This window comes from Streptomyces violens, from assembly GCF_000717745.1.
Classification (GTDB): Bacteria; Actinomycetota; Actinomycetes; order Streptomycetales; family Streptomycetaceae; genus Streptomyces; species Streptomyces violens.
This window is the reverse complement of sequence record NZ_JOBH01000016.1, coordinates 1-115343: the sequence shown is the minus strand read 5'-3', so window position 1 is coordinate 115343 and position 115343 is coordinate 1. Positions and strand designations below refer to the sequence as shown.

Here is a 115343-nt window from a genome sequence, read left to right as displayed (position 1 = left end):
GCGAGGCCGCCGAGCACGAGGAGATCCTCCGACTGGTCACCGCCGGTGACGCCGACGGCGCGGCCCGCGCGGTGCACGACCACATCGCCTCGTTCGTCGCCCGGGCCTTCCCCGCCACGGACGAGGAACCCAACGGACAGGTCCCCGCCGGAGAAGGAGCGCAGGCATGACAGCCGCCGCATACGAGACCCACCGGGCGGCACTCGCCGACGTCGTGGCCATCCCGGTCACCCCGTTCGACGCCAAGGGCGCCCTCGACACCGATGCCCACCGCACGGTGCTCCGCCGACTGCTCGACGGTGGCGTACGGACGCTGACGCCCAACGGCAACACCGGCGAGTTCTACGCCCTGACCCCCGATGAGCGGCGCGCCGTCACCGAGCTGACCATCGAGGAGGCGGGGGACCGGGCCACGGTCCTGGCCGGGATCGGCCACGACGTGCCGACCGCCGTCGCCTCCGCGCGGCACGCCCGCGAGTGCGGTGCACAGCTGGTGATGGTGCATCAGCCCGTGCACCCCTACGTCTCGGCGGGCGGCTGGGTCGACTACCACCGCGCGATCGCCGAGGCCGTGCCCGAGCTGGGTGTCGTCCCGTACCTCCGCAATGCCGCGCTGAGCGGCCACCGGCTCGCCGAACTCGCCGACGCCTGCCCCAACGTCATCGGCGTGAAGTACGCCGTCCCGGACGCGGCACACTTCGCCGCCTTCGCGCGGGACGCCGGGCTGGACCGCTTCGTGTGGATCGCCGGCCTCGCCGAGCCGTACGCGCCCTCGTACTTCTCGGCCGGCGCGACCGGCTTCACGTCCGGGCTCGTCAACGTCGCCCCGGCCGTCTCGCTGAACATGCTCGAAGCGCTCAGGGCCGGCGACTACCCGGCCGCCATGAAGGTCTGGGAGCAGATCCGCCGCTTCGAGGAGCTGCGCGGCGCGAACGGCTCCGCCGACAACGTCACCGTGGTCAAGGAGGCGCTGGCCTCGCTCGGCCTGTGCCGCCGCGACGTCCGCCCGCCGAGCAGGCCGTTGCCCGCGGACGCGCGCGCCGAGGTCGCCGCCATAGCCGCCGGGTGGCCCGTATGAGACGCCCGGAGGAGCTCAGAAGCCATCAGTGGTACGGCACGGACGGGCTGCGCTCCTTCAGCCACCGCGCCCGCACCCGGCAGCTCGGCTATCTGCCCGAGGAACACCTCGGCAAGCCGGTCATCGCCATCCTCAACACCTGGTCCGACATCAACCCCTGCCACTCCCACCTGCGCGACCGCGCGCAGGCCGTCAAGCGCGGCGTGTGGCAGGCCGGCGGCTTCCCGCTCGAATTCCCCGTCGCCACGCTCAGCGAGACCTTCCAGAAGCCGACGCCGATGCTGTACCGCAACATGCTGGCGATGGAGACCGAGGAACTGCTGCGCTCGTACCCGGTGGACGGGGCCGTACTGCTCGGCGGCTGCGACAAGTCCACGCCCGCGCTGCTGATGGGCGCCGCCTCCGTCGACCTGCCCGCCGTCTTCGTGCCCGCCGGGCCGATGCTGCCGGGCCACTGGCGCGGCGAGACCCTCGGCTCCGGCACCGACATGTGGAAGTACTGGGACGACAAGCGCGCGGGCCTCATCGGCGACTGCGAAATGGCCGAGCTGGAGAGCGGGCTGGCCCGTTCGCCGGGGCACTGCATGACCATGGGGACGGCGTCCACGCTGACGGCCGCCGCAGAGGCGCTGGGCGTGACGGTGCCGGGCGCGTCGAGCATCCCGGCCGTCGACTCCGGGCACGACCGGATGGCCGCGGCCTCCGGGATGCGGATCGTCGACCGCGTACGCCGGGACGTACGGCTGTCGCACCTGCTGACGGCCGAGGCTTTCGAGGACGCCGTCACCACCGTCCTCGGGCTCGGCGGCTCCACCAACGCCGTGATCCATCTGATCGCGATGGCCGGACGCGCGGGAGTACGGCTGACGCTGGACGACTTCGACCGGATCGCCCGCACGGTGCCGGTGCTCGCCAACGTCCGCCCCGGCGGCGGCCCGTACCTCATGGAGGACTTCCACTTCGCGGGCGGCCTGCCGGGCTTTCTCTCCCGGATCACCGACCTGCTCCACCTGGACCGGCCCACCGTCAACGGGCGGTTCGGCGACCAGATCGAGCACGCCGCCGTGCACAACGACGATGTGATCCGCACCCGGGACAACCCGGTCGCGAAGGAGGGCGGCGTCGCCGTCCTGCGCGGCAACCTCTGCCCCGACGGCGCCGTCATCAAGCACATCGCCGCCGAGCCGCACCTGCTCCAGCACACCGGTCCCGCGGTCGTCTTCGACGACTACCGGACGATGCAGCAAACCCTCAACGACCCGGCGCTCGGCATCACCGCAGAGCATGTACTCGTGCTGCGCAACGCCGGGCCCAAGGGCGGCCCGGGCATGCCCGAGTACGGCATGCTGCCGATCCCTGACCACCTGCTCAAGCAGGGCGTGCGCGACATGGTGCGGATCTCCGACGCCCGGATGAGCGGCACCAGTTACGGCACATGCGTGCTCCACATCGCCCCCGAGTCCTACGTCGGCGGACCGCTCGCCCTGGTACGCACCGGCGACCCGATCACCCTCGACGTCGCGGCGCGCACGCTGCGGCTCGACGTGCCGGACGCGGAGCTGGCGCGCCGCCGCGCCGCCTGGACCCCGCCGCCCGAGCGGTACGAGCGCGGCTACGGCGCGCTCTACGCCGAGCAGATCACCCAGGCCGACACCGGCTGCGACTTCGCCTTCCTCGCGCGGCCCGGCAAGGTCCCGGACCCGTACGCGGGCTGAGCCCCCTCTTCCGGCTCCGCCACGCACCGTCCGTACGGCAGGACGACCGTACGCCGGCCCTCGCACGTTCCCGAGAACGGAGAAGAGTCATGGCCCAAGCCGCAGCCGTGGCCGAATCACCGCCCAGAACCAGACCCCGCCGCGGCACCGGAGCGCACCCGCGCCGGCTGCCGTACCTGCTGATCGCGCCCGCCGGGCTGCTGATGCTGGGCTTCATCGCCTACCCCGTGCTCAGCGTCTTCTGGACCGCGCTGCAGCACGACAACCCCACCAAGCCCTGGCGGAACGGCTTCGCCGGGCTGGACAACTTCACCGAGATCTTCACCAGCGACCCGCAGTTCTGGGGCACGCTGACCTTCAGCCTCAAGTGGGTCGTCGTCGAGGTCGGGCTGCAGCTGCTGTTCGGGCTGGCACTCGCCCTCATCGTCAACCAGACCTTCGCGGGCCGGGCGCTCGCCCGCGCGCTGGTCTTCTCGCCGTGGGCCGTCTCCGGCGTCCTCACCTCCGCGATCTGGGTACTGCTCTACAACTCCCAGACCGGGCTGAGCCGTTACCTCGCCGACGCGGGCATCGGGGAGTACGGCACCTCCTGGCTCTCCGACACCGCCACCGTCTTCCCCGCCGTGGTCGTCGCCGACCTCTGGCGCGGGGTGCCCTTCTTCGCCATCCTCATCCTCGCCGACCTGCAGTCCGTCTCCAAGGACCTGTACGAGGCGGCCGAGGTGGACGGCGCGAGCAGGTTCCGGCAGTTCTTCCACATCACACTGCCGCACCTGAAGGACGCCATCATCCTCTCCACACTGCTGCGCGCGGTGTGGGAGTTCAACAACGTCGACCTGCTCTACACCCTGACCGGCGGCGGGCCCGCGGGCGAGACCACCACCCTGCCGCTCTACATCGCCAACACCTCCGTCGACGCCCACAACTTCGGCTACGCGTCCGCGCTGACCACCGTCGCGTTCGTCATCCTGCTCTGCTGCTCGATGGTCTATCTGCGGCTGAGCAAGTTCGGAGGAGGCGACAAGTGAGTACCACGCAGCTGACCGTCAAGCGCCGCCGCGCCTGGGACCAGGCCCCGCGCTGGCAGACCCACCTCCCGCTCGCGCTCTACCTCCTCTTCACACTCGTCCCCTTCTACTGGATCCTGCTCTTCGCGCTCCGCCCGGCCGGCTCCACCTCGCTGGTGCCCTGGCCGATCACCTTCGAGCACTTCGCGAAGGTGTGGACCGAGCGCAGCTTCGCGACGTACTTCCAGAACAGCGTGCTCACCGCCGTGGCCACCCTGGTGCTCACCACGGTCGTCGCGCTGGCCGGCGGCTATGCGCTCGCCCGCTTCGACTTCCGCGCGAAGAAGGGCTTCATGCTGGGCCTGCTGTGCTCCCAGTTCGTGCCCGGGGCGCTGCTGCTGGTGCCGCTGTTCCAGATCTTCGCCGAGCTCCGGATGATCAACTCGCTGGGCAGTGTCATCATCGCCGAGACCGTCTTCCAGCTACCGCTGTCGATGATCCTGATCAGCGGCTTCATCAGAAACGTGCCGTACTCCCTGGAGGAGGCCGCCTGGGTCGACGGCTGCGACCGCTTCCGGGCCTTCCGCACGATCGTGCTGCCACTGCTGCGCCCCGGCCTGGTCGCCGTCGGCTCGTTCGCCTTCGTGCACGCCTGGAACCACTTCCTCTTCGCGCTGATGTTCCTCAGCAACCAGGAGAAGCAGACCATCCCCGTCGGCCTGAACACCCTGATGGGCGCGGACAGCGTCGACCTCGGCGCGCTGGCGGCCGGCGGCGTCATCGCGGCCGTACCCGTCGTGATCGTCTTCGCGTACATCCAGAAGTGGCTGATCACCGGCTTCAGCGCGGGGGCGGTGAAGGGATGAGCCGCGCCGGTACGGAAGCACCGCTGCCGGTCGTCCTGGTGGGCGCACGCGGCCACGGCCGCTGGCACCTCGCCAACATCCGCCGGCTGGCCGGGCAGGGGCGCGTCCGCCTCGCGGGCGTCTGCGATCTGACCCCGTTGACCGCCGCCGAGCTGGACGGCTTCGGCTCCGTCGCCCAGTCGGACGACTTCGAAACCCTGCTCGCCGTCACCGACGCCCGCATCGCCGTCCTCTGTACGCCCATCCCCACCCATGCCGACCTCGCGCTGACCGCCGCCCGGCGCGGCGTCCACCTGCTCGTCGAGAAGCCGCCGGCGCCCTCCTTCGCCGAGTACCGGCGGATGGCCGATGGCATCGCGGCGGCCGGCGTGGCCTGCAACATCGGCTTCCAGTCGCTCGGCTCGCACGCCGTCCCGGCCATCCGTGACCTGGTGCGCGAGGGCGCGATCGGCGAACCGACCGGGATCGGCGCGGCCGGGGCCTGGGTGCGCGACGCGGCGTACTTCCGCCGCGCGCCCTGGGCCGGGCGCCGCAGACTGCACGGCACCGACGTCCTCGACGGCGTACTCACCAACCCGCTCGCCCACGCCGTCGCCACCGCCCTCGCACTGGACGGCAGCATCGCCGCCGAGGACGTCGCGGAGGTGGAGACCGAGCTCTTCCGCGCCCACGCCATCGAATCCGACGACACCTCCTGCGTCCGCGTCACCACCGCACACGGCAGCCGCGTCACGGTCGCCGCCACCCTGTGCGCCGAGACCGCCGCCGAACCGTACGTCGTCGTGCACGGCACCCACGGCCGGATCACCTTCTGGTACAAGCAGGACCGCGTCCTGGTACAGCGCACGGGCCACGGCCCCGAGGAGACCGTGCACGGCCGCACCGACCTGCTGGAGAACCTGGCCGACCACCTCAGCCGCGGCACGCCACTGCGCGTACCGCCCGCCGCCACCGGCGCCTTCATGCGAGTACTCGAAGCGATCCGCAGCGCCCCGGACCCGGTGGCACTGCCGCCGGACGCCTGGCACACCGCGACGACGGCCGGCGGGAGCGCCCTCCGCCGCGTCGTCCCCGGCATCGACGGCCTCGTCACCGCCGCTGCCGACACCCTGTCCCTCTATTCCGAACTGGGCGCCGCGTGGGCGCTCCCGGAGGAGGCGCGCTCCCGATGACCGCCACCGACCACACTCCGACGCTGGCCCTGTGCTGCGCGGGCCGGCCCGTCGCCCGGTACGCCTACCGGCCCGGCCTCCCCGCCCGGCTCGCCCCGCGCCCCTATCTGCACCCCGTGACCACCCTGCGCGGCACGCCCGTCACCGCGCTGATGCCCGCCGACCACCCGCACCACCTCGGCGTGGGTGTCGCGGTCCCGGACGTGGCGGGGCACAACTTCTGGGGCGGCCGGACGTATGTACGCGACCGGGGCCCGACCGCGCTCGACAACCACGGGGTGCAACGCCACACCGGCTTCAACCTGTGCGACCCGGACGGCTTCGTGCAGGAGCTGAGCTGGAGCGCGGGCGAGCACGAGCTGCTGCGCGAGCGCCGCACCGTCGCGACCACCGAACTGACCTATACAGCCTGGGCGTTGGACTTCACCTTCTCACTGACCAACACCACCCCCGGCCCGCTGTCCCTGGGCAGCCCCGCGACCAACGGCCGCCCCGGCGCCGCGTACGGCGGCTTCTTCTGGCGCGCGCCCAAGGCGGCCGAGGTGCCCGAGGTGTACACCGCCGACGCCGAAGGGGAGGCCGCCGTGCACGAGAGCCGCGCCGACTGGCTGGCGCTCGCCGGCGGGGACTGGACGCTGGTCTTCGCCGGTGCGACCGGAGCGACCCGCCACGACCCCTGGTTCGTGCGCACCGCCGACTACCCGGGTGTCGGCTCCTCGCTGGCCCACGGGGAGCGGTTGGCGATCGCCCCGGGCGACACCGTCGTCCGCCGGATCGTCACCGTGGTCGCCGACGGCCGGCTGCACCGCGACGAGGCCGCGGTGCTGGCCAGAAAGGCGGTGACGGCATGATGGGTGACGGCACGACCGCCGACCGGCCCACTGGCGCCGCCCGCTTCTCCGCCGACCGCGGCGACGGCACCTACCGCAACCCCGTCCTCGCCGCCGACTGGTCCGACCCCGACCTCGTCCGCGTTGGCGACGACTACTACCTCACCGCCTCCAGCTTCGGCCGCGTCCCGGGACTGCCGCTGCTGCACTCCCGCGACCTGGTCAACTGGACCCTGATCGGCCACGCGCTGGACCGCCTCGAACCGGCCGCGGCCTTCGCCGCACCGCGCCACGACTGCGGCGTGTGGGCCCCCTCGATCCGGCACCACGACGGCCGCTTCTGGATCTTCTGGGGCGACCCCGACCACGGCATCTACCAGGTCAACGCCGAGAACGTACGCGGACCATGGACCCGGCCGCACCTCCTCAAGGCGGGCAAGGGCCTCATCGACCCCTGCCCGCTGTGGGACACGGAGACCGGCGACGCCTACCTCGTACACGCCTGGGCGAAATCCCGCTCCGGCATCAAGAACCGGTTCACCGGCCACCGGATGCGGACCGACGCCACCGACCTGCTCGACGACGGCACCACCCTCGTCGACGCGGACCACATCCCCGGCTGGTTCACCCTCGAAGGCCCCAAGCTGTACCGGCACAACGGCTGGTACTGGATCTTCGCGCCCGCCGGGGGAGTGGCGACCGGCTGGCAGGGCGCCTTCCGCTCGCGCGACTTCTTCGGCCCGTACGAGGAGCGCGTCGTCCTCGCGCAGGGCGACACCGACGTCAACGGCCCGCACCAGGGCGGCTGGGTGCGCACCCAGGCCGGCGAGGACTGGTTCCTGCACTTCCAGGAGCAGGGCGCTTACGGACGCCTCGTGCATCTGCAGCCGATGCGGTGGGACGCCGAGGGGTGGCCGGTCATGGGGGAGGACGGCAGCCCGGTACGGGAGCACCGCAAGCCCGCCCTGCCGCCGCAGCCGGTCGCCGCGCCCGCCACCGACGACGACTTCCCCGGCGGGCGGTTCGGCCACCAGTGGCAGTGGACCGCCAATCCTGCCGCCGGCTGGGCGCCCACGCACAGCGGCGACGGGCTGCGGCTCAGCTGCGTCCGCACCCCCGACGCACACGACCTGCGCCGGCTGCCCCACGTCCTCACCCAGCGGCTGCCCGCACGCCCCGCCACCGCCGAGGTCGAACTGCGGCTGGAGAGCACGGAGCCGGGCGCCAAGGCCGGGCTCACCGTGCTCGGCGATGCCTTCAGTTGGATAGGGCTGGAGCGCGCGGCGGACGGCACCGTACTGCTGGTCCACCGGTTCGCGGAGGCCGTGGCCGAGGGCGAGCGGGACGCCGCGCATCCCTGGCTCGCGCCGGACGGCCGGGCCCGGCTGCGGATCGCCGTCGGCCCCGGTGCCCGCTGCCGCTTCGCCGCCGACACCGGGGACGGCTGGACGCCGTACGGGCAGGTCTTCGCCGCCACGCCCTGGCGCTGGGTCGGCGCCCTGCTGGGCCTCTTCGCCACGGCCCCCACCGACGCGGCCCACCCCGGCGCCGCACTCTTCACGCACTTCCGCCTCACCTGCGATCCGACCGACTGAGGCCACCCCCCTTCCCTCCATACGCCTGTGGGAGCCGCCATGCCGTACCTCCGTAGCAAGCGCTTGCCGGTCAGAGTGCTGGCCGTCACGACCGCCCTCGCGGCGGCGCTGGGCCTGGGGGCGCAGACCCCCGCCGGGGCCGCCGAACCGCCCCGGCCACCGGAAACCGCCGCCGCCCAAGGCATGTCCGCCGACCGCCCGCACGGCTTCGCCTCCCTCGCGGGCGGCACCACCGGCGGCGCGGGCGGCAAGGTCGTCACCGTCCGCACCCAGGCCGACCTGGCCAAGTACGCCGCCGCCGACGAGCCGTACATCATCCGTGTCGCCGCCGCCATCGACGTCGCGCCGTTCGGCTCGGACATCGACGTCGCCTCGGACAAGACGATCGTCGGCGTCGGCACCAGCGGCGAGATCGTCCACGGCGAGCTGCATCTGAACCCCGGCACGCACAACGTCATCATCCGCAACCTCACCATCCGCGACTCCTACGTGGAGGGTGACTGGGACGGCAAGACCACGGACTTCGACGCCGTCCAGATGGACTCCGTGCACCACGTCTGGATCGACCACAACCGCTTCACGCACATGGGCGACGGACTGCTCGACGTCCGCAAGAACAGCGAGTACGTCACCGTCTCCTACAACCGCTTCGACACCCACAACAAGGCGTTCGGCATCGGCTGGACCGACGACGTCCGGACGCAGATCACCATCGACCACAACTGGTTCCGCGGCACCAAACAGCGCAACCCGTCCGCCGACAACTGCGCGTACGCGCACCTCTACAACAACTACCTCTCCGCGCAGGTCGACGACGGCGATCCGGTGTGGTCGTACGGCAACTACGCCCGCGGCCGCACGAAGATGGTGATCGAGAACAGCTACTACGACGGCGTCCAGCACCCTTACCAGGCCGATGAGACCGCCGAGTTGGTGCAGCGCGGGTCGGTCCTGAAGGACACCACCGGGCGGCACGACACCCGCGGCACCGCCTTCGACCCGCACGCCTTCTACCCCTACCGGCTCGACCCGGCCGCCGCCGTGCCCGCGCTGGTGAAGAAGTACTCGGGACCGCAGAAGTCCATCGGCACCCGCACGGTGCTGAACGTCCCGGCCGACTATCCGACCGTCCAGGCCGCGGTCGATGCCGTACCGACCGGCAACGACGGCGCGGTCACCCTGGCCGTCGCGCCCGGTACCTACCGCGAGCAGGTGCGGATCCCGGCCACCAAGCCGAACCTCACCCTCCTCGGCACCGGTGACGACCGCGCGGACACCGTGATCGTGTACGACACGCCCAACGAGTACGGCGGCTCGTCCGGCAGCGCCACCGTACTGATCGCAGCGCGTGACGTGACGGTGCGTCACCTCACCGTCATCAATGACTTCGACGAGGCCGCGCATGACCTGAACAGCGAACAGGCGCTCGCCATGAAGACCACCGGCGACCGGATCGTCTTCGAGGACACCGCCTTCAAGGGCAACCAGGACACCCTGATGACGGACAGCCCGAAGCTCGACACGGTCAGCCGGGTCTACCTCCGCGACTCCTACATCGAGGGCGACGTCGACTTCGTTTACGGCCGCGCCACGACGGTCATCGAGAACTCGCTCATCAAGGCGCTGAGCCGCGGCTCGAACTCCAACAACGGCTATATCACCGCCGCTTCGACCTGGAAGAACAACCCGTACGGCTTCCTCGTCACCGGCTCCCGCATCATCAGCGACGCGCCCGCCGGCACCTTCCACCTCGGCCGCCCCTGGCACCCGGGCGGCGAGCCGGACGCGATCGGCCAGGTCCTCATCCGGGACACCGAGCTGCCCGCCGCGATCAAGGCATCGCCCTGGACCGACATGGGCGGCTTCTCCTGGCGGGACGCCCGCTTCAGCGAGTACCGGAATTTCGGGCCGGGCGCGGCGGTCACCGCCGACCGGCCACAGATGAGCACCGAGGACGCCGCCCGCCACGAGGTGGCCGACTACCTGGCGGGCACGGACGGCTGGGCCCCGTACCGCCGCTGACCACCCTTTCGTACGAGCAGAGAAGAGCCGACCATGACCAGCAACCTCCGCGGGGGCAGACGCTCCCGGCTGACCGCCGTACTCGCCCTCACCGCGGCCCTCGCGCTCACCGCCACCGCCTGCGGCGACGACGGCAGTGGCGTCGCGGGCGAGTCCGGCGCCGAGGGCTCCGGCAAGGGCACGATCACCTTCTGGGACAACAACGGCGGCGTCCGCACCGACATCTGGAAGGAGATCATCAGGGACTTCGAGAAGGCGAACCCCGACATCGACGTCGACTACGTCGGGATCGCCGCGACCGAGGTGCAGTCCAAGTACGACACCGCCATCCAGGGCGGCGGTCTCCCCGACGTCGGCGGCATCGGCGCCGCGATGCTCGCCGGCATCAGCGCGCAGAATGCCCTGGAGCCGCTGGACGGGCGCATCAAGGACAGTGCGCTCGACGGCAAGCTGAACGAGCGGATGGTGAAGGGCGTCCGCTCGGCGGCGGGCGGCAAGCAGCTCTACACGGTTCCGATGCACGCGACCAACGGCGTGCTGTACTACCGCACCGACCTGTTCAAGGCCGCGAAGCTGCCCGCGCCCACCACCTGGTCGGCGTTCTACGAGGCGGCCGAGAAGCTCACCGACAAGCGGGCCAACAAGTTCGGCTACACCATCCGGGGCGGCGCCGGCTCCATCGCCCAGGCGCTGGACGCGATGTACGGACAGTCCGGCATCACCGGCTTCTGGGAGAAGGACGGCCTGCACACCACCGTCGACGACCCGAAGAACGTCGCGGCGCTGGAGAAGTACGTCGCGCTCTACAAGAAGAACACCCCCGCGGCCGACATCAACAACGACTTCACCAAGATGGTCGCCCAGTGGGACAGCGGCGAGATCGGCATGCTCAACCACAACATGGGCTCCTACCAGGACCATGTGAAGGCGCTGGGCACGGAGAAGTTCCGCGGCATACCCAACCCCACACTGGACGACGGCACCCGGGTGATGGTGTCCAACCCGGTCGACGGGCTCGGTCTCTTCAAGTCCGGCAAGAACAAGGCCGCCGCCTGGAAGTTCATCGAATTCGCGGCCTCGCACGAATCCAACAGCAAGTGGAGCGAGTCGGCCGGCACCATCCCGTCCAACCTCGAAGCGGCCGAGGACGACTGGGTACAGAAGTCCGAGACCACCAAGCTCGGCGCCGAGGCGCTGAACAGCGAGCACACGAAGATCGTCGACCTGCCGTACTACCTGCCCGACTGGAACACCCTCTCCAAGGCCGACAACGAGCCCGCCTTCCAGAAGGTCCTGCTCGGCAAGACCACACCGAAGGAGTTCCTGACCTCTTTCGCCGACCAACTCGACGCGGCCCAGGCCGAGTGGAAGCAGCAGAACAAGTGACCGTCACGCGGCGCCAGGTGGCCGCGGCGCTCGCGGGCCTTCCGCTCGCGCTCGCCGCGGCCCCGGCCGCCTTCGCCGCGGCCCCGGCCGCCTTCGCCAGCTCAGGAGACCACCGCCCGATGCCCGCCCTCCACCTCGCCGGCGACTCCACCGCCGCCCAGAAGTACGCCGACGCCGCACCCGAGACCGGCTGGGGCATGGCCCTCCCCATCTTCCTCCACCGCGACATATCCGTCGCCAACCACGCAATCAACGGCCGCAGTTCCAAGAGCTTCATCGACGAGGGCCGGCTGACCACCGTCCTCGCCGCGCTCCGCCCCGGCGACCTCCTCCTCGTCCAGTTCGGCCACAACGACGAGAAGGCCGAGGACCCCGCCCGGTACACCGAGCCCTGGACGACGTACCAGGAGTACCTGCGGCAGTACCTCGACGGTGCACGGGCGCGCGGCGCGCGGCCGGTGCTGCTCACCTCCGTGGAGCGCCGGAAGTTTGACGCCGGGGGCAACGCCCTGCCCACACACGGCGCATACCCGGCCGCGATGCGGGCGCTGGCCGCCGAGGCGGACGTCCCGCTGCTCGACATCCAGGAACGCTCCCTCGCCCTGTGGCAGAAGCTCGGCCCCGAGGAGACGAAGACGTACTTCAACTGGACCCCGGCCGGGCAGGACAACACCCACTTCAACCCGCCCGGCGCGATCGCCGTCGCCCGCCTGGTCGCGGCCGGACTGCAGGCGACGCGACTGCTGGCGCCCTCCGACATGCGCCGCCTCGACGACGACATCCCGGCGTCCTGGATCACCTGGCCGGAAGGGGAAGGAGCATGACCCCGCGCACCACCCTCCTCGCCCTGGCGGGCTGCGCCGCGCTCGCCCTCACCGCGGTCGCCCCGGCCCACGCGGCGCCGCCCGGTGACGTGCTGCAGCCCCGTGACGTGCTGCCCGCCCACGACGGCTGGGCGTCCGCCGACGGTGGCACCACCGGCGGCGCGGGTGCCGACGCCGCGCACACCTACACGGTCACCACGTGGGTGGAGCTGCGGACCGCGCTCGCCGACGACCCCGGCGCACCGAGGATCATCAAGGTCAGGGGCACTCTGGACGCGACCGGCGCCGGCTGTGCGTCCTTCGCCGCCGACGGCTACGACTTCGCCCGCTACCTCGCCGACTACGACCCCGCGGTGTGGGGCCGCGACCGCCCGGTCAGCGGCGAGCAGGAGGACCTGCGCGCCGCCTCGCAGCGGAACCAGGGCGCGGCCATCAAGGCGTACGTCCCGGCCAACACCACCCTCGTCGGCATCGGGAAGCACGCCGGAATCGTCGGCGGCAGCCTCCAGATCCAGAACGTCGACAACGTCATCGTCCGCAACCTCACCGCCGAGTCCCCGCTGGACTGCTTCCCGCAGTGGGACCCGACGGACGGTGCGACCGGCGCCTGGAACTCCGAGTACGACAGCATGGTGGTCACCGGCTCCACCCACGTCTGGCTCGATCACAACACCTTCACCGACGGCGCCCACCCCGACAGCTCACTGCCGGAGTACTACGGCGAGCTGTACCAGCAGCACGACGGCGAGCTGGACATCGTGCGCGGCGCGGACCTCGTCACTGCTTCCTGGAACGTCTTCGCTGACCACGACAAGACCTTGATGATCGGTAACAGCGACGGCGCGGCCGCCACCGACCGGGGCAGGCTCCGCGTCACCCTGCACCACAATCTCTTCCGCGACGTAGTGGAGCGCGCGCCGCGCGTCCGCTTCGGCAAGGTCGACGCGTACAACAACCACTACGTGGCCGGGCCGGACGCGCCGTACGCCTACAGCTTCGGCATCGGCATCGAGTCCCAACTGGTCGCCGAGCACAACGCGTTCACCCTGCCCCGCGGCACCGGCGCCGGACGCGTCCTGAAGAAGTGGGAGGACGCGCCGGTCACCGCGGCCGGCAACCGCGTGAACGGCCGTCCGGTCGATCTGATCGCCGTGCACAACGCGGAGGTCCCCGAGGAACACCTGCGGTCCGGTGCCGGCTGGACGCCCGTCCTGCGGCCCCGGGTGGACGATCCGCGCGCCGTCCCGGCCCTCGTCGGCCACCGGGCGGGGGCGGGGCGGCTGCGCTGACGCGTCACCGGTTACCGCTGGTTGCCGAGACCGGTGATTCTGCCGATGTGCGAAGGGGCTGCACGGCACGAGAGTGGCGGTCGTCAGTGACCGTTACCGAGAGGAACCGTCGTGCAGCAGCACACCAGCGTGTCCGTGCGCATTCCGGAACGGCAGGGGAGCAGCCGGCTCAGAACCCGGCTGACGCGGTGGGGGCTGGCCGGCCTCCTGGCCGCCGGGACCCTGCTCACCTCGCAGGCCGGGCCGGCCGGGGCCGCGGAGAACCCGTACGAGCGCGGCCCCGCGCCCACTGTCTCCAGCATCGAAGCGCCCCGCGGCCCGTACGCCGTCTCCCAGACCAGCGTCTCCTCCCTGGGCGTCACCGGCTTCGGCGGCGGCACCATCTACTACCCGACCTCGACCAGCGACGGGACCTTCGGCGCCGTCGCCATCTCGCCCGGCTACACCGCGTACCAGTCGTCCATCGCCTGGCTCGGCCCGCGGCTGGCCTCCCAGGGCTTCGTCGTGTTCACCATCGACACCAACACCACGCTCGACCAGCCCGACAGCCGGGGCCGCCAGCTCCTCGCCGCACTGGACTACCTGACCGAGCGCAGCTCCGTACGCAACCGGATCGACAGCAGCAGGCTCGGCGTCATGGGCCACTCGATGGGCGGCGGCGGCTCGCTGGAGGCCGCCAAGAGCCGGCCGTCCCTGCAGGCCGCGATCCCGCTGACCGGCTGGAACCTCGACAAGACCTGGCCGGAGATCAAGACCCCGACGCTCGTCGTCGGCGCCGACGGGGACTCCATCGCCCCGGTCGCGACGCACTCCGAGCCGTTCTACGAGAGCCTGCCCGGCTCGCTCGACAAGGCGTACCTGGAGCTGAACAACGCGACGCACTTCACCCCGAACACCTCCGACACCACGATCGCGAAGTACAGCATTTCGTGGCTGAAGCGGTTCATCGACAACGACACCCGCTACGAGCAGTTCCTCTGCCCGCTGCCGCGGCCGAGCACGACGATCGAGGAGTACCGGGGCAACTGCCCGCACACCTCCTGATCCCACCCCGTGGGGCACCGGGGACGGAGGGGTTCCGTGACCGTTTACGCGCCAGTAACGTGACGGTTGTGACCGGAACGAAGACCGTGCCCGGAACGAATCCCCCGCACCGGCGGACGACGCTCGGCCCGTCGGGCAGGCTCGCCGTGGCCGGCCTGCCCGACGACCTCCCCGAGGACACCCGCCGGCTCCTGCTGCTGGCCGCGGCCGCGCAGGAGCAGCATCCCGACGGGCCCGGCGCCGACGCGGCCCTCGTCCTGCGGGCCGCGGCGGCCGCCGGGCTCGGAACGGCCGCCCTGGAACCGGCGGAGACGGCGGGCCTGGTCCGCACCGCGGGGGAGCGGATCCACTTCGACAGCGAGGTGCTGCGCCGGGCCCTGTACGAGGCCGTACCGCTCGCCCGGCGCCGCGCGGCCCACGCGCTGCTGGCGTCGGTGAGCGCGTCCGACCGGGACCGGCTGCCGGGCCTGCTGCACGGCGCTCTGGCGGCCGACGGACCCGATTCAGGCCTCGCCGGGCGGCTGGCCGCCGCGGCGCGGACCGCCGGGCCGCACGTCTCTCATGACGAGCGCGCGGTGGCCCTGGCCGTCGCGGCGCGCCTCACCGGGCCCGGCACCGACCGTGCCACCCGGCTGACCGCGGCGGCCGACCACGCCCGCCTCGCCGGCCGGCCCGACCGGGCGCGCGCCCTGCTCGCCCCCGTCCGCGCACTGCCCGCCGCGGCGCCGGTCCGCGGCCGGGCCGGACTCGTCCACGGTCTGCTCACGTTGCGCGACGGCCCGGTGGCCGACGCCCGCGAAGAACTCCTCCTCGCAGCCGGCCTGCTCGGCCCCCACGACGCCACCGCCGCCCTGACCGCCCGGCTCGCGGCCATGGAGGCGGCCTGGGCGATGGGGGACGCGGCGGCCTATGTGGAGGCGATCGAGGAGGCGCCGCAAGGCGCTCCCGACACTCTCGACGACTACCGGGCCGGTATGGCCGCCGTCCTGAGCGGGCGGCTCGGCGCGGGCGTCGGGCCGCTGCGGCGGCTGCTCGCGCGGACCGGGCGCGCCGAGGAGCCCGAAGTGCTGCTGCGGGCCGGGGTCGCCGCGCTGGTCGTCGGGGACCTCGCGGCGGCGTGCCGGGTCAACGCGCGCGCCCTCGCGGCCGCCCGCGCGCTGGGCCGCACCACGCTCGTACCGCAGGCCCTGGAGCACCTGGCATACGGGGAGTTGCGCGCCGGCCGGCACCCGCGGGCGCGCGTGCACGCCGAGGAAGGACTGTGCATCGCGCACCGCACCGGACAGCGCAACATCGCGGCCCACCAGCACGCGATCCTCGCCCTCGTGGCCTCCGTCGAGGGCGACACCGAGGCGCTGACCGCCCATGCCGCGGCGGCCGGTGCCGTCGCCGGCGCGCACGGGCTGGTCCAGGTGTCCACGCTCGTCCGCTGGGCGCTGGCCAGGGCCGACCTGGGCGCCGGCCGCGTGGACGAGGCCGCCGCCCGGCTCGGCCCGCTGGTGCGGCCCGGGCCCCGGCAGGGCCACTTCGCCGTACGCATGCTGGCCGTGCCCTGCTACACGGAGGCGGTGGTGCAGGCGGGTACGCCGGGCGCGGCGCGTACCGCCGTCGAGGAGTTCGCGATCTGGGCCGCTCTCGGCGCCGACCCGGCAGCCCCCGCCCAACTGGCCCGCTGCCGCGCACTGCTGGCCGGGGCCGGCGCCGGAGCGGGAGCCGGGGCCGGAGCGGGATCCGAAGCCGGAGCCGAGGGGCGCGACGCGGCCGCGGCCGACGCGTACTTCGAGGCGGCCCGCGCACACCACGACGACACCATCAACGACTTCGAGCGCGCCCGGACCCTGCTGCTGCACGGCAAATGGCTGCGGCGCAGACGCCGGCCCGGCCCGGCCAGGGGCCTGCTGCGGGACGCGTTGGTCGCCTTCGAGGGATGCGGGGCGCGCGCCTGGACCGAGCAGGCCCGCGCCGAACTGCGCGCCACCGGGGAAGCACCGTCCGCCGGCCGCCCGGCCCCGCTCGCGGGCCTCACTCCGCAGCAGCTACGGATCGCACGCTGTGTGGCGGAGGGCGCCACCAACCGCGAGATCGCGCTGCGCCTCTCGGTGAGCCCCCGCACCGTCGATCACCACCTGCGCAACATCTTCGCGGCCCTGGGCGTCCGCTCCCGACTGGAACTGGCCCGCCTGGTGGACCGCGCAGAACAGCCCACCGCGCCCCTGTAGGCCGGCTTCTTACGCCGCGAACGGGGAACTCAACGGACGACGCGTAGCCACAGATTCGTCGCCTGCGGTGTCCGGCTGAGCTCGATGCGTTCGAGCGGGACGTCCACTCCGCCCGGCTGGTCGAACAGCCGGACACCATCGCCGAGCAGTACGGGGACGATGCACACGAGGATCTCGTCGAGCGCGCCCGCGGCGAGGCACTGCTTCGCGACGTCGGCGCCGAGGACGTTGACGTACTCCTTCTCGCCGGCGGCGGCCTTGGCCGCGGCGATACCGCTGTCGAGGTCGCCGACGAAAGTAATGCCGGGCACGGCGGTCTCCGGCGCGTGATGCGTGAGTACGAACTGCGGCCCGTCCCAGCCGCCGCCGAACGGCTCGCCCTCCTGGGACGTGCCCTTGTGCGGATCGTCGCCGCGGAAGGTGCGGTTGCCGATCAGCAGGGCGCCGGTCTCCCCGATGAGCCGGTCCACGGTCGGGTCGGGGCCGAAGTGGCGGGTCAGCCACGACATGTCCCCGTCGGGGCCGGTGATGAAGCCGTCCAGCGACATGGTCGCGGAGTACAGCAGCTTGGCCATGGCCTGCTCCAGAGCCCCGGCCGGTCGGGGGAGGCCGGCCGGGGCGGCTGAGGTGCGGATACTGATGGCGGTCGCCTCGCGGCGAAAGGCTCCGTGGGGCTTCAGCCGAACGATCTTCCCCACGGGCAATATGTTGGGCCCGGGGACACAGTTCCATCAATACCCGCACCTGTGACAGCAATCTGGGCCTGTCGGGCATTCCCGCCCCTATGGAGTGATCTGGCTCACCGGAGGGAGGGCGGGTCCCCCCCAGGGCATTTCCAGTGCGGCCCGGAGGGCGTCGACCGTTTCGCGGCCGATCCGCTCGGCCAGCTCCTGCTCCAGCCGCTCCAGTACGAGCAGCGCCCGGCCGTGCGCGCGGGCGCCCTCCGGTGTGCGGCGGATCAGCCGCTGCCGGGCGGAAGCGGGGTGGGGTGCCTGCTCCAGCAGGCCGGCGGCGACCAGGCTGTGCACCGCCTGGTGGGCGGTCTGCCGTGTGACGCCCATCCGGCGGGCCAGCTCGGACACGGTCGTGCCGTCCTCGTCCAGTACGGCGAAGAGCTGGAGCTGGGTGGGGGAGACCGGCGGGGTGCCGTCCTCGTCCATGACCGCCAGCAGGGCCTGGTCGAACCAGTTGCGGGCCTCGCCGAGGAGCTGGGGGAGGTTGCGGTTGATGTCCATCAGTGTCAGGCTACCTGACGTAATGAATGTCAGGCCGCCTGACATGCACGCCCTGACACGAACCGTCGTACGCCTCCGGGAGAGCCGATGACCTTTGAGTACGCCACCCGCTACCGGCGCGCCTCGCGCATCCCCGCCGAGCCGGGCAAGCCCTACTTCATCGAGAAGGGCGAGGGCGACCGCGCCCACCTGTTCGGCGACCTGATCACCATCTACACGGGCGGCGAGCAGACCGAGAACACCTTCAACTTCTTCACGGTCGAGGGCCCCAAGGGCGACATCATCCCGGCCCATGTGCACGCCGACACGCACGAGGTCTTCTACATCACCGCGGGCGCCGTCCGGCTGTTCGTCGAGGACACCGAGGGCGAGCAGCAGGAGAAGCTGCTGACCACCGGCGACTTCGGCTTCGTACCGAAGAACTGCACGCACGCCTACCGCATGGAGCGCCACCACAGCCAGGTCGTCGGCGTCGCGGCCGGACCCGGCGGCACCTTCGAGCGGTTCTTCGAGAACCTCGGCGCGCCCGCCGAGCAGATGGGTCTGCCGCACGAGCCCGTGATCCCCGCGCCCGAGAAGTTCGGCACCGTACCGCAGGAGTTCGACGTCCGGTTCCTGCCCGACCACCAGTGGCGCACCCGGTGAGCGCCGCGCTGCGTGCGCTGATCGCGGCGCCCGCGCCCGAGGTCGCCCCGCTGCCGCCCGCCGCGCACTGCGCCCCCGGCGTCCGGCTGCTGCGCGGCGTCCCCTATGCCGTACCGGCGGGCGCTCGCCCCCTGGAGCTGGACCTGTGGCTGCCCGAGGAGGCGACCGACGGCCCGGTGCCGCTGGTGCTGTACGTGCACGGCGGCGCCTGGCGCATCGGGCGGCGGGACGACATGGGGATGCGGCTGCGGGACTGGGAGCCGGGCCCCTTCGCACGGATCGCCGCCGCCGGCATCGCGGTCGCCTGCGTCGACTACCGCCTCTCCGGCGAGGCACACTTCCCCGCGCCCCTGGACGACCTGCGCGCCGCCCGGCACTGGCTCGCGCTGCGCTCCGCCGAGCTGGGCATCGACACCGCGCGGACGGTGGTGTGGGGCGAGTCCGCCGGCGGCCATCTCGCTTCCCTCCTGGCGCTCACGGGCTCGGCCCCGGGGCACGCCGGACCCGCCCCGGCCGGCGCCGTCATCTGGTACGGCCCGAGCGACCTGACCGCCGCGCGCGGCGGCTGGGACCCGCACGACGCGGCCACGCCCGAAGCCGCGCTTCTGGGCGCGGCGCCCGCCACCGTGCCCGACCTCGCCCGCGCGGCCAGCCCCATCACGCACGCCCACGCGGACGCCCCGCCCTTCCTGCTGGTGCACGGCGACGCGGACACCATGGTGGCGGGCGGCCACAGCCACGCCCTCGCCGCGCGCCTGAAGGCGGCCGGTGCATCGGTCGACCTGTGGTCGGTGCCCGGCGCGGATCACGGCTGGTACGGGGCGTCCGACGAGCAGGTGACGGAGATCTTCACCCGCTCGCTGGCTTTCGTAGAGAGGCTGGTGCGCTGAGCCGACGCGGACTCAGGCGCGGAATCAGTCGCCTGCCGGTCGCACCGTGAATCCGCCGCGGCCGTCGAACCGCACCTCCAGTACGGCATCGAACCCGTCCGCCGGCGACGGCCTGCGCAGCCGCCGCCAGGTGGCGCGGACGCCGACGTCGGGGACCCGGTCCCGGCCCTCCCGCGCGGCGTTGCGGCGCAGGGAGCCCGCGAGGTCCGGGGGGAACCAGTACGCCGTCACCGGTGCGCCGTACGCGTGGCCCACGGCCACCAGCGGTCCCCACTCCTCCGGCGTCGGATTGGTGTTGTCGACCGCCACCGGCCGCCCGGCGGCCAGCGCCTCGGCGACCAGGCGCATCTGCCGTGCCTGCTTGTTCCGGGCCGAGCGGGGGAAGCGGTCCTTGCTCACCAGGGTGTGGCGGCCGGCGAGGTGCTGCTCGTAGAAGGTGGTCTTCCCGGACGCCTGCAGCCCGACGAGCACGGACAGGACCGGTCCCGGTCCCGTACCTTCTGGCGGCATCCGTTGACCACCTCCTCACGCTTGGCTCCGGACCGTCCGGCACTTTCATGGTGCCGGACGGCCGGGGCCGTCACCCAGCGCCGGGCGGTGTGGCGGCCAGCCGCAGCATGACCTTGCTGCTGCCGCTCGTCCGGTCGGCGGCTACGGCCAGCGCCTCGGCCGCCCGGTCGATGCCGAAGCGGTGACTGATGACCGGTGACACGTCGAGGCCCTCGTGCATGGCGAGAAGCGCGTCGTCGATCTCCTCGACGAAGCGGTACGAGCCGATCCAGGTGATCTCCCGTGTGACGAGATCCCCGAGGGCGGCGGGGACGGCCGTACCCGGGAGGTTGCCGACCTGCACGACGGTGCCGCCGCGCGCGGTCGCCCGCAGGACCGGGCCGAGCGCGGCCGCCGCGCCCGAAGCCTCGAAAACCAGCTCGACGTCCTCCGGCAGGGCCGCGCCGCTGCCGAGGTCGACCGTCTCGTCCGCGCCCATGGCCCGCGCGACCGAGAGCGACGCGGCGGAGAGGTCGGCGGCCAGCACCGCCGCGGCCCCGCGGTGCTTCGCGGCGGCCACCACCAGGGCCCCGATCGGGCCCGCGCCGTTGACCAGTACCGTCTTCCCGCGCACGTCCCCGGCGCGGTGCACGGCGTGCATCGCCACCGCGAGCGGCTCGGCGAGGGCGCCGTGTTCGGTGGTCACGTTCTCCGGGAGCGGCCGGATCTGCCCCGCCCGGACCACGCGGTACTCGCTGAACCCGCCGTCGGTGTGCGGATGCAGGGCGGCCGACCCGAAATAGCGGATGCAGGGGTGGAGGTTGGTGCGGCCGGCGAGCCGGTCGGGCAGCGGCTCGTCGCCGACCGGCGTCGCCGGGTGGACGGTGACCGGCTGACCCACCGTCAGGCCGGTGACGCCCTTGCCGAGGGCGGCGATGCGGCCCGCGACCTCGTGCCCGAGGACCAGCGGGTCCTTGAGTACGGCCGTACCGGACCCGCCGTGCTTCCAGTAGCCCACGTCGGAGCCGCAGATGCCGCCCCACTCCAGGGCGAGGAGTACCTCTCCCGCACCCGGCACCGGGTCGGGACGTTCATCGATCCGGAGGTCACCGGGACCGTGCACGACAACCGACTTCATACCGCGTCCTCCAGACGCACCAGGTCACGCCCGCGCGATTCGGGGGCGAGGACGACGGACACCAGGGTGATGAGCGAGTAGCCGACCAGCATCGCCGCGATCGGCCACCAGCTGCCGGTGACGGCGGTGAGGGTGGCCGCGACGACCGGGCCGATGGCGGTGGCGAGGATGCCACCGATCTCCTTGGCCAGCGCCAGCTGGGTGAACCGGGTGCGCGCGCCGAAGAGTTCGGCCATCGTGACGCTCTCCAGCGAGAAGAGGCCGAGGACGCCGACGTTGAGCCCGACGATCATGCCGACCGTCACCCCGGCCGTGGTGCCCGAGGCGATGAGGAACATCACCGGGAAGGCGAGCAGGATGGTCAGCAGGGTGAGGGCGAGGTAGACCGGGCGGCGGCCGAAGCGGTCGCCGAGCAGGCCGACCAGCGGCACGGTGGCGAAGCCCAGCAGCGAGCCGTACACGATGGCGTCGGTCGGCACGGACCGGTCGGCGCCCAGCGTGGTGGCGATGTAGCCGACGAGGAACGTCTGCACCAGACCGGAGTTGCCGGCCTGCCCGAACCGCAGGCCGAGCGCGAGGAAGAACGCCTTGCCCTTGCGCTGCCGGAGGCCGGCCTCGATGACGCTCTCGCGCTCCGGCTCGACGGCCTTCTCCGCCACCGCAGCGGCGGCCTCGGTGCGGGACATGGCCACGCCGTCCACGACGTCGGGCCGCTCCTCGAAGACCGGGCTCTCCTTGAGGTTCCGGCGCAGCCAGACCGCGAAGACCATGAGGCCGAAGCTCAGCAGGAAGGGCAGTCGCCAGCCCCAGGAGACGAGCTGCTCCTCGCTCAGCACGGCGAGGAGTATCGCCCACAGGCCGGAGGCGGCCAGGGTGCCGGAGTTGGTGCCGAGGGAGACGAGGGAGGAGATCAGACCGCGGCGCTTCACGGGCGCGTACTCGGCGAGCATGACCGTGGCCCCGGCGATCTCGGCGCCCGCGCCGAAGCCCTGGATGAGCCGCAGGGCGACCAGCAGGATCGGGGCGAGGATGCCGATCATGCTGTACGGCGGCAGCACGCCGATCAGCGTGGTCGACGCGCCCATCAGGAGGATGGTGAGGAAGAGGACCTTCTTGCGGCCGATGCGGTCTCCCATCCGCCCGAAGTACAGGGCGCCGGCGAGCCGGGCGACATAGCCGACGCCGTAGGTCGCCATGGCGGCGATCAGCCCGATCGCGGGGCTGACGTCGGGGAAGAAGATCTTGTTGAAGACGATGGCGGCCGCCAGCGAGTAGAGCTGGAAGTCCATGAACTCCATGGCCGTGCCGAGCCAGCCGGAGACGGCCGCTCTGGTGAGGTCGCGCGTCGTTCTTCCGACGGTGCCGTCCGGCTCCGCCTGTGTGGTGTCCGTCATGGGTGAACTCCGTTGTTCTCCGACTGTTTTCCGGGTGTGCGGCCCGCGAGGAGGGGCGGGCGTCAGACCTCGACCGGCGGGGCGTCAGACCTCGATCCGGCCGGCCCGCAGCGCGGGGAGCCGTGCGGCGACGGCGGAGACGAGCGTCCCGTCCCCGGCCAGGTCCGCCGCGCCGAGGACACGCAGCAGCCGGCGGACCGCGTCCGCGTCGTCCGGTGCCTCGTGCCAGCAGCCGGCCAGGGCGGCGGCCGCGGGGTCGGTCGTACCGAAGAGCTGCCCGCCGTCGTCGGCGGAGCGGGTGGCGTTCGCCCAAGCCGCGAGGGCGAGTTCGAGCACCGGGGTGGCGGTGGCGGCGGCGCGCAGCGTGCGCAACGCGTCGAGCCACCGCTCCGGGATCTTCAGGGACCCGTCGGAGCCGATCTGCCGGAGCAGGTGCCGCACACCGGGGTTGCGGAACCGCTCGACCAGGTCCTCCGCGTAGGCCGCCGGGTCGGGACCGCCGGTGGGCAGCGTCGGGGCGACCTCGGCGCACAGGGCGCGGACGAGGCGCTCGCCCCAGCCGGTCGCCAGCGCGTCCGCGATCGTCGTGCAGCCCGCCGCGGCGCCGAGGTAGGCCAGCGCCGAGTGGGAGCCGTTCAGCAGCCGCAACTTGGTGAGCTGGTACGGCACCACGTCCGGGACGAACAGCGCGCCGGCCTGCTCCCACGGCGGCCGCGGCCCGGCGAAGGAGTCCGTGAGGACCCACTGCCGGTACGGCTCGCCGACGACCGGCAGCGCGTCGTGCACGCCGAGCGCGGCGCGGGCCGCGCGCAGGTCCGCTTCGGTGCTCGCGGGCACGATGCGGTCCACGATGGTCGAGGGGAAGGCGACCGAGGCCGCCATCCAGTCCAGTACGGCCTGCCGGTCCGGCCACGGCGCTGCCTCGACGAAGTCGCGTACGACGCGGCCGAGCGCGGCGCCGTTGGCGGCCATGTTGTCGCAGGAGACGACGGTGACCGGGGCACCGCCCGCGCGCATCCGCGCGGCGAGCCCGGCGGCGAGCCGCCCGACGACGGTGGTGAGCGGGCCCGTGGCCGCCGCCGCGAGGTCGGCGGCGATGTCCGGCGCCGCGGCGTCCAGCGCGCCCGTATCGGGGCGGCGGTAGTAGCCCTTCTCGGTGATCGTCAGGGTCACCACGGACACCTCGGGGTCGGCGAGCAGCGCGTCGACCCGTGCGGCGTCCGGGCCCATCCCCAGCGCCTCGACGACCGACCCGACGACGCGGGTGACGGTCTCCGCCGGGCGCAGCTCGGTCATCGAGTACAGGCAGTCCTGGGCCCGCAGCGCTGCCGCGGTCCGGGCCGAGCGCGGGGCCACGACGGCGATGCCCCACGGCTCACCGGAGCAGGCGGCGGCGTTCTCGGTGTAAACGGCCTGGTGGGCGCGGTGGAAGGCGCCGAGACCGAAGTGGACGACACGGGGGCGCAGCTCGCGGGGGTCGACGGCCGGGCGCAGGTGCTCCGGGATGCGGGGGAGGGCGGCGAGGTTCAGTACGGGGGACGTCACGGCGCTCACCAGTCGTGCACCGAGCCGTCCAGGCGCCGCGCCACGGGGAGATAGCGGGCCTGGTAGGGGAAGCGCTCGGCGGCCTTCTCGTCGTACTCGACGCCCAGCCCCGGCTGCTCCGACACGTGCAACATGCCGTCGGCGAAGGTGACGCCGCTGCGGAAGACCTCCGCCGTCTCGTCCGCGTGCGCCATGTACTCCTGGATGCCGAAGTTGGGGACCGCGGTGTCGAGGTGGACGGCGGCGGCGAGGGTGACGGGGGAGAGGTCCGTCGCCCCGTGCGAACCGGTCCTGACCTGGTACAGCGCCGCCAGGTCGAAGATCCGCCGCAGATGCGTGATGCCGCCCGCGTGCACGACGCTGGTGCGCACGTAGTCGATGAGCTGCTCGGTGATCAGGCGCTGCACGTCCCAGATCGACGTCAGTACCTCCCCCACCGCGACCGGCGTCGTCGTGTGCTGCCGGATGAGCCGGAACGCCTCCTGGTTCTCGGCCGGCGTCGGGTCCTCCATCCAGAACAGCCGGCAGTCCTCGACCTGCTTGCCGAAGCGCGCCGCCTCGATCGGGGTGAGCCGGTGGTGGACGTCGTGCAGGAGGTGGAAGCCGAAGCCGCAGCGCTCGCGGACCGCCTCCAGGTAGGTGGGCGCGAACCGGAGGTACGCCTCGGTGTCCCAGGGCTGCTCGTCGGGGAGCGAGGTGGCGGCCGGCTCGTAGACCTTGCCCTTGCGCACCCCGTACGTACCGCCCACGTCGGGGACGGCGGCCTGGGCGCGCACGGCCTTGTAGCCGAGGCCGAGGAACCGCTCGACGTCGTCGATCAGGGCGGCGGTGTCCGTGCCGCTGGCGTGTGCGTAGACCATGACGCCGTCCCGCGAGCGGCCGCCGAGCAGCTGGTAGACGGGCAGGCCCGCGACCTTGCCCTTGATGTCCCACAGTGCGGTGTCGACGGCGGAGATCGCGGTCATCGTGACCGGCCCGCCGCGCCAGTAAGCGCCCCGGTAGAGGTACTGCCACATGTCCTCGATGCGCGCCGGGTCCTTGCCGATCAGCAGCGGTACGAGGTGGTCGCGCAGATAGCTCGCCACGGCGAGCTCGCGGCCGTTCAGCGTGGCGTCGCCCAGGCCGGTCACGCCGTCCGAGGTCGTGATGCGCAGGGTGACGAAGGTCCGCCCCGGCGAGGCGACGAACACCTCGACACGCTCGATCTTGCTCACAGGTTCCTGCTCCTTCGGAGACCTCGGGGGTGGTGACACCGCTCGGACGACCGGGATACTGGCCGACCAGCACTTGTATACAAGCATTGGTCGTGCAGGTGCGCAATACTTTTGAAACGTGGATCGACCAGCGTGGGCGGCGGGGCCGTCGCGCCCCGATACGATGAGCGCATGGCCCGATCGAACCGGCAGCGAACCAGCCGCCGCGCCGTCTACGAGACGCTGCGCCGCAAGGTTCTGACCCTCGAACTCCCCCCGGGCGCCGCGCTGTCCGAGAACGAGCTCGCGGCCGCTCTCGGGGTGAGCCGTACGCCGGTACGGGAAAGCCTCATCCTGCTGTCCCAGGAGGGCCTGGTCCAGATCTTTCCGCAGGTCGGCTCGTTCGTCTCGCGTGTCGACCCGGCCAAGGTCGCCGACGCGCAGTTCCTGCGCGAGGCCGTGGAGCTGGCGGCCCTGGACGACCTCCCCGCCGAGCTCGACGCGGACCTCGTCGAGGAGCTGCGGCGCAATCTCGCCGAGCAGGAGCGCCCGGGCCTGGACCTGGAGGACTTCTTCGAGCTGGACGAGGCGTTCCACCACGCCCTGCTGCGGCTGAGCGGACACGGCAGCGCCTGGGCGACCGTGGTCTCGGCCAAGGGTCACCTCGACCGGGCGCGCCGGCTCGGCCTCTACGACACCGCCACCCCGACGGGCTTCGCCGCCCAGCACGTCGAGATCTTCGAAGCGGTGCTCGGCGGCGACGCCGCCCTCGCCCGCTCGGCCATGCGCACCCACCTCAGGGCGGTCTTCGACGACGTCGAGCGCGTCCGCGCCCGCTCACCCGAACTCTTCGCCAAGGACACCGGCTCGGTCCCGGTCCGCCGCAATGTGGTGGTGTGGGAGTGACTCGGCCTGCCGTATAGCAGTACGGCCCCCGTTCCTCCGCGCAGGAGGGACGGGGGCCGCTGTATGAGGGTGTGTCAGAGGCTCGGGGCGCGGTGGGTCGGGCGGCCGTCGAGGACCGTGAGGACGACCGGCAGGTCGGCCAGGTCGGCGGCCGGGGTGGTGAGCGGGCTCTCCGCGAAGGCCGTGAGGTCGGCGCGGTGGCCGACGGCGAGGCGGCCGGCCTCCTGCTCCTCGCCCGCCGCGTATGCCGCGTTGACGGTCATGGCCTGGAGGGCTTCCAGGGCGGTCAGCGCCTGGCCGGGGCCGTGCGCGGGCTGGGTCAGGTCGCGGGTGGGGCGGCGGTGGCGGGCGCCGGCCATGACGGTGAGCGGCGGGTACGGCGCGATCGGCCAGTCCGAGCCGAGGACGACCGTGGTGCCGGCGTCCCACAGATCGCGGCAGCGCCAGGCGCGCGCGGCACGCTCCTCGCCGAGCCGCCGGGACCAGTTGTCGGTGTGGTCGGCCCGGGTGAAGTCGCAGCAGTGGGTGGGCTGCATCGACGCGATGACATCCAGCTCGGCGAACCGGCGCACGGTGTCGTCGGGCACGGTCTCGATGTGCTCGATACGGTGCCGGACCGGCCCCGCCCCCGTGGCGCGGGCCTTCTCGACGGAGTCGAGGGCATGCCGCACGGCCGCGTCACCGATCGCGTGGGTCGCGGTGGGCACGCCCGCGCGGTGCAGCTCGCCGATGACGTGGGTGTACGCGGCGGTGTCCGGCCAGAAGGCGTGCGTGGACTCGCCGTGGCAGTCGGGGCGCTCCAGCCAGGCGGTGCCGTTGTCGATGGTGCCGTCCATGAAGAGCTTGACGCCCGCGGTCCGCCAGAGCCGGCCGCCGGCGCCCTGCTGCTCGATCAGCGCCCGCAGCGCGTCGTCGTCGGTGCCGGGCTGGCACCAGGGCGCGACCCGCAGCCGCAGCGGCAGTTCGCCGGCCGCGTCCAGCTCGGCGTACAGGGCGAGGCTGTCGCCGTTGGCGTCCATCGCGTGCCCGCCGGTGAGCCCGGTGGCTGCCATCTCCCGCAGAGTGACGGCGAGTTGGTCGCGGCGCTCCGCGTGGGTGGGCCGGGGTGCCGCGCGCTCGACGAGCTCGCACGCGGCGTCCTCCAGGAGCAGCCCGGTGGGCCGGCCCGCGGCGTCGCAGACGACCTCGGCGGCCTGGTCGAAGGTGCGCGGCCCGTCGACACCGGCGAGTTCGAGCGCGCGCGGGCTGGCCAGCATGGAGTGCGCGTCGAAGAGCAGGAGGAGGGCCGGTATGCCGTCCAGTACGGGGGCGAGCGCGGCGGCCTCGACGGGGCGGTCGCCGAAGACGTTCGGGTCCAGGCCCCAGCCGTGCAGCCACGCGCCGGGCGCGAGCGTGCGGACCTCGCGGGCCAGCGCCTCGCGTACGGCGTCCAGGTCGGCGCAGCCCGACAGGTCCAGCCCCTGAGTGAGCTCGGCGCCCGACACCGGGTGGAGATGCCCGTCGACCAGGCCGGGGGTCACCACGGCGCCCTTCATGTCGATCACCGTGGTCGAGGAGTCCGCGAGCGCGCGCGTCGCGCGGTCGTCGCCCAGGGCGGAGATCCGTCCGCCGGACACGGCCAGGGCGGTCTGCGGCAGGAACGCGCCGGTGACCGGGTCGAGCAGGCGGGCGGAGAGCAGGACGAGACTGGTGCGCACTGTGGCTCCTCGTAAGGGCGGTTCAGAGTGGGTCAGTTGGGGGTGGATGTATCGGTGACGTTGGTCAACGAGCCGTGTGGCAGCCCGAGTTCGCGCTCGGCCGTGGTGATGGCCAAGCGCTTCTCCGCCTCGGTGCGGTTGCTGGTGTCGGTGTTGGCGTGGGCGCCGAGACCGTCGATCACGACCAGGATGTGGACGGCCGCCGCACGCGGGTCATCCGTACGGAACTCCCCCTGTGCGACGCCGTCGCGGATGAGTCCCTCCAGCCTGTCGTCGGTCGCGAGTTCACGCTCGACGACCCGGTCACGCAGGAGGGGCCGGTAGCGGCTGAGGTGCCGGGCGTTGATCCAGAGGCGACTGATGTCGTCGTACGCCTCTCCCGTCGACAGGGCGAAGTAGCGCGCGAGGTACTGCACGGGCGTCCCGTCGGGCCGGTCCACGGGAAGGAGGGCGTCGAGCTCGCCGGCGGCGGCCGTGCTGAAGGCCTCGGCCACCAGCTCTTCCGCCGATGGGAAGTAGTGGCTGATCAATCCGGGGCGGACGTCGAGCTCATCGCCGATCCGCCGCAGGGTGACGCACTCCAGTCCTTCGGTCAGGGCGACGCGCGCCGCCGCCTCGACGATTTCCGCACGTCGGGCGGCTGGAGTTTTTCGAACTCGTTTGCGTTGAACGCTTGACGACATACAACGGATGCTATTGAGTGTGCGACCAATAAGCAAACAGGTGGGTAAGACCAGCACTCGGAGGGCCGCATGGCGTCCACGATTCCCGACCCGCAACCAGGCAGCGAGGGCACGGTCGTTGCGCCGCCCGCCTCGGAACGGGCGGGCCGCATCGAGGCCCATGGCATCGACCACATCCCTGAAACGGAACGCCACGGCAAGGCGCGGGAGCTGTTCTCCGTCTGGGCGGCGGCCAACGTCAACTACCTCAGCCTGGTGGTCGGCGGCGCGCTGGTCCTCATGGGCCTGAGTCTGGGGCAGGCCATCGCGGCGCTCGTGGTGGGCAACCTCTTCTGGGTGCTCACCGGATTCCTCTCGGTCTCCGGCCCGGCCGCCGGCGCACCGAGCGAGGTGATCACGCGGGCGATGTACGGCATTCTCGGCAACCGCGTGAACAACGCCGTCGTCGGCTGGACGATCTCCGTCTGCTACTTCGCCCTGAACCTGTCCGCCGCCGCGGTCGCCGCCTTCTCCCTCGTCGAGAAGTTCGGCATCCCGACGACCACCGGCGTCAAGATCGTCGTCGTGGTGGTCATCGCCGCGCTCACCCTGACCATCAGCGTCTACGGGCACGCCATGATCGTGAAGCTCTACCTTCCGATCACCCTGGTCCTCGCCGCCGTCTTCGCCGTCGTCGCCGTCAGCGTGGTCGGGCACGCCGACTTCTCGTACACCCCCGCCGAGCCGCTGACCGGCGTCGATCTGTGGGCGACCCTCATCGCCGGGGTCACCCTCGTCGCCTCGGGCCCGCTGTCCTACACCACCAGCGCGGACTTCTCCCGCTACCTGCCCAGCGCGACGTCCAAGAAGGCGATCGTGGGCTGGACCGCCCTCGGCGGCTTCGTACCGAGCATGATCGTCTGCTCCCTGGGCGCGTTCGCCGCGACCGCGGTCGACATGACCGACCCGCAGACCGCGCTGGAGAAGATCCTGCCCGGCTGGTTCACCCCGGTCTTCCTGCTCGCCCTGGTGCTCGGCACGATCTCCATCAACGCGCTGACCGCGTACAGCGCCGGGCTGGCCCTCCAGGCCGTCGGCCTCCGCATCCGCCGCTCCGTCAGCGTGCTCTTCGACGGGACCGCCGCCGTCGCCCTGACCCTGTACGCGCTGCTCGTGTCCAACTTCCTCGACACCGTCAGCAACGTCCTCCAGCTGACCGTCGTCCTGCTCGGCCCCAGCATGGCCCTCTACGCCACCGACATCGTGCTGCGCCGCAACCGCTACGACGGCCGCGCGCTCACCGACGAGACCCGCGGCAGCACCTTCTGGTACACCGCGGGTGTCAACTGGGTCGGCGCCCTCGCCCTCACGGCAGGCACCGCCGCGGCGGCGCTCTGCGTGAACACCCTGTACACCGGACCGATCGCCCGCGCCCTGCACGGCATGGACCTCGCCCTACCCGTTGGCATGCTCGTGACATCAGTTGCCTACGCGCTCATGATGCGCCGCACGCGAGTCGGTGCCGGTACAGAGGTACGGGCCTGAGCTCAGTCCGCCGCGGCCACGGCGGGCTCCGGTGCCGGGGCCGGCGCGCCGCCCCCGGTACCCACCCGCCAGGCGATACAGGTGCCCAGCAGCGCCAGCGCCCCGCAGCAGGCCCAGACGGTGACATAGGCGCTCTCGGAGGCGACGCGGGCGCCCGGGACGTCGAGCAGGAGGTGGTTCATCACCGCGGCGAAGGCCGCGCCCGCCACCGAACCGGCCAGCGTCTTCAGGGTGTTGTACATACCGGTGCCGATACCGGTCTGGTCGGCGGGCAGATGCCGCAGCAGCAGCGCGGGCAGGGTGGCGATGGCCGTGCCGATGCCCGCGCCCGCGACGATCCCGGACACGGTCATCTGCCAGGGCGCGCCGTGCGCGAGGACCATGCCGAGATAGCCGAGCGTCACCAGGGCGAAGCCGCCGACGAGGGTGTGCTGCGGGCCGAAGCGGCGGACGGCACGGTCGGCGCAGGTACCGGCGACCGCCATGGCGATGACATGCGCGGCGCCGAGCAGGGAGATGCCGAAGGCGTCCATCCCGAAGCCGAAGCCCAGGCTCGGCGGGGTGGCGAAGAACGACGGGTTGGCGGTCTGCGCCCCGTACAGCACACAGCCGGTGAGGAAGCTCAGTACGTACAGCAGCGCCATGCTGCGGCGGGCCATCAGTCGCACGTCCACCAGGGGCTGGGGCGCCCGCAGTTCGGTGCGGACGAACAGTGCGATGAGGACGAGGCCCAGGCCGACGGCGGCGGCGGTCGGGGCGAGGCCCGCGCTCTTCGCAAGCGCCATGCCGATCATGAGGGCGGCGAGGCCGCTGCTCAGCAGCGCGGCACCGGCCCAGTCGATGCGGCACAGGGCGCGGGTCGTGGACTCCGGGATCAGCCGGAAGGCCACGGGCAGACAGAGCAGGATGGCACCGGCCGGGACCATCAGCAGCCCGTGCACATCGTGGATCGCGCGGGAGAGCAGGCCGGTGCCGAGGGTGCCGAGGGTCGCGCCGAGGGTGAGCGCGCCGACCAGCATCCCGATGGCGGCGCCGGCCCGCTCGGGCTGGACCCGGTCGCGCACGATCGCGAAGTCGAGCGGGAGCCAGCAGGCGAAGACACCCTGCAGGGCGCGGCCGACGAGGAGCACGGCGAAGCTGTCGGCGGTGGCGACGATCAGCGAGCCGACGGCGACGGCGACCATGGTGATCCGGATCATCCGGCGGTGGCCGTAGATGTCGCCGAGCCGGGAGAGCAGCGGCACGGAGATGCCCGCGACGAGCAGGAAGACGCTGTTGACCCAGTTCAGGTCGCCCGCGCTGACGTGGAGGTCGCTGCCGATGAGCGGCAGCACCACGGGCACGGAGCCCTGCAGGATGCCGCTGCACAGCTCGATGAAGACGAGGAAGCCGACGACGGCGGCGGTGGACGTGGGAGTACTGCCTGGGGAGGCGCTTCTGGGCATGGCGGAGTCTCCAAGGCGTGCTGGGGTGCGGGCGGGCGCCGCTGGGGCGCGGCCCGTGAGGGGAGAGGGGTGGGTTCAGCCGGTCGCCGGGTCCGCGGCGGGCAGCCGCGGCACCTGTCCGGCCAGGGCGAGGTCAACGAGCTGTTCGACGGTGTTGCCGTGGACCGGAGCGGGCCGGAAGGAACGCCGGTAGACGAAGAATCCGTTCCAGAGGTCGAGCAGCGCGTCGGTGTCCACGTCCGGCGGCAGGTCGCTGCGGGCGATCCCGCGCTGCACGGCGGCCCGCGCCTGGTCGCGGCGGTGCGCCACGATGTCCAGGAAGGACTGCAGGACGGCCGACTCGTCGGCGGTCGCCTCGGTCAGGCACAGCTGCGTGAAGGCGTCGTTGGCGCGGGTGAAGTCGTCGATGTAGTCGCAGACGACGAGGAGTTCGGCGCGGGTGTCGCCGAGGTCGGGGACGGTGCGTACGTCGGCACGGGCGACGAGCACCTCGGCGATCACCGCGGCTTTGTGCGGCCACCACCGGTACAAGGTCTTCTTGGACACATTGGCACGTACGGCGATCTCGTCCATGGTCACGCCGAGATAGCCGTTCTCGGCGAACAGTGCGGAGGCGGCCGTCACGACCCGGTCGTGGACGTCCTTGCTGCGTGGTCGGCCGGCCGGCCGCTGCGTGCTCGCCATGGCGTCCCATTTCGGGGGACGACGGCCGCCCCGTCAATAGGAAACGGCAAGTTCCCGAAAGACGTCACCTGGTCGTAACCGCGCCCGGCGAGCGCTCCACCGTTCTTCTCCATCCCCCTGTTCATCGGCGAGAGAAGCGTGTACAACCGGGGAACCCCCGAAAAGGAAACGATTCGTTTCCTTACTCATCCCCTTGCTCGCTTCCTTACTCACTCGCGCGCTCACCCGACGGTGGAGGATTCCCATGCCCGCAGCCGCCCCAGCCCTCCGCGACCGCGTCGCCGCCCGGCTCGACGCGTACAAGGACCGCCTGCTGGAGCTCAGCCACGAGCTGCACGCCGACCCCGAGACGTCCTTCGCCGAGACCCGCGCCGCCGGCCGGCTCGCGACGCTGCTCGAAGACGCGGGCTTCGCGGTGGACCGCGGGGTGTGCGACCTGCCGACGGCGCTGACCGCGACATACGGCAGCGGCGACCTCACGGTCGGGGTCTGCGCGGAGTACGACGCGCTGCCGGAGATCGGCCACGCCTGCGGGCACCACATCATCTGCGCCGCCGGCGCGGGCGCGGCCATCGCCCTGTCCGCGGCCGCCGACGAGCTCGGCTTCCGGGTGAAGCTGCTCGGTACCCCGGCCGAGGAGGAGGGCGGCGGCAAGGTACTGATGCTGGAGCGCGGCGCCTTCGACGACGTCACGGTGGCGATGATGGTGCACCCCGCCCCGATCGACGCCGTCGACCCGCGCGGCTCCAGCAACGCGGTGGCCCGCTTCGAGGTCACTTTCTCCGGCCGCGCCTCGCACGCCGCCGCGGCGCCCGAAGGCGGGCTGAACGCGGGAGACGCCGCGGTCGTCGCCCAGGTGGCGATAGGCCAGCTCCGCCAGCAACTGAAGGACGGTTACCGGGTCGCCGGCATCGTCCGGCACGGCGGCGAGCGCACGAACATCATCCCCGAGCGGACGGCACTGGAGTACGAGGTGCGCACGCCCACCGGCGAGGAACTGGCCGAGCTCCGCGAACGGGTGCTGAACTGCTTCCGCGGCGCCGCGCTGGCCACCGGCACCACCATGGAAGTACGGCCCATCCAGCCCGACTACCTGGACCTTCGCCACGACCCCGCGCTGATGGCCGCCTACGCCCGCAATCTGGCCGCGGCCGGCCGGGAGGTGCCCGAGCCGGGACCGGTGCCGCAGGGCACGGGCGGCTCCACGGACATGGGCAACATCACCCACGCCATGCCCGCCATCCATCCCGCGATCGGTGTGCTGGGAGCCCAAGGGATGCCGCACACCCGGCAGTTCGCCGAGGAGACCGCCGGACCGGCCGCCGACGAGGCGGTGCTCGACGGCGCGCTGGCGATGGCCTGGACCGGCCTGGACCTGGCCGCCGATGCGGAGTGGCGGGCAGAGTGCGTGGCGGCACGCGGCAGCGAAAGCCCGGCTCTTCAGAACCCGTAATCGGCCCAGCTCTCGACGACCCGCTGCCGGGTCTCCTCCGGATACGAGTACCGGAAAGACGCGGTGACCCCCTTACTCACACCCTCGAAGTGCTCCGGCAGCAGGCAGCTCAGCACGGACTTGCCGCCTCGCCCCGTGCGCACCTCCTCCGGAGTGAGGTAGGGGACCATCGGAATGCCCGGCGCCTCCGGGTAGACGTACTCGCCGGTGCCGGGGTGGTAGCGGGTCGCCATGGCCCACACCACCTGGTTGATGTCGGTGATGTCGATGTCGTTCGCCACCAGCAGCACCTTGGGCACCAGCCACCCGGTGTGCGAGTTGAAGAGGACGTCGGCCACCGCATCGGCCAGCTCCCGCTCGCCGAGCCCGCTCTCCGCGAGCCGCCGGATGTCGATGGACACGACGATCCAGCAGGTCGCGGCCTCGTACGAGCACCAGGCCAGATCGACCGGCAGCCCGCTGGAGCGCAGCAGGTCCAGGCTGACGGCGGAGATCATCGTGCCCCAGATGGTGTGGTTCTCCTCCGGGGGCAGGCCCGCCACGCAGACCGGCAGGATGGGGTCGTCGCGGTGGGTGATCGCCTCGACGTGGAAGACGGGCTGCTGCTTGCTTTCGGTGAAGGAGTACCCGTGGTACTCGCCCATCGGTCCCTCGGGGGCGGTCTCGTCGGGGCTGAGGTAACCCTCCAGCACGATCTCGGAGTTGGCCGGGACGTACAGGTCGTGCAGCTCGGTGCGGACCACTTCGACGGGGCTGCCTGCGAGGGCGCCGACGTAGCCGTCCTCGTTCACCTCGGCGGGCAGCGGCATGCCCGCCGCGGCCAGCGCCGCCGGCGGGGCGCCGAGCACCATGGCCCACGGTGTCGGCAGCCCCTTCTCGCGCCACATGGCGTGGATCATGCCGATGTGCTGCTGCGGCATGGCCGGGCCGACGAGGGTGGTGCGCCCGTTCAGCATGGTGCGGCTGACCGACCAGCTCGTCCACCGCCCGTCGGGGGAGCGCACGACATGGAAGCCGTACGTACCGAAGTACCGCCCGCCGTCCTGCTGGTGCAGCAACGGCACCGGGAACCGCTCCAGGTCGACGTCGTCGCCCGTCAGCACGTTCTCCTTGCAGGGCCCGGTCTCCACCACGCGCGGGGCGACCGGGTCCGCGTGCATGGCGGAGATCAGCTTCTCCAGCAGCGCGCGCGGCGTGGTGTCACGCGCCAGCCCGAAGTGCGCCGCGAGCCGCCCGTATGCCCCCTCGTCGAGCCCGCTCAGACCGGCGGGCGCGCCGAGAATCCGGAAGCCAGGCTCGGCTCCGACCAGATTGCTGAACAGCGGCGCGGGACTCCGCGTCTCATAGACCCGCCGGGTAATGGCGCCGACTTCGAGCATGGGGCTGACCGGCCGCCTGATGTCGACCACATCCCCGATGGCGAGCGAACTCTCCACGAAATCCCGGAAGTTGAGCGCACTGCCGCGTTGCGTCATAACCCGACCTTCCCTCCTCGTCACGCACAGTAAGTACGTGTACGTCCTATCTGGGTCGACGGTATAGTACGTACACGTCCTAATCAACGCGGAGGAACGGCGGCGAGCAATGGCACAGGAGAACGCGGACGCCGGGCTCATGCTCGCCGCGATCGGCGGGCTCGGCCCGCTGGCCCGTCAGCTGAGCCAGGTGCACAACCGGCTCTGGTACGAGCAGGTCCATCAGGACCTGACGGGTCCGCAGTTCACGGTCCTGTGCCTGCTGCACACCCGCGGCGCCATGGATCAGGGCACGCTCGGCGCCCTGGCCAATCTCGACAAGTCGACCGCTGCGCCGCTGCTGGACCGCCTGCGTAAGCGCGGCCTGGTGGACCTGGCCAAGGACGACACCGACAGGCGACGCAAGCTCGTACGCATCACGGACACCGGTCGCGAACTGGCCACCCGCCTCGCCCCCGCGGTCGTCGAGGTGAGCGACCAGATGCTCGCACCGTTCACCCCGGAGGAACGCGACCAGTTCCTCGCCCTGCTGCGACGAGCGGTCCAGGGGCCGCAGCGGTAGGCCGAAAGGTTGGCGGCGCCCTTACACCCCGGGGAGTGCCTCCCGGAGGCGCTGGACACCTTCCTTCAGTTGGGCGGTGCCGGGGGTGCTGACATAGCTCAGGCGGAGGTGGGGGGCGGGGGGCTCGGCGGTGAAGTACGGGGCGCCGGCCGTGACCGCCACGCCGTGGCGGAGGGCGGTCGCGGCGACGGCGTGTTCGTCGGTGCCGTCGGGGAGGCGCAGCCACAAGTGGTAGCCGCCGAGCGGTGTGTGGCGAGGGAGGAGCGCGGGCAGCGCGCTGTTCAGCGCGGTGAGCAGGGTGGTCCGGCGCTCGCGCAAGGCGCCGGCGAGCGCCCGCAGATGGCCGGTCCAGGCGGGGGAGCCGACCAGTTCCAGGGCGGTCTCCTGCAACGGGCGGGGGACGAAGAAGCTGTCGACGACCTGGATGGCGCGCAGCCGCTCCAGTGCCGGGCCACGGGCGGAGAGGGCTCCGATGCGCAGGCTCGGGGAGGCCGCCTTGGTGAGCGAGCGGACGTGGACGACGACGCCGTCCGGATCGTCGGCGGCAAGGGGGAGCGGCAGCGGCGGGGAGTCGGCGTGCACCAGGCGGCGGGCGAAGTCGTCCTCGATGACGAAGGCGCCGGCTGCCCGGGCGATGCCGAGTACCTCGGCGCGCCGTTGAGGAGAGAGGACGGTGCCGGTGGGGTTGTGGAAGAGCGGTTGGCAGACGAAGACCCGGGCGCGGGTGGCCTCGAACGCGTCGGCGAGCAGGTCGGTACGTACACCGTCCGCGTCGACCGGTACCGGTACGGGCCGCAGCCCGGCGGCGCGGGCGACGGCGAGCATGCCGGGGTAGGTGGGGGACTCGACCAGGACGGGGGAGCCGGGCGCGGCCAGGGCTCGCAGGGCGGTGGTGAGGGCGCTCTGGCCCCCGGCGGTGATCAGGACGTCCGAGGCGTTGAGGGAGCCGCCCGGCCCGCTGATGTCGCGCGCGAACCAGTCCCGCAGCTCGGTCAGGCCCTCCACCGGGGGACGCGACCACGTGCCGGGCCTGCGGCCGGCCCGGGCCAGCGCGGCGGCCAGCGCCCGTTCCGGCTGGAGCGCGGCGTGCAGATAGCCGCCGTTGAGGTCGATGACCTCGGGCGGCGGGGTGGTGAGGGTGGCCAGGACGCCGGCGGCGTCCATGTTGCGGGGGCCGGCGTCGACGGTGGAGTGCGGGGGATCCGCGCTCAGCGCCACCTCCTGCCAGGAGACGTCGCCGAGCGCGCCCGCGACGCGGCGCGCGGTGGCCTTGAAGACGCCGGCGCCCGGCCGGGAGGTGACGAGCCCCTCGGCGGCGAGCGTCGCGATCGCCCGGGAGACGGTCACCGGACTGACCTGGTACTGGGTGACCAGTGCCCGGCTCGAGGGCAGCTTCTCCCCTTCCGGATAGCGGTTCAGCTCATTCCGCAAGGTCGCGGCCAATTGAGCGACACTGCTACTCTCGTTCATGACAGTACAAGATAGCGCTACTCATTCTTCAGCGATAGCGGTCGACAGTGCTACTGCCTCTGGTGCTACTGCCTCCAGCAGTACTCCCCGAAGTGGTACTCCCGGCGGTGCTACTCCCGGCAGCGGGACTCCCCGCAACGGGACTCCCCGCAGCGGTACTCTCCTGGCCGCCCTCGGCGTGGTGTCCTTCTCCTTCAGCTTCCCGGCCACCGTGTGGGCCCTGGACGGTTTCGGCCCATGGACGGCGACCGGTGTACGCGGTCTGCTGGCGGGGCTGCTCGCCGCGGTCTGTCTGTACGGGGCCCGGGTGCCGGTGCCGGGGCGGCAGCACTGGCCGGCCCTGCTCACGGTGGCCGGCGGCTGTGCCATCGGCTTCCCGCTGCTGTCCACGCTGGCCCTGCAGACCTCCACCACCGCGCACTCGGCCGTTGTGATCGGCATGCTGCCGCTGGCCACCGCCGCAGTCTCCGCCGTACTGACCGGCCGACGGCCGTCGCGCGTGTTCTGGACGGCCGCCGTGCTCGGCGCCGTCACCGTGGCCGCCTTCACCCTCACGCAGAACCACGGCCTGCCGACCGTCGGCGACCTCTACCTCTTCGGTGCCCTGCTGGTGTGCGCCGCCGGGTACGCGCAGGGCGGCCGGCTCGCCTCCCACATGCCCGGCTGGCAGGTCATCGCCTGGGGCGTCGTCGCCGCCCTCCCCGTATCCGCCTTGGTCACCGCCTTCGCCCTGCCCGCGGAGCCGGTGCACCTGACCGGCAAGGCGGTCGTCGGCATGGCCTATATCGCCGCCATTTCCCAGTTCGGCGGGTTCGTCGCGTGGTACCGCGGGATGGCCGTCATCGGGGTGCCCAGGGCGAGCCAGATCCAGCTCGCCCAGCCCCTGATGACACTGGTCTGGTCGGTCCTGCTCATGGGGGAACAGCTCTCCCCCCTAGCCGCCGTCACCGCCCTGATCGTGCTCAGCTGCATCGCAGCCACCCAGCGCGCCCGCAGCTGACCCAGGGGTTCGCCGCCTGCCCGTGGTCACCCCACCGGCTCCGTTTGCAGGCGTTCGGAGCCGGTGTACACGTTCATCGACGTACCCCGGAGGAAGCCGACCAGGGTCAGCCCGCTCTCCGCTGCCAGGTCCACGGCGAGCGAGGAAGGGGCGGAGACGGCAGCCAGCATCGGGATTCCCGCCATCACTGCCTTCTGTACGAGCTCGAAGGAGGCTCGGCCGCTGACCATCAGTACCGTTTCGCGCAGTGGCAGCAGGCCGGAGCGCAGGGCGTGGCCGACGACCTTGTCCACGGCGTTGTGCCGGCCAACGTCCTCGCGCAGGCACAGCAGCTCGCCGTCGGGCGTGAAGAGTCCGGCGGCGTGCAGGCCGCCCGTGCTGTCGAACACCCGCTGGGCTGCGCGGAGTTGGTCGGGGAGGGTGGTCAGTACCTCCGGTCCGATGCTCAGTGGGTCGTCGGCGACGGACCACGTTGCCGAGGTACGTACCGCGTCCAGGCTGGCCTTGCCGCACAGCCCGCACGAGGATGTGGTGTAGAAGTTGCGCTCCAGGGAGGCGTCGGGGGCGGGCACCCCCTTGCCCAGGACGACGTCGACCACGTTGTAAGTGTTGCCGCCGTCGGACGTGGCGCCCGCGCAGTAACGGATCCCGGCCACGTCCCCGGCGGCGTGCACCACGCCCTCGCTCACCAGGAAGCCGGCCGCGAGGTCGAAGTCGTCGCCCGGGGTGCGCATGGTCACGGTGAGCGGCCGCCCGCCGACCCGGATCTCCATCGGCTCCTCGGCGGCCAGGGTGTCCGGGCGGTGCGAGGGCACCCCGTCCCGAATGCGCAGCACCCGCCGCCGTGCGGTCACGCGTCCCACGCCGCGCTCCGCTCCTTGGGCTCCAGGCGGACCACAACGCCCTTGGAGGTGGGGCAGTTGCTGAAGTCGGCCACGCTGTCCAGCGGGACCAGGACGTTGGTTTCGGGGTAGTAGGCCGCCGCGGAGCCGCGGCTGGCGGGGTAGGCGACGACGCTGAAGTCCTCCGCGCGGCGTTCCTTCCCGTCGTGCCAGACACTCACCAGATCCACGACGGAGCGGTCGGCGATGCCCAGTTCCTCCAGGTCGGCGGGGTTGACGAGGACCACCCGGCGGGCGTTGTGAATGCCGCGGTAGCGGTCGTTCGGCGCGTACCAGACGGTGTTCCACTGGTCGTGCGAGCGCAGCGTCTGCAGCAGCAGATGCCCCTCGGGGACGTGCGGCATCGTGAACTCGTTGGACGTGAACACGGCCTTGCCGCTCGGGGTGCGGAAGACCCGCTTGTTCACCGGATTGGGCAGATGGAAGCCGCCGGGCTGCGCCACCCGGGCGTTGAAGTCCTCGAAGCCCGGCACGACACGGGATATCCGGTCGCGGATGGTGCCGTAGTCGCCCTCGAACTGCTCCCAGGGGATGAACGGTTCGTCTCCCAGTGTCCGGTGCGCCAGCCGGCTGATGATCGCGACCTCGCTGAGCAGATGCGGGGAGGCAGGCGGCAGCTTTCCCCGCGAGGCGTGGACATCGCTCATCGAGTCCTCGACGGTGATGAACTGCTCGACGCCGTTCTGGAAGTCCCTGTCGCTGCGGCCCAGCGTGGGCAGGATCAGGGCGGTGTCACCGCAGACGGTGTGGGAGCGGTTGAGCTTGGTCGAGATGTGCGCGGTGAGCCGGCACTTGCGCATCGCCTCCTCGGTGACCGCGCTGTCGGGGGTGGCCCGTACGAAGTTGCCCGCGACACCGAGGAAGACCTTGGCGCGGCCTTCGTACATCGCATGGATGCCGTTCACCGCGTCCAGGCCGTGCCGGGCGGGCGGTGTGAAGCCGAATTCCTTCTCCAGCGCGTCGAGGAACTTCTGCGGCATCTTCTCCCACACGCCCATGGTGCGGTCGCCCTGGACGTTGCTGTGGCCGCGTACCGGGCATGCACCCGCGCCGGGCTTGCCGATGTTGCCGCGCAGCAGCAGGAAGTTGATGACCTCGCGGATGGTGGGTACGCCGTGCTTGTGCTGGGTCAACCCCATCGCCCAGCACACGATGATTTTGTTGCTCTTCAGGACCTGGGCGTGCACGCGCTCGATCTCCTCGCGCGTGAGCCCGGTCGCCTCGAGGACGTGGTCCCAGGAGACCTGCCGCACGTGTTCGGCGAAGTCGGCGCTGCCGATGGTGTGCGCCTGGATGAAGTCGTGGTCGAGCACGGTGCCCGGCGCGGCGTCCTCGGCCTCCAGCAGCAGCCGGTTCAGGGCCTGGAAGAGGGCGAGGTCACCACCCGCGCGGATGTGCAGGAACTGGTCGGCGATCTGCGTGCCGCGGCCGATCACACCGCGCGGCCGCTGCGGGTGCTTGAAGCGCATCAGCCCGGCCTCGGGCAGTGTGTTGACCGCGATGACCCGACCGCCGTTGCGCTTGGTCTCCTCCAGCGCCGAGAGCATCCGCGGGTGATTGGTGCCCGGGTTCTGCCCCACGACGAAGACCAGGTCGGAGTGGTGGAGGTCGTCCAGCGAGACACTGCCCTTGCCGATGCCCAGCGTCTCCGTCATCGCGAATCCGCTGGACTCGTGGCACATGTTGGAGCAGTCCGGCAGGTTGTTGGTGCCGTACGCGCGGGCGAAGAGCTGGAGGAGGAAGGCGGCCTCGTTGTTCAGCCGCCCCGACACGTAGAAGAGCGCCTCATTGGGAGAGGACAGCGCCTTGAGCTCCTCGGCGAGCAGGCCGAAGGCCTCGTCCCAGCCGATCGGCTCGTAGTGGGTCGCACCGGGCCGCTTGACCATCGGCTCGGTCAGCCGGCCCTGCTGGTTGAGCCAGTAGTCGGACTTGGTGTCCAGCTCGGCGATCGAGTGCTCGCGGAAGAACTCCCGGGTGACGCGCCGCGAGGTGGCCTCGTCGTTGATGTGCTTCGCGCCGTTCTCGCAGTACTCGTTCATGTGCCGCTTGCCCGGCGAGGGCTCGGGCCACGCACAGCCCGGGCAGTCGATGCCCTTGGGCTGATTGATGTTCAGCAGAGTCAGCGCGGTACGCCGCACGGACGTCTGGCCCAGCGAGTACTCCAGCGCGTGCGTCACGGCGGGCAGACCGGTCGCCCAGGTCTTGGGCGGAGTGACCGACAGGTCGTCGGCGGGATCCTCGATCTCTGCGCTGCTCATGCCCTGACGATCCGGTAATGCACGGAGACAAGTCAAAGAGGGATTTCCGATTGCTTGATAGGCGCCGCTTATTGCGAGACGGACGATACGGAATTGCCGGGAAGCCGCTCCAGGGCGGCGGCGAGGTCGGTCTGCCGGGCGATCTCCGTCAGGGCGCGCGCCATGACGGAGCCCGGCTCGCGGGCGGTCATCACCAGCCCGATGGGCACCGTACGGGTGGGCTCGACCAGCGGTACGGCGCGCATGCCGGGCGGGATGCCGAAGACGTGCAGCCAGGCGTGCGGCACGATGCTGGCCCACCGACCCGTCCTGACGTGCGCGAAGAGCGCGGCCACCGAGTCGGTCTCCACGCGGGGCGTCGGCTGCACCCCGGCCTCGGCGAACAGCTCGTCCAGTACTCTGCGCCCCTGCATGGTCCCCGTCAGCAGGCACAGCGGCAGCCGCGACGCCTCCGCCCAGGTCGCCGTCGTCCGGCGGCCCAGATTGTCGGCCGCGGAGGTCAGCAGTACGTACCGTTCCTGGTACAGCGGAACCGTCCGGAAATTCTCGGAATTCTCGGAAATGCCCTCGCGTAGATAACTGATGGCCGCATCGATCTCGAAATTCTGCAGTCGCCGCAGAATGTCCTCCGACCGGAGGTCCGCCTGCACGTCCACGGTGACCAGCGGGTGCGCCGCGCAGAACGGGTCGATGAGGAGGGAGACGGCGCCGGTCGCGGTCGGGACGGCGCCGATCCGTATCCGCCCGCTCAGCCCGGTGCGCAGCGCGCCGACCTCGTCCTTGAGGGCGTCACGGTCGGCGAGGATCCGCTGCGCCCACACCACGATGCGCTCGCCCTCCGGCGTGAGCCCCTCATAGGTGCGGCCGCGCCGGACCAGCGGCACGTCCAGCTCCTCCTCCAGCTTCCGGATCGCCTCCGAGAGAGCGGGCTGGGAGACATAGCACGCCTGGGCGGCACGGGCGAAATGGCGCTCCCGGGAGAGCGCCACCAGATATTCGAGTTGGCGAAACAGCACGTCAAGGGTCTACCCGACGGCTCGCCGGAACGCCAGTCGGACACACCCTAGGACGAGCGCGGGGGCAGCGCACTGAGCAGTCGGCTGTACTCGGCCCGGGTCACCGGGAGCACGGTGCCGTGGCGAGGGCTCGCGGGCAGTCGGTAATCCGTGGACTGCGTCCACTTCCCGGACGCGAGGTCAGTGGTCTCGAAGGGGACGTAGCCGCGGCCGCCGAACTCGTCGATGAACAAGTACCACTTGTCCTGCGTGTTGGACTTGAAGACCGTCGGCCCCTCGCCCCGCTCGACGGCCCCCTTGCCGATGCAGTCGGCCACGAAGTCGTAGGAGGTGTCGGTGAGTTCGGTGGACCGCTCGGCGGTGATGAACTTGGAGCAGGGCGTGCCGGACGATGGGTCGCGCTCGTCCTTGGTGAAGCGGTGGTAGGTGTCGCCGTCCTTGATGACCGTGGAGTCGATCACCGAGTAGCCGGGGTCGTTCCACACCTTGGGCGCACTGAAGGTGCGGAAGTCCTTCGTCGTCGCGTACAGCATCTTGTTGTACGTCGTGCCGGTGTGGTCCGGGTCGTTCTCGGCGTAGACCTTGGACGCCCAGAAGACGACGTACGCGTCGAGGCGGTCGTCCCAGTACGCCTCCGGGGCCCAGGCGTTGCCCGCGGTGTCCGGGGCGACCTGCACCAGGCGGCGGTCGGTCCAGTGGGTCAGGTCCGTGGATTCCCACACCATGATGGACTTGCTGCCGGTGCGCTGCACCTGGTCCCAGCTGCCGCCCTCGCCGCCGTACATCCGCAGGTCCGTGGCGATCAGAAAGAACTTGTCGCCCCGCGGCGAGCGGATCACGAACGGGTCGCGCAGGCCCTTGGTGCCGAGATCGGAGGTGAGCACTGGCCTGCCACCGTTCAGCTCGCGCCAGTGCAGGGGATCGTTGCCACGGCTGAGGGCCATCCGGATCTGCTCGCCGTCGGCGGTGTTCTCACCGGTGAAGTAAGTGAAGAGGTAGCCGGCGTACGCCTCTTGGCGTCGGGGCGTGTCCTCCTGGGAGGTCTCGTTGACGGCCGCGCCGGAGGGTGCGCTCAGGAGGGTGACACAGAGCGCGCCGAGGACGGCGAGAAGGGGTATGAGGGGACGGGGGCGGGGACGGGGACAGCGTTGTCTTCTCATCGGGGCGTCCTTTCGAAGTCCAACGACGGTCGGGCTTACCGAACTTCCGGTGGTGGCGCCGTGCTCTCGCGCAGTACGAGTCGTGTCGGTACCAGGGTGGTGCCGCGGTCCGTACCGCCCTCGCGGACCTGTCGTAGCACTCCGTCGACGCAGCGGCGGCCGACCTCGGCGAAGTCCTGGTGGACCGTGGTGAGCGGGGGCAGGAAGGAGCCGGCTTCCGGGATGTCGTCGAAGCCGATGACGGAGACGTCCTGCGGCACCCTGCGCCCGCGCTCGTGCAGCGCGCGCAGCAGGCCGAGCGCCATCTGGTCATTGGCGGCGAACACCGCGGTGCAGTCGTCCTGTTCGGCCAGGCGCAGGCCCGCGCGGTAGCCGGACTCCGCGGACCAGTCGCCGTGCACCAGCGGCGGCGGTACCCGTCCGGCCTCCTCAAGTGCCGCTTGCCAGGCGGCGGTTCGGCGCTGCGCGGCATACGACCCCTCGGGGCCGGCCAGATGCCACACGGTGTCGTGCCCGAGGCCGAGCAGGTGCCGGACGGCGTCGCGCGAGCCGCCGGCCTGGTCCGTGTCGACGACCGCGTAGCGGTCCCCGGCGTCCGAGTCCGCCACCACGACCTTCACATGCGGCGGCAGCGAGAGGCGGGCCGAGTCGAGCAGGTGGACCTCCATGATGACGATGACCGCATCGACGGCGAGTTCGCCCAACCGCGAGAAGGCGCCGCGTACTTCGTCCTGCGTCGGCACCGCCACGGGCAGCAATGTGACCGCGTAACCCTCCTCCGCGGCGGAGGTGGCGATCGCCTCCAGCGTGCGGACGTTGCCGGTCGTGGCGAGCGTGAAGGTGATGACGCCGATGGTGCGGAAGTCACCGCGCTTGAGTGCCCGGGCCGCACTGTTGGGGCGGTACCCCAGCTCCTTCATCGCGGCGAGCACCCGCTGACGGGTCTCTTCGTTTACGCCGGGGAAGCCGTTCGAGACGCGCGAGACGGTCTGCGAGGAGACGCCCGCGACCCGGGCGACGTCCGCCATCGAGGCGTTCTGAGTGCGCCGCCGGGATCCGGCCCCGCCGCGCGCCGGTGCGCTGTCCGTTGCTCCCACCGTCTCCCTCACCCGTTGCGCCGTCCGTTCCTGCAGCAACTGTTGACCCTCGTCATCGAGGCAGTGTAGATATGTCGCCGCCGCGTGTTTACGTAAACATAGCACCGTGAGGGACCGTGCGCGTCGTGTGTTTACGCAAACATAGCGAGCGAAGCGAACACCACTGGGCCCGGGAAGTACGAGCAAGTACGAGCAAGTACGAGGAAGTACCAGCGAGGGGCGCGACATGACAACCGTGCAACCGCCAGCGGCCACCCGGCCCCGCCCGGCCGGGCCACCGGTGCGCCGCACCCGCCGCACCCGCCGCACCCGCCGCTCATGGACGGGATGGGGGTTCATCGGCCCCTTCGTCCTCGTCTTCGCCCTGGTCTTCCTGGCGCCGCTCGCGTACTCCGGCTACCTCAGCCTCTTCCGGACCCAACTGATCGGCGGCACCACCTTCGTGGGTCTGGGGAACTACCAACAGGCCCTGCAGGACGCCCGGTTCTGGGACGGCGTCGCCCGCGTCGGACTCTTCCTGGCCGTCCAGGTGCCGATCATGCTGGGCCTCGCCCTGCTCGTCGCGCTCGCCCTCGACAGCGGCCGGTTGTACGGCAAGGACTTCTTCCGGATAGCCGTCTTCCTGCCCTACGCCGTGCCCGCCGTCGTCGCCACGCTCATGTGGGGCTTCATGTACGGCACCCGCTTCGGACTCGTCGGCGACGTCAACGACGCGTTCGGCACGAAACTCCCCGACCCGCTCTCGCCCGAGCTGCTCCTGGCCTCCATCGGCAACATCGTGACCTGGGAGTTCATCGGCTACAACATGCTGATCTTCTACTCCGCGCTGCGCGTCATCCCGCACTCGCTCTACGAGGCCGCCGAGATCGACGGCGCCGGCCAGTGGCGCGTCATCTCGGCGATCAAACTGCCTGCCATCCGCGGCGCCCTCGTCATCGCCACGATCTTCTCGATCATCGGCAGCTTCCAGCTCTTCAACGAGCCGAGCATCCTGCAGAAGCTGGCACCGAACGTGATCACCACCGACTACACCCCGAACTACTACACGTACTCGCTGTCCTTCTCCGGTCAGCAGCACAACTACTCCGCCACGGTCGCCATCGTCATGGGCCTGCTCACGATGATCGTCGCGTACGTGGTCCAGCTGCGCGGCATGCGCAAGGGAGCGTGACCGATGAGCAGCACCGCGACCACGGTCGCCCGGCCCACCCGGAAACCACCCACCGCCACCCCGCGACTGCGGCCGCCGCGCCGCAACACGTCCCGGCGCTCCAAACGCAGCATCCTGCTGACCGCGCTCACCGGGATCGTCCTGCTCTACAGCCTGCTGCCGCTGTTGTGGCTGCTGATCAGTGCCACCAAGACCCAGCAGGGGCTGGCCCGTTCGTTCGGCCTGTGGTTCGACGGGGACTTCGCCCTGTGGGACAACATCGTAGAAACGTTCACATACAACGATGGTGTCTTCGGCCGCTGGCTCCTCAACACCGCGCTGTACGTGGTCGTGGGTGCCGGTGGCGCGACGTTCCTGGCCGTCCTCGGCGGGTACGCGCTGGCCAAGTTCGACTTTCCCGGCAAGCGTGCCGTGTTCGCCGTCGTCATCGGCGCGGTCGCCGTGCCCGGCACCGCCCTCGCCGTCCCGACGTTCCTGATGTTCAGCAAGATGGGCCTGACCGATACCCCGTGGGCGGTCATCATCCCGTCCCTGATCTCGCCCTTCGGCCTGTATCTGATGTGGGTGTTCGCCACCGAGGCGATCCCCGGCGAACTGATGGAGGCGGCCCGCATCGACGGCGCGAGCGAGTTGCGTACCTTCTTCCAGGTAGCGCTGCCGCTGCTCGCGCCCGGCACGGTCACCGTGTTGCTCTTCACCACCGTCGCGACGTGGAACAACTACTTCCTGCCGCTGATCATGCTGAAGGACCCCGACTGGTACCCGCTGACCCTCGGCCTCGACAGCTGGAACAAGCAGGCGGCAACGGCCGGCGGCGAAGCCGTCTTCAATCTGGTCGTCACCGGCTCGCTGCTCACCATCGCGCCGCTGATCGCCGCCTTCCTGCTGCTCCAGAAGTACTGGCAGTCCGGCCTCGCCGCCGGAAGCGTCAAGGAGTAGGCCCGCTCGGCAGTCCTCCCCCGCAAAGGAGCGGAAGCATCACCATGCCCAAATACCGCCAATACCCCCGCCGCCTGCTGCGCGGCACCGGTGTCGTCTGCGTGCTGGCCCTCGGCGCGACCGCGTGCGGCGACTCCGACGACAACTCGCCTCAGAAGCAGGTCAGTTCCGCGGACCTGCGGGCAGCCCTGAAGAAGGGCGGCACGGTGACCGTGTGGGCATGGGAGCCCACGCTCAAGCAGGTCGCCGCCGACTTCGAGCAGAAGTACCCGAAGGTCGACATCAAACTGGTCAACGCGGGCACCAACAAGGACCAGTACAAGGCCCTGCAGAACGCCATCTCGGCGGAGAAGGGCGTCCCCGATGTCGCCCAGATCGAGTACTACGCGCTGAGCCAGTACGCCCTGACGAAGTCCGTCACCGACCTCGCACCGTACGGGGCCGACCGGCTCGCCGGCTCCTACTCCGCCGGCCCCTGGAACTCGGTGAAATCCGGCGACGGCATCTACGGCCTGCCCATGGACTCCGGCCCGATGGCCCTCTTCTACAACAAGAAGGTCTTCGACAAGTACAAGATCTCGGTGCCCACCACGTGGGACGAGTACGTCGACGCCGCCCGCAAGCTGCACAAGGCCGACCCGAAGGCCTACATCACCAGCGATGTCGGTGACGCGGGACTGGCCACCAGCCTGCTGTGGCAGGCCGGTTCGCACCCGTACAAGGTCGACGGCACCAAGGTCGGTATCGACTTCACCGACTCCGGCGCCAAGAAGTACACCGACACCTGGCAGCAGCTCATCGACGAGAACCTCCTCGCGCCGGTCAACGCATGGAGCGACGACTGGTACAAGGGCCTCGGCGACGGCACCATCGCCACCCTGCCCGCCGGCGCCTGGATGCCGGCCAATTTCGCCTCCGGGGTGAAGGGCGCGGCCGGTGACTGGCGCGTGGCCCCGCTGCCCCAGTGGACCAAGGGCGCGGACGCCGCTTCCGAGAACGGCGGCAGCTCGCTCGCCCTGCCCGAGCTCGGCGACAACAAGGAGCTCGCCTACGCCTTCGTCGAGTACGCCAACTCCGGCGCCGGCGTGCAGACCCGCATCAAGGACGGCGCGTTCCCGGCCACCACGAAGGACCTGGAATCCAAGGCGTTCCAGAACACCGAGTTCCCGTACTTCGGCGGTCAGAAAGCCAACAAAATTTTCGCCGAGGCCGCGAAGAACGTCCCCGCGGACTGGAAGTACCTGCCCTACCAGGCGTACGCCAACTCGGTCTTCAACGACACCGTCGGCAAGGCGTACATCTCCGGCACCAAGCTGTCGCAGGGCCTGAACGCGTGGCGCGACGCCTCCGTCAAGTACGGCTCCGAGCAGGGTTTCACCGTCGAGAAGTAACCAGGAGGGCCCGTGCCCGGCCGCCGCTGTGCCGGGCCGCTCCCCGTCAGCCGTCTCGTTCCCCCGGAAGGACCTGCATGATCCCGCCCGCTTCCCCGCGCCCGTCCCGCTTCCCGTACGCGACGGGTGGCGACGGCTCCCCACGGCTCGTCTTCGGAGCCGACTACAACCCCGAGCAGTGGCCGCGGGAGGTGTGGGAGGAGGACATCCGGCTGATGCGCGAGGCCGGCGTGAACATCGTCTCCCTGGCCATCTTCTCCTGGGCGCGACTCCAACCCACCGCGGATACGTGGGACTTCGGCTGGCTCGACGACATCATGGCGCTGCTGCACGAGGGCGGCATCGGCGTCGATCTGGCCACCGCGACCGCCTCCCCGCCGCCCTGGCTCACCACCGCGCACCCGGAGATCCTGCCGGTGACCGCCACCGGAGAAACCGTGTGGCCGGGGGCGCGGCAGCACTGGCGGCCGACTTCGCCCGTTTTCCGTGAGCACGCGTTGCGTCTCGTACGGCACATGGCGACCCGGTACGCCCAGCACCCCGCCCTCGTGGCCTGGCACGTCAACAACGAGCTGGGCTGTCACAACGTCTACGACTACTCGGACGACGCGGCCCGCGCCTTCCGCGCATGGCTGCGCCGCCGCTACAGCACGCTCGACGCGCTCAACCACGGCTGGGGAACGTCCTTCTGGTCCCAGCACTACAGCGACTGGGACCAGATCCTGCCGCCGCGCCTGGTCGCCTCGCACCCCAACCCCACACAGCAGCTCGACTTCAAGCGCTTCTCGTCCGACGCGCTCAAGGACCATCTGCGCGCCGAGCGCGAGGTACTCCGGGAACTCACCCCGAACACGCCCGTGACCAGCAACTTCATGGTGATGCCCGGCATCAAGGGCATGTACTACGCGGACTGGGCGAGCGAGGTCGACTTCGTCTCCAACGACCATTACGTCGTGCCCGGACCGCAGGACCGTGACGAGCTGTCCTTCTCGGCCAACCTGACCAGCGGCATCGCGGGCCATCGGCCGTGGTTCCTGATGGAGCACTCCACCAGCGCCGTGAACTGGCAGCCCGTCAACCCGGCCAAGGCACCCGGCGAACTGGCCAGGGACTCGCTGCTGCATGTGGCGCACGGTGCGGACGCCGTGTGCTTCTTCCAGTGGCGCCAGTCCGCGGCCGGCGCCGAGAAGTACCACTCCGCGATGGTGCCGCACGCCGGCGCCGACAGCGATCTCTTCCGTTCCGTCGTCGCGTTGGGACGGACGATCGAGGCGCTCGGACCGGTCGCCGGTGCCGAGCGTGAACCCGCCCGCGTGGCAGTCCTGTTCGACTGGGAATCGTGGTGGACCAGCGAGCTCGACTCCCACCCGACCTCGCGCCTCGACTACCACCACGAGGCCCTGGACTGGTACTCCGCGCTGCTGCGGCTCGGCATCCGTGCCGACGTCGTGCCCGCCCACGGGACCGACCTCACCGTGTACGACGTGGTGATCGCGCCGGTCCTGCACATGGTGCCGCAGGCGCTGGCCAAGGAGCTCACGCGTTATGTCGAGGGCGGCGGCCGCCTCGTCACCACGTACTTCTCCGGCGTTGTCGACGAGCACGACCACATCTGGCTCGGCGGCTACCCCGGCGCGCTGCGCGAGCTGCTCGGCATCCGGATCGAGGAGTTCGGACCGCTGCTCGACGGCGACACCGTCGACCTCGACAACGCCACCACGGGCAGCCTGTGGACCGACCGGATCACCGTCTCCGGGCCCGACGTCGAGGTACTCGCCCGCTACCGCACCGGCGCGTATGCCACCCGCCCGGCGGTCACACGCCATACGACGGGCCGGGGCTCGGCCGCGTACGTCTCCACACGTCTGGGGGCCGACGGCCTGACCGCCCTCCTGCCCGATCTGCTCGCTCCGGCGGGCGTCACCAGTGAACTGCCCGAATCGGCGCGTGGTTCAGTGGAGTTGACCGTGCGCCGCGGCGGTGCCCACCGCTACCTGTTCCTGGTCAACCGGACCGATGCGTCGGTGCCGCTGCCGGGCGTCACCGGCGAGGTGCTCGCGGGCCCCGAACCCGGCGCCGACGGTCTCGTACTGCCGCCCCGCGAGGTGGCCGTACTGCGGCTGCCCGCCTCCTGACCCCACCACCGACAACTCACCTGTCGCGTTCGAATTGGGAGTACACGTTGGCCCGTCACACCCGCACGCATACCCGCACAAGACGACTGCTCGGCGTCGTCACCACCACCGCACTCGCCACCGGAACCGCACTGCTCGGCGCCGCGTCGCCGGCCGGCGCGGCGACCGACTCCGTCACGGTCCGGCCCGACCCCTCGTACGGACAACAGCCGTTCCAGGGCTGGGGGACCAGCCTCGTCTGGTTCGCCAACGTCACCGGCGACTACCCCGAGCCGATCCGCGAGAAGCTCGCCGACCTCCTCTTCGGCGACAAGGGGCTCGCCCTGAACATCGCCCGTTACAACATCGGCGGTGGCAACGCCCCCGACGTCAAGGACTACCTGCGGCCGGGCGGCGCCGTCGAGGGCTGGTGGAAGGCACCGAAGGGCACCACTCGTGACGACACCGACTGGTGGGATGCGAACGACCCCGCCGACTGGAACCCGGACGCCGACGAAACACAACGCTGGTGGGTCGACCGGATCAAGGACGACATCGACCACTGGGAGACGTTCAGCAATTCACCACCCTGGTTCATGACCGAGAGCGGTTACGTCTCCGGTGGCTTCGACGCGAACAAGGACCAGCTCAAGACCGGTTCCGTCGATGACTTCGCCGCCTACGTGGCGGGCGCCACCGAGCGACTGGAAAAGGCTGAGGGCATCAAGGTCGACACCGTCGACCCGTTCAACGAACCCAACACCGGTTACTGGAGCACCAAGCTCGGCCCCGACGGGGAGCCGACCGGCGGCCGTCAGGAAGGCGCCCACATAGGCCCCGAGCTGCAGCAGAAGGTGATACGCGCCCTCGCCCCCGCCCTCGAGGAAGCAGGCACCGGCGCCAAGATCTCCGCGATGGACGAAACCAACCCGGGCATCTTCGCGACGAACTGGAACAGCTACCCGGCCGACGTGCGCGACCTCGTCGGGCAGATGAATGTCCACACCTACGGCACCGGCGGCCGTACCACCGTCCGCGACCTCGCCAAGGCCGCCGGCAAGCCGCTGTGGATGAGCGAGGTCGAAGGCGACTGGGGCGACGGGCAGTCCTTCACGGACATGCGGCCCGGCCTCGGCCTCGCCCAGCACATCGTCGACGACCTGCGCGAACTCGAACCGCAGGCGTGGGTGTTCTGGCAGCCCGTCGAGGACTACGACAACATGAAGCCCGGCGGCGAGTCCGCCAAGGGCGGCAACTGGGGGAGCGTCCAGATCCCGTTCAGCTGCACCTCGAAGGACACCCTCGAGAGCTGCCCCATCCGCACGAACACGAAGTTCGACACGGCTCGCAACTTCACGCACTTCATCAAGCCGGGGGACCGGCTGATCAAGACGGACGACACCTCCAGCGCCGCATCCGTCTCGCGGTCCGGCGATGCCGCCACCGTCGTCCACGTCAATGGGACCACGGACACCCGCACGGTGACCGTCGACCTGTCGAAGTTCCGGCACATCGCCGCGGACGCCACCGTCACACCGGTCGTGACCAGCGCGAACGGCAAGCTGAAGCGGCACGCGCCCGTCCCGGTCGACGACAAGAAGGCCACCTTCACGGTGCCCGCACAGTCGGTGACGTCGTTCGTTGTGGACGGAGTGTCCGGCGTCGCGGCGGATGCGCCGCTGCTGCGCAAGGGGCACACGTACGAGCTGACCGGGGTACAGAGCGGCAAGGCACTCACCGTCGCCGACAACGGCACCGGGCTCGTCGTCAAGAGCGGTGCGCCCGGTGCCGGGCAGCGGTGGCAGCTGCGACAGGTCAACGGCGACCGTGCGTCGAACCAGGCGCGGTACGTGTTCACCAACGCGGCCAACGGCGATCGACTGGCCGTACGCAACGACAACCCGGTCCTGGAACCCGACACCGGGCGACGCGACGCGGCCACCCAGTGGATCGGCTCGACTACCGGTAATGGCAACTGGACCCTCATCAACGCTGCCACCGGCAAGCTTCTCGAAGTCGGCGGCCAGGCCACCCACGACGGTGCCGCCGTCACCACCTGGCAGCCCAATTCCGGCACCAACCAACTGTGGAGGGTGAAGGACGTGACCGGTCGAGCCGCTTCGTAGCGCGGCGTCGGGGGAACGACCAGTCCGGTCTCCTCGCAGTGCCGGACGGTGCGGGTAGAGTTTTAGGAGGAGGGCGGTACATCGCTGCCCTCCTTCTGCCGTGTCGGGGCCGATGCCGCCCCCGGCGAAGATCTTGTGCCCGAGCATGACAGGTTCCGCGTTGTTGTCTTCCCTCCCGTCCGCCCGTGGGCGGCTGCAGGCCGCCGGCCGCCCCGCCTGGCTGGCCTCGCCCAAGGTCTTCCGTACCGAAGTCCTGGCCGGTCTGGTCGTCGGTCTGGCCCTGATCCCCGAGGCGATCTCCTTCTCGGTGATCGCCGGGGTCGATCCGAAGGTGGGACTGTTCGCCGCCTGCGTCATGGCGATGGTGATCGCCTTCGTCGGCGGCCGCCCGGCCATGATCTCCGCGTCCACCGGCGCCGTCGCCCTGGTCGTCGCGCCCGTCGCCCGCGAGCACGGACTGGGTTACCTGCTCGCCACCGCCATCCTCGCCGGCGTCTTCCAGATCGCCCTCGGCGCCCTCGGCGTGGCCAAGCTGATGCGGTTCGTGCCGCGCTCGGTGATGGTCGGCTTCGTCAACGCGCTCGGCATCCTGCTCTTCACCGCACAGATCCCGAACCTCCGCGACGTACCGTGGGCGGTCTACCCGCTGGTCGTCGCCGGCCTGGTCCTGATGATCCTCTTCCCGAAGATCACCAAGGCCGTGCCCGCACCCCTGGTCTCCATCGTCATCCTCACGGTCATCACCGTGGCGGCCGGCATCGCGGTCCCCACCGTCGGCGACAAGGGCAAGCTGCCCTCCTCGCTGCCCGTGCCCGGCCTGCCCGATGTGCCCTTCAGCGTGCACACCTTCACCGTCATCGCTCCTTACGCGCTGGCGATGGCCCTGGTGGGGCTCATGGAGTCGCTGATGACGGCGAAGCTGGTGGACGAGATCACCGACACCCGCTCCAACAAGACCCGCGAGTCCATCGGCCAGGGCATCGCCAACATCACCGCCGGCTTCTTCGGCGGCATGGGCGGCTGCGCCATGATCGGCCAGACGATGATCAACGTGAAGAACGGTGCCCGTACTCGTCTGTCGACGTTCCTGGCCGGGTTCTTCCTGCTGATCCTGTGCATCGTCCTCGGGCCGGTCGTGTCGAAGATCCCGATGGCCGCGCTGGTCGCGGTGATGGTCCTGGTCTCGGTCGGCACCTTCGACTGGCATTCGATCAAGCCCGCCACTCTCAAGCGGATGCCGATCGGCGAGACCACCGTCATGGTGATCACGGTCATCGTGGTGGTCGCCACCGACAACCTCTCCATCGGCGTCGTCGTCGGCACCCTCACCGCCATGGTGATCTTCGCGCGCCGCGTCGCCCACCTCGCGAACGTCACCTCGGTCATCGACCCCGACGGCACCCAGGTCGTCTACTCGGTCACGGGCGAGCTCTTCTTCGCCTCCTCCAATGACCTGGTCACGCAGTTCGACTACGCCGGCGACCCGGACCACGTCGTCATCGACCTGACCGCCGCCCACGTCTGGGACGCCTCTTCCGTGGCCGCACTGGACGCGGTCGAGACCAAGTACACCCAGCGCGGCAAGACCGTCGAGATCATCGGCCTGAACGGGCCCAGCGCCCGGCTGCACAAGACGCTGAGCGGGGAACTGGCCGACAGCCACTGACCGCTACCGGTCCTCACCGGCGCACGTCGCTCACTGCTTCCCGTCCGGGGCGATCTCAGCGATCAGCCCCTCCACCCGGCGCTTGATCTCATCGCGGATCGGCCGTACGGCTTCGACGCCCTGCCCCGCCGGGTCGTCCAGCTTCCAGTCCAGGTAGCGCTTGCCGGGGAAGACGGGGCAGGCGTCGCCGCAGCCCATCGTGATGCACACGTCGGAGGCCTGGACGGCGTCAACGGTCAGGACCTTGGGCCGCTGCGCGGACATGTCGATACCGACCTCGCGCATGGCCTCGACGGCGGCGGGGTTGACCCGGTCGGCGGGGGCGGAGCCGGCGGAACGTACCTCGATGCGGTCCCCGGCCAGGTGGGACAGCCACGCGGCGGCCATCTGAGAGCGTCCGGCGTTGTGGACGCACACGAAGAGGACGGACGGCTTCTCGGGCATGGGGGACCTTCTTATCAGCGGCCAGTGGCGTCAGTGGAAACTGATGTGACAGTATCAGTCCATGATGACGTCAGTCGACGCTGACCTGATCCGGGTGCTGGCCGACCCGCTCAGGCTCCAGATCGTGAACCTGCTCGCCAAAGAGACGCTGTGCACCACCCACCTGGTGGAGGAGACCGGTGCCCGGCAGACCAACCTCTCCAACCATCTGAGGGTGCTGCGCGAGGCAGGGGTCGTGGAGACCGAGCCGTGCGGGCGCTTCACGTACTACAGGCTCCGCCCGGACGTCATCGCCTGTCTCGCCGGTCAGTTCGCCGAGCTGGCCGAGACCGCCCGTGCCGCCGCCGACAACAAAAGGGCCTGCCCGTGACCCGCACCGAAGCCCCCGCGACGACTGAGGAGCCCTCGGTCGTCGCCAAGCTGTCCACCCTCGACCGGTTCCTCGCCGTATGGATCCTCGCCGCGATGGCCATCGGCCTCGGGCTCGGCCGGATCGTCCCCGGCCTGAACGACGCCCTGGCGAAGGTCGAGATCGGCGGCATCTCGCTCCCGATCGCCCTCGGCCTGCTGGTCATGATGTACCCGGTCCTCGCCAAGGTGCGCTACGACAAGCTGGACGCCGTCACCGGTGACCGCAAGCTGATGATCTCGTCCCTGGTCATCAACTGGCTCGTCGGTCCGGCGGTGATGTTCGCGCTGGCCTGGATCTTCCTGCCCGACCTCCCCGAGTACCGCACCGGCCTGATCATCGTCGGCCTGGCCCGCTGCATCGCCATGGTGATCATCTGGAACGACCTGGCCTGCGGCCACCGCGAGGCCGCCGCCGTCCTCGTCGCCCTGAACTCGGTCTTCCAGGTCATCGCGTTCGGCCTGCTCGGCTGGTTCTACCTCGACCTGCTGCCGCAGTGGCTCGGCCTCGGGAACGGGCAGGGCCTGGACGTCCCGGTCTGGCACATCGCGCTGAACGTGATCGTCTTCCTCGGTGTGCCGCTGCTCGCGGGCTTCCTCACTCGCCGCATCGGCGAGAAGAAGCTCGGCCGCGAGCGCTACGAGTCCCGCTTCCTGCCGAAGATCGGCCCCTGGGCGCTGTACGGCCTGCTCTTCACGATCGTCATCCTCTTCGCGCTGCAGGGAAAGACGATCACCACGCAGCCCCTGGACGTGGCCCGGATCGCACTGCCGCTGCTGGTCTACTTCGCCGTGATGTGGGCCGGTACCTTCCTGCTCGGCAAGGGCATCGGCCTGGCGTACGACCGCACCGCCACCCTCGCCTTCACCGCCGCCGGCAACAACTTCGAGCTGGCCATCGCGGTCGCCATCGCCACCTTCGGCGTCACCTCCGGCCAGGCCCTCTCCGGCGTCGTCGGCCCGCTCATCGAGGTACCGGTACTGGTGGCTCTGGTGTACGTCTCGCTGGCCTGGCGCAAGAAGTTCCCGGCCGTGCAGTGACGCCGCCCGCGGCGGGCCGGGCGGCGTCCGAGGCGTGAGCCTTACTGGCGCCGCCGGCCGAGGACACAGAACTCGTTGCCTTCGGGGTCTGCCAGGACGACCCACGATTGATCACCCTGGCCGATATCGACACGCCGTGCGCCATGAGCCACCAGACGGGCCACCTCGGCGTCCTGATCATCCGGCACGAAGTCGAGATGCAGTCGGCTCTTGGCCTTCTTGGGCTCATCGAGCAGGACGAACTCCAACCCCGGCACGCGATCCGGCTCCGGCCGGATCGCGAACTCCACATCGGAGGAGTGGACCACAACCCAGCCAAGCGCCTCGGCCCACCACTGTCCCAGGGCCGCCGGATCCGCCGAGTGAACGATCACATGTCGCCATTCCAAGGTCATTCGCCGAGCTTAGACTCGCCAGGGCTGCGAAGAACAGGCCCGGTTTCGCTGCCGGCACCGCTCGCGATCAGCAGCCGGGCATAACCGGCCGTCTGATGAACTCGCCCACCACTGCGTTGAGTTGCTCGGCCGCCTGATGCGGAAACCGGTCGGCGACGCTGCCGATCCGGCGCCCCTTCGCTCAGTACTGTCCCAGCGTCTGCCCCATAGCGGCGAGTACGGAAGGTTCGACGCGGTAGTACACCCACGTTCCGCGCCGCTCCGAGGCGAGCAGGCCGGCCTCTTTGAGCTTTTTGAGGTGGTGGGAAACGGTGGGCTGGGAGACGCCGACATCGGAGATGTCGCATACGCACGCCTCGCCGCCCTCGTGCGAGGCGACCAGCGAGAAGAGCCGGAGCCGTACCGGGTCGCCGAGCGCCTTGAACATCTTGGCGGTCCGCTCCGCCTCCTCAGCGGTCAGCGGACGCTCGGTGAGCGGCGGGCAGCACGGCGCCGCGGTCTCCGGATCCAGCATCGGTAGCGCCTTGGTATTCGACATGTGTCTATGTTGACACATATCGAATCAGGTGCCAAGCTGACGGCATAAGACATTGATGAATGTCGAATCAGGGGTATCGAAGGAGTCGTTGTGAACGCACCCACCGCCACCGAACTGCCTGTCGTGGTCGTAGGGGCCGGTCCGATCGGCCTGGCCGCTGCCGCGCATCTCATCGAGCGTGGCCTCACTCCGCTGGTTCTGGAGGCCGGGCCGTCCGCGGGTGCGGCTGTACGGGAGTGGGCGCACGTGCGGCTGTTCTCGCCCTGGGCCGAGGTCGTCGACCCCGCCGCCGAAAAGCTGCTCGCTCCGACGGGTTGGGTCCGGCCGGACGGTGACAGCTACCCCTCGGGTGCAGACTGGGCCGAGCGGTATCTCCAGCCGCTGGCCGACGTGCTCGGTGACACGGTCCGCTTCGGGTCCCGTGTCACCGGCGTCTCCCGCGTCGGCCGCGACCGTGTGGTCGACGCCGGTCGGGAGGAGCAGCCCTTCGCGGTCCATGTCCGTAACGCCGACGGGACCGAGGAGCGGCTGACCGCCCGCGCGGTGATCGACGCCTCCGGTACCTGGTCCACGCCCGGCCCGCTCGGCGGCGACGGCCTCCCGGCCCTCGGTGAGCGAGCGACCGCCGACCGCATCTCCTACCGCGTCCCCGACCTCAAGGACCCGGCCGTCCGCGCCCGTTACGCGGGCAAGCGCACCGCCGTCATCGGTTCCGGCGCCTCCGCGTTCACCGCCCTCGCCTACCTGGCCGACCTCGCCAAGGAGGCCCCCGGCACGCATACGACCTGGGTCCTGCGGCGTGGCATCAGCGGCAGCACGTTCGGCGGTGGGGAGGCCGACCAGCTCCCCGCCCGTGGCGCGCTGGGCCTGCGTGCCAAGGCCGCCGTGGACGACGGGTACGCCGATGCCGTCACCGGCTTCCGTACCACCGAGGTCGAGAAGGCCGGCGAGCGGCTCGTCCTCATCGCCGAGGACGGCCGCCGCCTCGACCCCGTGGACGAGGTCATCACCCTCACCGGCTTCCGCCCCGACCTGAGCTTCCTGGCCGAACTCCGCCTCGGTCTGGACGAGCGCCTCCAGGCTCCCGTCGAGCTCGCCCCGCTGATCGACCCCAACGTGCACTCCTGCGGCACCGTCTACCCGCACGGCGTCAAGGAGCTCTCCCATCCTGAGCAGGGCATCTACCTCGTGGGGATGAAGAGTTACGGCCGTGCCCCGACGTTCCTCGCGATGACCGGGTACGAGCAGGTGCGCTCCATCGCCGCCGCGCTGGCCGGCGACCAGGAGGCCGCCGAGCGCGTGGAGCTGACCCTGCCGGAGACCGGCGTCTGCGGGGGAGCGGGCCTCTTCGACGAGCCGGAGGCCGCCGAGGCGGATCAGCCCGGCGGCGGCTGCTGCGCCGCCCCGACCACCCTCCAGATCGGCGCCGACGCGCCCACCTCCTCCGGCGGCTGCTGACCGACCGGGGGGACACGCCTCGATGCGCCGGGAGCCGCGACCGGAGCAGGGGACCGGTCGCGGCCCCGTGCCGCCCTGCCGGTACTTGAGCGCGAACGCTGCGCTCAGCGTGTAACAATCCACGATTCCCTGAATTCAGGGTTTTGTGTATCGTTGAAGCGTGCTGACCATCGCCCCCGAGGCAGAGGTGCTCGCGCGCTTCGGCCGTGCCCTCGCCGACCCCATCCGCTGCCAGCTCCTACTGGCCCTGCGTGACGCGCCCGCCTACCCGTCCGACCTCGCCGACAAGATCGGTGTCTCCCGCACCCGGCTGTCGAACCACCTGGCGTGTCTGCGCGACTGCGGCCTGGTCGTCGCCGTGCCCGATGGCCGCCGCACCCGCTATGAGCTGGCCGACGAACGCCTCGGCCATGCGCTGGACGACCTGCGTACCGCCGTGGTGGCCGTCGACAGTGACCGCAACTGCCCGGACGCCGAGGAGAAGGGCTGCTGCTGAGATGGCAGGAGAGCTGCCGATACCCGTCGGCCCCACCCCGGCCCGACGTGACGCGCTCACCCGGCGGATACGGCTGCTGGTCGCCGCGACCATCACCTACAACGTCATCGAGGCGATCGTCGCGCTCACCGCCGGTACCGTCGCCTCCTCCACCGCCCTGATCGGCTTCGGCCTCGACTCCGTCATCGAGGTCTCCTCCGCCGCCGCGGTCGCCTGGCAGTTCTCCGCCCGCGACCACGCCGTCCGCGAGGCGCGCGAGCGGGGCGCCCTGCGGGTCATCGCCGTCTCCTTCTTCGCGCTCGCCGCGTACGTCACCGCCGACGCCGTCCGCGCGCTGACCGGTACCGGCGAAGCCGAACACTCTCTCCCCGGCATCGTCATCGCCGCCCTCTCCCTCGCGGTCATGCCGTTCCTGTCCGCCGCCCAGCGCCGCGCGGGCCGTGCACTCGGCTCCGCCAGTGCGGTCGCCGACTCCAAGCAGACCCTGCTGTGCACCTACCTGTCCGCCGTACTCCTGGCCGGTCTGGTCCTCAACGCCACCCTCGGCTGGTCCTGGGCCGACCCCATCGCCGCCCTCGTCATCGCCGCCATCGCCGTGAAGGAGGGGCGCGACGCCTGGCGGGGCAAGGGCTGCTGCGCGACCCCGGCCGCCGCGGCCCCGGCCGGTCCGGTCCCCGCTCAGCGGCAGGAAGCAGTCGCCCCCGGCTGCCACCCCGGCTGCGCCTGCTGCGGCTGACCGCCTCGGAGCACCACGCGCCGAAGGTCCTCTTCCCCCGAAGAGGACCTTCGGCGATTTGCGTTCCCGCTTCGCAGGGCGATTTCCGTTGCGTGATGCGCAACTTACAAAGACCCGTCCGTTGTTTGTTTGAGTGCCTTGACACGGGTTCGGGGCGGCCGCAGACTCGTTGCGCAAGGCGCAGTCCGTTTCTTTATACGCAACGAGGTGCCATGATGATTCCCGCGTGTCGTCTCGCCGACATCCCGCGAGGCGAGTCCTACCGGCTCGAGACCGACCCGCCCGTCGCGGTGTTCCACACCGAGGACGGCGAGGTCTATGCGATCGACGACACCTGCACCCATCAGGACGCCTCGTTGTCCGACGGCTGGCTGGAGGGGTGCGAGGTGGAATGCCCGCTGCACGCCTCGAAGTTCAACCTGCGTACCGGCACCGTGGACGCCCCGCCGGCCAGACTTCCCGTCCGTACGCACCAGGTCCTCATCGAGGACGGCACGGTCTATGTCGCACTGTCCGACGCCCCGCCGAACCTGCCGCCCTCCTGCGTCGCCGCTCGCCTGACCGCCGGAGGCGTGGCATGAAGACGGTGGCCGTCGTCGGTGCCTCGCTCGCCGGACTCTTCGCTGCCCGCTCCCTGCGCAAGCAGGGCTATGACGGGCGCCTCGTCGTCATCGGTGAGGAGACCCAACGGCCCTACGACAGGCCGCCGCTGTCGAAGGAGTTCCTCACCGGGAAGGTGGATGAGGACGAGCTCGCCCTGGAGGCGGACGGTGAAGACCTCGACGCCGAGTGGGTTCTCGGGACGCGGGCCGTCGGCCTGGAGACCCGGGAGCGCGCGATACGGCTCGCCGACGACAGGGCCGTGCATGCGGACGGCGTGGTGATCGCCACGGGAGCCGCGGCGCGAAGACTGCCCGGTAGCGACGGTCTGCCAGGTGTGCATGTACTTCGCACACTCGATGATGCCCGGGGGCTGCGGGACGACCTGACGCGCGGTGGCCGGCTGGTGGTCGTAGGCGGAGGATTCGTCGGCGCTGAAGTGGCTTCGACCGCCGCGGTGATGGGCCTGGACGTGACGTTCGTTGTGGCCGGGCCCACGCCGCTCGCCGGTCCGTTGGGACCGGAAATGGCGGCGGCCGTCTCGGAGTTGCACGCCGATCACGGCGTTCGCCTGGTGTGCGGCGTCGGCGTGCGAGGGGTGAGCGGAAAGGGGGCGTCCCCGGCCGTGGTCCTCGACGACGGCCGCAGCCTGCCTGCCGACATCGTCGTGGTGGGCATCGGCGCGAATCCCTGCACCGACTGGCTGGAGGGGTCGGGTGTCGCGCTCGACAACGGGGGTGTGCGCTGCGGGGCCGACGGCATCACGAGCGTCCCGGGCGTCGTCGCGGTCGGTGACTGCGCGGCCTGGTACGACCCGGCATTCGGTACTCACCGCCGGGTCGAGCACTGGACCGGTGCCAAGGAGCGACCGGCGGTGGCCGTGGCCGCGCTGCTGTCCGGTGGCACCGCCCCCTCCGGCCCGCCCCGCCCGCACTACTTCTGGTCCGACCAGTACGGAGTGAAGATCCAGGTCGCCGGGCATGCAGCGCGGGCCGACAGTGTGACCGTCGAGGACGGCAGCCCGGCCGACCGCAGCTTCCTCGCGGTCTACCGGCGCGCCGGAGAGCCGGTTGCCGTACTGGGCGTGGACCGCACCAAGCTCTTCACGCGCTGGCGTCGGCAGCTCGCCACCGCGGCGGCGCAGGGCGGCACCGCATGAGCACCGCGACACGGCCGAGCCAGGGAGCCCCCGCGTGGTATCCGCAGGGGCTCCCTCGACCCGCCCGGACCCTGGTCATGGGCATTGTGAACGTCACGCCCGACTCGTTCTCCGACGGCGGGCGTTGGTACGGCGCCGAGCAGGCCGTCGCGCACGGCCTCGCGCTGCTCGACGAGGGCGCGGACATCCTGGACGTGGGCGGTGAGTCGACCCGTCCCGGTGCGTTGCGTCCGTCGCCCGAGGAGGAGCTGCGTCGCGTACTGCCCGTCGTCCGTGAGCTCGCCGCCACAGGCGCGCCCGTCAGTGTCGACACGATGCGGGCGGAGGTGGCCGCTCGCGCCATCGAGGCCGGTGCGACGCTGGTCAACGATGTCTCGGGCGGTCTCGCCGACCCCGCGATGCTGCCGCTGATGGCTCAGGCCGGGCTGCCGTACGTGGCCATGCACTGGCGCGGGCACTCCGCCGGCATGCAGGCCAACGCCGTGTACGGCGATGTGGTCACCGATGTGGTCGATGAGTTGCGGTTGCGGGTAGAGGCGGCGCTGCATGCCGGCATCCGGCCGGAGTGCATCGTCCTGGATCCGGGGCTGGGATTCGCCAAGTCCCCTGAGCACAACTGGCAGTTGCTGGGACGGCTGCGGGACGTTGTCGCGCTCGGTCATCCGGTACTCGTGGGCGCGGCCCGTAAGTCCTTCCTGGGGCAGCTGCTCGCGGACCCGGCGACGGGCCTGCCCCGCCCGGCGGACCAGCGGGACGCGGCGACTTCCGCGGTGTCCGTCCTGGCCGCCACGCAGGGGGCCTGGTGCGTGCGCGTCCACGACGTCGCCTCGACGGCCGACGCGGTGCGGGTGACCGCCCGCTGGGGCCTTGAAGCGACTGCCGCGACGCTGCAGACGTCGCTGTACTGAGAGCCCGCTCGTCGAGGGGTTGGCGGGCCTCAGCCCGGATGGCCCAGGCGGCGGCTGAGCTCTTCCGCCCCTTCGACCAGGGCCGGTGCGAGCTCGTGCATGCGTTCCTCGGTGAAGCGGAAGGCCGGTCCAGAGGCGGTCAGTGCCGCGACGGTTTCGCCGTCGCGCGAGCGGACCGGAGCGGCCACGGCGTTGAGGCCCTCCTCGTACTCCTCCACCGTGATGGCATAGCCCTGCGTTCGGGTCTCGGCCAGCGCTGCTTCCAGCTTCTTCTTGGACGTCAGGGTGCGGGGCGTCATGCGCGCGAGCCGAATCTCGGCGATGAGCTCGGACCGGCGCTCGGGGGAGAGGTGGGCCAGGAGGACCTTGCCGCTCGATGTGCAGTGGAGCGGCGTCAGCCGTCCCACCCAGTTCTGCGCGGTGATGGCTGACGGGCCGCGTACCTGGTCGAGATTGATGACGTAGTGGGACTCGAGCACGGCGATGTTCATCGTCTCGCCCAGTTTCCCGGCGAGGCGCTCGCAGATCTTCCGGCCGTGCTTGGTGATGTCGATGCGGGCCGTCACCGCACCGGCCAGTCGTACGATGCCGAAGCCGAGACGGTACTTCCCGCGCTCGCTCTCCTGCTCGACCATCCCCCGCGCTTCCAGGGCGCCGAGCAGACGAAACGCGGTGGACTTGTGCACACCGAGCGCCGCGGCCACGTCACTCACGCCTGCCTCGCCGTGCTGGGCCAGTAGCTCCAGCACGGAGACAGCCCGGTCGACGGACTGCACTCCGCCGCCGGAAGCGCCCGCGGGCTCAGTGCTGTCGTTGCTCATAACGGAACTATAGGGGCGGTGGTCGGCGAAACCGCCGACCAGAGGGTCAGCGGGGCTCAGCGAAGGACGACCGTGCGGTTGCCGTTGACCATGATCCGGCTCTCGCTGTGCCACTCCACGGCCCGGGCGAGTACCTGTGCCTCGACGTCGCGGCCGAGGGTGACCAGGGTGTCGGGGCTCTGCGAGTGGTCCACGCGGACGACGCCCTGCTCGATGATGGGGCCCTCGTCGAGATCCGGGGTGACGTAGTGCGCCGTGGCGCCGACGAGCTTGACGCCGCGCTCGTGCGCCTGGTTGTACGGCCGTGCGCCCTTGAAGCTCGGCAGGAACGAGTGGTGGATGTTGATCGCCCGGCCTTCGAGCTGCTTGCACAGGTCGTTCGACAGGATCTGCATGTAGCGGGCGAGGACCACCAGGTCGATGTCGAGCTCGTCGACCAGTTCCAGCAGCCGCGCCTCCGCCTCGGGCTTCGTCTCCCGCGTCACGGGGATGTGGTGGAACGGGATCCCGTGGCTCTCCGCGAGCGGTTCGAAGTCCCGGTGGTTGGAGACGATCGCCGGCACCTCGATGTTGAGCGCGCCGGTGCTGCGCCGGAAGAGCAGGTCGTTCAGGCAGTGGCCGAACTTCGACACCATGATCAGCGTGCGGGTCGGAGTCGACGCGTCGTGCAGGTTCCAGGAGAACCGGTACGCCTCCGCCACCGGCGCGAAGCCGGAGCGCAGATCGTCCAGCGTGATGGCCGGATCCGGGACGTCGAAGCGCATGCGCAGGAAGAAGTGGCCCTGCAGCCGGTCGTCGAACTGCTGGCTCTCCTGGATGTTTCCGGAGTGCTGGACGACGAAGCCGGTGACGGCGTGGACCAGGCCGGAGCGGTCGGGGCACGAGACGGTGAGGATGAACTCGCGATCGGGCTGCGGTCGAGCGGACACGGAGACCTCCCAGTGGGTGCGCATTACGCAACAGCGTGTTTGATACGCAACATAGTCCGGACGTGACGGCCTGCGGTCAAGGGCTCTGATCGACCTTGCTGATCAGGGAGTTGCGGCGCCGGGCCCGCTCTCCGGTCCATGGAGCAGCGCACCCTCGACGCTCTCGGATCACCTCTTGACACGGGTCTGGACGGACTGCACTGTGTGTTGCGCAACCCGATGCGCGTTGCGCATGAAGCAACTTTTTCGATGGGAGGGTGTGGCGATGGCGGGACCGCGCGTGGTCATCATCGGTGCGGGTGTCGTGGGAGCGGCGCTGGCCGATGAGCTGTCCGTCCGGGGCTGGACCGAGGTGACGGTGGTCGACCAGGGGCCCCTGCCGGCCACCGGCGGATCGTCGTCACACGCTCCGGGCCTGGTGTTCCAGACCAACGCCTCGAAAGCCCTGACGGAGATGGCCCGCTACACGGTGGAGAAGTTCTCCTCGCTGCAGGTGGCCGGGGAGCCGTGCTTCCTGCCGGTGGGTGGACTGGAGATCGCCACGACGCCGGAACGGCTGGCGGAGTTGCAACGCCGGCACGGCTGGGTGACGTCGTGGGGTGTCGAGGCACGGCTGCTGGGCCCCGAGGAGTGCGTACGGCTGCATCCGCTGGTGAACGCCGAGCGGGTACTGGGTGGCATGCTGATCCCGACCGACGGCCTGGCGAAAGCGGTACTGGCGGTCGAGGCACAGCTCAAGGCGGCCGAGGACCGCGGAGTGCGCCTCCTGGGCGAGCACGAGGTGCTGGACGTCCGCACCGAGGACGACGGCACCGGCGGTGACCGGGTGACCTCCGTGGTCACCGACCAGGGTGAGATCCCGGCGGACATCGTGGTGTGCTGCGCCGGCATCTGGGGGCCGAAGGTCGCCCGCATGGTCGGCATGGACCTCCCCCTGACCCCGCTCGCCCACCAGCTTGCCTGGACCGGACCGGTGCCGGCGCTGGCGGGCCAGGAGGAGGAGGCCGTACGCCCGATCCTGCGCCACCAGGACGCCGATCTCTACTACCGGGACCGCTACGACCGGCTGGGCATCGGCTACTACGGGCACCGCGCGATGCCGGTGTCGGCCGACGACATCGTCTCGGTGAACGAAGCCGAGGAGATGCCGTCCGTCCTGCGCTTCACCCCCGAGGACTTCGCCGACGCCTGGACCGAGACCCAGTCGCTGCTCCCGGCGACGCAGGAGGCCAAGGTCGAGGAAGGCATCAACGGACTGTTCTCCTTCACCACCGACGGAATGCCACTGCTGGGCGAGTCTCAGCAGGTCAAGGGCTTCTGGGTGGCGGAAGCGGTGTGGGTGACCCACTCCGCGGGCGTGGGCCGGGCCGTCGCCGAGTGGCTGGTGGACGGGTACTGCTCCTCGTTCGATCTGCACGAGTGCGACGTCAACCGCTTCGAACCGCACCAGCTGGCCCCCGAGTACGTCCTGGCGCGGGACTGCCAGAACTTCGACGAGGTCTACGACATCCTCCACCCCCTCCAGCCGGCTGGTGCGCCACGACCCCTGCGCACCAGCCCCTTCCTGCCCCGCCAGCAGGAGCTCGGTGCGTACTTCTTGGAAGCATCGGGCTTTGAGCGGCCCCAGTGGTACGCGGCCAATGAGCCCCTGCTGGCGGGGCGGGAGATCCCCACACCGAACGACTGGGCGGCCCGCCACTGGTCGCCGATCGTGGGCGCCGAGGCCCAGGCGACCCGCGAGGGCGTCGCACTGTACGACATGACCGCACTGAAGCGGCTGGAGGTCACCGGCCGCGGCGCCGCGGCCTTCCTGCAGCACCTGACGACGGGGAACATCGACAAGTCGGTGGGCTCGGTCACGTACACACTGATGCTGGACGTGGACGGCGGCATCCGCAGCGATGTGACGATCGCCCGGCTGGGACGCAACCGCTTCCAGATCGGCGCGAACGGCGCGCTCGACCTGGACTGGCTCACCCGGCACCTGCCCGCGGACGGTTCCGTGGCAGTGCGCGACATCACCGCCGGCACCTGCTGCATCGGCCTGTGGGGCCCGAAGGCGCGGGAGGTGCTCCAGCCGCTGACCGACCAGGACTTCTCCAACGCCGGCCTGAAGTTCTTCCGCGCGAAGGAGGCGTACATCGGCTCCGTCCCCGTCACCGCGATGCGGCTCTCCTACGTCGGCGAGCTCGGCTGGGAGCTGTACACCACCGCCGACATGGGCCTGAAGCTCTGGGACACACTCTGGGAGGCGGCCCGGCCGTACGGCGGCATCGCGGCCGGCCGGGGCGCCTTCAACAGCCTGCGACTGGAGAAGGGTTACCGGTCCTTCGGCACCGACATGACGTACGAGCACGACCCGTACGAGGCCGGCGTGGGCTTCGCGGTGAAGATGGACAAGGGTGACTTCATCGGCCGCGACGCGCTGCAGCGGCGCGCCGAACGGGTGCAACGCCGCCTGGCCTGCCTGACCATCGACGATCCCACTGCCGTGGTCATGGGCAAGGAGCCGGTCCACGACGGTGACTGCGCCGTCGGCTACGTCACCAGCGCCGCGTACGGATACACGATCGGCAAGGCCATCGCCTACGCCTGGCTGCCCGCGGAACTGGCCACTCCCGGCCGCACCCTGCACATCGGCTACTTCGACCAGGCCATCCCGGCGGTCGTCACCGAGGAACCGCTGTTCGACCCGAAAATGCAGCGCCTTCGCGGCTAGCCCGTGCCCACCCAAGAAGGGGAGAAAATGAGCGCGAACATTCTTGACGGCCGTCGCACCGCGGCCGCCATCCGTGCCGAACTCACCGTAAGAGTTAAGGCGTTGGCCGAGCGCGGCATCGTACCGGGCCTCGGTACGGTACTGGTCGGTGACGACCCCGGCAGCCACGCGTACGTGGGCGGCAAGCACCGCGACTGCGCACAGGTCGGGATCGCCTCGATCCGCCGTGAGCTGCCGGCCGACGCCACCCAGGACCAGGTCGAGGCAGTCATCGACGAACTCAACGCCGACCCGGCCTGCACTGGCTACATCGTCCAACTGCCCCTCCCGCGCGGGCTCGACGCCAACGCCGTACTGGAGCGGATGGACCCGGCGAAGGACGCCGACGGCCTGCACCCGGTCAGCCTGGGGCGCCTGGTCCTCGGCGTCGAGAGTCCGCTGCCCTGCACCCCGCGCGGCATCGTCGAGCTGCTGCGCCGCCACGACGTACCGCTCGCCGGAGCCCGGGTCTGTGTGATCGGCCGCGGTGTCACGGTCGGCCGGCCCATCGGCCTGCTGCTCACCCGCAGGTCGGAGAACGCAACGGTGACGCTCTGCCACACCGGTACAAAGGGCCTGCCCTGGCACGTCCGCGAGGCGGATGTCGTCGTCGCGGCAGCCGGTTCGCCGGGCCTGATCACTCCGGACATGGTCCGGCCGGGCGCCGCCGTCCTGGACGTCGGCATCACCCGCACGGAAGAGGGCCTGCTCGGCGACGTGCATCCGGACGTCGCAGGCGTCGCCGGGTGGCTGGCACCGATGCCCGGCGGCGTCGGCCCCATGACGCGGGCGATGCTCCTCGCCAACGTCGTAGAGGCGGCCGAACGCGCCGCCGGCCGACACGCTGCCGCGTGAAGCACTCACCTGACAGCCGACGGTCCCACGTCTCTTCCTCTTTTCTCCCTGCCCAAGGCACTTCTCTTCGAGGTGAACCATGACCACGACCGGACTGCCGGAGAGCCTGATCCCGACGCTCCCCGGTGACCACTACACGGACCCGGAGATCTTCCGGCTGGAGCAGGAGCGCATCTTTGAATCGATGTGGTTCTGCGCGGCGCGCTCCGCGGACCTGGACAAGCCGGGTGCGTTCAAGACCGTGGACGTCGGGCGCGAGAGCGTCCTGCTGACCCGGTCGCGGGACAACTCCGTCCGGGCCTTCTTCAACGTGTGCCGGCACCGGGGCGCCAAGCTGTGCACGGAGGAGTCCGGCGAGGTCAAGCGGGCGTTCCAATGCCCGTACCACGCCTGGACGTACGACCTCACGGGCAAGCTCGTCGCGGCCCCGAACCTGACGAAGATGCCGGACATCGGCCGGACCGAGTACGGCCTGGCCAATGTGGCGGTGCGCGAGTGGCTGGGCTATGTGTGGGTGTGCCTGGCCGAGAACCCGCCCTCGTTCGAGGAGTCGGTGATCCAGGATGTGGTGGCACGCCTGGGCGACGCCGAGTCGATCGTCGGGTACGACATCGACAACCTGGAGCTCGGCAAGCGGATCGTCTACGACGTGCAGGCGAACTGGAAGCTCATCATCGAGAACTTCATGGAGTGCTACCACTGCGCCACGATCCACCCGGAACTGACCGAAGTACTGCCGGAATTCGCCGACGGCTTCGCGGCGCAGTACTACGTGGGCCACGGTGCGGAGTTCGGTGCGGACGTCAAGGGCTTCACCGTTGACGGCTCGGAGGGCCTGGACCGCATTCCGGGCGTCTCCGAGGACCAGGACCGCCGGTACTACGCGATCACGGTGCGGCCGCAGGTGTTCATCAACCTGGTCCCCGACCATGTCATCTTCCACCGGATGTACCCGGTGGCGGCCGACCGCACGATCGTGGAGTGCGACTGGCTGTACCTTCCGCACGTCGTCGAGAGCGGCAAGGACGTGAGCCGGTCGGTGGAGCTCTTCGACCGGGTCAACCGCCAGGACTTCGACGCCTGCGAACGCTGCCAGCCGACGATGAGCTCACGCCTGTACGCCAAGGGCGGCGTCCTGGTCCCGAGCGAACACCACATCGGCGAATTCCACGACTGGGTCCAGAACCGTCTCGGTACCTGACACAACACCACACCAACACGGATGCCGGGCGGCGAGCAGCCTCTGCTCACCGCCCGGCATCCGCCGTCATGCCAGGCCGCGGGGGCCGGGCAGGACGAGCTGGCCGTTGGTGACGTCTAGAGGATCATGCAGGTGGTCGTGGCGTGGGCGATGAGTTTGCCCTGGTCGTCGAGGACCTTTCCGTCGGCGGTGGCGGTGCGGCGGCCGGCGTGGATGACGGTGCCGGTGGCGGTGAGGGTCTGGCCGTCGGTGCGGGCGGCGCGGATGTAGTTGACCTTGAGCTCGAGGGTGGTGTAGCCGGCGCCGGCGGGGAGGGTCGTGTGGACGGCGCAGCCCATGGCGGAGTCGAGGAGGGTGGCGGCGATGCCGCCGTGGACGGTGCCGAGGGGGTTGGCGAAGTCGGGGCGGGTGTCGAGGGAGATGACGATGCGACCGTGGTCGACCTCGTCGAAGCGCATGCCGAGCAGACGGCCGATGGAGGGGATGTCGGTGGGGCGTTCGGTCTGTACCCAGCGCATCAGTTCCAGGCCGGTCATGGCGGTGAAGTCGGTGGTGGTCACGGGTCGTTCTCCTTGCGTGGTCCTGGTGCTGATCCTGGTGCTGGTGGTGCCGCTGCCCGCGCGGGGCGGGATGTTCGTCAGGCGGGGAGGGGCTGGATGCGGGCGGGGACGTGTTTGTGCCAGGGGGTGCCGGCGATGGGGTCGCGCCAGGTGAGGTCGGTGAGGGTGTTCAGGGCGACGCCGGTGCGTTCGGTGCTGCCGTCCTCGGTGGGCAGGTCGAGGCCGAAGCCGTTGGGCAGGGCCGCGTGGCCGGGTTGCAGGCGGTCGTCGATCTCCACGACGGCCTGAGCGGTGCCGCGAGTGGTGGTGATCTGGGCGAGGGCACCGTTGGACAGGCCGAGTTGTTCGGCGTCGTGCGGGCTGATGCGCAGGGCGCCCTGTACGTCGCGCTTGCGCCAGGTGTTGTCGCGGAAGATGGTGTTCGCGGTGAAGGCCCGGCGCTGGCCGGCGGCAAGGATGATGGGGAAGTCGTCGGTGGTGTGGACGGCGGGGGTCGTGTCCAGATCGGCGAGGAGGCCGAGGAGTTCGGGGATGGGCAGCGGGATGCGGTGGCCGGGGTGAGGGACGTAGTTCCAGGCGTCGGCGTACTCGTCCTCGGTGAACGTGATCCCGGACCGGCCCTCCAGCATCGCGTCGAAGAGGGCGTCGGCGCTTCGGTGTCCGGCCCGGCGCATGGCGGCGGGGTACTCCTTGGCGATGCGCTGCGCGAGCGCCCACAGCACCGCGGCGGACCGGGCGCCTGTGGGAAGGGTGGGGCCGAGGGTCTCGTACAGCAGGTACGGGGCCATGGCGAAGGTGCCCTTGTCGAGGGCTGCCAGGGCGGCGAAGGCGAGCTTGTAGGGGGTGCGGCCCAGACGGGCCGCGGCGTGCAGCAGTGTCAGCTTGCTGCTGGGGACGGCGTTGAGTTCGCGGACGAGGCGGGCGTAGACCTCGGGCTCGGGCAGGGTGCCGGGCAGTGGGTCGAGGACCGGGGCGCGCAGGTGGAAGGTGTTGTGGGGGAACTCGAAGGTGAAGAAGGTCGCTTCCCACTTCTCGAACTGTGAGGCGGCGGGAAGCACGTAGTCGGCCTGGCGGCCGGTCTCGGTCAGGGCGATGTCGATGACGACGACCAGGTCGAGCGCGGCGAGTGCGTTGGCGAAGGCGGCGGAGTCCGCCAGGGAGTGCGCCGGGTTGGACGACTCGATGATCATCGCCCGGAAGCGGTCGGGGTGGTCGGTGAGGATCTCCTCGGCGATGACGTTGCAGGGCACCAGGCCGCCGGGCATCCGCGCGCCGGTGACGGGGGTGCGGCGCGGGCTTGTCGAGTAGCGGGCCAGCGGGGCGATCCACGAGTGCGGCTGCATGGCGCCGGGCTTGGCGAAGTTCCCCGTCAGCAGCCAGGTCAGCTTGTTGAGGTAGGAAACGAGCGTGCTGTTGGGACCCTGCTGCACGCCCAGGTCCTCGTACGTCGCGACGCTGGAGGCGGTACCGATACGGCGTGCCGCCCGGCGCAGCAGGTCCTCGTCCACACCGCAGGTCTGCGCGCAGCGGGCGACATCCACCGTCCTGAGCTGCTCGATCACCGTCTCCGCGCCGGTGGTGCGGGCGGTGAGGAAGGCGTGGTCGAGGAGGTCCTCCTGGACCAGGACGCCGAGGAGGCCGGCCAGGCACCAGGCGTCGGTGCCGGGCTTGACCTGGAGATGGATGTCGGCGAGGTCGGCGGTCTCCGTACGCACCGGATCGATGACGATCATCGTGCGGGAAGGGTCCTTGGCGATGTCCTTGAGTACGGTACGGGCGCGCGGGACGCCGTGGGACTGCCAGGGGTTCTTGCCGAGGAAGAGGGAGACTTCGGCGCGGGTGAAGTCGCCGGTGGTGTGGCCGCCGGTGAGGTGGGCGTCGACGAAACCCTCGCCGGTCTTCTCCTGGGCCAGGGGGTTGGAACGGTAGCGGGCTCTGAGGGCGCGCAGCAGGGCGCCGCTGTAGGCGCCGCCGAGGTGGTTGCCCTGTCCGCCGCCCCCGTAGAAGAAGATCGATTCGCCACCGTGGGTGTCGCGCACCGTCTTCAGCCGGGCGGCGATCTCGCGGAGGGCGGTGTCCCAGTCGATCGGGGTGAAACTGCCGTCCGCCTCCCGCCGGAGTGGTGTCGTCAGCCGGGCTCCGCCGTTTTGGTAGTGGTCCAGGCGCAGGGCCTTGTTGCAGGTGTAGCCGGCGGTGGCGACATGGTCCTTGTCGCCGCGGATCTTGGTGAAGCGGCGGCCGTCGGTCTGGAGCTGGATGCCGCAGTTGTTCTCGCACAGGATGCAGGCGCTCTTGTGCCAGGTGGCGGTGTCGGCGGTCATCGGCCCGGTCTCCTCATGCGGTGGGCAGCTTGCCCCGCCCCGGGGTGAGCCCGGGTGCGGGGCGGCGGTCGGTGGTGTGCTGGTCAGCCGAGCGGGTTGGTGGTGTCCCGCAGGGTGGCCAGGGCCGGGGCGTACATCCGGGCCTTGATGGTGCCGAGGGTGTCGCCGGCCTTGTTCACCTGCGCCTGGGCGATCTCGATCGCGGTGGAGCGCACGGCGTCCTCGCTGACCGCCCGGTCGACGATGCCGGCGGCCGCGGCGTCGGTACCGCCGTAGCGGCGAGCGGTGAGCATGGCCTCGTGCGCGGTCTGCGGCGCCAGCCGGGACTGGATGAGCGCGGCCATACCGGGGGTGAAGGGGATGTTGATGTCCGCTTCGGGCAGGCACCAGTAGCCGCGGTCGGCGCGCATCACGCGGAAGTCGTGGGCGAGGGAGAACATCGCGCCGGCGGCGAAGGTGTGCCCCTGCAGCGCGGCCACCGTGATGACCGGCAGCGACAGCATCCGCGCGAACAGCTCATGGACGGAGACGACGTAGTCCTGGTGCTGGTCGGCGTGGGCGAACAGCCAGTCCAGGTCGAGCCCGTTGGAGTAGAACTTGCCGGTGGCGGCGGTGACCAGGGCGCGGGGCCCCTCCGCCTTCTCGACCTCGTCGAGCGCGGCACTGACGGCGGTGAGCCAGTCGGGGTGGAAGCGGTTCTCTCCGTCGCGGTTCTCACCGTCTCCGAGGTCGAGAACGAAGACGTTGTCGTGGCGGTCGAGCGAGGGCATGGCGACTCCTTCGAGCTGAGTGGGTGGGGCGGCTGCGCGCTATGGCCGGGGCCGGGATTACGTCCCGGGGCGGTCGCGCAGGGCGTACAGAAGCAGGTCGTGGATCTCGGCCGCGGCTGCCTCGATCGGGGCGGTGCTCTGCTCGGCCCGGCACATGATCACCGCACCTTCGACCGCGGCGATGATGAAGGCGCCGAGCCTCCGGCTGCGTTCCTCGGGCAGGCCGTGCCGGACGAACAGGAGCGCGAGGGCCTCCTGCCAGCGGGCGAAGACGGCGGCGGCGGAGCGGGCGAGTTGGGGTGCGTCGTCGTTGGTCTCCACGGCCACCGCCACGATCGGGCAGCCGGCCCGGAAGCCGCTCTCCACGAGCCGATCGCGCCACAGTACGAAGAACGCGTCGACGGCCTCCACCGGATCGTCCGCCTCCATGGCGGCATCGATCAGGCCCGCGATGAAGTCCCCCGCCAGCGCCACCGCCTCGTCGATGAGCTGCGCCCGCCCACCGGGGAAGTGGTGATACACCGAGCCCCGAGGAGCTCCGCTGTGCGCGAGCACCCGGTCCACGCTGGTCGCGCTCGCACCGTACTCACGCAGCAGAGCGGCGGCACTGAGGATCATCCGCTCACGGCTGTCGCTCCTGCGCGGACTCACTCGCCCACACCACCTTCCCGACGACGGGGTGGCCCGCCGAACGGGCTACCTGCCGGTAACTTATGGGGTATGCCATAGAACATGCAAGAGCGGGAAGCCCGAAAATGTTCGAACGTGGCCCCCCAGTGTCTCCGCGGATGACCCGGAGCAACCGCCTGCCCGGTCGTCATCGATCTCCCGGCCCTGTGCACGCCCAGCCACGTGATCACTTCGACCCTCCTTTTCCGGACTAACCGATTCCTCATGCGATTTCGACGCTCATGAGTGATCATCTGCATGCCTGATTTCGAACACGGAGGTATACATTCATGAGACCGACGCGTGCCCTTCTGCTCGTCGTGGCCACCGCCCTGACCCCGGCCCTCCTCTTCACCGCCCCGGCGTTTGCCAACGGTTCGGCGGCCCCGGCCACCACCTCCGCGGCGACCATGTCCGACACACCGGTGGACGAGATGTCGGAGGACGAACTGCGTGCCGCGATCGCCGCCATCCTGGCGGACGAGGACAGCGGCCGCGGGGTCGTCCGAGAGGCGAATGAGGCCCTCAACGGCACCGTGGATGACATGCGCACCTTCTTGAAGACCGGCTACCGGCTGGCTCAGGCCGAGGACGACCGGGTCGCCATCGCCCGCATCCTCCACGTAGCAACGCAGAACAATGACAAGCGAGTCATCGAGGAGGCCAACAAGCTCCTCGACAACAACTCCCCGGAGGAGATGCGCGCTTGGCTGGAGACCGGCTACCGCCTGGCCCAAGCCGAGGACGACGCCGTCTACATAGCTCGCTTGCTCGCGACTCCCAACATCAGCGACTCCCTGCGCGCCGCGGCCAACGCCGCCCTCGACGACGGCTCCCCGGAGACCCTGCGCTACTTCCGTGAGGTGGGGCAGTACGAGGTGGCCGGTTAGGAAGCGGGGGATACCCGCGGCATCGGCCACCCGCTCCCACGAGCCGTTGCCCCGGCGCGCGGGCGGCGATGCGGAGTGGTCAACTGGACAACGTTGATCATCGTCGTACGCGGGGAGAACGGAGCGGTCCATGGCCTGGTTGGTACTCATCGTGTCGGGCGTCCTGGAGACGGTCTGGGCGACAGCGCTTGAGGCTTCCAAGAACTTCAGCCGGCTGTGGCCCTCCGTGCTCTTCCTCGTCGCGCTCGCCCTGAGCATGGGCGGGCTGTCGTACGCGGTGAACCAGATCCCGCTCGGCACTGCCTACGGCGTGTGGGTGGGCATCGGCGCTGTGGGGACCGCCGTCTACGGAATGGTGGCGCTCGGCGACCCGGTGACGGCCGCGCGCCTGGTGTGCCTGCTGCTGATCATCGCGGGCGTGGTGGGACTCAAATTGCTGCACTGAGCCGGCCACCCGCGGATGGCATGGCATCAGCCGGGCAAAAATGATCGATCATCGATCATTACCGGCTGGTAACGGTTGACCCTGGCGATCGGGAGTCTCTACCTTCTGTGGGGCGGAAGTGTTGTTCCGTAGCCCGGAAGTCTCCCGACGGCGACGTCAGTTGAGGTCGTCCTCGCGCGACCGGCCCACCCGTATCGCCGGTCGTCCGCCCGACCGCCGGAGGTGCCGCAGAAGCGCGCGGCACCTCCGGTTCCTCACCCAGGAACGTGAAAGGGGATCACCGTGTCCCAGCTCGACCAACTGCCCGACAGTGACCCGTCCGAGGTCGCCGAATGGCGCGAATCGCTGGACGGCGCCGCCCGCGCCGGCGGTCCGCACCGCGTCGCCTACCTGCTGCGCCGCGTCGCGGAGCACGCCGAACGCACCGGGGTCGGCCTGCCCCCGCTCCTGGAGACCCCGTACATCAACACCATCCCGACCGCCGACGAGCCGGAGTTCCCCGGTGACGAGGTGATGGAGGCCCGGATCACCGCCTGGAACCGCTGGAACGCGGCGGCGATGGTGACCCGCGGCAACCAACGCGGCGGCCTGGGCGGCCACATGGCCACCTTCGCCTCGGCGGCCTGGCTGTACGAGGTCGGGTACCAGCACTTCTTCCGCGGCAAGGAGGCGGATGGAAGCGGTGACCAGTTGTACATCCAGGGGCACGCCTCACCCGGCGTGTACGCCCGCGCGTTCCTCGAAGGGCGGTTGACCGAGGGCCAGTTGGACCGCTTCCGGCAGGAGGCGGGCGGGGAGGGGCTGCCCTCGTACCCCCACCCGAGGCGACTGCCCTGGCTGTGGGAGTTCCCGACCGTATCGATGGGCCTGGGTCCGCTCTCCGCGATCTACCAGGCGCGCTTCAACCGCTACCTGCACCACCGCGGGATCAAGGACACCTCGCAGTCGCACGTCTGGGCGTTCCTGGGCGACGGCGAGATGGACGAACCCGAGTCCACCGCCGCGCTCGCGCTGGCCGCGCGCGAGGGACTGGACAACCTGACCTTCGTCATCAACTGCAACCTCCAGCGGCTGGACGGCCCCGTCCGCGGCAACTTCAAGATCGTGCAGGAGCTGGAGCGGCAATTCCGCGCCGCCGGCTGGCACGTCGTCAAGTCGCTGTGGGGGCAGGCCTGGGACGACCTGCTGGGACAGGACGTGGACGGCGCGCTCGTACGGCACCTGGGCAGCATCCCGGACGGCCAGCTACAGACCTTCGCCGCCCGCGACGGCGCGTACATCCGCGAGCACTTCCTCGGCGGACAGCCGGAACTGGCCCGCCTCGGGGAGCAGTTGTCCGACGCCCGGCTGGAGGAAATCGTCGGCACCTCGCGCGCCGGCCACGAGCCGCGCAAGGTCTACGCCGCGTACAAGGCCGCCCTGGAGCACAAGGGCGCGCCGACCGTCATTCTGGCGCAGACCGTCAAGGGCTGGACGCTCGGCCCCGGCTTCGAATCGCGCAACGCCAACCACCAGATGAAGAAGCTGTCGGGCAAGGAATTCCGCGCCATGCGCGACCTGCTCGAACTACCCATCCCCGACAGCAAGTTGAACGACGAGCTGGTGCCGTACGCGCACCCCGGGGCGGACTCGCCCGAGGTCGCCTACCTGCGGGAGCGGCGCGCTGCACTGGGCGGCCCGGCCCCGGCCCGCAAGGTCACCCCGAAGCCACTGCCGATGCCCGCCGACAAGGCGTTCGACGCCCTGAAGAAGGGTTCGGGCAGCCAGGAGATCGCCACCACCATGGCGTTCGTCCGGCTGGTCAAGGACCTGATGCGGGACAAGGAGACCGGCAAGCGCTGGGTCCCCGTCGTGCCCGACGAGGCCCGCACCTTCGGCATGGAATCGCTGTTCCCGAGCGCCGGCATCTACTCGCCGCTCGGCCAGACCTACGACCCGGTCGACCGCGACCAGCTCCTCTTCTACAAGGAAGCCAAGAACGGTCAGATCCTCAACGAGGGCATCACGGAGGCTGGTTCGCTCGCCTCGCTCACCGCGGCCGCGACCTCGTACGCCACCCACGGCGAGCCGATGATCCCGTTCTACATCTTCTACTCGATGTTCGGTTGGCAGCGGACGGCCGATCAGTTCTGGGCGCTGGCCGACCAGTTGGGCCGGGGCTTCGTCATCGGCGCGACGGCCGGACGTACGACGATGACCGGCGAGGGCCTGCAGCACGCCGACGGCCACTCGCATCTCATCGCCTCCACCAACCCGGCCGCCGTCTCGTACGACCCCGCGTTCGCGTACGAGGTCGCGGTGATCGTCAAGGAGGGTCTGCGCCGGATGTACGGCGAGGACCCGGAGAACGTCTTCTACTACCTCACGGTCTACAACGAGACCAAGGTGCAGCCGCCCATGCCGGAGGGCCTGGACGAGCAGGGCATCCTGCGCGGCCTCTACCGCTACAAGGCGGCCGAGGGGGCGGCGCCCGACGCGCCGAAGCTCCAGTTGTTGGCCTCGGGCACCGCCATCCACTGGGCGCTCGACGCCCAGCAGCTGCTCGCCGAGGACTGGGGCGTGGCCGCCGACGTCTGGTCGGCGCCGTCCTGGACGGAGCTGCGCCGGGACGCCCTGCAGTGTGACGCCGCGCGACTGCGCGGTGACGACCGGATTCCGTACGTCACCCGCGCGCTGGGCGGTGCGCCCGGCCCCGTCGTCGCGGTGAGCGACTGGATGCGGGCGGTCCCCGACCAGATCGCCCCGTGGGTCGAGCAGGAGTGGGTGTCCATCGGCACGGACGGCTTCGGCCTCTCCGACAGCCGGGAGAACGTCCGCCGGTACTTCGGCGTGGACGCCCCGTCGATCGCCGTGAAGGTACTGGCCACGCTGGCCCGACGCGGCGAGGTGAAACCGGAGGTCGTACGCCGGGCCACCACGCGCTACGGGCTGGAGGGCTGACCGCGAGAAGGACGTCGTCCTGCCCACGCTGGGCGAGCCGGTCACCGAGGGCACCGTCACCCGGTGGCTGAAGGAAGCCCAGCCGTTCCTGAGCGACGGAGGCGGGGCACCCGCAGAGCGGTTCGCACGGAAGAACGCCCTGGCAGCAGCGCACGGGGAGATCGCGGCGGCGATCCCACGTTCGTCTCGGCGGGCCGCGCGCACCTCAACGGTGTCCCACTGCCGCCATGAGCGCGGAGTCGGGCTCATGGCAGCAGGCGCACTGTCTGGCTGCGGCCCCACCCGGCTGCGACCTCGGGTTGTCTACAGCAGGGCGGGGCCGGCGGGGCGGGCCCGCCGCTGTGCGTCGTTGCCGGCCGCGTCCCGCACCCCCAGCCCAGTGCCCCGCCGCCTGTCCCGCACGGTCAGGCAGGCATTCGCGTGACCGCGGGGCCATCGTGGTCGTGCATACGGCACGGACCGTTGCCGGACGTGCGGAGCAGCGCCCCGGCGCGGCCGTGTTCGACATTCATGAGAGAGGACAGCGTCGCCACTCGACGAGGAGCCGGGCGCTCGAGGCGTTGCTGACGTGAGGGGGCGGCCGGCTTCGTAGTCCTGGGGGCTCAGCCCTCGGCCGCCGCCGGTCCGGCTGCACCGGGGACGGTCTCGCCGATGATGCCGGCAAGGCGGTGCAGCTGTGCGGCGAGTTCGTGCCGCTCTTGCGGTGCGAACTGCGACAGGGCGGCGTACTGGCGTGCGCGCAGCTCGGCCCGCATGGTGGCGAGGCGCTCCGCGCCTTCCTCGGTGAGTCGGACGAGGACCTGACGCTCATCGTGCGGTGCACGGCGTCGGGTCACCACGTTCTTGCCCTCCAACTGCTGCAGCATGCGGGTCGCGGTGGGGACGCTGATCTCGGCGTTGGCGGCCAGCCGACTGACGGGCAGGCCCGCGCCCTCGGCATCCTCCGCCAGCACGGCGAGAAGGGCCATCTGTGACATGGACAGGCCGCCCGCGGATTGGCCGACCGTGGCAGACCGTGAGCGTCGCATGGCATAGAAGAGCCGGTCGGCGGCCTCGGCCAGGTCCGCGATACCAGGCTCCACGCGCAGCTCGGACGTGCCGCGGGTCTCGGAGTTGCCTGTCTCTCTCATGACGGTTAGCTTACTAAATGAGACAAGTTAGCAAGCTAATCATTAGGAGGCGAAGAAACGTGTCTTTCCCCGCTCGCATCGACGTCCACCAGCACATCGTTCCGCCGGCCTGGGCCCGGACCCTCGCCGCGCAGGGCCTCGACTCCGGCGGCTGGGCCATCCCCGACTGGAGCCAGAAGAGCGCCATCACGATGATGGATCAGCAGGGCATCGCCACCGGTGTCCTGTCCGTCACCGCTCCCGGCGTCCACCTCGGAGACGACGCCCAGGCCCGGGACCTCGCCCGCGCCGTCAACGAGTACGGCGCCGAGGTCGTCAAGGACCACCCCGACCGTTTCGGCCACTTCGCCAGCGTCCCGCTGCCCGACGTCGACGCCGCCGTGGCCGAGGCCGTACACGCACTGGATACCCTGCACGCCGACGGCGTCGTCCTGATGTCCAACGCCGGCGGGCGCTACCTCGGCGACCCCGACTTCGAGCCGCTGTGGGCCGAACTGGACCGCCGCGCGGCGAACGTCTTCGTCCACCCCGCCCAGCCCCCGATGCCCCTGCTGCCCGGCACCCCGGCCCCGCTGGCCGACTACGTCTTCGACACCACCCGCAGCGCCCTCAACCTGGTGCTGAACGGCGTCATGAGCCGCTACACCAACGTCCGGGTGATCCTCTCCCACGGCGGCGGCTTCCTCCCCTACGCCGCCTACCGCTTCTCCGGGCTGACCTCCACCGTCGTCGATCCCGACCGCAAGGCCGAGGATGTCCTGCGCGACCTGAAGCGCTTCTACTTCGACACCGCCCTGTCCGCCAGCCCCAGCGCCCTGCCCGCGCTGCTCGCCTTCGCTGAACCCGGCCACGTCCTCTACGGCAGCGACTGGCCTTTCGCCCCGCAGGAGGCCGGCACCTACTACAACCACTTCCTGGAGACCTACCCGGACTTCACGCCCGGCCAGGCGGAGGCCATCAACCGCAAGAACGCCGAGAACCTCCTCCCGCGCCTCGCCCGCTGACCACGGGCGAAGCACCGGAAGCCTGCTCCGGGCCACAGTCCAGCGCCGGGGCCCGAAGCAGCCTCCCCGTCCTTCTCTGCCGGACCAGGGCCTTTCTGTGAAGCGGTCACACACTGCTCAGTGACGTCGGCAACGTCGGCCGCTGAGATGATCACTGCTCGCCCATAGCTGAGGAGTCGGGGTCCCAGATGAGTAGCTGGTCGCCAGAGGTGGATGAGGTGTTGGAGGCGTCGGGATGGACGCCTGGACGGCAGGTAGACACGGCCCGCTGGCGATCCATGTTCGAAGCAGTCGGCCTCGCCATGCACGACGCTGCGGAAGCCTTCCTGCAAGAGTTCGGCGGTTTGACTCTGAACGTCAGCGGGCCTGGGGTCAGCTGTGCACGCACGCCGTTCGAGCTGGACCCCGAGCTGGCCTGGGGCGAAGATGACCGATTCACGGAGTGGGGCGAAGCGATCGGGCGCCATCTTTACCCGCTCGGCGAGCTGGACCACGGCCGGTTCTTCCTGGGCATCGATGAAGTTGGCGTGATCTATCTCGTCGAGACCTGGGTTGCCGACTTCGGTCCGATGCCTCACGCCATGGAGAGCTTGGTTCTCGGCGTGGCTCCTCGCCGGATCGACAGCGACCGTGCGAGGTGAAGGCGGCGGTGTAGTGACCGGATCTGTCGAGAGACGCTTGGCGCGGAAGTAGGCGCGAACGCGCTGGGAACTGCCCTTGTAGCCGAACGGCGCGATCTCCTCCCATGCCTTCCAGGCGTTGGTGCAGCCTTGGTTCCAACGATCGTCCAGGTAGGGCTTGTACTCATCGAGTACGGAAGGGCGCCCCTGCCATTGGCCGCGGAAGAGATCCTCGGGCGAGGTGGCGTCGGCGAGGAGTTTGACGATGCGGTACGTCATTTTCAGGCAAGTTCCCGAAGGCCGATCCGAGCGTCGGCCGTCACTCAACGTGGCTGCTTCACGGAAAGCGAGCCAGAGCCCGAGAACGGACAGCACCCTTCTCCCCATCCAGGGCAGGGTGGCTTTCCTGAGCCTCGGGGTGTCGCCGGACCGTTCGCCTCGCCTGCGGCGCACCTCCGTGGTGCGATGGAAAAGGGTGTCGGAGGGAGAGAGTGATGGTCCCACCAGCAGCGGAGCGCAGGAGTGGCGCGGCCCCGGTATCAGTGCGCCCGCTGGAGGAGGCGGACCTGGATCGGGCCGATGAGATCTGCAGTGTCGCCTTCGGGACCTTCCTGGGGGCGCCTGATCCGTTCGGGACCGTCGACTACGTCCGCACCCGCTGGGCGGCCGATCCACAGGCGGCGTTCGCGGCGACGGTCGAGGGCGAAGTAGTGGGATCGAACTTTGCCACTGACTGGGGCAGCGTCGGGTTTTTCGGACCGCTGACCGTGCGTCCGGATCTGTGGGACCAGGGCATCGGCAGGCGTCTGATGGAGCCGGTCATCGACTGCTTCGACGCCTGGGGGAACCGCCACCTCGGCCTGTTCACCTTCGCGCACAGTCCCAAGCATCTCGAGCTCTACCGACGGTACGGTTTCTGGCCCCGATTCCTCACAGCCGTCATGAAGAAGCAGGTCACAGACGGTGCCGCAGTCCCCGGCCGGGTGCTCTATGGCGACCTGCCCGCCGCCGAGCGGCCCGACGCGCTGAGCCTCTGTCGCGCACTGACCGGGGCCGTGTACGAGGGCCTGAGCCTGGAACGCGAGATCGTGGCCGCGCACGCGCAGGGACTCGGTGACACCATCCTGCTCCATGGCGCCGGCTCCGAGCTCGACGGCCTGGCCGTCTGCCACTGCGGAGCCGGGTCGGAGGCCGGCGAGAACGTGTGCTTCGTCAAATTCGGCGCCGTACGTCCTGGTCCGGAGGCCGCCGACCGGTTCGAGCGACTGCTCGACGCGTGCGAGCGGCTGGCCGCCGAGCGCGGGCTGGGGCAACTGGACGCCGGCATGAACCTGGGCCGCTCGGATGCCTACCGGCGCATGATCGACCGCGGTTTCCGTACCTGGTTGCAGGGCGTGACCATGCACAGGCCCAACGAACCCGGGTACAGCCACCCCGACGCGTATGTGATCGACGACTGGCGCTGAGACCACCGCCGCGCTCGGCCCGCCGGGAAGACCCGATGCTGTCAGAACCCGTTGGGGCGTTGCGCCGCAGCTCTCCCTCGTGCGTGCAGCCACCCTGCCTACACACTGTTCCCTTGACGGGACCCGCACACCCCCGGCGTGGCGGAGGCCCATTGTGGGCCGCCCCAGGGATGCGAAGCGTTCCCTGCGACCAGTCACCGCCCGTTCCGTCAGGGACACCCCAGGGGCTTTTCAGGGACCGCCTGGTCAGAGGCGATGCGGTCAGATGCGGTCAGCACTCGATCACGTTGACCGCCAGCCCGCCCCGCGCCGTCTCCTTGTACTTGACCTTCATGTCGGCGCCCGTTTCCTTCATGGTTTTGATGACCTTGTCGAGGGAGACATGGTGGCGGCCGTCGCCGCGTAGGGCCATGCGGGCCGCGGTGACGGCCTTGACGGCTGCCATGCCGTTGCGTTCGATGCACGGGATCTGGACGAGGCCGCCGACCGGGTCGCAGGTCAGGCCGAGGTTGTGTTCCATGCCGATCTCGGCGGCGTTCTCCACCTGCTCGGGGGAGCCGCCCAGTACCTCGGCGAGGCCGCCGGAGGCCATGGAGCAGGCCGAGCCGACCTCGCCCTGGCAGCCGACCTCGGCGCCGGAGATGGAGGCGTTTTCCTTGAAGAGCAGTCCGATGGCGCCGGCCGCCAGCAGGAAGCGGATGATGGCGTCGTCGTCGGCGCCCGGGACGAAGTTGAGGTAATAGTGCAGGACCGCGGGGATGATGCCGGCTGCGCCGTTGGTCGGGGCGGTCACCACCCGGCCGCCGGCCGCGTTCTCCTCGTTGACGGCCATCGCGTAGAGGGTCACCCACTCCATCGCCCTGCCCGCTGGATCGCCCTCGGCGCGTAGCGCCTTGGCCGCCGCGGTGGCCCGGCGGCGGACCTTGAGGCCGCCCGGCAGGATGCCCTCGCTGGACAGGCCGCGGGCCACGCACTCCTGCATCACCCGCCAGATCTCCAGCAGACCGGCGCGGACCTCGGCCTCGGTGCGCCAGGCCGTCTCGTTCTCCAGCATCAGGGCCGAGATCGACAGGCCCGTCTCGCGGGTCAGGCGCAGCAGTTCGTCACCGCTGCTGAAGGGGTACTTCAGCACGGTGTCGTCGAGCACGACGCGGTCGGCGCCGGCCGCTTCCTCGTCGACGACGAAGCCGCCGCCGACCGAGTAGTACGTCTTCTCCAGCAGTGGCAGCGCCTCGGTGTCGTACGCGGAGAGTGTCATGCCGTTGGCGTGGTACGGCAGGGAGCGGCGGCGGTGCAGGACCAAGTGGCTGTCCGTGGCGAAGCCGATCTCGTGGGCGTCACCGAGATCGCGGCCCAGCAGCCGCAGCCGCCCGGTCGACGTGATCCGCTCGACGTCGTGCTCGGCCTCGGCGACGTCGACCGTGTGCGGCTCGTTGCCCTCCAGGCCGAGCAGGACGGCCTTGGGGGTGCCGTGGCCGTGACCGGTGGCACCGAGGGAGCCGAAGAGTTCGGCACGTACCGATGCCGTCCGGGACAGCAGGCCCTCTTCCTTCAGCCGGCCGACGAACATGTGGGCGGCCCGCATCGGACCGACGGTGTGCGAACTGGATGGGCCGATGCCGATGGAGAAGAGGTCGAACACAGAGATGGCCACGGGCGGGCTCCCTTGTCTGTGCGTGGGTGGGTGGGCCGGGGATGTGAGATCGCCGCTTCGGCCACGCTGATTACGCTGCTGTTTCTGATTACGCAACTATTATCTTTATGCGCAACAGCTTTTCTTGCGGGTCAAGGGATGTCAAGGGGATGGCGCACTACCAGCCGCTGCGCCGCAGGCGGGCTCGGCCACTGCGCCGCTCAGGGACTGTTCGGTCCAGATGACCTTGCCGCGGGCGGTGTAACGCGTGCCCCAGCGCTGCGCGAACTGCGCGACCAGGAAGAGGCCGCGGCCGCCCTCGTCGCCGGTCTTCGCGCGGCGCAGGTGCGGTGAGGTGTTACTGCCGTCGGCGACCTCGCAGATCAGGCTGTCGTCGTCGTACAGGAGGCGGAGGCGGATGGGATCGGCGCCGTAGCGGACGGCGTTGGTGACCAGCTCGCTGATCAACAGCTCGGTCGTGAACGCCACTTGGTCCAGCCCCCAGTCCTCCAGCCGGCGGGTGGCTTCGGCGCGGACCCGGGGGACGGCGGCCGGGTCGCTCGGTACCTCCCAGTCGGCGACATGATCCGGGTCCAGCAGCCGCGTGCGAGCGATGAGCAGCGCGACGTCGTCCCGGGGGCGGGCAGGCAGCAGCGCGTCGAAAACGGCCCGGCAGGTCTGCTCGGGGCTCCGGTCCGGGTGGGCCAGGGCGGTACGCAGGAGATCCAGGCCGGTATCGATGTCGCGGTCGCGGTCCTCGATGAGTCCGTCGGTGTACAGGGCCAGTTGGGAGCCTTCGGCCAGGTGCAGTTCGGCTGTCTCGAACGGCAGGCTGCCGCCCAGGCCCAGCGGTGGGGAAACCGGTACGTCCGGATACTCCACGGTGCCGTCGGGGTGCACCAGGGCCGGCCCCGGATGGCCGGCCCTGGCCAGCGAGCACTTTCCGGAGACCGGGTCGTAGATCGCGTACAGGCAGGTCGCCCCCGTCACCCCGGTGTCGGCGCCTTCGGGACCCTCGTCCTGGTCGATCCGGGTGACCAGCTCGTCCAGGTGACTCAGCAGCTCGTCGGGCGGCAGGTCCAACGTGGAGAAGTTGTGCACCGCGGTGCGCAGCCGGCCCATCGTGGCCGCGGCGTGCAGCCCTTGCCCGACCACGTCCCCCACCACCAACGCCACCCGGGCGCCGGGCAGCGGGATGACATCGAACCAGTCGCCGCCCACCCCGGCGTGTGCCGGCAGATAGCGATGGGCCACCTCGATGCCGGAGTGCTCGGGCAGCCCGTGCGGCAGCAGGCTGCGCTGCAGTGTGACGGCCATGGTGTGCTCGCGGGTGTAGCGGCGGGCGTTGTCGATGGACACCGCGGCGCGGGCGGCCAACTCCTCGGCGAAGGACAGTTCTTCCCGCTCGAAGGGGACGTTCTCCGAACGCCAGAAGTTGGCCGTACCCAACAGCACCCCGCGCGCCTGCAGCGGTACCGAAATCAGCGAATGAATGCCGTAGTCCAGGACTTGCTGGGCGCGCTCCGGGTGCTGGGCGCGCCAGCCTTCGGAGGTGGCCAGGTCCGGCTCGAGTACCGCGTGACCGCTCACCACGGCGGTGTCGATCGGATGCGTGGGTACAAAACGGATCGGCTCGCCGACCGGAATGAGGGGCTGGTCGGCGCGGATGCCACGGATCACCGTACGGCGCATCTCGGTGTCCGTACCGTCCGGCTCCTCCCCGCGCGGTACGGCCTCCAGCAGCTCGACGGTGGCGAAGTCGGCGAACCGGGGGACCGCCACCTCCGCCAGCTCCTCCGCGGTGCGCACCACATCCAACGTGGTGCCGATCCGCGCCCCGGCGTCGTAGAGCAGTTGCAGGCGTTCCCTGGCCACCTCCGCGCGACCCGCCAGCGCCCGCAGTTCGGTGGTGTCACGCAGTGTGGCCACGCTGCCGGACCGGCCGCTGTGATCGTCGACCGGCCGCAGGTTGACCGCGAGGAGCCGGTCCCCGGCCAGATGTACCTCGTCGGTGGCCGTCCGGCCCGACGCCAGCAGCTCGGCGGTGCCTGCTTCCAGTCCCAGTTCGGTGACCTGCCGGAGCTCGGCGTCCGCCGGCAGCTCCAGCAGTCGCTGTGCCTCGTCGTTGGCCAGCAGCAGCCGGCCCTCACCACTGATGACGAGCACGCCTTCCCGGACCGAGTGCAGCACCGCGTCGTGGTGCTCGTACATCCGCGCCATCTCGGCCGGTTCCAGGCCGTGCGTCTGCCGCCGCAGCCGCTGGCTCACCCACGCCGACCCGCCCGTGAGCAGCACCAGCGCGCCTGCCGCGGAACCGAGCAGCAGCGGGAGATGGTCCATCACCTTCGCGTTCACACTCTCGACGGTGATGCCGACGGACACCAGCCCGACCACCTTCCCGTCGGTGTCGACGACGGGAACCATCGTGTCCACGGCGCGGCCGACCCCGGGCGTGTAGGAGGTGGTCTGGTGCACCTTGCCGCCGAGCGTTTCGGCGTAGGAGCCGACGATGCGCTTGCCGATCCGGTCCGGGTCGGGGTGGGTCCAGCGCACACCGGATGTGCTGAACGCGATGATGTAGTTGACCTCGGACCGCTTCCGGGCTTCCTCGGCACGCGGCTGCAGCAGTGCGCTGGGGTCGGCGGATTTCATGGCGCTCAGCGTCCCCGGGGCGTGCGCGAAGGTCTCGGCGCCGACGCGCGAGCGGTCACGGGCCTCCTGCAGGCTCGAGCCACGGGCCTGCAGTACGAGGGCCGTCACGGCCGCGCAGACGAGCAGCAGGACGACCACCAGGTGCAGGAGGAACACCTGCCCGGCGACGGTCCGCGCACTCACCAGGGAGCGCAAACGGCCTCCCGGCGACGACCGGCGCCGTACGTCCCGTCCGTCCTCGGGCGGGCGGGACGGCGCCGTGAAGGACGGGCGGAACTTGGACATATCCATACATCCAGTATGCTCGGCGAGGGGGAGGGGGGCGGTGTGCCACGAGGTGGGCGGTGCGGGGGCGAGGCGAGGGGGGCGGGCAGACAGCCGGCCGACCCCTGGAGAGGCCGGCCGGCTGTCTGCCGCGTTGCGCTGCCCTTACGGCATCAGGAGCCTTCCAACTCCCCTTCCCGGACGTCCTCCATGCGCTCTTCACCGGCCGGCGAGCGCTTGGAGGTGGCGGGGAGGGCGCTGGTCTCCGCCAGGGTCCGGCCGCGGGTCTCCTCGGCCCAGAGCACGGAGACCAGCCAGCCCACCAGGGTGATGCCGGCGCCGATCAGCATGGTCGGGCCGATGCCCAGCCGGCTGAGGGAGATCGGCAGCAGATAGGTGCCCGCAGCGGCCCCGACGCGGCTGATGGAGGTGGCCACGCCGCCCGCCGTTGCCCGGATGCTCGTGGGGAACAGTTCGTTGGGATAGGTCCACTCCAGGACAGTGGGCCCGCCGGAGAACAGTGCGTAGGCGCAGAAGCAGACGATGACCACCGCGAAGGGCACCGCGGAGCCGCCGCCGAGAACCACCAGCGGGACCGCCATCAGGGCGAACGACCAGACGATGACCGGGCGGCGGCCGATCCGGTCCACCATGCGCAGCGCGGGGATGCAGCCCAGTACGAACACCACGCTGATCAGGGCCGATCCGAGGTTGCCGGCGTTGCCCTTGTCGAGGCCGAAGGAGCCCAGGATGGTGGGCCCGAAGGTGAGCAGGGCGAACATCGGCGTGATCTGACACATGTAGAACAGACCGCAGAACAGCGTCCGCCGCAGATAAGTACCGTGGAACAGGTCGCGGAACCGGTGCTGTTGCAGCGATTGCTCGGTCGCCGCGGCGGCGAGCAGTTCATTGGTCGAAACGGTGCGGCCCAGCGCACGTTTGATCGCCTTCTGGGCGTCGTCGGTACGTCCCTTGTTCACCAACCACAGTGGTGACTCGGGTGTGCCGATGCGCATCACCAGGATCAAGGCGCTCAGTACGGCGGAGGAGGCGATCATCCAGCGCCAGGTGCCGTTGCCGCCGATCTCGGCCATCACATACCCGACCACGTACGCGGCCGCCGCGCCGATGTACCAGGCGAGGATGAGGATGCCGAGCAGCCGGCCGCGGTGCTTGTTCGGCACCCATTCGGCCAGCAGGGACGTGGCGATGGGGTAGTCGGCTCCGATGGCAACGCCGAGTATGAAACGCAGGATGACGATCTGCCAGGTCTCGTCGGCGAACACCGACAGCACCGATCCGCCGACCAGCACCGCCAGGTCGATGGTGTACATCGCCTCGCGGCCGAGCTTGTCGGTGACGGCGCCGAAGCACAGGCCCCCGATGAAAATGCCGACCAGGGCGGCGGCGCCGATGAGGCTCTCGTCCGCCGTGGTCAGGTGCAGTTCGTTGCTCATACCGATCAGCGAGACGCCGATGATGCTGAGCAGGTAGCCGTCCAGGAACGGGCCGCCGGCGCAGGCCCAGGTGAGTTTTCGGTGGAATTTGTTCAGGGGCGCCTCGTCGATGGCACGGATGGACATGTGACCTCCTGGGGTAGGGGACGGGGGCCATGCGGGCCGCACAGCGGGAGGCGCCTCCGGCAGACGGCCTCGCCCCGGTGCGGAGGCCGTCCTGAATGCGACGTCGCAGGTGGTGCAGGCGGTGGTGCACGCTTTGGGTGGTGTTGCGCATAGGGACGTGCGTTTCTGCTGACGCAACGGAACCTTGATAGAGCGTTCACGTCAAGACCGGCCGCCGAAGAGGTGAACGTTGAGCAGGTCAGAACTGGTTGCGTATGACGCAACAAATCAGGGCGGGAAAGTCCGAGATCCGGGTGTCTTGACAGTGATTTGGGGCACCCGCAAACTGACGTTGCGCTGTTGCGCGCGTCGCAATCCGTTTCGCTATACGCACCGGGGTGTCATGATGATTCCCGCATGCCGTCTCGCGGACCTGCCGCGAGGTGAAGCCCACCGGATCGACAACGATCCGCCCATCTCCGTGTTCCACACCGAGGACGGCGAGATCTTCGCGATCGACGACACCTGCACCCACCAGGACGCCTCGCTCGCCGACGGCTGGCTGGAGGGGTGCGAGGTGGAATGCCCGCTGCATTCCTCGAAGTTCGACCTCCGGACGGGCACTGTCGACGCTCCGCCGGCCAGGCGCCCGGTCCGCACGCACGAGGTCCTCGTCGCGGACGGCATGATCTACGTGCAGCCGTCCACGGAGGCTCCCAACCTGCCGCCGTGCGTTGCGGCTCGTCTCACCGCACGCTCTGCGTGATCTGCGTGCCCTCTGCGTGATTCACGTGGGGGGCATGCAGCCGCTCAGCCCAGGTAGCCCATCCGGTAGCTGATCTCTTCCGCACCCTTGAGCAGCATCGGGGCGAGGTCCTGCATACGCTCCTCGGTGAACCGGTATGCGGGACCGGAGGCGCTGAGCGCCGCGACGACTTCACCGTCACGGTCCCAGACCGGTGCCGCCATGGCGTGCAGCCCGATCTCGAACTCTTCCAAGGTCATGGAGTAACCACGCTTGCGCGTCTCGGTGAGTTCCTTCTCCAGCTTGGCCTTCGCGGTCAGCGTGTGCGGGGTCACCTTTCGCAGGCCGGCCTCGGACAGCAGCGCGGCGCGCTCCTCGGCGGGCATGTGGGCGAGCAGGATCTTGCCGCTGGAGGTGGCGTGCAAGGGGGTCAGCTGGCCGACCCAGTTGTGCGCGGTGATGGCTCCCGGGCCGCGCACCTGGTACAGGTTGATCGCGTAGTGCTCCTGCATCACGGCGATGTTGACGGTCTCACCGATTTCCTCGGCGAGCCGCTGGCAGACCGGACGGCCCTGCTGGGTGATGTCGATGCGTCCGGTGACCGCGCCGGCCAGGCGCACGATGCCGAAGCCGAGGCGGTACTTGCCGCGCTCGCCCGCCTGCTCCACCATGCCGCGCGCCTCCAGGGCGCCGAGCAGCCGGAACGCGGTGGACTTGTGCACATCGAGCTCGGCGGCCACCTCGCTGACCCCGGCCTCGTCGCGCTGTGCCAGCACCTCCAGCACGGTGATGGCACGGTCGACGGACTGCACGCCGCCGGCCGGTGAACCTGTCGTTTCATTCTCCGGACGGTAGTTGCTCATAGTGAAACTATACGCACAGTAATCAACGCGGCCATAGGGCTGTGCTGGCGGCGTTGACGTTGAGCGTTGCGGGCACTGCAACCGGAGCGCGCACAGCGATACACCCTGGGCCGAGAGGGTAGACGCAACCTTTTTACGTGTCGACCCTCAGGGCTGTCCGGCGGAGGCCGAATCCTGCCAACCGTTCAACGGGGCGGTGTGAAGCGGCGGAGTGTGTCGGTCTCGCGGTCCGCCAGCCAGAAGCTGCCTTCCGGGGTGGGCGCGATGCTGGTCAGATTCTTCGCTCCCCGTACGGGCCAGAGGGTGATTCCGCCCTTGGTGGTGATGCGTCCGACCCGGTGGTCCGTTGTGAACCAGAGGGCCTTGTCGGGCCCGAGGACGATGCCGCCCGGATGGTCGGACGCCCGGACGCGGAAGTGGGAGAAGCGGCCGTCGGTGCCGATGCGTCCGATGCCGCGCCGTTCGGTGAACCACAACGCCTTGTCGGGGCCCGCGACGATGCTCTGCGGGGCCGTGCCCTTGGGCAGCGGCCACTCCTTGTACTTCCCTTCGGCAGTGAGCCGGCCGATGCCGTCGCGCTGGTCCTCGTCGTACTGAAACTGCTGGCTGAACCACACCGCACCGTCCGGCCCCGTGGCCATGCCTCGCACCGGTACGTCGAAGTCGCCTTTCACCAGCGCGATGCGGTGCAGCCCCCGCTTGGTGTCGGCGCGAGCGAAGACGTAGGAGCTGGGCGCGGAGTGGCCGAACCAGATGGTGTTGTCGGGGCCGAGAGTCAGGGCGTCGGGGAAGCCGGGGCGCTTGCCGCCGGGGCCGTTGGGCCGGGCGTAGGAACTGTCGTCCCACCAGGTGAACTTCCCGGATGGGCCGAGGCGTCCGAGCTGGTCGCCGGCGGTGTACCAGATCCCGCCGTCCGGGGATTCCTGGAGGTCGTACGGGTAGGGCGGGTAACCGGGGCCGCGGGGGAGTGGATGCTGGGTGACCTTCCCCGCCGGAGAGATCTCCGCGATGGCGCTGAGCCGCGACTGCGCAACCCACAGCGTGCCGTTGTCGCTCACGACCAGGTCAGCGAGGAAGGCATTGCCCGGCAGGCGGATCACGGAGGGACCGCGGTGGGACGCTGACGCGGAGGGCCTGCGCTCGCCGCCGTCGCTGCGCCCGCTGCCGTCGCTGCGCACGCCCGGCCCGCAGCCGGCCACCGCGAGTACCGCTGCCAGTGCGAGCGCCGCGGCGGTCCCCCGCCGCGCCTCACTCCCCGCAGCGCAGCGACGGCGGCGCCTCCGTGCCCATGTGCTGCTCCCAGTCGTCCGGCCGGAGTTCCCTGCCGACCGACGAGCAGACGGTGCGGATCCAGACACGCGGATCGATCCTCCATTCGATGAGTTGCCCCATGTCGTCGGTGGCAGGACCGTCGGGTTCGGGGTCGTCGGTCTCCGAGTAGTCGGCCTCCGTCGCGGTGACGAGCTTCGTACCGTCCGCCGTGAGGGCGATGCCCGTCGACTCCGGCTTGTTGCCCTCGGGCAGCGGGAGCGTCCCGAGGCTGCTCTCGGAGCCCAGGTCGAGGAGGCTGACGGTGTGGTCCTCGGACGTCGTCCCGGCGACGAGCTCCCCGCCGGTGACCGGGCCGACCGCGGGGTCGGCCGTGCCCTCGACCGTACCGAGGCGCCGGCTGCCCGACGCGGACCACAACTCCAGCGCACCGCTGCTGCGTTGGATGAGCAGACGGTCGCCGGCGTAGGTGATGCCCCGGGCGTCGGCCGCGCGGATCGTGCGGATGTGGCCGGACTCGGTGTTGATGACGTGGATGCGGTTGCCGTCGCTCTCGTCGAGCACCGCGGCGTGCGCGGCCCGCGCGTCCAGCGTCACCAAACTTCTGCTCAGGAGGGCACCGGAGCCGGCCGTCGGCGCCATGGATCGCGGGCCCGGCACCTCGCGCAGTACCTTGCCGGACTCCGCGTCCCTGAAGCGGACCGTGCCGGAGCCGTGCACCTCGGCCACCTCCCGGCCGCCGGGCAGGAACCGCAGCAGTGCGGGCGGGTCGAAGAGCCGGAGCGGGTTCGGTACGGCGGGCCAGGTGCCGACGGGCCGCCAGACGCGGCCACGCGCCAGTATCTGCGCGCTGCCGTCCGGCGCCACCACGATCAGCCGCTCGCTGTCGGGCCGCCACAGCAGCTCCGCGAATCCGGGGAGCTTCACCACGCGGGGAAGCTTCCGCTGCCGCTCTTCCGTGACGGGAACGCCGAGTCTCAGGGCGGACAGCCGGGTTCCCTCGCTGCCGAGGACCGCCGCGTCGCGCCCGTCCGGTGACACGGACACGCGCGGCGCCTCACAGCTCAGGCAGGAGTCGGGGATCGCGACTTCGGCGGCTCGCGCGATGCGGGAGTGCTGCTCCAGATCCCACAAACTGAGGACATCGCGGGACGCCGAGACGAGCCGGGTGCCGCCGGAGCCGACGAAGGCGAGGGCGTCCCGGGCGACCGTGCCGGCACCCGGGAGCGCGAGGGGCTCGGACGCCTTCCCGCCCGGGGCGTACGTCCTGCTCACGCGGAGCGTGGAGCCGATGGCAGTGGCGACATGGGTACCGCCGCGGCTGACGGCCAGGGCCGCCGGACGGCCCGGTTCCGTCTTCGCCTTCAGCGCCGGCTTGTAGAAGTCGGGCTTTCCCTCGGACGGCCATACCGGCAGCGGAGAGGCCTTGTTGCTGTACGTGAAGTGGAGGCCGTCCGGGGCGAGCGCGGAGGCGAAGTTGTGGGTACCGAAGCCCAGCGCGCTCCCGGCGGTACGGGTGAGCCGATTCATGGAGATCCGGTTCCAGGTGCCGTGGGCGTACTCGATGACCACCAGCTCCGCATCTCCGTCGAAGGCGAGCGCTGACGGGTCCGACGTCATGTCGTCGAGCTCCAGGTGCCTCGTCCGCCCCGAGCCCCGGTCCAGGACCGACAGCGTGCGCGGGAGGTCGAACTCCGAGGTCGTCGTGGTGACCGCGATGTAGCGCCCCGACGGGGAGACCGCGAGCGCTGTGGGCCGCTGTCCGTCGGGCAGGCGGGGCGCGATCGCGGGTTCTCCGTACGCCCACACCTTGACCGTGCGGCCGTCGGTGGCCGCGACGGTACCGCCACTGTTGTTGGCCGCGACTGTCTCCACCGGCCCGGGAAGACGGCCGAGTTGACCGTGGCGGCCGAATCGCTGCCCCTCAAGTACCCACTCCTCCACCGCGCCGTCCCGGGTCCCGGCGACGGCGACCCGCCCGTCCGCAGTGGCCGCCACCGCGGAGACCGTCCCGGTGGCCCGCACGCTCGCGGCCAGATGGGGGCTCGCGGTGACCGCGCGGAAGAGGGCCCGGCGGGTCAGTGGATCGGCGTGCTGCCGGTACGCGCGCTCCGCGAACAGCCCGGCGAGCCCGACGTCGCTCTGCAGCAGGTTCTCCGACACATCGGCCAGCCGGTGAGCGGTGGTCAGCCGATCCCTGGCCGCGGACTCCCGATGCTCCACCACCACCCCGGACGTCACGGCCGCGGCGATCAGGGCCAGCGCGGTGACCAGGCGGGCGGTGCGGAAGCGGCGGGCATAGCGGTCGGCCTGCCGGAGCGTCTCGGCGAACTTCACGTCCGCGGGCTCGGGTGCGTGGGCGGCGTCGGGCCGGTTCGCGGCGGGGGCGACCAGCCGCAGTCCCTTGCGACGCGCGGCCAGCAGCTTGCTCTCCATGCCGCTGACGCCGGTGAGCCGCTCACCGTTGCCCAGCGCTCCCGTCACCGCGGTGCGCGGGCGCAGACCGTAGAAGACACCGCGCAGCCAGGCCACGCTGGGCCGCCGCGTCCGGGGATGCCGCAGGAGTTCCCGCAGGCCGAGGGCGAAGGCGGCGCCGAGGGAGGGGCCCTCGATCCGCGGGGGAGGGGCGGGCCGGTCCGCCAGGACGAGGCGCCACAGCACACAGCGCGAGCCGCGGCCGGGCCCGGGCAGGGCCCACGCCCGGCCGAGCGCGGTCGCGAACTGTCCGTCGGAGCTGCGCAGTCCGGTCATGGAGCGGGGATCGGGGTACAGGCCCGGGGGCCCGGCGGGGAACTCGCGGAGCTCCAGTACACCGGTGGCGCCGGGCTCCTCGTCGTCGCGGTGGTCCGTCTCTCCGAACACCACCGGTACCTGTACGAGTGGCCGTCTGCGCGGCTCGCAGCCCGCCATCAGCAGCGCGGCGACCATCAGTGTGCCGTCCGCGGCAGGCGACCGCTCGCCCTCGTCACCGGGCAGCTGCGGAATGCGCTCCAGGACGGCGTTCAGCCGCTCGGCGGCGCCCGCCGGGAGGCCGTCGGCTCCCCGGCCGGACGGCTGCGCGGGGCCGGGCGCAGCGTTGACGGACAGCAGGCCGCTGCCCGCCCACGTGCTCCGTACGCGCGCCAGGGCCTCGTCGTACTCCGCCGCCCGGCCTTCCGGCGCGCTCAGGGCGCGCGCCAGCAGGTAGGCGTGGAGGGTGGGCGTCATCGCGTCGGACGGGCGGTCCGGGACTGTCGCGTCGATCCAGGCGGCCAGCTCCCCGGCCTGTCCGGAACGCAGCCAGGACGGGTCGGTACGGACCGCCTCGCTGCAGCACTTCCACCACAACTGCCGCTCGCCGAGCAGCTCGTGCACCGCGGCCTGCGGGGTCGTCGCATCCCGGAGAACGGCGTCGAGCGCGGCGCGGTGCGGCCCGGCGGCCCCGGACGCCGCGTCTTTGGGCGTCATCGCAGCGCACCGTCGATGACGTCGCGCATCCCTTCGTCCACGAATTCCCGCACGTGGCGCCAGGCGTCGCGGGTCGTCTCGTTGAGCGCGGCGCCGATGGAATCCGCGACGGTGGCCGGGGCCCAGCGGTCACCCTCCGGAGAGACGGGCGACGGGCCGGTGGCGGCCCACGTCGCGTCCGGCTCGAAGCCGCGGAGCCGGACGTACGAGGCCGCGGGCCCGAACCGGCCCCGCACCACGGGGACGAGCAGAACGCGCTCGTGCCCGTCCGGCAGCGCGTAGGTGACCGTGGACAGCAGCGGCCGGTCCGTGTCGTCGGCGTCGCGTACCACCAGTTCGAGGCTGTACTCGGACACGCTGCCTGCGGGGCGGCGCAGCAGGAATCCCGCCCGCCCGTCGGGGGAGGCGGCTTCCAGTACCACCGCGTCACTCCCGGCGGCGGTCAGCGCGCCGGCCGTGGGAAGCGGCGGCAGGGTGAACCAGCCCGGCGCGAGGGGGCGGGCGTGCGGCCGCTGCTCGGGCGGCTGTTGGGGCGACTGTTGGGGTACGGAGGCGGAGGCCGAGGCGGGGACGTGGACGGGGCGCGGGGGGAGGACGACGCCGGTGAACGATGCCCGGACGCGCTGCCACAGGCTGTATCCGACACGTCTGCGTTCCGCTGCCCGCGGGAGGCTGGTGCGACGTCCACCGGTGAACGACGCCCAGGAGCGCCGGGCGACCGATCGGCGGCTCACGGGGTGGCCTCCCCCTGCGCCTGATCGAGCCCCGGTGGCCCGGGTTGTGTGGGGGCGGGGGCGACGGGAGTGGCTGGTGCGGCCCCGGGAGCGACCGGGGCGGTGGGACTGGCCGCGGCAGGGGGAGGGACCGGGGCAGTGGGGGCGGTGGCGGGAACGGCTCCGGGAGCTGAACCGGGCGCGGAACCGGGCGCGGCCCCGGCCTGGAGCGCCTCGGCGACGGTCGTGGCACTGCCCATCTGGGCGAGCACGGCAGGCGCCGAAGCCCCCACCGCGACGGCCGCGAACACCCCTGCCAGCTCGCCGTGGAGCAGCCAGCCGGCCGCGCCGCCCAACACGATGCGGAAGAGCGCGGCGAGCGCATCCGCGGGCGGATCGATGTACGTGCCGAGCTGCGGCAACGCCTCGGCGGCCGCCCTCGCCGCATGTCGCGCCTGTTGCCACGCATGCAGTCGCCCGAAGGTCACAACGGCCTCGACGACCAGCCCGCCGCCGGCGCCGTACAGCACCCCCTCGACCCACGTAAGCATCGGACCCCCGTCCCTCCGGCGGTCCTCACACCCCCGCCGCATCGCACCCGGTGAACCGTTTCGCGCCAGCCAAACGTACCGGCGCGCACCCGAACTTGCCCTCCAGTAACAGAAGTTCCTTCTCCCCCTGGCGGAACATGGCCGGATTTCTCCGTGTCACTTCCGCGGCGGGGACGGGGCAGATGCGCGGCGACGATCACACACCGGAACCGGTGCGAGGACTGGTCGGGTCCGGCACGCTCACGTGCCGGACCCGCCGGTGTCAGCCATTCAAGGCTGCCCAGAACTCCTCGAAGGACATCTGGCGGTCACCGTTGCTGTCGACCGAGTCGATCAGCTCCTGGGCCTCCGACTCGGTTATGTGCGAACCGAGCTCCGACACGATCTTGCGGTATTCGTCCGCGGTGACCAGGCCGTCCCCGTCGAGGTCGTAGCGGCCGAAGACCTTCCGCGCCGCCGTCTCCACGATGTCTGCCATGTGCTGCACCCTTCTGGTGATCTTCGCTGACGCGCCCAGACTATCCGTGACCATCCGTCCGTCCGAAGCCGGGCGGCCGCCTCCCACCTGCCCGAATGGGGCAGAGAAGAGGCGCAGGCAGACGCGGTGGGGACACCCGGTCGATCTATAGTTGATCGCATGAGCCGTTGGCAGGAGCTGACCGGGGAGACGTCCGGCAATGACTACGCCGCACGTTTCGCGGCGCTGGCCCGTAGCGGGAAGGACGTGCACGGTGAGGCGCGGTTCTGCGCGGCTCTCGTGCCGGCCGGAGCGCGGGTGCTGGACGCCGGGTGCGGTACGGGCCGGGTCATGATCCGGCTGGCGGAGCTCGGGTACGACTGCGTCGGAGTCGATCTCGACGCGTCGATGTTGGCAGTGGCGAAAGAGCAGGCGCCGGACCTGCCCTGGTTCCAGGTCGATCTGACCGAGTTCGATCCGGAGCTGCTCGGCATCGCGGCGGACTTCGACCTCGTGGTCGCTGCAGGCAACATTTTTCCGTTGCTCGCTGCCGGCACCGAGGCCGCGGTGGCCAAGCGCTTGGCCACGGCCTTGCGACCGGGCGGTCTGCTGGTCGCCGGCTTCGGCCTGGACGCAGCCCACCTGCCCGTGCCGCCCAGTATCACGCTGCCGGAGTACGACGACTACTGCGCCGCAGCCGGCCTCACCCTCGTCGACCGCTTCGCTACCTGGGACGCCGACCCTTACGACGGCGGCGGCTACGCCGTCAGCGTCCACCGCCGGTGAATACCACTCGGCGACTGCGGTGCTGGCTGAAATCAGGGCACTGATCCGAGGCAACGTCCTTTGAGAAAGGCGCCTCCTGGTGCCTGATTCGTGGCTGGCGAATCAGGCCGCAGGCGCCAAAGGTAAGTACCGGGTGGAGTGACTCTGCCGCGTGCGAAACATGCTCTCGGCCAGATAGTCCGAATGCCATCGGTCATGCAGATAAACCCGATGCGGAGCAAGGTCACTGCATCGAGGTAACTCCAACGGCCTCACAGGCGAGTTGGGCATGCCGGTCGTTACTGTTTCCTGGTGTCCGGACAGATTCTCGGATATTCGTTCTCGATTACCGCGTATTCAAAGTTCTTCGCCTCTTTCGACACTTGACGCAAGGTACGCCGATCACCGACCTACGAAGGAGAGCCAGCCCGATGGCCGTTGAGACCGGCCCGTATGCGCTGCTGGAGCCACCTCGGCAGACCAGCCTGCGCACCGCGGCTGCGCGCGACCTCGCCGCCACGCCGTAACGGTTCTGCCGTTGGAGGTGAAGGCAGTTGGACTGCTGATTGCGGCCGACGAGAGGGGGCCTCCTGCAGCTGCGGAGCGGCTTGGACGCGACCAGCGGCCCCGTCCGGCGGCCACCACGGCCCGAACCCTCCCGAGCCGGGCAGCACGCCCGGGATCCGGCGTCAGCACACCCACCTCATCAAGGAGCCACGGATGCCCGATCACAGGATTCCTCCCCTGCAGTCGAGCCTGCCCGGACCGCCCCCCGCCCCTGTCCCCGCTACGGGGACCGTTCCCGTGGACATGTCCGTTCCCGTGGACACATCCGTACCCGACCCCGGCGCGGGCGGCGCCCTCGAACGGATCCTGCGTGGCCCCAGTGGTCTGGGCACGGAGGGCCTGCACTTCGCCCGGTACGAGAAGCCTCCGGCCCCGTCGGAGCCCGAGACGGCGGAGCCCGAGACAGCGGCGGAGGGCAACCCGATCCCGGGCCTCTACTACCACCCGATCCCGGAGCCCGACCCGGCGCGGGTCGAGGAGGTCAGCCGCCGGATCAAGGCATGGGCGGTGGACGAGGCCCAGGTGTACCCCCCGGAGTGGGAGGACCAGTTCGACGGCTTCTCCGTCGGCCGCTACATGGTCGCCTGCCACCCGGACGCGCCCACCATCGACCACCTGATGATCGCCACGCGGCTGATGGTCGCCGAGAACGCGGTCGACGACTGCTACTGCGAGGACCACGGCGGCTCGCCCATCGGTCTCGGCAGCCGCCTCCTGCTGGCGCACACGGCTCTCGATCCGCTGCACACGACCGAGGAGTACGAGCCGGCGTGGCTGGAGTCGCTCCAGTCGGACGCCCCTCGGCGCGCCTACCGCTCGGCCATGGCGTACTTCCTGGAGACGGCCACTGCCTCCCAGGCCGACCGGTACCGGCACGACATGGGCCGTCTGCACCTGGGGTACCTCGCGGAGGCCGCCTGGGCCCAGACGGACCACATTCCCGAGGTGTGGGAGTACCTGGCGATGCGTCAGTTCAACAACTTCCGCCCCTGCCCGACCATCACCGACACCGTCGGCGGCTACGAACTGCCGGCGGACCTGCACGCGCAGCCCGCCATGCAGCGGGTCATCGCGCTCGCCGGTAACGCCACCACCATCGTCAACGACCTGTACTCGTACACCAAGGAACTCAAGAGCCCCGGCACGCATCTGAATCTGCCCGTGGTGATCGCCGAACGCGAGGGCCTCTCCGAAAAGGACGCCTACTTGAAGGCGGTCGAGGTGCACAACGACCTCATGCACCGCTTCGAGGCAGAGGCCGCCGCCTTGGCCACCGACTGCCCCGTCCCGACCGTGTTGCGCTTCCTGCGCGGCGTTGCCGTATGGGTCGACGGCAACCACTACTGGCACCAGACCAACACCTACCGCTACAGCCTGCCCGACTTCTGGTAAGAGGAATGGACTTATCTGTGACCAGCACCGAGTTCAGCACCATCAACGGCACCTCCGCCTTCGTCCCCGCCCCGGCGTCGCCCTACCAGGGTGAGATCGCCCGTTACTGGGACCAGGAGGCCAGGCCCGTCAACCTGCGTCTCGGCGACGTCGACGGGCTCTACCACCACCACTACGGCATCGGTGACGTCGACCACGCCGCCCTCGGGGACGCCAATGACAGCGACTACGAGAAGAGGCTGATCGCCGAGCTCCACCGTCTGGAGTCGGCGCAGGCCGAATACCTCCTGGACCACCTCGGCTCCATCGGGCGTGAGGACACGCTCGTGGACGCCGGCTGCGGCCGCGGCGGTTCGATGGTCATGGCCCACCAGCGATTCGGGTGCAAGGTCGAGGGCGTCACCCTGTCGGCCAAGCAGGCCGACTTCGCCAACCAGCGCGCCCGCGAACTCGGCATCGAGGACCACGTCCACGCCCGTGTGTGCAACATGCTCGACACACCGTTCAGGACGGGGCAGGCCGCAGCCTCGTGGAACAACGAGTCGACCATGTACGTCGACCTCCACGACCTCTTCGCCGAGCACTCCCGCATCCTCGGGGTCGGCGGTCGGTACGTGACCATCACCGGCTGCTGGAACCCGCGTCACGGCCAGCCCTCGAAGTGGGTCTCCCAGATCAACGCGCACTTCGAGTGCAACATCCACTCCCGCCGGGAATACCTCCGCGCCATGGCCGACAACCGCCTCGTACCGCAGGCCGTCGTCGACCTGACTGCCGCGACCCTGCCCTACTGGGAGCTGCGGGCCACGTCATCGCTGGTCACGGGCATCGAAGAGGCGTTCATCAACTCCTACAAGGACGGCTCCTTCCAGTACGTCCTGATTGCCGCCGACCGCGTCTGACCGCGTCTCACCGCATCTGACCGTTCGAGGCGTTCAGCACGCCTCACGGATCAACTCAACGGCGCTGCACCGAGCGTGCAGCGCCGTTCCCTTTGCCCGGCCGCTGGGGTGCCGGGGTGAGCAGTGCGATATCGACCGGTCCCGCGCGCAGGCGTCTGGCCAGCCATAACGGCACCTCATACTCCCGAGTGGCACCAGCTTCCCCGTTCGTTGTACAGAGCGCGCACTATCACTGGCGTGACGCGTGGCACAGCATCTTCGGCAGGAGTTCAGCGGGCCTCTCAGGGCCTGCCATGGACTCTTCATCCAGTGGTTTCAACGGGGAGCCAGGAGGCGCGCCATGGGTACATCACTGCATGCCCCGCAGCTGATCACCAATTCTCGGACCCTGTACATGGTGTGGGTTCCCGCGGACCCGGACGCCGTCGGCAAGCTGGTCCCCGACGGGCTCACGCCTGCCGAGGACCGGTCCTGCTACATCAACCAGTACGTCGTCGAGGGCGCGGACCAGACGTCCTCCAGCGGCTCGGCCGAACCGTTCGGCGCCTACTCGCTGACCTACCTTGGGGCCAACCTCGCCGGCCTGGACACCGAGGACGGCGTACCGGGCCGGTGGTGGACCCACTACCACAACAGCTCGGACGTGATGACGTCCTACGCCGCGGCCCACGGCGTCCCCACCGGGGAACCCGGCACCACCACCCTGGACCTGCAGGGGGACACCCTGGTCGCCACCACGGTGATCGGCGGACGCCCCGTCATCCGCACCACCGCCCGGGTCGGCATCGGTACACCACAACGCGCCACGGGACAGCTTCGCTACATCACCCGCCGCGACGGGGAGTTCATCAGCGGCCGCTACCCCTACGTCGCCGACCTCGCCGAGAACTTCGAAGTCCTCTCCTTCGAGTTCCTCGACAAGAACCACCCCACCTACCAGCTCCGGCCCGCCGACCCTCTCACCGTGACCTTCGGCTTCTACGCCCCCTCCATGGCCTTCTGTTACCCCGGCGGGGAAGGCCTCCTGGGCTCCGAGCACGGCAGCTGACCCCGTCGTCCGGCCGCACCGTCTTTCCGAACCCCTCAGCAACTTCCCAAGGAGCAAGCATGGCTCTGCTGGAACGCTCGCAGTGGTACGACATCGCGCGCAGTACCGAGTGGACACCGCGCTACGTGACGCAGGACGAGCTCTTCCCCCCGGAACTCAGCGGCGGCGAGGGCCTGCCGGATGACATCTGGGCGTCCTACGACGAGCCGTACAAGATCAGCTACCGCGAGTACGTCGACATTCAGCGGCAGAAGGACGCGGGTGCTTACTCCGTCAAGGCGGCGCTGGAGCGCTCCGACCTCTACAACAAGGCCGACCCGGGCTGGATCTCCATCCTGAAGGAGCACTACGCCGCGGTGGCGCTGGTGGAGTACGGTGCCTCCTTCCAGGAGTCGCGCTTCATCCGCTGGTCCAAGGCGCCGGGCATGCGGAACATGGCCACCTTCGGCATGCTGGATGAGATCCGCCACGGCCAGATCCAGCTGTTCTTCCCGCACGAGTACGTCAACAAGGACCGGCAGTTCGAGTGGTCCCACGCCGCGATGTGGAGCGACAACTGGGTCGCGCTCGGGGCGCGTCACTTCTTCGACGACGTGATGATGACCCGCGACGCGCTCTCCACGTCGATCTTCGCGAACTTCTCCTTCGAGACCGGCTTCACGAACCTCCAGTTCATCGGGCTCTCCGGTGACGCGGCCAACGCCGGCGACTTCACCTTCTCCAAGCTCATCCAGAGCATCCAGTCCGACGAGGCCCGCCACGCCCAGCTCGGTACGCCGCTGCTGCAGATGCTCATCGAGAACGGTCAGAAGGAGGAGGCGCAGAAGAAGATCGACATTGCCTTCTGGCGCTCCTACCGGCTGTTCACGATCCTGTCGGGCATCCCCATGGACTACTACGTGCCGCTCGAGGTCCGGGAGGCGTCGTTCAAGGAGTTCATGGAGGAGTGGATCGTCACTCAGTTCATGCGGTCCCTCGAGGACCTCGGCCTGTCCAAGCCCTGGTACTGGGACATCTTCATCCGTGACATCTCCGAGCACCACCACGGACAGCAACTGGGGACCTACTCCTGGCGGCCGACGCTGTGGTGGGACCCGGCCGCCGGTGTGAGCCCGGAGGAGCGGGACTGGCTGGAGGAGAAGTACCCCGGCTGGAACGACACCTTCGGCAAGGTATGGGACGTCATGATCGACAACTTCGTCCACGGCCGGACGGAGAAGACGGTTCCGGGCACACTGCCGGTCATCTGCAACGTCTCCCAGCTGCCGATCGTCGGCACCCCTTCCCAGACGCTGCGTGACATCTCCCTGGTGCACGAGGGCCGCCGCTACCACTTCGCCTCCGAGGTGGACAAGTGGATCTTCGAGGACGACCCCGAGCGCTACCGCCACCACAAGAACCTCGTGGACCGCTTCCTCGGCGGCGACATCCAGCCGGCCGACCTCGGCGGCGCCCTGGAGTACATGGGCCTGGGCCGTGTCGGTCCCGGTGGCGATGACGCCCACGGCTTCGCCTGGCTCGACAGCTACCGCAAGCAGCTCGCCACGACCGGCTGAGCTGCGGACAAGGAGTTCCCAACATGGCACTGATTCCCCTGGCCGCACACGTCGACGGCGACTTCGTTCTCAAGCTGGTCCAGGTCGACACCGACCACACCATGGACGAGGTGGCCGCGGCGGCCGCCGTCAACGCCGTGGGCATCCATGTCCCCGAGCAGCCCGGTCGCACGATGCGGGTCCGTAAGCAGGGTGCAGCCGCTCCCTACGAGCGCACCGACACCGTCGAGAAGGTCGGCCTGACGCCCACCGAGTGCGTCGAAATCTACTTCGAGTGAGGAGGACCGATGGCTGACCACATCATCGATCCTGTCGGACCCGTCCTGCAGTCCGGTGAGGTCGCCCGCGCGGTCGCCGACGCGGTCGTGATCGACAACGAAGGACGCCGGGTCGACATCCGTGACCGCGGTTCCTATGTCCGCGTCGAGGTCGAGGGCGGTGAATGCGTACTGCGCCGCAGCACGATCGCCGAGCAGCTCGGCCGCCCGTTCAAGATGTCCGAGCTGGAGCTGAACATGCCGTCCTTCGTGGGCCGCATCGAAACCGGCACCGACGTCTTCCGCTTCTACCACACTTTCGAGCAGACGCCGGGCGCCGGCCACGAGGAGGCCCTCTCATGACCACCCCGCTGAAGCCGCTGAAGACCTGGGGCCACCTGGCAGCACGGCGACGCAAGCCGAGCGAGTACGAGATCGTCTCGACCAAGCTGCTGTGGCACACCCGGGACGCCGAGCAGCCGTGGGACGTCGGGCACACCGGTGTCATGGCGGACCACTACCGCAAGTACCGCAACGGAAGCCCGGTCACGCACCCGGACTGGGACGCCTTCCGGGACCCCGACGAACTGGTCTACCGCACGTACAACATTCTGCAGGACGGGCAGGAGACCTACGTCGAGGGCCTGCTGGACCAGCACAACGCCGAAGCGCACGACAAGGGGCTGTCGGCGGAGTGGACCGCCACCCTGGCCCAGCTCTACACGCCCAGCCGCTACCTGCTGCACACCGTGCAGATGGCCAGTGCCTACCTGGTGCACATGGCGCCCGCCAGCACCATCGCCAACTGCGCTGCTTTCCAGGCTGCGGACTCCCTGCGCTGGCTGTCCAACGTGGCCTACCGCACGGCCGAGCTCGGCCTGGCCCACCCCGGTATCGGCTTCGGCGAGCGCGAGCGGGAGCTGTGGGAGGAGCTGCCGGCCTGGCAGGGCTTCCGCGAGCTGATGGAGCGTCAACTCACCACCTTCGACTGGGCCGAGGCATTCGTTGCGCTCAACGTTGTCGCCAAGCCGGCCATCGATGAGACGCTCTTCCGCCAGCTCGGTGTCAGCGCCCGCCGCGAGGACGACGTACTGCACGCGCTTCTGGGCGAAGCCGCCCTCCGCGACAGCGAGCGTTCCCGCCGGTGGACCACGGCGCTCGTCGCCCAGATGGCGGAGGTGGACGCCAACCTGCCGCAGCTGCGCAAGTGGGTCGAGAAGTGGCAGCCGCTGGCCACCGCGGCGATCCAGGCCTACAGCGAGGAGATCCCCGAGAACGCGGAGGCGGCCGACAACGCCATCGACGCGGTGAAGTCCTTCCAGCGCCAGCTGGGACTTGGAGGATGACCTCCCGATGACCCATCGGATCGAACACGAGGTCTCCCTGGACGGGACCGACGTTCGCTTCGCCTGTGCGGAGGGCGACACGCTGCTGCGCGCCGCCCTCCGCGCGGGAGTCGGACTGAGCTACGAGTGCAACAGCGGCTCCTGCGGAAGCTGCCGCTACGAGCTCCTCGACGGCGAGATGCATGACCGCCGTCCGGACGCGCCGGGCCTCACTGCTCGAGACCGCCGCAAGCAACGCCGCCTCGCCTGCCAGAGCGAACCGCTCTCCGCCTGCACCGTGCGCATCGGCGCGACCGCCGAGCCCGCGCCCCACCGGCCCGTGCGGCAGCAGGCAACCCTGCGGGAGATCAACCCGCTCACCCACGACATGGCCGAGTTCGTCTTCGCCACAGGACAACCGGCCGCCTTCAGCCCCGGCCAGTACGCCATGGTCCTGCTCCCCGACGGGCGCGTGGAGCGTGCCTACTCCATGAGCAACGTCGGCAACTGCTACGGCGAATGGCGCTTCGTCGTCAAGCGCACACCGGACGGCCAGGCCACCTCCATCCTGTTCGACAAGCTGGAAGTGGGGGCGACCGTCAGCCTGGACGGGCCTTACGGCCATGCCTACCTGCGACGGGACGATCCGAAGATCGTCTGCGTCGGTGGCGGCTCGGGTGTCGGGGCGATGGTCAGCATCGTCCTCGGGGCGGCCGCGCTGCCCGACGCGGCCGGCCGGGAAGTGCATCTGTTCCTCGGGGGCCGCTCCGCCGAAGACCTCTTCCTGCCGTCCGCGCTGGAGCTGGCGGCCCCCCGGCTGGGAGCGCTGCACTTCCACACGGCCGTCTCGGGGGCACCCGAGGCCGGCGAGGAGGCGTGTCGGCCCGAGAGCGCCGCCTACCGCGGCTTCGTGCACGAGGCGGTCATCGACGCCATGGGCGATGACCTCACGGATTACACCTACTACGCAGCAGGACCGCCGGCCATGACCGACGCGCTCGCGCGCTCGCTCGTGCTGGAAGGGGGCCTGGACGCAGACCGGCTCTACTTCGACCGGTTCTGCTGAGAAATCCGACCGGTTCTGCTGAGAAAGGAGCCTGATCGATGGGATTTGTGCGCGTCTGCAGCCTGGACGACGTCTGGGAGGGCGACATGGAGTCCTTCGAGGTGGGTGACAAAGAGGTGCTCATCGCCCACCTGGACGGCGGCGAAGTCGTTGCGACCCAGGCGATCTGCCCGCATCAGCAGGTGGAGCTCGTCGAGGGAGAGCTGGACAAGAAAACCCTCATCTGCAAGAGCCACCTGTGGTCCTTCGACCTGACGACCTGCGCGGGCATCAACCCGGGCCACGCGCGCCTGGCCCGCTACCCGGTCAAGGTCGACGGCGATGACGTCTACGTCGACCCCGATGGCGACACCCCCAAAGTCGCCCATTCCTGACCAAGACAAGGAGAAAAAACTTCCATGGTTGCCATCAATTGCGATATGGGCGAGGCCTACAGCATCTACCGCTGCGGCGACGACGAGGGCATCATGCCCTACATCACCGTCGCCAACGTGGCATGCGGCTACCACGCGTCCGACCCGGTCGTCATGCAGAAGACGGTCGCGCTGGCGAAGCAGTACGGCGTCAAGGTCGGTGCCCACCCCTCCTTCCCGGACCGCGACGGTTTCGGCCGACGCGAGATGAAGCTGGAGCGGCACGAGCTCACCGCTGCCGTCATCTACCAGGTCGGAGCGCTCGCCGCCTTCCTCAAGGCGCAGGACATGCCGCTCAATCACATCAAGCCCCACGGTGCGCTGTACGGGCTGGCCTCTCGCAACGAGGAGGTCGCCCAGGCCATCGCCGATGCGGCCGATGTCTTCGGGGTGCCGCTGATGGGCATGGCGAACACCATGCACGAGCAGGTGTGGGGAACGCGCGACGCCGGTTTCATCGCCGAGTACTACACCGACCTGGACTACCGCTCCGACGGCTCGCTCATCATCACCCGCGAGCACGCCGCCTACGATCCGGCCGTCGCTGCCGAGCGATCGGTACGCGTGGTCACCGAGGGCGTCGCGACGTCGATCGACGGTAAGGATCTTCCGATGCGGGCCGACTGCATCTGCGTCCACTCCGACACCCCGGGTGCGGTCGACCTTGCCAAGACCGTCCACGCGGCGCTGCAGCCTCACCTGACCTGAGCCGAACCCACCCACGAGCGAAACGAGGTTTTCCGATGCCACGTCACGAGGTACTGGCTCCCATTCCGGGCGTCTTCTACCGCAGGCCGGACCCCGGCAGCCCCGAATACGTCAAGCCGGGGCAGACCGTCACGGCCGACGACACGGTCGGGCTGGTAGAGGTCATGAAGTCCTTTCATCCTGTGCTCGCCGGCGTGGCGGGAACCGTCGTCGACTTCGCGGTGGAAGGTGAGTCCGTCGTCGATCCGGGCCAGCCAGTGGTGATCCTGGAGGTCGAGGGATGAAGCGCCTGCTCATCGCCAACCGGGGCGAGATCGCGGTGCGGATCATACGTGCTGCCCGCGACCTGGGGATCGAGACCGTCGCCGTCGCCAGCGACGCGGACCGCGACGCGGCCCACGCCCGCCTCGCCGACACGGTCATCTCCGTCGGCCCGGCGCCGGCGGCCAAGAGTTACCTGCGGGCCGAGGGCATCGTCGCCGCGGCCCGGGAGGCAGGCGCCGACGCGGTGCACCCGGGGTACGGCTTCCTCTCCGAGCGTGCCGATTTCGCCGCCGCCGTCGCCGCGGCCGGGCTGACGTTCGTGGGACCCGATGCCCAGGTCATCGACCAGATGGGCGACAAGGTCCGCGCTCGGCAGGTCGCGATGGCCGCCGGCGTGCCCACCGTCCCCGGCACGGCCGACGGCGTCTCCGATGTCTCGGCCGCGGTGGCCGCCGCGGCCGAGATCGGCTATCCCGTGATGCTCAAGGCAGCCGCGGGCGGCGGCGGCCGTGGCATCCGGGTCGTCTCCGACGAAGCCGAGCTCCGGGCCGCCTTTCCCACCGCCTCGGGCGAAGCGGCCAGCGCCTTCGGTGACGGCCGCATGTACCTGGAGCGGTTCATCCGCAGCGCACGGCATGTGGAGGTCCAGGTCCTCGGCGACGGCTCCCACGCCATTCACGTCTTCGAGCGGGAATGCTCGCTGCAGCGTCGCCGCCAGAAGGTCATCGAGGAAGCCCCGGCCCCCGGCATCGACGCGGACATCCGAGCGGCCATGACCAGCGCGGCAGTGCGGCTGTGCCAGCAGGTCGGTTACCGCAGCGCCGGCACGTGCGAGTTCCTCGTGGACGACCACACCGGCGAGTTCTTCTTCATCGAGATGAACACCCGGATCCAGGTCGAGCACCCCGTCACGGAACTGATCACCGGAATCGACCTCGTCGCCGAGCAGCTCCGCATCGCCGCCGGCGAACCGCTGAGCTTCCACCAGACCGACGTGACCAAGCGCGGCCACGCCATCGAGTTCCGGATCTGCGCCGAGGACCCCGACCGCGGATTCCTGCCGGGCCCGGGCAGCATCCAGCACGTCGAACTCCCCGGCGGGCCCTGGGTACGCACCGACACCTGGCTGGCGCCCGGCAGCGCCGTCTCGCCCTTCTACGACTCGCTCGTCGCCAAGGTCATCGTCTGGGGCGACGACCGTCCCTCGGCGCTGCGGCGTGCACGGCGAGCACTCGGTGAGTTTGTCGTCGAAGGCGTGCCCACCACGACGGGGCTGCTGACCGAGATCATCGACGAGCCCTGGTTCGCGAGCGGGGAGTTCGACACCGGAACGCTCGAGGACTGGCTCCAGCAGCGTACGAAGCCGGGCGAGGCTGGAGCGACGCGATGACGGCCAACCCGACCTCGGCCCGGTACAGCTGGGGCGGTGACGAGCACATCTTCGTCGAGCTCGCCGAATCGATGAGCCTGCAGGCCAACTTCCGTGCCATGGCGATCACCACGTCACTGCGCGAGCAGCGCCCCGACGGCATCCTCGAGATCTGTCCCGCCAACGCGTCCTACCAGGTGCGCTACGACCCGGACGACATCGCCCCCCAGGTGCTCCTCAATCAGCTGCAGGAGATCGAGAAGCAGGTCGGCGACGCCGCCGACTTCAGTCTCTCCACACGCATCGTCGAGATTCCGGTCCTCTACCAGGACCCATGGACCACCGAGACACTCTTGCGCTTCCGCGACCGCCACCAGGACCCGGACGCCACCGACATCGAGTACGCCGCCCGCATCAATGGGTTCTCCAGTACGGAGGAGTTCATCGCGGCACACTCGAACTCCCCGTGGTTCACCTCCATGGTGGGCTTCGTGGCGGGGCTTCCGTTCATGTTCCAGATGGTCCCGCAGGAACAACAACTGATCGTTCCCAAGTACCTGCGGCCGCGCACGGACACGCCCAAGCAGACCGTCGGGCACGGTGGCTGCTTCGGCTGCATCTACTCCGTACGCGGTGCCGGCGGATACCAGATGTTCGGGGTCACCCCCGCCCCCATCTACGACCCCGACCAGTCGATGCCCGACTTCGAGGACTTCCTGGTCTTCTTCCGGCCCGGCGACATCGTCAAGTTCACCCCCATCGACCGCGACCAGTACGACGCGAACATCAAGCAGGTGGAAGCGGGCACCTATCGCATCCGGTCCCGGCCCTTCGACTTCCGGCTGGACCCCTTCCTCAACGATCCCGAAGGCTTCAACGCCCGCATGCTGGAGGTGCTTCGTGCCGATTGAGGTGCACAAGCCGGGTCTTTCCACCACCGTGCAGGACGCGGGCCGCAACGGCTACTACGACGTCGGTATCCCTCCTTCGGGCGCCCTCGACCAGTACTCTCTGGCCGCGGCGAACCACTTGGTCGGCAACGCCCCCCACGCCGCCGCGCTCGAGTGCGTCTACATGGGCCCGGAGATCGGCTTCACCGAGCCCGCCACCATCGCCGTGACCGGCGCCGACATCCCACCGCGGCTCAACGGCGAGGAACGTCCCCTGTGGGAGTCGTTCCCCGTCGCCGCCGGTGACGTACTCGACTTCGGCTTCGCCAAGGCCGGCGCCCGCGCCTACATCGCCGTCGCGGGCGGCATCGACACTCCCGTGATGCTGGGCAGCCGCTCCACCTACAAGCTCGGCGGGCTCGGCCGGCCGCTCGCAGCCGGCGACGTCCTGCCGATCGGCAAGCACTCCGGTGACTTCGCGGGCCGTGTCGTGCCCGAGGAACTGCGGCCGGCGCTGAGCAAGGAAGTCGAAATCCGCGTGGTGATGGGCCTTTACGACCACGTCCTCGCCCCGGAGGGCCGAAAGAACTTCCTCGGCTCCATCTGGACCCTCACCCCGGTCGCCGACCGTGTGGGATTCCGGTACAAGGGCTCGGAGCTGGAGCTCATCGAGCGCACTCCGCCCTTCGGAGCAGGGCAGGACCCCTCCAACATCGTCGATGCCCCCTACCCGATCGGCTCGATCCAGATCCCCGGGGGAGTCGAACCCATCATCCTCCACCGGGATGCGGTCTCCGGCGGCGGCTACATGATGGTCGCCACCGTGATCAGCGGTGACCTCGATGTGGTCGCCCAGTCCGCGCCCAACACCCGGACCAGATTCGTCGAGATCAGCCTCGACGAGGCCATGGCCGCCCGCCGCGATTACCGGCAGCGGTCCCAGCGCGTCGCCGACCTCTTCGCCTAGCCAAGGAGACCTGCCATGCCGCACGTGCGTATCGACTGGTTCCCCGGTCGCACCATCGAGCAGAAGCGTGAGCTCGCTGCCGCCCTGACACGTGAGATCTGCCGGATCGGCCGCTGCGAGCCCGACGCCGTCGGGCTCGTCTTCACCGACGTGGAAAAGGAGAGCTGGTCCCGCGGCGGCAAGCTCTTCGCCGACGGCTGACACTGCCGCGCCCCTGCCTTCGCACCAGCCCCTCGTCGCGAGACCGTGCACTCAACACGATGAGGGGCTGGTGCTCCTTCACTCTCGAGGAGAAGTCATGGCCACACTGCGCTCGCATGCCCTGATCGAATGCGCCCCCGATGCCGTGTGGAAGGTCGTGAGCGACGCACCGAACATCAGCGACTGGTTCCCGGCAATCACGGCGTCAACCGGCGACGACAAGCACCGGACGGTCACGCTGGAGGGAGGGGCGCAGCTCCAGGAGGATGTCGTTCTCTCGGACCCGCAACTGCGGCGGTTCCGCTACCGGGTCGTCGGCGGTGACCTTTCCATCGATTCCCACCTCGGCACGATCGACGTCATCGACGCCGGCGCCGACAGGTCACTGGTCGTCTACAGCACCGACATCGAGCCAGAGGCGCTGGCCGAGACCTTTGACCAGGCCATTGCCGAAGCGGTGGAGAACCTGGCCGCCTACCTGTGTTGACGACATTCTCCGGCGCCGGCTCAGGGCTGATCGTCGAGTTGCAACGCGAACCACAGCTCAGCGCGCGTGGCGGGGTCGTCGATGTCGCAACCCAGCGTCTCGGCGACCTTCGACATCCGATAGCGAAGAGTGTGGCGATGGATGCCCAGCGCTGACGCCGACGCGTCGACCTGGCCGTTGTGGGCCAGGAACGTCCACAGTGTGTGTCGCAGGTCGATCTTGGACTTGCCGCTGTTGTCCGTCAAGGGCTGCAGCAGTGTTTCCGCCCAGCCGCGCGCCTCGGGAGACATCAGGTGACGCATGAGGCCCATTGTTGCGACGTCGCCGGCCACCACCAGCTTCCGGCTCGCGTCAGGCGCGGCGTTGAACACGGAGTGGACCCTGCGCCAGGCATCCGGGAGCTCACGCCCCGGGGTCGGCTCGCTGACGGCTCCGCGGGCGTAGGGCACCTGCCGCAGCAACGACTCCAACGTCCGGATGTCGCCCTCGGCGTGCGGCATGAGCACGACTACCCGCCCTCTGTCCCATACCGCCACCAGTGCGCCCAGACTCAGCAGAGCCTGGTCGTTCTCCGCGCACTCCAGCAATTCGACCTCGTGGCGGGCCGAGACGCCCAGCAGGGCGACCCGGAGATCGCCCTCGGGCCAGCCCGTCTCGAGTACCGCACTGGTCGATTCCGCCAGGGCCAGCTCTCCCGCGATCGCGATCTTGATGACGGCCAGTCGATGCCGGCGGGCAGTGTCGAGCGTTCCTCCCATGCCCTGCAGATCGGCGCACAACAGTGACACGGCGGTGACGATGATCGCTTGGTCCGAGGACGTGAAAGCCAACGAGCGGCCGACTGCGAGGAATCCTCGCACGCGTCCGCCGACCGCGAGTGACATCAGTACGACCGAATCTCCCCCCACGGTCATCGAGAGGCTCCGCCCCGTGCCACCGTCGCGCAGCCGCGCGAGGTCGATACGCACACGTGACAGATGGATGCGTCCGGCGGCGGTTCCGGCGCGAAGCTCACCTTCGTGATCCAGCAACAGGACCCAGCAACGCAGGGCCTTGGCCAAACGGTTGACGACCTCGCGCGCGACATTCGGCGAGAGCGCGGCCCTGGCCAGATCGCGCTGCGCAGCCACGGCGAATGTCAAGGCCCGCTGCTGCTCGTCGGCGATGCAGTTGCTGACGTAGCGGCTGATGTCCGCGAACGCCGTTTCTTCCGGCACGGAAAGGAGGGGGAGCGACGCCAGCTCGGCAGCTTCCACGAGTTCGCTGGGGACCTCGGGGGTCTGGCTGCTCACGCCGAACCCGAGGGCGACAGCCCCTGCTCCGCCCAGCCGGGAGACGTATCGGCGGCGTTCGGACGCACTGGACGGCAGTCGGGACCCGGTCGTGAGGACGAACTCGCCGCCCTCGAGGAACACCGCAGGGTCGGGATGCTCGCTCACCAACGCCCACCGCACCTCACGGTCCAGGTGCTCTGCGCCGGTTCGGACGGAGAGGCCCAGTTCGCGCTTGTTGACCAGCGTTTGCAGAGTGAGGCCCATCTGCACTCCCAGAGTCTACGGAGGTCCGAGCGGATTCGGCCATGTCCATGTACCGTGCTGGAACCTAAGATCGGAACTGGTCCTGCAGCAGGATCGAGAAGCCGGTCGCTGCTGCGCAGCCCTCCGGTCTCTGATCATGATCGTACGGTCGTGATCCAGTCAAGCAGGTCAAAGGGAGAGCCGATGGCCGCGATCATCACCCGCTCAGAACTTCCTGAAGGCCGGCCGACGGTGACCTACCGGACGGCCGGCGACCGCTATGTGCTCGTCGAGTACGGGGCCGAGGCGACAGTCGACCTGTGCGCCAACTTCTTCGTTCACGAGGTGGCGAGACGCATTGCGGCTTCCCCGATTCCCGGAGTCCGCGAAACGGCTCCCGGATTGCGGTCGCTGCTCGTTCGCTTCATCCCCCGGCAGATCAGTCAGTGTGATCTCGTCGCAGCATTGGAAGAAGTCCATCACCAGGTCCCGCCGCCGGCCTCGCTCACGGTTCCCAGTCGTCGCATCGTGCTTCCGATCGCCTTCGACGACTCGACCTCACGCGAAGCCGTTCATCGTTATCTGATAACCATCCGCCCGGATGCCCCCAATGTCATCAATGGCAACAATATTGACTATGTGTCCCGATACAACGGCTTCGCTGACCGGGACGACCTGTATTCGGCGATTCTGAACACCGAGTGGTGGAACGCCTTTACCGGCTTCTACCCCGGCCTGCCATCGCTCCTGCCGTTGGACCCGAGATGCCGAATCACGGCACCGAAGTACAACCCTGCACGGGCCTGGACGGCCGAAGGTGCCGTCGGTCTCGGCGGCCCATGCATCGTCATCCACCCGCTCGAAACGCCCGGAAGCTATCAACTCCTCGGCCGGACACTGCCGATCGCCGACCTCGTCCGCAGTGAACGGAGCCGGAGCCTCGATCCGGTCATGTTTCTTTACGGAGACCGCATTCAGTTCGAGAGAGTCGAGGAGGGAGAGCTCATCGAGCTCCGGCGTCAAGCGTTCGAGGGGGCCTACGAGTACCGGATCGAACTCGGCGAGTACTCGGTTTCCGAGCACTTGGCCGAGGTTTCTCGGCTCTCCGACGAGGTGACCAGTCGCCACGCGGAACCCGCTTCCGCCGTACGCAAGGTGCAGATTCCATGACCGTCTCCGGAGACTCATTCACCAAATCCATTCCGGCGCTGGAGATCGTGGATCCGGGCCTGCAGACCACGGTGCAGGACTTCCCGGGGCGGCTTGGCCTCCAGTCGCTGGGGTTCTTTCCCTCCGGTCCGGCAGACCATTTTGCTTTTCGGGTGGCCAACGTCCTGGTGGGAAACCCTCCGGGAGCAGCCGCTCTCGAAATCCCGCTCGGCCGATTCCATGCGGTTGCACTCCATGACGGACTGATTTCGGTATGCGGCGCCAGCGGTGTCGATGTCAGAATCAACGACCGTTCCGTGTCGACCTGGGAGGCCGTTCCCGTCACCGCCGGCGACTCGCTCCGCTGCAGCGTCGCGCGCGGGCCGGGGTTTCGGCTGTACCTCGCGGTCTCCGGTGGTATCGCCGTCCCCGAAGTGTTCGGTTCCATGTCCACCTTCCTGGTGGCAGGTATCGGCGGACTGGACGGGCGTGCCCTGGCACGCGCTGATGTCATCAACGCGCATGCCAAGGGAGCACAGCGCAAGAGGGGATACCGCCTTCCGCTCGATCTTCGCCCGCGGTACACGAGCAACTGGGAGATCGAGATTCTGCGTGGCCCGCATGCGGATCCGGACTTCCTCACCGAAAGCGATTACAAGGAACTCTTGAGTACGGAATGGCGTGTTGATGTCAGCTCCGACCGCGCGGCCACCCGCTTCCATCCGCATCAGTTCCGCTGGGCGCGCGATCGTGGCGATGTCACGGGAGGCCATCCGTCGAACATCCTGGACGGCTGCTACCCGCTCGGCGGCATTCTGGCCTATGGCGACACACTGACGGTCCTCGGTCCGGACGGACATGTGTCAGGAGGATCAACCGTGGTCGCGACGGTCGCCCACGCGAGCATGTGGAAGATCGGCCAGCTCCGTCCCGGCCGCGACACCGTGAAGCTGAAGGAGATCAATCTCGATCAGGCAGCCGGACTGGATGATCACATGCAGTTCACGCTCAGGCCGCAGCAGCTCGAACCCCTGTAATCCCTACAGAATTGAGCCCGGCAGGAGTCCGCTGCTCATTGAATGGCAGGCACACCTGCCGGAGCCGTCCGTACGATCACCTCGATCGCCTGCGAGAGCTGCTCGTCCGTGAGGTCCGCCCGGGCCGTCAGGCGCAGCCGTGAGATGCCGTCCGGTACAGACGGGGGCCGGAAGCAGCCCACCACCAGCCCGGCGTCCCGGCAGTCGGCGGCCCAGCGCATCGCCGCTTCCGGGGAGGGAGCGTGTACGGAGACCACGGCGGCGTCCGGCCGAACCGCCGCGAGCCCGGCTCCGGTCAGCTGCCGGTGGAGAGACGCCGCGGCGGTACGGGCACGGGCCGCGCGCTGCGGGTCGCGGCGCAGCAGACGCAGTCCCGCGAGGGCCGCACCCGTCGCAGCCGGGGCGAGCCCGGTGTCGAAGATGAAGGTGCGGGCCGTGTTCACCAGGTGCTCGATCACCCGGGCAGGGCCCAGGACGGCGCCGCCCTGGCTGCCCAAAGCCTTCGACAGGGTGGCGGTGGCGACCACGTCGCGGTGCCCTGCGAGCCCGGCGGCCTGCAGGGCACCGCGCCCGCCCGCACCGAGGACGCCGAGGCCGTGGGCATCATCGACGAGCAGGGCGGCACCGTGGGCGCGACAGGCGGCGGCGAGTTCCAGCAGTGGGGCGGCGTCGCCGTCGACCGAGAAGACCGAGTCCGAGACGGCGAGCGCCCGGCCATCGTGGCCATCGAGGGCCTTGCGCACCGCCTCGGGGTCGGCGTGCGGGACGACCGTGGTCTCGGCGCGGGAGAGGCGGCACCCGTCGATGAGGGAGGCGTGGTTGGCTGCGTCGGAAACAATGAGGGTGCCCTGTCCGGTCAGGGCGGTGACGGCGGCGAGGTTGGCGGCGTAGCCGGAGGAGAGGATGAGCGCTGCCTCGAAGCCGCAGAAGGCCGCGAGCTCCGCCTCGAGCTCGCTGTGGAGTTCGGTGCTGCCCGTGACGAGGCGGGAGCCGGTGGCCCCTGCACCCCAGCGCCGGGCGGCCTCGGCCGCAGCGCCGACGACCTCCGGGTGCCGGGCCAGGCCCAAGTAGTCGTTGCTTGCCAGGTCGAGCAGTGGCGAATCGGACGGGCGCGGACGCAGGGTCCGCACGAGACCGGCGCGTCGACGCTGCTCCTGGTGCGTGTTGATCCAGTCGAACGGGTCCTGGGGCATCGGTCGTCCCTCGGTCGTGGGCGCGTGTGCCGAGCAACGTACCGAAGGGGGCGGGCGACCCGGCTGTGCGCGGTACGCACAACAGATGCACTGTCGTTGTCCCACCTGTCCTATGGCCGCGGACAGGAGCCATGGCAAAGGATCTTCGCCATGGACCTGCTGAACGCTCTGGTGGAGAAGGGTCTGCGGCGCGAGTCGCCGACCCGCGAAGAGGCACTCGCCGTACTGGCGACATCC

General features: G+C 70.2%; 102 protein-coding genes and 1 pseudogene (1 of these 103 running past the window's edge). 64 read left to right on the top strand and 39 right to left on the bottom strand.

Annotation, left to right across the window (positions count from 1 at the left end; genetic code table 11):
• The 14 genes from IF04_RS0127975 to IF04_RS0127910 all read left to right on the top strand — a co-directional run.
• Positions 1 to 170, top strand: the final stretch of a protein-coding gene (locus tag IF04_RS0127975) for a GntR family transcriptional regulator (RefSeq protein WP_030263790.1). It extends 514 nt beyond the left edge of the window; 170 of the gene's 684 nt are visible here — the last part of the coding sequence; the start codon falls outside the window, past its left edge; the stop codon is at positions 168 to 170.
• Positions 167 to 1078, top strand: a complete 912-nt coding sequence (locus tag IF04_RS0127970; RefSeq protein ID WP_030263788.1) for a dihydrodipicolinate synthase family protein — start codon at positions 167 to 169, stop codon at positions 1076 to 1078. Before IF04_RS0127975 ends, IF04_RS0127970 begins: the two co-directional genes overlap by 4 nt.
• Positions 1075 to 2793 carry an L-arabinonate dehydratase gene (gene araD / locus IF04_RS0127965; RefSeq protein WP_030263785.1) on the top strand — a complete coding sequence of 573 codons (1719 nt, stop codon included), beginning with the start codon at positions 1075 to 1077 and terminating at the stop codon, positions 2791 to 2793. Before IF04_RS0127970 ends, araD begins: the two co-directional genes overlap by 4 nt.
• An 89-nt stretch (positions 2794 to 2882) precedes the next feature.
• Complete coding sequence (locus tag IF04_RS0127960; protein WP_030263782.1) at positions 2883 to 3821, top strand: carbohydrate ABC transporter permease; 939 nt, start codon at positions 2883 to 2885, stop codon at positions 3819 to 3821.
• Positions 3818 to 4666, top strand: coding sequence for a carbohydrate ABC transporter permease (locus IF04_RS0127955; protein WP_051831628.1), 849 nt, complete (start codon positions 3818 to 3820; stop codon positions 4664 to 4666). Before IF04_RS0127960 ends, IF04_RS0127955 begins: the two co-directional genes overlap by 4 nt.
• Positions 4663 to 5838: a Gfo/Idh/MocA family protein gene (locus IF04_RS0127950; protein ID WP_030263776.1), complete on the top strand. Its 1176-nt coding sequence runs from the start codon at positions 4663 to 4665 to the stop codon at positions 5836 to 5838. The genes IF04_RS0127955 and IF04_RS0127950 overlap by 4 nt, the downstream gene beginning before the upstream one ends.
• Entirely contained in the window at positions 5835 to 6689 is an 855-nt protein-coding gene (locus tag IF04_RS0127945; RefSeq protein WP_030263773.1) for a DUF6807 domain-containing protein, read from the top strand. Before IF04_RS0127950 ends, IF04_RS0127945 begins: the two co-directional genes overlap by 4 nt.
• Positions 6686 to 8263, top strand: a complete 1578-nt coding sequence (locus tag IF04_RS0127940; RefSeq protein WP_106975684.1) for a glycoside hydrolase family 43 protein — start codon at positions 6686 to 6688, stop codon at positions 8261 to 8263. Before IF04_RS0127945 ends, IF04_RS0127940 begins: the two co-directional genes overlap by 4 nt.
• A 39-nt stretch (positions 8264 to 8302) precedes the next feature.
• Entirely contained in the window at positions 8303 to 10285 is a 1983-nt protein-coding gene (locus IF04_RS0127935; protein WP_030263766.1) for a pectinesterase family protein, read from the top strand.
• Positions 10286 to 10318: 33 nt separating this feature from the next.
• Entirely contained in the window at positions 10319 to 11671 is a 1353-nt protein-coding gene (locus IF04_RS0127930; RefSeq protein WP_030263764.1) for an ABC transporter substrate-binding protein, read from the top strand.
• A complete protein-coding gene (locus IF04_RS0127925) occupies positions 11668 to 12495 on the top strand; it encodes a rhamnogalacturonan acetylesterase (RefSeq protein WP_030263762.1) in 828 nt (275 codons plus the stop codon). The genes IF04_RS0127930 and IF04_RS0127925 overlap by 4 nt, the downstream gene beginning before the upstream one ends.
• Positions 12492 to 13784: a pectate lyase family protein gene (locus tag IF04_RS0127920; RefSeq protein WP_030263760.1), complete on the top strand. Its 1293-nt coding sequence runs from the start codon at positions 12492 to 12494 to the stop codon at positions 13782 to 13784. Before IF04_RS0127925 ends, IF04_RS0127920 begins: the two co-directional genes overlap by 4 nt.
• 111 nt (positions 13785 to 13895) lie before the next feature.
• Entirely contained in the window at positions 13896 to 14828 is a 933-nt protein-coding gene (gene bdeA / locus IF04_RS0127915; protein WP_051831627.1) for a bis(hydroxyethyl) terephthalate hydrolase, read from the top strand.
• 68 nt (positions 14829 to 14896) lie between these two features.
• Positions 14897 to 17047, top strand: a complete 2151-nt coding sequence (locus IF04_RS0127910; RefSeq protein WP_051831626.1) for a LuxR C-terminal-related transcriptional regulator — start codon at positions 14897 to 14899, stop codon at positions 17045 to 17047.
• A 29-nt stretch (positions 17048 to 17076) separates the two neighbouring features.
• Here IF04_RS0127910 and IF04_RS0127905 read toward each other — a convergent pair whose 3' ends face one another.
• Together IF04_RS0127905 and IF04_RS0127900 are read right to left on the bottom strand one after the other, a co-directional pair.
• On the bottom strand, positions 17077 to 17622 hold the full coding sequence (locus tag IF04_RS0127905) for a dihydrofolate reductase family protein (protein WP_030263754.1): 546 nt from the start codon (positions 17620 to 17622) through the stop codon (positions 17077 to 17079).
• Positions 17623 to 17829: 207 nt separating this feature from the next.
• Positions 17830 to 18282, bottom strand: a complete 453-nt coding sequence (locus tag IF04_RS0127900; protein WP_030263752.1) for a MarR family winged helix-turn-helix transcriptional regulator — start codon at positions 18280 to 18282, stop codon at positions 17830 to 17832.
• Between the two features lie 87 nt (positions 18283 to 18369).
• On the opposite strand from IF04_RS0127900, the gene IF04_RS0127895 reads away from it, so the two are divergent.
• The gene (locus tag IF04_RS0127895) at positions 18370 to 18927 is read left to right on the top strand and encodes a quercetin 2,3-dioxygenase (protein WP_030263749.1); all 558 of its coding nucleotides are present in this window, start codon (positions 18370 to 18372) and stop codon (positions 18925 to 18927) included.
• Positions 18924 to 19817: an alpha/beta hydrolase gene (locus IF04_RS0127890; protein WP_030263746.1), complete on the top strand. Its 894-nt coding sequence runs from the start codon at positions 18924 to 18926 to the stop codon at positions 19815 to 19817. Before IF04_RS0127895 ends, IF04_RS0127890 begins: the two co-directional genes overlap by 4 nt.
• A 24-nt stretch (positions 19818 to 19841) precedes the next feature.
• Here the strand turns inward: IF04_RS0127890 and IF04_RS0127885 are convergent, their stop codons facing one another.
• The 5 genes from IF04_RS0127885 to manD form a co-directional block, all read right to left on the bottom strand.
• A complete protein-coding gene (locus IF04_RS0127885) occupies positions 19842 to 20327 on the bottom strand; it encodes an ATP-binding protein (protein ID WP_030263743.1) in 486 nt (161 codons plus the stop codon).
• Positions 20328 to 20397: 70 nt separating this feature from the next.
• A complete protein-coding gene (locus tag IF04_RS0127880) occupies positions 20398 to 21444 on the bottom strand; it encodes an L-idonate 5-dehydrogenase (protein ID WP_030263742.1) in 1047 nt (348 codons plus the stop codon).
• Positions 21441 to 22838, bottom strand: coding sequence for an MFS transporter (locus IF04_RS0127875; protein WP_030263741.1), 1398 nt, complete (start codon positions 22836 to 22838; stop codon positions 21441 to 21443). Before IF04_RS0127875 ends, IF04_RS0127880 begins: the two co-directional genes overlap by 4 nt.
• Before the next feature lie 84 nt (positions 22839 to 22922).
• Positions 22923 to 24392, bottom strand: a complete 1470-nt coding sequence (locus tag IF04_RS0127870) for a mannitol dehydrogenase family protein (protein ID WP_030263740.1) — start codon at positions 24390 to 24392, stop codon at positions 22923 to 22925.
• Positions 24389 to 25597: a D-mannonate dehydratase ManD gene (gene manD, locus IF04_RS0127865; protein ID WP_030263739.1), complete on the bottom strand. Its 1209-nt coding sequence runs from the start codon at positions 25595 to 25597 to the stop codon at positions 24389 to 24391. The genes IF04_RS0127870 and manD overlap by 4 nt, the downstream gene beginning before the upstream one ends.
• A gap of 171 nt (positions 25598 to 25768) precedes the next feature.
• Here manD and IF04_RS0127860 point away from each other — a divergent pair, with 171 nt between their 5' ends.
• Positions 25769 to 26482, top strand: a complete 714-nt coding sequence (locus IF04_RS0127860; RefSeq protein ID WP_030263737.1) for a GntR family transcriptional regulator — start codon at positions 25769 to 25771, stop codon at positions 26480 to 26482.
• 74 nt (positions 26483 to 26556) lie between these two features.
• Here IF04_RS0127860 and IF04_RS0127855 read toward each other — a convergent pair whose 3' ends face one another.
• Both IF04_RS0127855 and IF04_RS0127850 read right to left on the bottom strand, forming a co-directional pair.
• The gene (locus tag IF04_RS0127855) at positions 26557 to 28179 is read right to left on the bottom strand and encodes an amidohydrolase (protein WP_030263734.1); all 1623 of its coding nucleotides are present in this window, start codon (positions 28177 to 28179) and stop codon (positions 26557 to 26559) included.
• A 32-nt stretch (positions 28180 to 28211) separates the two neighbouring features.
• Positions 28212 to 28862: a TetR/AcrR family transcriptional regulator gene (locus tag IF04_RS0127850; protein ID WP_030263731.1), complete on the bottom strand. Its 651-nt coding sequence runs from the start codon at positions 28860 to 28862 to the stop codon at positions 28212 to 28214.
• A 69-nt stretch (positions 28863 to 28931) separates the two neighbouring features.
• On the opposite strand from IF04_RS0127850, the gene IF04_RS0127845 reads away from it, so the two are divergent.
• Positions 28932 to 30386 carry a purine-cytosine permease family protein gene (locus tag IF04_RS0127845; protein ID WP_030263729.1) on the top strand — a complete coding sequence of 485 codons (1455 nt, stop codon included), beginning with the start codon at positions 28932 to 28934 and terminating at the stop codon, positions 30384 to 30386.
• 2 nt (positions 30387 to 30388) lie between these two features.
• Here IF04_RS0127845 and IF04_RS0127840 read toward each other — a convergent pair whose 3' ends face one another.
• Entirely contained in the window at positions 30389 to 31831 is a 1443-nt protein-coding gene (locus IF04_RS0127840) for an MFS transporter (protein ID WP_051831624.1), read from the bottom strand.
• Positions 31832 to 31906: 75 nt separating this feature from the next.
• Positions 31907 to 32515: a TetR/AcrR family transcriptional regulator gene (locus IF04_RS0127835; protein ID WP_030263724.1), complete on the bottom strand. Its 609-nt coding sequence runs from the start codon at positions 32513 to 32515 to the stop codon at positions 31907 to 31909.
• A 244-nt stretch (positions 32516 to 32759) separates the two neighbouring features.
• Between IF04_RS0127835 and IF04_RS0127830 the strand changes: the two genes are divergently transcribed.
• Positions 32760 to 33968: a M20 family metallopeptidase gene (locus tag IF04_RS0127830; RefSeq protein WP_051831623.1), complete on the top strand. Its 1209-nt coding sequence runs from the start codon at positions 32760 to 32762 to the stop codon at positions 33966 to 33968.
• On the opposite strand, the gene IF04_RS0127825 is transcribed toward IF04_RS0127830, so the two are convergent.
• A complete protein-coding gene (locus IF04_RS0127825; RefSeq protein ID WP_030263720.1) occupies positions 33956 to 35443 on the bottom strand; it encodes a UbiD family decarboxylase in 1488 nt (495 codons plus the stop codon). The genes IF04_RS0127830 and IF04_RS0127825 overlap by 13 nt on opposite strands.
• Before the next feature lie 109 nt (positions 35444 to 35552).
• Here IF04_RS0127825 and IF04_RS0127820 point away from each other — a divergent pair, with 109 nt between their 5' ends.
• Complete coding sequence (locus IF04_RS0127820) at positions 35553 to 36005, top strand: MarR family winged helix-turn-helix transcriptional regulator (RefSeq protein ID WP_030263717.1); 453 nt, start codon at positions 35553 to 35555, stop codon at positions 36003 to 36005.
• Positions 36006 to 36026: 21 nt separating this feature from the next.
• On the opposite strand, the gene IF04_RS0127815 is transcribed toward IF04_RS0127820, so the two are convergent.
• Complete coding sequence (locus IF04_RS0127815) at positions 36027 to 37475, bottom strand: aminotransferase-like domain-containing protein (protein WP_030263714.1); 1449 nt, start codon at positions 37473 to 37475, stop codon at positions 36027 to 36029.
• A gap of 178 nt (positions 37476 to 37653) precedes the next feature.
• On the opposite strand from IF04_RS0127815, the gene IF04_RS0127810 reads away from it, so the two are divergent.
• On the top strand, positions 37654 to 38475 hold the full coding sequence (locus IF04_RS0127810; RefSeq protein ID WP_037960961.1) for a DMT family transporter: 822 nt from the start codon (positions 37654 to 37656) through the stop codon (positions 38473 to 38475).
• Between the two features lie 26 nt (positions 38476 to 38501).
• Here the strand turns inward: IF04_RS0127810 and fdhD are convergent, their stop codons facing one another.
• The 5 genes and pseudogenes from fdhD to IF04_RS0127785 all read right to left on the bottom strand — a co-directional run bounded on the left by fdhD (position 38502) and on the right by IF04_RS0127785 (position 44839).
• A complete protein-coding gene (gene fdhD, locus IF04_RS0127805; RefSeq protein WP_030263708.1) occupies positions 38502 to 39338 on the bottom strand; it encodes a formate dehydrogenase accessory sulfurtransferase FdhD in 837 nt (278 codons plus the stop codon).
• Entirely contained in the window at positions 39326 to 41635 is a 2310-nt protein-coding gene (locus IF04_RS0127800) for an FdhF/YdeP family oxidoreductase (RefSeq protein WP_030263705.1), read from the bottom strand. Before IF04_RS0127800 ends, fdhD begins: the two co-directional genes overlap by 13 nt.
• Before the next feature lie 68 nt (positions 41636 to 41703).
• Positions 41704 to 42651, bottom strand: coding sequence for a LysR family transcriptional regulator (locus tag IF04_RS0127795; protein ID WP_030263703.1), 948 nt, complete (start codon positions 42649 to 42651; stop codon positions 41704 to 41706).
• Positions 42652 to 42713: 62 nt separating this feature from the next.
• Positions 42714 to 43811 (bottom strand): annotated as a pseudogene (locus IF04_RS0127790) (family 43 glycosylhydrolase); the annotation flags it as partial.
• A 35-nt stretch (positions 43812 to 43846) separates the two neighbouring features.
• Complete coding sequence (locus tag IF04_RS0127785) at positions 43847 to 44839, bottom strand: LacI family DNA-binding transcriptional regulator (RefSeq protein WP_030263700.1); 993 nt, start codon at positions 44837 to 44839, stop codon at positions 43847 to 43849.
• Between the two features lie 295 nt (positions 44840 to 45134).
• Between IF04_RS0127785 and IF04_RS0127780 the strand changes: the two genes are divergently transcribed.
• The 6 genes from IF04_RS0127780 to IF04_RS0127755 all read left to right on the top strand — a co-directional run bounded on the left by IF04_RS0127780 (position 45135) and on the right by IF04_RS0127755 (position 54315).
• Positions 45135 to 46079 (top strand): carbohydrate ABC transporter permease, encoded by a 945-nt coding sequence (locus IF04_RS0127780; protein WP_030263699.1) that lies wholly within the window; start codon positions 45135 to 45137, stop codon positions 46077 to 46079.
• A 3-nt stretch (positions 46080 to 46082) separates the two neighbouring features.
• Positions 46083 to 47018 carry a carbohydrate ABC transporter permease gene (locus IF04_RS0127775; protein ID WP_030263697.1) on the top strand — a complete coding sequence of 312 codons (936 nt, stop codon included), beginning with the start codon at positions 46083 to 46085 and terminating at the stop codon, positions 47016 to 47018.
• A gap of 44 nt (positions 47019 to 47062) precedes the next feature.
• Entirely contained in the window at positions 47063 to 48409 is a 1347-nt protein-coding gene (locus IF04_RS0127770) for an ABC transporter substrate-binding protein (RefSeq protein WP_030263696.1), read from the top strand.
• A gap of 77 nt (positions 48410 to 48486) precedes the next feature.
• A complete protein-coding gene (locus IF04_RS0127765) occupies positions 48487 to 50544 on the top strand; it encodes a beta-galactosidase (protein WP_030263694.1) in 2058 nt (685 codons plus the stop codon).
• Between the two features lie 47 nt (positions 50545 to 50591).
• On the top strand, positions 50592 to 52649 hold the full coding sequence (locus IF04_RS0127760; protein WP_037960957.1) for an RICIN domain-containing protein: 2058 nt from the start codon (positions 50592 to 50594) through the stop codon (positions 52647 to 52649).
• A gap of 145 nt (positions 52650 to 52794) precedes the next feature.
• Positions 52795 to 54315: a SulP family inorganic anion transporter gene (locus IF04_RS0127755; RefSeq protein ID WP_030263689.1), complete on the top strand. Its 1521-nt coding sequence runs from the start codon at positions 52795 to 52797 to the stop codon at positions 54313 to 54315.
• 30 nt (positions 54316 to 54345) lie between these two features.
• Here IF04_RS0127755 and IF04_RS0127750 read toward each other — a convergent pair whose 3' ends face one another.
• Positions 54346 to 54759 (bottom strand): arsenate reductase ArsC, encoded by a 414-nt coding sequence (locus IF04_RS0127750; RefSeq protein ID WP_030263686.1) that lies wholly within the window; start codon positions 54757 to 54759, stop codon positions 54346 to 54348.
• A gap of 61 nt (positions 54760 to 54820) precedes the next feature.
• Between IF04_RS0127750 and IF04_RS0127745 the strand changes: the two genes are divergently transcribed.
• Both IF04_RS0127745 and arsB read left to right on the top strand, forming a co-directional pair.
• A complete protein-coding gene (locus IF04_RS0127745; protein WP_030263684.1) occupies positions 54821 to 55129 on the top strand; it encodes an ArsR/SmtB family transcription factor in 309 nt (102 codons plus the stop codon).
• On the top strand, positions 55126 to 56208 hold the full coding sequence (arsB, locus tag IF04_RS0127740; RefSeq protein WP_030263682.1) for an ACR3 family arsenite efflux transporter: 1083 nt from the start codon (positions 55126 to 55128) through the stop codon (positions 56206 to 56208). Before IF04_RS0127745 ends, arsB begins: the two co-directional genes overlap by 4 nt.
• 41 nt (positions 56209 to 56249) lie before the next feature.
• Here arsB and IF04_RS0127735 read toward each other — a convergent pair whose 3' ends face one another.
• Complete coding sequence (locus IF04_RS0127735) at positions 56250 to 56603, bottom strand: VOC family protein (protein ID WP_030263679.1); 354 nt, start codon at positions 56601 to 56603, stop codon at positions 56250 to 56252.
• A 181-nt stretch (positions 56604 to 56784) separates the two neighbouring features.
• Complete coding sequence (locus tag IF04_RS0127730; protein WP_030263675.1) at positions 56785 to 57141, bottom strand: ArsR/SmtB family transcription factor; 357 nt, start codon at positions 57139 to 57141, stop codon at positions 56785 to 56787.
• A gap of 90 nt (positions 57142 to 57231) precedes the next feature.
• On the opposite strand from IF04_RS0127730, the gene IF04_RS0127725 reads away from it, so the two are divergent.
• The 6 genes from IF04_RS0127725 to folP all read left to right on the top strand — a co-directional run bounded on the left by IF04_RS0127725 (position 57232) and on the right by folP (position 62498).
• Positions 57232 to 58599, top strand: a complete 1368-nt coding sequence (locus IF04_RS0127725) for an NAD(P)-binding domain-containing protein (protein WP_030263671.1) — start codon at positions 57232 to 57234, stop codon at positions 58597 to 58599.
• A 160-nt stretch (positions 58600 to 58759) separates the two neighbouring features.
• A complete protein-coding gene (locus IF04_RS0127720) occupies positions 58760 to 59095 on the top strand; it encodes an ArsR/SmtB family transcription factor (RefSeq protein ID WP_030263668.1) in 336 nt (111 codons plus the stop codon).
• A 1-nt stretch (position 59096) separates the two neighbouring features.
• A complete protein-coding gene (locus IF04_RS0127715) occupies positions 59097 to 59831 on the top strand; it encodes a cation efflux transmembrane domain-containing protein (RefSeq protein ID WP_030263667.1) in 735 nt (244 codons plus the stop codon).
• A 212-nt stretch (positions 59832 to 60043) separates the two neighbouring features.
• Positions 60044 to 60412 carry a bifunctional 3-phenylpropionate/cinnamic acid dioxygenase ferredoxin subunit gene (locus IF04_RS0127710; protein WP_030263665.1) on the top strand — a complete coding sequence of 123 codons (369 nt, stop codon included), beginning with the start codon at positions 60044 to 60046 and terminating at the stop codon, positions 60410 to 60412.
• Positions 60409 to 61590, top strand: a complete 1182-nt coding sequence (locus tag IF04_RS0127705; protein WP_030263662.1) for an NAD(P)/FAD-dependent oxidoreductase — start codon at positions 60409 to 60411, stop codon at positions 61588 to 61590. The genes IF04_RS0127710 and IF04_RS0127705 overlap by 4 nt, the downstream gene beginning before the upstream one ends.
• 77 nt (positions 61591 to 61667) lie before the next feature.
• On the top strand, positions 61668 to 62498 hold the full coding sequence (folP, locus tag IF04_RS0127700; RefSeq protein WP_037960946.1) for a dihydropteroate synthase: 831 nt from the start codon (positions 61668 to 61670) through the stop codon (positions 62496 to 62498).
• Positions 62499 to 62527: 29 nt separating this feature from the next.
• Here the strand turns inward: folP and IF04_RS0127695 are convergent, their stop codons facing one another.
• Positions 62528 to 63319, bottom strand: a complete 792-nt coding sequence (locus IF04_RS0127695) for an IclR family transcriptional regulator (protein ID WP_078600878.1) — start codon at positions 63317 to 63319, stop codon at positions 62528 to 62530.
• A gap of 56 nt (positions 63320 to 63375) precedes the next feature.
• Positions 63376 to 64248: a formyltetrahydrofolate deformylase gene (purU, locus tag IF04_RS0127690; RefSeq protein WP_030263655.1), complete on the bottom strand. Its 873-nt coding sequence runs from the start codon at positions 64246 to 64248 to the stop codon at positions 63376 to 63378.
• A 265-nt stretch (positions 64249 to 64513) separates the two neighbouring features.
• Between purU and IF04_RS0127685 the strand changes: the two genes are divergently transcribed.
• The 3 genes from IF04_RS0127685 (at position 64514) to IF04_RS0127675 (ending at position 69062) form a co-directional block, all read left to right on the top strand.
• A complete protein-coding gene (locus IF04_RS0127685) occupies positions 64514 to 66967 on the top strand; it encodes a GcvT family protein (RefSeq protein ID WP_030263652.1) in 2454 nt (817 codons plus the stop codon).
• A 27-nt stretch (positions 66968 to 66994) separates the two neighbouring features.
• Entirely contained in the window at positions 66995 to 67861 is an 867-nt protein-coding gene (locus IF04_RS0127680; protein ID WP_030263650.1) for a bifunctional methylenetetrahydrofolate dehydrogenase/methenyltetrahydrofolate cyclohydrolase, read from the top strand.
• Between the two features lie 79 nt (positions 67862 to 67940).
• Positions 67941 to 69062 carry an aromatic ring-hydroxylating oxygenase subunit alpha gene (locus IF04_RS0127675; protein WP_030263642.1) on the top strand — a complete coding sequence of 374 codons (1122 nt, stop codon included), beginning with the start codon at positions 67941 to 67943 and terminating at the stop codon, positions 69060 to 69062.
• 116 nt (positions 69063 to 69178) lie between these two features.
• On the opposite strand, the gene IF04_RS0127670 is transcribed toward IF04_RS0127675, so the two are convergent.
• The 4 genes from IF04_RS0127670 to IF04_RS0127655 form a co-directional block, all read right to left on the bottom strand.
• Positions 69179 to 69622, bottom strand: a complete 444-nt coding sequence (locus tag IF04_RS0127670) for a PaaI family thioesterase (RefSeq protein WP_030263641.1) — start codon at positions 69620 to 69622, stop codon at positions 69179 to 69181.
• 77 nt (positions 69623 to 69699) lie between these two features.
• Positions 69700 to 71943, bottom strand: coding sequence for a molybdopterin-dependent oxidoreductase (locus IF04_RS0127665; protein WP_030263638.1), 2244 nt, complete (start codon positions 71941 to 71943; stop codon positions 69700 to 69702).
• A gap of 83 nt (positions 71944 to 72026) precedes the next feature.
• Positions 72027 to 72713: an enoyl-CoA hydratase/isomerase family protein gene (locus IF04_RS0127660; protein ID WP_030263635.1), complete on the bottom strand. Its 687-nt coding sequence runs from the start codon at positions 72711 to 72713 to the stop codon at positions 72027 to 72029.
• Between the two features lie 57 nt (positions 72714 to 72770).
• A complete protein-coding gene (locus tag IF04_RS0127655; protein ID WP_245654531.1) occupies positions 72771 to 73364 on the bottom strand; it encodes a TetR/AcrR family transcriptional regulator in 594 nt (197 codons plus the stop codon).
• Between the two features lie 308 nt (positions 73365 to 73672).
• Here IF04_RS0127655 and IF04_RS0127650 point away from each other — a divergent pair, with 308 nt between their 5' ends.
• The 3 genes from IF04_RS0127650 to aceE all read left to right on the top strand — a co-directional run bounded on the left by IF04_RS0127650 (position 73673) and on the right by aceE (position 77657).
• A complete protein-coding gene (locus IF04_RS0127650) occupies positions 73673 to 74272 on the top strand; it encodes an ALF repeat-containing protein (protein ID WP_030263629.1) in 600 nt (199 codons plus the stop codon).
• A gap of 130 nt (positions 74273 to 74402) precedes the next feature.
• On the top strand, positions 74403 to 74717 hold the full coding sequence (locus tag IF04_RS0127645; protein WP_030263628.1) for a DMT family transporter: 315 nt from the start codon (positions 74403 to 74405) through the stop codon (positions 74715 to 74717).
• A gap of 282 nt (positions 74718 to 74999) precedes the next feature.
• A complete protein-coding gene (gene aceE, locus IF04_RS0127640) occupies positions 75000 to 77657 on the top strand; it encodes a pyruvate dehydrogenase (acetyl-transferring), homodimeric type (protein WP_030263627.1) in 2658 nt (885 codons plus the stop codon).
• 602 nt (positions 77658 to 78259) lie between these two features.
• Here aceE and IF04_RS0127635 read toward each other — a convergent pair.
• The gene (locus IF04_RS0127635) at positions 78260 to 78787 is read right to left on the bottom strand and encodes a MarR family winged helix-turn-helix transcriptional regulator (RefSeq protein WP_030263625.1); all 528 of its coding nucleotides are present in this window, start codon (positions 78785 to 78787) and stop codon (positions 78260 to 78262) included.
• A 59-nt stretch (positions 78788 to 78846) separates the two neighbouring features.
• Between IF04_RS0127635 and IF04_RS0127630 the strand changes: the two genes are divergently transcribed.
• The 3 genes from IF04_RS0127630 (at position 78847) to IF04_RS0127620 (ending at position 81877) form a co-directional block, all read left to right on the top strand.
• The gene (locus IF04_RS0127630) at positions 78847 to 79791 is read left to right on the top strand and encodes an amidohydrolase family protein (protein WP_030263623.1); all 945 of its coding nucleotides are present in this window, start codon (positions 78847 to 78849) and stop codon (positions 79789 to 79791) included.
• A gap of 188 nt (positions 79792 to 79979) precedes the next feature.
• Complete coding sequence (locus IF04_RS36090; protein WP_037960928.1) at positions 79980 to 80432, top strand: SUKH-3 domain-containing protein; 453 nt, start codon at positions 79980 to 79982, stop codon at positions 80430 to 80432.
• A gap of 521 nt (positions 80433 to 80953) precedes the next feature.
• Complete coding sequence (locus tag IF04_RS0127620; RefSeq protein WP_030263618.1) at positions 80954 to 81877, top strand: GNAT family N-acetyltransferase; 924 nt, start codon at positions 80954 to 80956, stop codon at positions 81875 to 81877.
• Positions 81878 to 82148: 271 nt separating this feature from the next.
• Here IF04_RS0127620 and IF04_RS0127615 read toward each other — a convergent pair whose 3' ends face one another.
• From IF04_RS0127615 to IF04_RS0127605, 3 genes are all read right to left on the bottom strand, one after another.
• Positions 82149 to 83531, bottom strand: coding sequence for an L-serine ammonia-lyase (locus tag IF04_RS0127615; protein WP_030263615.1), 1383 nt, complete (start codon positions 83529 to 83531; stop codon positions 82149 to 82151).
• A gap of 141 nt (positions 83532 to 83672) precedes the next feature.
• A complete protein-coding gene (locus IF04_RS0127610) occupies positions 83673 to 86453 on the bottom strand; it encodes a SpoIIE family protein phosphatase (protein ID WP_245654530.1) in 2781 nt (926 codons plus the stop codon).
• Positions 86454 to 86599: 146 nt separating this feature from the next.
• A complete protein-coding gene (locus tag IF04_RS0127605; protein WP_030263609.1) occupies positions 86600 to 88009 on the bottom strand; it encodes an MFS transporter in 1410 nt (469 codons plus the stop codon).
• A gap of 382 nt (positions 88010 to 88391) precedes the next feature.
• On the opposite strand from IF04_RS0127605, the gene IF04_RS0127600 reads away from it, so the two are divergent.
• The gene (locus tag IF04_RS0127600; protein ID WP_030263608.1) at positions 88392 to 88754 is read left to right on the top strand and encodes a bifunctional 3-phenylpropionate/cinnamic acid dioxygenase ferredoxin subunit; all 363 of its coding nucleotides are present in this window, start codon (positions 88392 to 88394) and stop codon (positions 88752 to 88754) included.
• Positions 88755 to 88798: 44 nt separating this feature from the next.
• Here the strand turns inward: IF04_RS0127600 and IF04_RS0127595 are convergent, their stop codons facing one another.
• From IF04_RS0127595 to IF04_RS0127565, 6 genes are all read right to left on the bottom strand, one after another.
• Positions 88799 to 89596 carry an IclR family transcriptional regulator gene (locus IF04_RS0127595; RefSeq protein ID WP_051831621.1) on the bottom strand — a complete coding sequence of 266 codons (798 nt, stop codon included), beginning with the start codon at positions 89594 to 89596 and terminating at the stop codon, positions 88799 to 88801.
• A 185-nt stretch (positions 89597 to 89781) separates the two neighbouring features.
• Entirely contained in the window at positions 89782 to 90696 is a 915-nt protein-coding gene (locus IF04_RS0127590; RefSeq protein WP_157847718.1) for a Vgb family protein, read from the bottom strand.
• Positions 90697 to 90844: 148 nt separating this feature from the next.
• Positions 90845 to 94312 carry a WD40 repeat domain-containing protein gene (locus tag IF04_RS0127585; RefSeq protein ID WP_051831620.1) on the bottom strand — a complete coding sequence of 1156 codons (3468 nt, stop codon included), beginning with the start codon at positions 94310 to 94312 and terminating at the stop codon, positions 90845 to 90847.
• The gene (locus tag IF04_RS0127580; RefSeq protein ID WP_030263599.1) at positions 94309 to 95046 is read right to left on the bottom strand and encodes a hypothetical protein; all 738 of its coding nucleotides are present in this window, start codon (positions 95044 to 95046) and stop codon (positions 94309 to 94311) included. Before IF04_RS0127580 ends, IF04_RS0127585 begins: the two co-directional genes overlap by 4 nt.
• The gene (locus IF04_RS38895; RefSeq protein WP_030263597.1) at positions 95043 to 95576 is read right to left on the bottom strand and encodes a hypothetical protein; all 534 of its coding nucleotides are present in this window, start codon (positions 95574 to 95576) and stop codon (positions 95043 to 95045) included. The genes IF04_RS0127580 and IF04_RS38895 overlap by 4 nt, the downstream gene beginning before the upstream one ends.
• A 262-nt stretch (positions 95577 to 95838) precedes the next feature.
• Positions 95839 to 96054 carry an EF-hand domain-containing protein gene (locus IF04_RS0127565; protein ID WP_030263595.1) on the bottom strand — a complete coding sequence of 72 codons (216 nt, stop codon included), beginning with the start codon at positions 96052 to 96054 and terminating at the stop codon, positions 95839 to 95841.
• 159 nt (positions 96055 to 96213) lie between these two features.
• Here IF04_RS0127565 and IF04_RS0127560 point away from each other — a divergent pair, with 159 nt between their 5' ends.
• The 17 genes from IF04_RS0127560 (at position 96214) to IF04_RS0127480 (ending at position 110210) form a co-directional block, all read left to right on the top strand.
• On the top strand, positions 96214 to 96819 hold the full coding sequence (locus tag IF04_RS0127560; RefSeq protein ID WP_030263592.1) for a class I SAM-dependent methyltransferase: 606 nt from the start codon (positions 96214 to 96216) through the stop codon (positions 96817 to 96819).
• 699 nt (positions 96820 to 97518) lie between these two features.
• Positions 97519 to 98757 carry a family 2 encapsulin nanocompartment cargo protein terpene cyclase gene (locus tag IF04_RS0127555; protein ID WP_106975682.1) on the top strand — a complete coding sequence of 413 codons (1239 nt, stop codon included), beginning with the start codon at positions 97519 to 97521 and terminating at the stop codon, positions 98755 to 98757.
• 5 nt (positions 98758 to 98762) lie between these two features.
• On the top strand, positions 98763 to 99659 hold the full coding sequence (locus IF04_RS0127550) for a geranyl diphosphate 2-C-methyltransferase (protein ID WP_051831619.1): 897 nt from the start codon (positions 98763 to 98765) through the stop codon (positions 99657 to 99659).
• 340 nt (positions 99660 to 99999) lie between these two features.
• Positions 100000 to 100707, top strand: coding sequence for a hypothetical protein (locus tag IF04_RS0127545; RefSeq protein ID WP_030263587.1), 708 nt, complete (start codon positions 100000 to 100002; stop codon positions 100705 to 100707).
• A gap of 59 nt (positions 100708 to 100766) precedes the next feature.
• Positions 100767 to 102263, top strand: a complete 1497-nt coding sequence (locus tag IF04_RS0127540) for a YHS domain-containing protein (protein ID WP_030263586.1) — start codon at positions 100767 to 100769, stop codon at positions 102261 to 102263.
• Positions 102264 to 102286: 23 nt separating this feature from the next.
• Positions 102287 to 102541: a toluene-4-monooxygenase system B family protein gene (locus IF04_RS0127535; RefSeq protein ID WP_030263584.1), complete on the top strand. Its 255-nt coding sequence runs from the start codon at positions 102287 to 102289 to the stop codon at positions 102539 to 102541.
• 9 nt (positions 102542 to 102550) lie between these two features.
• The gene (locus IF04_RS0127530) at positions 102551 to 102883 is read left to right on the top strand and encodes an MmoB/DmpM family protein (protein ID WP_030263581.1); all 333 of its coding nucleotides are present in this window, start codon (positions 102551 to 102553) and stop codon (positions 102881 to 102883) included.
• Positions 102880 to 103866: a ferritin family protein gene (locus IF04_RS0127525; protein WP_030263579.1), complete on the top strand. Its 987-nt coding sequence runs from the start codon at positions 102880 to 102882 to the stop codon at positions 103864 to 103866. Before IF04_RS0127530 ends, IF04_RS0127525 begins: the two co-directional genes overlap by 4 nt.
• Before the next feature lie 7 nt (positions 103867 to 103873).
• Positions 103874 to 104911, top strand: coding sequence for a 2Fe-2S iron-sulfur cluster-binding protein (locus tag IF04_RS0127520; protein ID WP_030263577.1), 1038 nt, complete (start codon positions 103874 to 103876; stop codon positions 104909 to 104911).
• A 38-nt stretch (positions 104912 to 104949) separates the two neighbouring features.
• Positions 104950 to 105285, top strand: a complete 336-nt coding sequence (locus IF04_RS0127515; RefSeq protein WP_030263576.1) for a monooxygenase system ferredoxin subunit — start codon at positions 104950 to 104952, stop codon at positions 105283 to 105285.
• A 24-nt stretch (positions 105286 to 105309) separates the two neighbouring features.
• Positions 105310 to 106032, top strand: a complete 723-nt coding sequence (locus IF04_RS0127510) for a LamB/YcsF family protein (RefSeq protein WP_030263574.1) — start codon at positions 105310 to 105312, stop codon at positions 106030 to 106032.
• 35 nt (positions 106033 to 106067) lie between these two features.
• A complete protein-coding gene (locus tag IF04_RS0127505) occupies positions 106068 to 106316 on the top strand; it encodes an acetyl-CoA carboxylase (RefSeq protein WP_030263572.1) in 249 nt (82 codons plus the stop codon).
• On the top strand, positions 106313 to 107686 hold the full coding sequence (locus tag IF04_RS0127500; RefSeq protein ID WP_030263569.1) for an acetyl-CoA carboxylase biotin carboxylase subunit: 1374 nt from the start codon (positions 106313 to 106315) through the stop codon (positions 107684 to 107686). The genes IF04_RS0127505 and IF04_RS0127500 overlap by 4 nt, the downstream gene beginning before the upstream one ends.
• Positions 107683 to 108576, top strand: a complete 894-nt coding sequence (locus IF04_RS0127495) for a 5-oxoprolinase subunit B family protein (RefSeq protein WP_030263566.1) — start codon at positions 107683 to 107685, stop codon at positions 108574 to 108576. The genes IF04_RS0127500 and IF04_RS0127495 overlap by 4 nt, the downstream gene beginning before the upstream one ends.
• The gene (locus IF04_RS0127490) at positions 108566 to 109522 is read left to right on the top strand and encodes a 5-oxoprolinase subunit C family protein (protein WP_030263563.1); all 957 of its coding nucleotides are present in this window, start codon (positions 108566 to 108568) and stop codon (positions 109520 to 109522) included. Before IF04_RS0127495 ends, IF04_RS0127490 begins: the two co-directional genes overlap by 11 nt.
• Positions 109523 to 109537: 15 nt before the next feature.
• Complete coding sequence (locus IF04_RS0127485) at positions 109538 to 109723, top strand: tautomerase family protein (RefSeq protein WP_030263560.1); 186 nt, start codon at positions 109538 to 109540, stop codon at positions 109721 to 109723.
• 97 nt (positions 109724 to 109820) lie between these two features.
• Positions 109821 to 110210 carry an SRPBCC family protein gene (locus IF04_RS0127480; protein WP_030263555.1) on the top strand — a complete coding sequence of 130 codons (390 nt, stop codon included), beginning with the start codon at positions 109821 to 109823 and terminating at the stop codon, positions 110208 to 110210.
• Positions 110211 to 110230: 20 nt separating this feature from the next.
• On the opposite strand, the gene IF04_RS0127475 is transcribed toward IF04_RS0127480, so the two are convergent.
• Positions 110231 to 111748: a PucR family transcriptional regulator gene (locus IF04_RS0127475; protein WP_030263552.1), complete on the bottom strand. Its 1518-nt coding sequence runs from the start codon at positions 111746 to 111748 to the stop codon at positions 110231 to 110233.
• A gap of 183 nt (positions 111749 to 111931) precedes the next feature.
• Between IF04_RS0127475 and IF04_RS0127470 the strand changes: the two genes are divergently transcribed.
• Both IF04_RS0127470 and IF04_RS0127465 read left to right on the top strand, forming a co-directional pair.
• Positions 111932 to 112897 (top strand): 5-oxoprolinase subunit B family protein, encoded by a 966-nt coding sequence (locus IF04_RS0127470; RefSeq protein ID WP_030263550.1) that lies wholly within the window; start codon positions 111932 to 111934, stop codon positions 112895 to 112897.
• The gene (locus IF04_RS0127465; RefSeq protein WP_063829535.1) at positions 112894 to 113913 is read left to right on the top strand and encodes a 5-oxoprolinase subunit C family protein; all 1020 of its coding nucleotides are present in this window, start codon (positions 112894 to 112896) and stop codon (positions 113911 to 113913) included. Before IF04_RS0127470 ends, IF04_RS0127465 begins: the two co-directional genes overlap by 4 nt.
• A 35-nt stretch (positions 113914 to 113948) precedes the next feature.
• Here IF04_RS0127465 and IF04_RS0127460 read toward each other — a convergent pair whose 3' ends face one another.
• Positions 113949 to 115106, bottom strand: a complete 1158-nt coding sequence (locus tag IF04_RS0127460) for an 8-amino-7-oxononanoate synthase (RefSeq protein WP_030263546.1) — start codon at positions 115104 to 115106, stop codon at positions 113949 to 113951.
• Between the last annotated feature and the right edge of the window lie 237 nt (positions 115107 to 115343).

Bases quoted from the DNA above. Each gene is read 5' to 3' on its own strand.
- IF04_RS0127525 (WP_030263579.1), top strand. From the start codon at position 102,880: ATGACCACCCCGCTGAAGCCGCTGAAGACCTGGGGCCACCTGGCAGCA.
- IF04_RS0127675 (WP_030263642.1), top strand. From the start codon at position 67,941: ATGACCACGACCGGACTGCCGGAGAGCCTGATCCCGACGCTCCCCGGT.
- IF04_RS0127660 (WP_030263635.1), bottom strand. From the start codon at position 72,713: ATGCCCTCGCTCGACCGCCACGACAACGTCTTCGTTCTCGACCTCGGA.
- IF04_RS0127785 (WP_030263700.1), bottom strand. From the start codon at position 44,839: ATGGCGGACGTCGCCCGGGTCGCGGGCGTCTCCTCGCAGACCGTCTCG.
- IF04_RS0127485 (WP_030263560.1), top strand. From the start codon at position 109,538: ATGCCGCACGTGCGTATCGACTGGTTCCCCGGTCGCACCATCGAGCAG.
- IF04_RS0127715 (WP_030263667.1), top strand. From the start codon at position 59,097: ATGGCAGGAGAGCTGCCGATACCCGTCGGCCCCACCCCGGCCCGACGT.
- IF04_RS0127780 (WP_030263699.1), top strand. From the start codon at position 45,135: ATGACAACCGTGCAACCGCCAGCGGCCACCCGGCCCCGCCCGGCCGGG.
- IF04_RS0127815 (WP_030263714.1), bottom strand. From the start codon at position 37,475: ATGAACGAGAGTAGCAGTGTCGCTCAATTGGCCGCGACCTTGCGGAAT.
- IF04_RS0127765 (WP_030263694.1), top strand. From the start codon at position 48,487: ATGATCCCGCCCGCTTCCCCGCGCCCGTCCCGCTTCCCGTACGCGACG.
- IF04_RS0127650 (WP_030263629.1), top strand. From the start codon at position 73,673: ATGAGACCGACGCGTGCCCTTCTGCTCGTCGTGGCCACCGCCCTGACC.
- IF04_RS38895 (WP_030263597.1), bottom strand. From the start codon at position 95,576: ATGCTTACGTGGGTCGAGGGGGTGCTGTACGGCGCCGGCGGCGGGCTG.
- IF04_RS0127585 (WP_051831620.1), bottom strand. From the start codon at position 94,312: ATGACGCCCAAAGACGCGGCGTCCGGGGCCGCCGGGCCGCACCGCGCC.
- IF04_RS0127460 (WP_030263546.1), bottom strand. From the start codon at position 115,106: ATGCCCCAGGACCCGTTCGACTGGATCAACACGCACCAGGAGCAGCGT.
- IF04_RS0127560 (WP_030263592.1), top strand. From the start codon at position 96,214: ATGAGCCGTTGGCAGGAGCTGACCGGGGAGACGTCCGGCAATGACTAC.
- IF04_RS0127645 (WP_030263628.1), top strand. From the start codon at position 74,403: ATGGCCTGGTTGGTACTCATCGTGTCGGGCGTCCTGGAGACGGTCTGG.
- IF04_RS0127875 (WP_030263741.1), bottom strand. From the start codon at position 22,838: ATGACGGACACCACACAGGCGGAGCCGGACGGCACCGTCGGAAGAACG.
- IF04_RS0127880 (WP_030263742.1), bottom strand. From the start codon at position 21,444: ATGAAGTCGGTTGTCGTGCACGGTCCCGGTGACCTCCGGATCGATGAA.
- IF04_RS0127755 (WP_030263689.1), top strand. From the start codon at position 52,795: ATGACAGGTTCCGCGTTGTTGTCTTCCCTCCCGTCCGCCCGTGGGCGG.
- IF04_RS0127840 (WP_051831624.1), bottom strand. From the start codon at position 31,831: ATGCCCAGAAGCGCCTCCCCAGGCAGTACTCCCACGTCCACCGCCGCC.
- IF04_RS0127515 (WP_030263576.1), top strand. From the start codon at position 104,950: ATGGGATTTGTGCGCGTCTGCAGCCTGGACGACGTCTGGGAGGGCGAC.
- IF04_RS0127635 (WP_030263625.1), bottom strand. From the start codon at position 78,787: ATGAGAGAGACAGGCAACTCCGAGACCCGCGGCACGTCCGAGCTGCGC.
- IF04_RS0127845 (WP_030263729.1), top strand. From the start codon at position 28,932: ATGGCGTCCACGATTCCCGACCCGCAACCAGGCAGCGAGGGCACGGTC.
- IF04_RS0127775 (WP_030263697.1), top strand. From the start codon at position 46,083: ATGAGCAGCACCGCGACCACGGTCGCCCGGCCCACCCGGAAACCACCC.
- IF04_RS0127945 (WP_030263773.1), top strand. From the start codon at position 5,835: ATGACCGCCACCGACCACACTCCGACGCTGGCCCTGTGCTGCGCGGGC.
- IF04_RS0127800 (WP_030263705.1), bottom strand. From the start codon at position 41,635: ATGAGCAGCGCAGAGATCGAGGATCCCGCCGACGACCTGTCGGTCACT.
- IF04_RS0127695 (WP_078600878.1), bottom strand. From the start codon at position 63,319: ATGAGCAACGACAGCACTGAGCCCGCGGGCGCTTCCGGCGGCGGAGTG.
- IF04_RS0127685 (WP_030263652.1), top strand. From the start codon at position 64,514: ATGGCGGGACCGCGCGTGGTCATCATCGGTGCGGGTGTCGTGGGAGCG.
- IF04_RS0127510 (WP_030263574.1), top strand. From the start codon at position 105,310: ATGGTTGCCATCAATTGCGATATGGGCGAGGCCTACAGCATCTACCGC.
- IF04_RS0127665 (WP_030263638.1), bottom strand. From the start codon at position 71,943: ATGACCGCCGACACCGCCACCTGGCACAAGAGCGCCTGCATCCTGTGC.
- IF04_RS0127495 (WP_030263566.1), top strand. From the start codon at position 107,683: ATGACGGCCAACCCGACCTCGGCCCGGTACAGCTGGGGCGGTGACGAG.
- IF04_RS0127595 (WP_051831621.1), bottom strand. From the start codon at position 89,596: ATGAGCAACTACCGTCCGGAGAATGAAACGACAGGTTCACCGGCCGGC.
- IF04_RS0127960 (WP_030263782.1), top strand. From the start codon at position 2,883: ATGGCCCAAGCCGCAGCCGTGGCCGAATCACCGCCCAGAACCAGACCC.
- IF04_RS0127705 (WP_030263662.1), top strand. From the start codon at position 60,409: ATGAAGACGGTGGCCGTCGTCGGTGCCTCGCTCGCCGGACTCTTCGCT.
- IF04_RS0127750 (WP_030263686.1), bottom strand. From the start codon at position 54,759: ATGCCCGAGAAGCCGTCCGTCCTCTTCGTGTGCGTCCACAACGCCGGA.
- IF04_RS0127600 (WP_030263608.1), top strand. From the start codon at position 88,392: ATGATGATTCCCGCATGCCGTCTCGCGGACCTGCCGCGAGGTGAAGCC.
- IF04_RS0127970 (WP_030263788.1), top strand. From the start codon at position 167: ATGACAGCCGCCGCATACGAGACCCACCGGGCGGCACTCGCCGACGTC.
- IF04_RS0127610 (WP_245654530.1), bottom strand. From the start codon at position 86,453: ATGGATATGTCCAAGTTCCGCCCGTCCTTCACGGCGCCGTCCCGCCCG.
- IF04_RS0127545 (WP_030263587.1), top strand. From the start codon at position 100,000: ATGGGTACATCACTGCATGCCCCGCAGCTGATCACCAATTCTCGGACC.
- IF04_RS0127920 (WP_030263760.1), top strand. From the start codon at position 12,492: ATGACCCCGCGCACCACCCTCCTCGCCCTGGCGGGCTGCGCCGCGCTC.
- IF04_RS0127935 (WP_030263766.1), top strand. From the start codon at position 8,303: ATGCCGTACCTCCGTAGCAAGCGCTTGCCGGTCAGAGTGCTGGCCGTC.
- IF04_RS0127745 (WP_030263684.1), top strand. From the start codon at position 54,821: ATGATGACGTCAGTCGACGCTGACCTGATCCGGGTGCTGGCCGACCCG.
- IF04_RS0127540 (WP_030263586.1), top strand. From the start codon at position 100,767: ATGGCTCTGCTGGAACGCTCGCAGTGGTACGACATCGCGCGCAGTACC.
- IF04_RS0127825 (WP_030263720.1), bottom strand. From the start codon at position 35,443: ATGACGCAACGCGGCAGTGCGCTCAACTTCCGGGATTTCGTGGAGAGT.
- IF04_RS0127535 (WP_030263584.1), top strand. From the start codon at position 102,287: ATGGCACTGATTCCCCTGGCCGCACACGTCGACGGCGACTTCGTTCTC.
- IF04_RS0127550 (WP_051831619.1), top strand. From the start codon at position 98,763: ATGGACTTATCTGTGACCAGCACCGAGTTCAGCACCATCAACGGCACC.
- IF04_RS0127500 (WP_030263569.1), top strand. From the start codon at position 106,313: ATGAAGCGCCTGCTCATCGCCAACCGGGGCGAGATCGCGGTGCGGATC.
- IF04_RS0127680 (WP_030263650.1), top strand. From the start codon at position 66,995: ATGAGCGCGAACATTCTTGACGGCCGTCGCACCGCGGCCGCCATCCGT.
- IF04_RS0127830 (WP_051831623.1), top strand. From the start codon at position 32,760: ATGCCCGCAGCCGCCCCAGCCCTCCGCGACCGCGTCGCCGCCCGGCTC.
- araD (WP_030263785.1), top strand. From the start codon at position 1,075: ATGAGACGCCCGGAGGAGCTCAGAAGCCATCAGTGGTACGGCACGGAC.
- IF04_RS0127940 (WP_106975684.1), top strand. From the start codon at position 6,686: ATGATGGGTGACGGCACGACCGCCGACCGGCCCACTGGCGCCGCCCGC.
- IF04_RS0127505 (WP_030263572.1), top strand. From the start codon at position 106,068: ATGCCACGTCACGAGGTACTGGCTCCCATTCCGGGCGTCTTCTACCGC.
- IF04_RS0127735 (WP_030263679.1), bottom strand. From the start codon at position 56,603: ATGACCTTGGAATGGCGACATGTGATCGTTCACTCGGCGGATCCGGCG.
- IF04_RS36090 (WP_037960928.1), top strand. From the start codon at position 79,980: ATGAGTAGCTGGTCGCCAGAGGTGGATGAGGTGTTGGAGGCGTCGGGA.
- IF04_RS0127860 (WP_030263737.1), top strand. From the start codon at position 25,769: ATGGCCCGATCGAACCGGCAGCGAACCAGCCGCCGCGCCGTCTACGAG.
- IF04_RS0127835 (WP_030263724.1), bottom strand. From the start codon at position 32,515: ATGGCGAGCACGCAGCGGCCGGCCGGCCGACCACGCAGCAAGGACGTC.
- IF04_RS0127565 (WP_030263595.1), bottom strand. From the start codon at position 96,054: ATGGCAGACATCGTGGAGACGGCGGCGCGGAAGGTCTTCGGCCGCTAC.
- IF04_RS0127475 (WP_030263552.1), bottom strand. From the start codon at position 111,748: ATGGGCCTCACTCTGCAAACGCTGGTCAACAAGCGCGAACTGGGCCTC.
- IF04_RS0127555 (WP_106975682.1), top strand. From the start codon at position 97,519: ATGCCCGATCACAGGATTCCTCCCCTGCAGTCGAGCCTGCCCGGACCG.
- IF04_RS0127520 (WP_030263577.1), top strand. From the start codon at position 103,874: ATGACCCATCGGATCGAACACGAGGTCTCCCTGGACGGGACCGACGTT.
- IF04_RS0127465 (WP_063829535.1), top strand. From the start codon at position 112,894: ATGACCGTCTCCGGAGACTCATTCACCAAATCCATTCCGGCGCTGGAG.
- IF04_RS0127850 (WP_030263731.1), bottom strand. From the start codon at position 28,862: ATGTCGTCAAGCGTTCAACGCAAACGAGTTCGAAAAACTCCAGCCGCC.
- IF04_RS0127895 (WP_030263749.1), top strand. From the start codon at position 18,370: ATGACCTTTGAGTACGCCACCCGCTACCGGCGCGCCTCGCGCATCCCC.
- IF04_RS0127730 (WP_030263675.1), bottom strand. From the start codon at position 57,141: ATGTCGAATACCAAGGCGCTACCGATGCTGGATCCGGAGACCGCGGCG.
- IF04_RS0127905 (WP_030263754.1), bottom strand. From the start codon at position 17,622: ATGGCCAAGCTGCTGTACTCCGCGACCATGTCGCTGGACGGCTTCATC.
- IF04_RS0127885 (WP_030263743.1), bottom strand. From the start codon at position 20,327: ATGCCGCCAGAAGGTACGGGACCGGGACCGGTCCTGTCCGTGCTCGTC.
- IF04_RS0127820 (WP_030263717.1), top strand. From the start codon at position 35,553: ATGGCACAGGAGAACGCGGACGCCGGGCTCATGCTCGCCGCGATCGGC.
- IF04_RS0127710 (WP_030263665.1), top strand. From the start codon at position 60,044: ATGATGATTCCCGCGTGTCGTCTCGCCGACATCCCGCGAGGCGAGTCC.
- IF04_RS0127480 (WP_030263555.1), top strand. From the start codon at position 109,821: ATGGCCACACTGCGCTCGCATGCCCTGATCGAATGCGCCCCCGATGCC.
- IF04_RS0127530 (WP_030263581.1), top strand. From the start codon at position 102,551: ATGGCTGACCACATCATCGATCCTGTCGGACCCGTCCTGCAGTCCGGT.
- IF04_RS0127950 (WP_030263776.1), top strand. From the start codon at position 4,663: ATGAGCCGCGCCGGTACGGAAGCACCGCTGCCGGTCGTCCTGGTGGGC.
- IF04_RS0127900 (WP_030263752.1), bottom strand. From the start codon at position 18,282: ATGGACATCAACCGCAACCTCCCCCAGCTCCTCGGCGAGGCCCGCAAC.
- IF04_RS0127770 (WP_030263696.1), top strand. From the start codon at position 47,063: ATGCCCAAATACCGCCAATACCCCCGCCGCCTGCTGCGCGGCACCGGT.
- IF04_RS0127605 (WP_030263609.1), bottom strand. From the start codon at position 88,009: ATGTCCATCCGTGCCATCGACGAGGCGCCCCTGAACAAATTCCACCGA.
- IF04_RS0127470 (WP_030263550.1), top strand. From the start codon at position 111,932: ATGGCCGCGATCATCACCCGCTCAGAACTTCCTGAAGGCCGGCCGACG.
- IF04_RS0127930 (WP_030263764.1), top strand. From the start codon at position 10,319: ATGACCAGCAACCTCCGCGGGGGCAGACGCTCCCGGCTGACCGCCGTA.
- folP (WP_037960946.1), top strand. From the start codon at position 61,668: ATGGGCATTGTGAACGTCACGCCCGACTCGTTCTCCGACGGCGGGCGT.